Origin of the sequence: Mucilaginibacter flavus (genome assembly GCF_030409315.1) — a bacterium.
GTDB lineage: Bacteria > Bacteroidota > Bacteroidia > Sphingobacteriales > Sphingobacteriaceae > Mucilaginibacter > Mucilaginibacter flavus.
In genome coordinates this window covers 1-115,343 of record NZ_JAUFPS010000006.1, presented here as the reverse complement: position 1 = coordinate 115,343, position 115,343 = coordinate 1, and the positions used below count along the sequence as shown (strand labels likewise).

Genomic DNA, 115,343 nt, shown 5'->3' with positions numbered 1-115,343 from the left:
TAAATTTTCAAAAAAAACTTGCGCAATTGATCGGTTGCGCATATATTTGCAATCAAACGGTTGCAAATATGAGAAGAGATATTTTCCAGGCCATTGCCGATCCTACCCGCAGGGCTATCCTGAGCCTGCTGGCTTTACAAGCCATGACACCCAATGCACTTGCCATACATTTTGAAAGCAGCCGGCAGGCGGTATCCAAACACATCCAAATCCTTACCGAATGCGAGGTACTTAGTCAGGAGCATATAGGCAGAGAAATTCATTACCACGTAAATCTTCAAAAAATGAAAGAGATAGACCATTGGCTTGAAAACTTCCGCAAGTTGTGGGAAAACAAGTTTAACCAGTTAGACGATTTATTAAACGACCTTTAAAAACCAACAATTATGAAAAATGAAACAGTGATCACCAAAGATCTGGCTAACAAAAAGCTGCACATTACCCGCTATTTTGCCGCCCCGGTAGCAAAGGTTTGGAAAGCCTGGACCGACAGTAGTGTATTAGACAAATGGTGGGCACCAAAACCATGGAAAGCCGAAACCAAAATCATGGACTTTAAAGAAGGAGGCTTTTGGCTGTATTGTATGGCAGGCCCCAATGGAGAGCGCTCATGGTGCCGGGTAGATTTTACAAAGATTGATGCCGGTAAAAGTTTTGCCGCCACAGCCTGCTTTTGTGATGAAGATGGCAATATTAATAGCGACTTCCCGAAGATGTACTGGAATAACGTTTTTGAAGCTACGGAAACAGGCACAAAACTGGAAGTAGACCTTAGTTTTGACAGTGAGGACGATCTGGAAAAAATTGTTGCTATGGGCTTTGAAGGTGGCTTTACCATGGGGCTTAACAACCTTGCCGAATTACTGGCAGCAGAATAATATATACCTGTTATTAGTTATAGCATCAGCCGGCTCAGCAACGAGCCGGCTTTTTTATTGAAAATATTTTTCGACGGTTTGAGGGTATAGTCCTTTTCAGTTGTCTTAGCAATATATAAGGATGGATAACGAAGAAATAAAACTGTTACTGGTAAAATATATAACTCGCGAAGCCAATGATGAAGAGGTAGAGCAGGTAAGGCTATGGGTAAGCGCGCATCCCGAAAACGAACAGTATTTTGCGCAGCTTTACGAAACCTGGCAAAATATGCTGTACCTGCAACCCGATGTGGTTAAAGAGGAAAAAGCGTTCCAAAAATTCGCCGCGGATAATTTACCGCGCGAAACAAAGTATCGTACACTTAAAATATGGAGTAAAGTTGCAGCCGCTATAACGGTATTTAGTGTGCTTACCGGGTTATTGCTTAATCATTACGCTCAAAACACGCAAAAATTAAAACAGGTAGCTGTAAACAAGGGGGGCATTAAAAAGATAGTACTGAGCGATGGCACCCTGGTTTGGCTTAATGCAGGCAGTAGGCTTAATTATAATACCGGGTTTGGTAAAACCAACCGTACGGTTTACCTGGAAGGAGAAGCGTTTTTCGATATCGCCCCGGGCAAAAAAACAATACCCTTTTTGGTAAACACAAAAAATTATACTGTTAGGGACATCGGCACAAAATTTAATTTAAAGGCCTATCCAACAGATCGCTTCTTTGAAGCTACCGTGGTAAAAGGCGAGGTGGCTGTTGAGGGTAATGTAGATAACAACACCCACGAAATGAACCGTATTTATGTGAAGCCTCACCAGGTGCTCAGGATTTATTATCCCAAGGCCGATGAGGATGGTAAGCCGGTTGATAAAAAAGAGTTGGATAACCTTAACGAGATTCAGATGATGCAAATCGATTCGGCAAAAATGGACCGTTATGATGGCTGGAAAGATGATTTGCTGGTATTTGACGGTAACACACTTGATGAAATTTCAAGAGTGCTGGAGCGCAGGTATAATGTAAAAATTATGATGAATGATACCAGTCTGCAAAATATCCGCTACTCGGGCAGCTTTAAAAATGTGGCCAGTATCAATAAGGTTTTGGAACTGATTAAGGGTAATACGCCCATTGATTATTCCGTAACCGGCAACACCGTGAACATAACCAAAAACGATAAAAACTAATCTGTTAACCTTTAAAAAACAAAGCATTATATGATCAGAAACTAACGCTCTCTTTCAAAATAAAAAACCCGACGTGCGCTAACACTCCGGGTTCTTATAAAATCAATAGCTAATACCCTACGCTTGGGGAAGCATCGTATTAACTGATTAACAAACAAATTTATGATAAATTTTGACAGGAAACCTGTATGGGCTGCGCGCGCGTGGCAAAAAACGATTAAAATTATGAAGCTTGTAACTGTTTTACTCTTCACGGGAATAATGCAAATACACGCGGCTGTTTACTCACAAAACGTTTTCAACTTTAACGTAAACAATGTATCTGTAAAGCAAATGTTTAAGCAGATTGAGAAAAGCAGCAAGTACACGGTTTTTTACCGGTTAGACCAGGTTAACGTTGATAAAAAGATCAATGTGGAACTGCAGGACGCCAACATTGAAACCGTAATGAAAAATGTGCTTAAAAACCAGCAGCTTACCTTTCAGGTGGTTGATGATATCATCATTGTTAAACCTGCTGGCGGTAAAGAAATAGTAACCCTTACCGTAACAGGCGTAGTTACCGATGTAAGCGGCTCGCCTTTACCCGGTGTAAGCATAAAGCTCAAAGGCAGCTCATTGGGCACTGTAACCAATATGGATGGTAAATACACCATCACCCTGCCCGATGGCACGGGCACACTGGTGTATAACTTTTTGGGGTTTACCAGCCAGGAAGCCGCGGTTAACGGCCAAAGCGTTATCAACATAAAACTGGCCGAAGAATCAAAAGCTTTAAACGAGGTTGTTGTGGTAGGTTATGCTACCCAAAAGAAAAAGGACCTTACCGGCGCGGTTGCTGTGGTAAATGTTAAAGATCTTAACAAGCAGGCATCATCATCGGTAAACAGTCAGTTGCAGGGGCAGGCATCCGGTGTTACCGTTACAGGATCTGGCCAGCCGGGCGAAGAACCGCAGGTACACATCAGGGGTTTTAACACTTTTGGCGATAATACCCCGCTGTATGTGGTTGATGGGATGGAAACTTATGATGTAAGTACCATCAATCCTAATGATGTAGAATCGTTACAGGTGTTAAAGGATGCGAGCTCGGCCTCTATATATGGAGCAAGGGCTGCCAATGGGGTAATCATTATCACCACCAAAAAAGGTAAAGGCAAAGTAAGCATCCAGTACGATGCTTATTACGGTTCGCAGGTGCCTAAAGGCGGTAATGTTTGGAATACCATTAATCCGCAGCAACAAGCCAGCCTGCAATTGACAGCCGAAAAAAACTCGGGTACTACCGATTTTCAGGACCCTTTGTATAACCCTAACGGGCATGGCGCAAATTTTACGCTGCCAGATTATATCACCCCGGCAGGCGCTAAAAACGGCGACCCATCGGTTGATCCCTCAAAATACTATGTGAACCCTAATTATACATCGCCCGATGATTATAATAACTTTTACAGGATCACAAAAGCCAATAAAACCGGTACCGACTGGTATCACGAACTGTTTAAAACAGCGCCGATAACCAGCCATAACTTAACCTTAAGCGGCAGCAGCGATCAGGCCAGCTACCTGTTTTCGTTAAATTATTTTAATCAACAAGGCACGTTGATTGATACTTATTTAAAACGCTATACCCTGCGCTCAAATACCACCTTTAATATTACCAAACACATCAGGGTAGGCGAAAATATTGCTTATTCTATCACCAATACGCCACAGGTGGCTTCTTCAAACCATGCGCAGGTTACTGCAAATAACCCAGATGGTGTAATAGCGATGGGATTAAGGGAGCAGCCCATTATACCGGTATATGATATTATGGGTAATTATGCAGGCACCTACGGTACGGGCTTAGGCGATGCCAATAACCCGGTAGCTATACAGCAACGCACCAAAGTAAACGGCGCTACGGCCTACAGGCTGTTGGGCAATATGTTTGCCGAGGCCGATATTTTTAAAGGACTTACCCTGCGTACCAGTTTTGGTGGTGATATTTTGAACAGTAAAAATCATTCGTTTAATTATCCAACTTACGAAAACGTTGAAAATTCGCAGATAAACAGTTACAGCGAAAACTCTGAAAATGCCTATAGCTTTAACTGGACAAATACATTATCCTATCAAAAAACTTTTGGCAAGCATAACCTGAATGTGGTTGTAGGTACCGAAGCGGTTGAAGACCATGATAGCAGCCTTGGCGGTAGCATTCAAGGGTTTTATAGTTTTGATCCTCATTACGTAAACCTTTCAACCGGTACCAATAATAAGAATACTTACAGCAGCACGGCCTCCAATTCGCTTTTCTCTGAATTTGCCCGCCTCGATTATATTTTTGACAACAAGTATTTGTTTAATGCAACTATTCGCAGGGATGGTTCTTCAAAGTTCCCGGTCGATCAGCGTTACGGTTACTTCCCGGCATTTAGCGGCGGCTGGCGTGTATCGCAGGAAAGCTTCCTTAAAAATGTGAAATGGCTTACCGATTTAAAAGTGCGCGGCGGCTGGGGTATTATGGGCAACCAGATTAACATGGGCGCCAAAGATGCCTACACTACTTTTAGTACCAATATTGGCCAATCCTACTATCCTTTAGATGGTAATGCGCCATTAGTACCCGGCTTTTACCAGGATCAGATAGCCAATCCACACGCTTTGTGGGAAAAAGATATCAACTCCAACATTGGTTTTGATGCCACCATATTTGATGGCAAAATAGCGGCGACTGCCGATTACTATCGCAAAAACATCAACGATTTGTTATATGCTGCAAGGCAGTTGGGCACCGCCGGTAACGGACAGGTACCTGCCCAAAACGTAGGTAAAATGAAAACCGATGGTTTGGATATCTCGATAACCGGCAACTTTACCGCAAGTAAAGACCTTAGCTTTGGCGCTACCGGTACTATAACTACCTATAATAATAAAATTTTAAAGGTTTCTGACGATCGGGATTATTTTGTGGGCGATGCCACCAGTCGTTTTGATAGCCCGATAACCCGAAGCGCGGTTGGCCACTCTTTAGGTGAGTTTTACGGTTACCAGGTAGACGGCTTTTGGAATAACCAGGCCCAGATTGACGCGGCCAACGCCAGTGCTCAAAAAATAAGTAACGATCCTAACGCCGTTTATCAATCAGACGTTAAGGTAGGCCGATTTAAATATAAGGATGTGAACGGCGATGGTATGATCACCGATGCCGACCGTACTTTTATTGGCAATCCCAATCCTAAGGTAACTGCCGGTTTAAACCTATCTGTAAACTATAAAAACTTTGATGCCAGCGTATTTCTTTACGGTTCATTCGGTAACAAATTATGGAATAGCGTAAAATACTGGAGGGATTTTTATGCATCGTACGGAACAGCGAAAAACTATACCGCGCTTAATGATTCATGGGCACCAACTCACCAAAATGCCAAAGCACCTATCCAGGAGCTTGATGCATCAACCAGTAGTGGTGCCACACCAAACTCCTACTTTGTTGAAAACGGAACTTATGTACGCTTGCGCAACGCGCAAATAGGCTACACTTTTAAAGTGAACGCTTTGAAAAAGGCAGGCATCCAAAAACTAAGGATCTATGTATCGGCAACTAACCTGTTCACTTTAACGGGCTACAGTGGTATTGATCCGGAGTTGAGTGGCAACACCAAAGATTTTGGTATTGATGAAGGCAGTTATGCCAGTCCGCGTACTTTCTTATTCGGCGTTAATTTTTCATTATAACAACATATAAAGCGTATTACAATGAAAGCAAAAATATATTTCAGCATCATGCTACTTAGCGTTTTATCGCTTGGGGCATGTAAAAAGTCATTTTTAGATAAGCCTATTAACGGGGCCTTGCAGCCTCAGTTTTTAGAAACAGTGGCAGGTGCCAACGAATTATTGGTTGGCGCTTATGCCGCGTTAGATGGTCAGCAAGGCGGCGACGCGGCCATTGGCGGCGGCGGCTCGTGGGAAGCATCGCCCGATAACTGGATTTATGGCGGCGTAGCCGGTGGCGATGCCTCAAAAGGAAGTATAGCCGGCGATCAGCAACCTATTGAACCCATCATGAAATACAACCCCGATGCCAGCAACGGTTTCTTTGACAGCAAATGGCGGGCAGATTATGAGGGCATTTCCCGTACCAACAATACCATTAAGGTTACCCTAAAAGTACCCGCTATTACAAATGCGGTTAAAACCAATATACTGGCCCAGGCTAAGTTTTTGCGCGCTCATTATTACTTCGACCTGAAAAAGATGTTTAATAATGTGCCTTACATGGACGAAACGACCACGGATATTAATCAGCCTAACACAACCGACATCTGGCCAAAAATTGAAGCCGATTTTAAATACGCTTATGATAACCTGCCGGTTACGCAGGAGAACGTTGGCCGGGCAAACAAATGGGCTGCCGGTGCTTATTTAGCCAAAACCTATTTATATGAGCATAAATACACCGATGCCAAAGCAGTATTTGACGCCGTGATAAGCCAGGGCGAAACCGCGTCGGGTTTAAAATACGCGTTGAACACCAAATTCAATGATAACTTCCGTACGGCTACCAACAACAGCGCCGAATCAGTATTCGCGGTGCAGGCAGCTGCCAATTCAGATCCGAATGGCCCGTCGAACGCGAACGATGGCGATATGCTTAATTTTCCTTACGGTAACAGCAGTCCGTTTAGTTGTTGCGGGTTTTACCAGCCATCAATCGAACTGGCTAATCATTACCGCACCAACCCAACTACCGGTTTACCATATTTGGACGATTACAATACGCACGCTTTAAAAACAGATATGGGTGTTGCTGCGGGTGACGATTATACCCCGGATGCCGGTACTGTTGACCCAAGGTTGGATTGGACCGTAGGCCGTCGTGGTATTCCCTATCTCGACTGGGGTTTGCACCCTGGTACCGATTGGGTTAGGGATCAGCAATACGGTGGTCCGTATTCGCCCATTAAAAATGTTTATGGCCAGGCCGAGCAATCAACCAATGGCGATAATACCTCATGGGCACCAGGATCAGGCATTAATGTTAACCTTATCCGTTTTGCCGATGTATTGCTGATGGCTGCCGAAGTTGAAGCACAGTTAAATAATTTTACCGCTGCCCTAAATTATGTTAACATGGTACGTAACAGAGCTGCCAATACCGCAGGCTGGGTGCACACTTACAAAGATGATAATAACCCAACCAAAGGCTTCACCACTACGGCTGCGGCTAATTACAAAGTAAGCCCTTATCCCGCCGGTACTTTTACCAGCCAGGCTACAGCGCTTAAAGCTATTTATTTTGAGCGGAAAATTGAATTGGCTATGGAAGGCCACCGCTTTTTTGATTTGGTTAGATGGGGCATTGCCGATACTGAGCTAAATGCTTATATAGCTTACCAAAGCACCCAAACCAATGATGTAAAAGGAGGCAAGTTTATAAAAGGTAAAAACGAATATTTCCCTATCCCACTTTCAGAAATTGACCTGAGCGTTAAAGGTGGTGCCCCGGTACTTAAACAAAACCCGGGCTACCATTAATACTGTATAACATAAATAAGCCGGGGTATTGTATATCCCGGCTTATTTTAACAAATTGCTTATAATTACTCTCCTTAGGTAAACCGGTAACTATTTTTTTAACCCAATTATGAACAAATCATCAACCCGATTTTTATCGCTGGATGTTTTCCGGGGCATGACCATATGTTTTATGATCATTGTAAATACTCCGGGCAGCGGCGCTACGCCCTTTGCTCCACTTGAGCATGCCGCCTGGTTTGGTTTTACCCCAACCGACCTGGTCTTCCCCTCGTTTTTATTCGCTGTGGGTAACGCCATGAGCTTTTCTATGAAGCGCTATATCGAAATGGGTAACGCAGCTGTACTAACCAAGATTTTTAAACGCACGCTACTCATCTTTTTAATTGGTTACCTTATGTACTGGTTTCCGTTTTTTAATTTCGATAACGGACATTTTGCATGGTCGCCAATTAGTCATACGCGTATTATGGGGGTGTTGCAGCGCATCGCGTTATGTTATTGCTTCGCGTCGCTCATGATCCATTTTTTGTCAAAGCAATCGGTTATTATACTATCTGTTGTACTGCTGTTTGCTTACTGGATATTGTTGCTGGTATTTGGCGATCCTGCCAGCCCTTACAGTATGACCGGTAATGCGGGCATCTTCCTGGATAAATTTATTTTAGGCGACAACCACATGTATCATGGCGAAAAAATAGCTTTTGATCCCGAAGGTATCCTGAGCACGTTGCCTGCCATTGTAAACGTGGTAATTGGTTACTATGCCGGTAAATTTATACAGCAAAAAGGCAAAGGGTACGATGTTATCTCCAAAATGCTGTTAACAGGCTGCCTGCTTATCTTTTTGGCCTTGTGCTGGAACATGGTATTCCCAATTGGTAAAAAACTATGGAGCAGTCCGTTTACCTTACTGACCACCGGTCTTGATCTGGTGATCCTTTCCTTCCTGATTTACGCTTTAGAAATCAACAACTGGAACAAAGGCAACTGGACCCGCTTTTTCACCATTCTGGGTAAAAATCCGCTACCGGTATATGTATTGTCAGAAACCTTAGTGATTTTCTTTTACATGGTAAGTGTAAAAGGCACCAGCCTGTACGGTTGGATCAATGATAACTTTTATCAGGTGATAGCACCGGGTGCCATAGGCTCACTGCTTTTTGCCATCAGTTACATGCTCATTTGTTGGAGCGTGGGATGGTTTTTGGATAAGAAGAATGTTTATATAAGGGTATAACGGATGTTGCCAAATCAGGGAAGTCCTGAAAAGAAACAGGAATGACGCAAAAAGCATCACTGATAATCAATAATTTACAATCACTTTATCATAAAGCACGAAGCAATCCCCTACTTCCAGATTGAATCTGTAAAGTAGGAGATTGCTTCGTCGTATTTTATAATGACGGGTCTGTTATGTGTACTCCTATATAGCTTCTTTATCCCCCCCCACATTAGCCCTATTTTATCTTCCATCCTACCACCCCACAACAAAAAAAGACAAAATCCTGTTATAACAAGTTAGGAAGCACCCAACAAGGTAACGGGCTGTTTAAATATATTTGCTTAAACATATCGTCGGTGCAAACCGTTCTTAATTCAAAAAATATAAATCTGCCATGGCTAATCATTTTAAAGAAGCAAGCGTTGAAGAAATAAACCAGGTAATGCAGCAAGCGCAAACCGCGTTTGAGGCTTATCAAAAAACAAGCGTTGAAGAAAAAAGTCTTTTTTTAGAGGCTATAGCTCATGAAATTGAAGCAATAGGCGATGCCCTGCTGCAAAAAGCATCTGAAGAAACCAACCTGCCTTTACCCCGCCTGACCGGCGAACGCGCACGCACCACCGGGCAGTTGCGCATGTTTGCCACCATGTTACGTGAAGGCAGCTGGGTTGAGGCTACTATTGATACCGCTTTACCAAACCGCGCGCCGCTGCCACGGCCAGATTTGCGCAAAATGCTGATCCCGTTAGGTCCGGTTGTAGTTTTTGGGGCGAGTAATTTTCCATTTGCCTACTCAACCGCCGGGGGCGATACCGCGAGCGCTTTAGCTGGCGGCTGTTCTGTTGTAGTAAAAGCTCACCCGGCGCATGCCGAAACATCTGAATTGGTTTACGGCGCTATAAAAAAGGCCATAGCCGGTACAGGTATGCCCGAGCACATTTTTCAGCACGTGCATGGCACATCATTTGAAAGCGGCAAAGCATTAGTTCAGGCCGATGACACAGCCGCTGTTGGTTTTACCGGCTCAACTGTTGGTGGTTTGGCTTTGTTAGAATATTCATCAAAACGTAAAAAGCCTATCCCGGTATTTTCTGAAATGGGCAGTACCAACCCGGTTATATTTTTACCAGATACTTTAACCAGTAATGCTGCTGATCTTGCCACACAATACGCGGGCTCCATTACCCTTGGCATGGGCCAATTTTGCACCAATCCCGGACTGATGTTGGCCGTTGAAGGCGATGGATTGAATAATTTTTTAGATAGCCTGGGCAAAGGTATCGAGGCCATAAAACCGGCCAAAATGTTGCATGCCGGTATACACACTGCTTACGAGAAAAAAAGTCAGACTGCTTTACGCCAGGACGGAGTTGAGGTAATCGAGCAATCGGCAACCGAAGCTACCGATATTGAAGCCAGGCCAGTAGTGGCCAAAGTTAGCGGCCAGGCCTTTTTGGCAAACCCGCTGTTGCACGAGGAAGTATTTGGTCCGTACTCCTTAATGGTTAGTTGTAAAGATGAGCAGGAATTGATCAAAGTATTAAAATCAGTATCGGGCCAGTTAACCACTACCGTTATGGGCACCGATGCGGACTTTGCCAAACATAGCAATCTGTTACAGGTGTTACCTGCCATTGCCGGCCGTGTGTTGTTTAACGGCGTGCCAACCGGTGTTGAGGTTTGCGCCAGTATGGTGCATGGAGGTCCTTTTCCGGCCACTACAGACAGCCGCTTTACCGCGGTGGGCATCAATGCCGTAAAACGCTGGGTGCGCCCTGTATGCTACCAAAACTGCCCGGATAGCCTTTTGCCCCTTGCATTACAGGAGGCTAATCCTACCGGCATTTGGCGTATGGTTGATAATGAGTGGAAAAAATAAAACTCATCTTAAAGCTTAAGTATATCATGGCCGTATTGAACCCGTTTCGATACGGCCATTTGATTTTTAATAAAATTCGTAAATTCCGGCTATGAAAAAATGTTTTACTCTTATCCTGCTATTACTAACTTTTATAACGGTTTTTGCCAAGCCACCCAAAAATCAATATGTGCGTATCAGCACCAGCTACGGTAGCGTAATTATTCGTTTGTATAACCAAACACCTTTACACCGCGATAACTTTATTAAACTGGCTAAAAAGGGCTTTTATAATGGCGTGTTGTTTCACCGGGTGATCCAGAATTTTATGATCCAGGGGGGCGATCCGGATTCAAAAGATCCCAACAAAGCTAAACCCGGTGCCGAATTGGGTAATGGCGATGTAGGCTATACCATCCCCGCCGAATTTAGGGATAGCCTCTTCCACAAACGGGGCGTATTAGCCGCCGCCCGTGATGATAACCCTAAAAAAGCATCAAGCGGTTGCCAGTTTTATATTGTAGAAGGCAAACGCCTTACCGACGCCAAAATGGACTCTTTAGAAAACGGGCGTTTAAAAGGCTACAAGATACCGGCCTGGCAACGTGAATACTACAAAACGGTAGGTGGCACCGCCCAATTGGACCACAATTACACCGTTTATGGCGAAGTAGTAAGCGGTATTGACATGGTAGACCATATTGCCGCCGTGCCCAAAGATAAAGCCGACCGCCCCCTAACCGATGTGCCCATGACTGTGGAAGTATTGAGCAAAAGGGAGTGCAAGCAGCTGGATAAACTATTTAAGCTGTAATTTGGGATTTCGGATGTTCGATTTCGGATTTGTTTTTGAATTATTGTTAAAATGAGACAATAGATAGTATAAAAAAATCTAAAATTGTGTTCTTTGCAAATCAGTAAATCCGAAATCGAACATTCCAAATCCGAAATGAAAATTATCACTTATAACGTTAACGGCATCCGGTCGGCAATTAGTAAAGATTGGCTGGCCTGGCTACAGGCTACCGATGCCGATGTGGTTTGTTTGCAGGAAATTAAGGCTACGCCCGATGTACTTACAGCCCTTGGCCTGGTAGATGCGCTTGGTTACAAACACTACTGGTTCCCGGCCGAAAAGAAAGGCTACAGCGGCACCGCCATATTCTGTAAACAAATTCCAAAACATATTGAATACGGTTGCGGCATTCCCGATTTTGACCGTGAGGGGCGTTGCATCCGGGTTGATTTTGATGAGGTATCGGTAATGAGCGCCTATTTCCCTTCAGGATCAAGCGGCGACGAGCGGCAGGTATTCAAATACCGTTTCCTGGATGAGTTTGGCAAGTATCTTACCCTGCTTAAAACGCAATACCCTAAATTGGTGGTATGTGGCGACTATAACATTTGCCATCGCCCAATTGATATTCATAACCCTAAATCAAACGCCAACTCCTCCGGCTTTTTGCCCGAAGAACGCGAGTGGATGGAAAAATTTGTAGAGGGTGGTTTTATCGATACTTTCCGCCATTTCAACAAAGAACCGCATAATTATACCTGGTGGAGTTTCCGCGCCGGTGCAAGAGGCAAAAACTTAGGTTGGCGTATTGATTATGCTATGGCCAGTACCGAACTGGAGACCAATCTTAAAAGAGCGGCGATACTACCTGAGGCTAAGCACTCAGATCATTGTCCGGTGCTGCTGGAGCTGGAGTTTTAGAACAAATGTGCAGATGTGCAAATTACAGATGTGCAGATTGTTACCATAAACAAAACGACTTTCCCGATAAAGAGAAAGTCGTTTTGTTTATAATACGGTATTACTCATTTGCATATCTGCACATCTGTAATCTGCACATCTATTTGCTATCCCTTCACTCTTTCCACGTAAGTACCAGTAGCGGTATCAACCTTTACCTTATCGCCAATGTTGATGAACAATGGTACGCGTATTTCAGCACCGGTTTCAACAGTGGCATTTTTAAGGGCGCCAGTTGAAGTATCGCCTTTTACAGCCGGCTCGGTATATGTAATTTCAAGTTCTGCCGATCCTGGTACAGTTCCCATAATTGGTTCATCGCTTTCAAATGCGATAACTACATTCATTCCCTCTTTCAAAAATTTAACCGCTGAGCCAAATAAAGTTTTAGGAATATTATGCTGATCGTAAGTTTCGTTATCCATTACCACCAAGGCGTCGCCATCCTCATATAAGTATTGGTAATTGCTGGTTTCAACACGGGCTATATCAACCTCCTCGTCGGTACGGAAACGGTATTCAACCAATTTTCCCGATTTTACGTTACGCATACGCGCCTGGTAAAACGCGCGTAAGTTACCTGGGGTACGGTGTAAAAATTCTTCTACCTGCACTAATTCGCCATTAAAGCGAAGCACATTTCCATTTTTAACATCTGATGCTTTGGCCATAAAATAATATTGAGGCGCAAACTTAGCTACTTATAGGGAAAGAAACAAGGGGATGGTTAGTGGTTTATTAGGTTGATTATGTGAGTGGTTGTATTATTTAAAAGAAGCGATAAGAAACTTTATCAACTACTCTCCCAATCAACCATTCACCAATAACTAACCCTTATAATCACTAATGCTCATACGCTCGGTACAAAATCCATACTCGTGCTCCTGGTTGGAGCAAACAATGGTGAGGCGATCTTTCGCGAAGCGTTCTACCAGGCTTAAATACCAGTCAACGCCCTGGGTATCCAGGTTGGAGGTAGGTTCGTCAAGCATCAGCATGGCGGTATCGGCACAAAAAGCTAGGATGAGTTTTAGGCGTTGCTTCATACCCGATGAAAAGTAACGTATGAGTTTATGCTCGCTTTTGGCCAGGTTCAAAAGCTCGATGACCTGCTTTTTATCAAGGCCGCTTTTATATTTTTTAAACTGGAAATGGAAATCGACCATTTCACTCAGCGTAAATTCTTCTATCAGTTCCAGATAAGGCGCGGCAAGGCTCAGGTGACTAAACACCTGGTCTGCTTCAACAGCCTTACCTTCAAAAGTGAAATTAATGGTGCCGATAGATGGTGAGAGACTGCCGTTTAAAACCTGCAATAAAGTAGATTTACCAGAGCCATTAGGCCCTAAAATAGCATATGAACCACCAGAGGTAAAGGTACAATCAACCCCTCTAAAAATCCAGTCGCGGTTAAAGCGGCGGCCAATGTTATTTAGGGTGATGGTCATATTTCTGAATCAGAATTTACAGAATTTTAGAATGTGCAGAATGAAAGCGAAATTTAAGAAATGATAAGGAGTTGTCGAATCTTAATGCTGATTCAAACAATTAAAAAATGGTAATACCGAATCGAATTTACAGGATTCTGTTAATTCTTAAATCCTGTAAATTCTGATTCAAAAAATTAGCTATTCCCAAACCCCTTCATGATACCCCTTTGCGAATTTTGAAGGAAGTTGATGATCTCATCGCGTTCAACGCTTGGGGTAAATTCGGCTTCGATGATATCAAGGGCCTTAGTTACGTTGTATTTTTTAAGGAACAGGATGCGGTAGATCTCCTGTATTTCGGCAATGGTAGCTGCCGAAAATCCCCTGCGGCGTAAACCTACAGAGTTGATACCCACGTATGACAAAGGTTCGCGCCCAGCCTTGGTAAAAGGCGGCACATCTTTACGTACCAGCGAACCGCCAGATATCATGCTATGCGCGCCAATTTCAACAAACTGGTGTACGGCAGATGAACCGCCGATAAACGCGTAATCATACACATTGATATGACCGGCCAACTGCACCGCGTTAGCGATGATCACGTTATCACCAATAACACAATCATGCGCTACGTGTACATAGGCCATCAGCAAGCAATTGCTACCAATAGTGGTGGTGTTTTTATCAAGGGCAGTACCACGGTTAAGAGTTACGCATTCGCGGATGGTGGTATTGTCGCCAATAGAAACCGTGCTTTGCTCGCCTTTGTATTTTAAATCCTGCGGCGGTGCGGATACTACCGCGCCAGGGAAAATACGGCAGTTTTTGCCTATGCGGGCACCATCCATAATTACGGAGTTGGAGCCAATCCAGGTACCTTCGCCAATTTCAACATCTTTGTGAATGGTCACAAAAGGTTCAATAACCACGTTATCGGCAATTTTAGCCTGTGGGTGTATATACGCTAAAGGTTGGATCATGCTTCGTTTCCTTTTACTTTTACTATTTGTGCCATTAATTCGGCTTCAACAACAACCCTGTTGCCTACCATGCCAACACCCTTCATGGTTGCAATACCACGCCTTATTGGGGCAAGCAGGTCGCAAATATAAACAATGGTATCACCCGGCACTACTTTGCTTTTAAAGCGGGCGTTTTCAATTTTTAAAAACAAGGTAAGGTAATTTTCCGGATCGGGTACGGTGTTTAGTACCAAAATACCGCCGGTTTGTACCATGCCTTCTATTTGTAACACACCCGGAAATATGGGCGCACCCGGGAAATGGCCCTTAAAAAACTCCTCGTTTATAGTTACATTTTTGGCACCCACTACATGGTTTTTAGTAAGCTCCAATATTTTATCAATCATTAAAAAAGGCTGCCTGTGTGGCAACATACCCATTATCTCAACGGTATCATATACCGGTTTAGCATTGGGATCGTAAACTTTTACCTGTTTACGGCTTTTTTCTTTTTTAATAAGGGTTTTAATCTTTTTAGCAAAAGCAACGTTAGCCGCGTGGCCAGGTCTGGCGGCCATAATATGGCCTTTTAGCGGTACACCTACCAGGGCCAAATCGCCAATCATATCCAGCAATTTGTGCCTTGCAGGCTCGTTTTGGTGGCGTAGTTCGGCATTGTTTAAAATGCCTTGGGGGGCTACGCTGATATCCTTGCGGTTAAACAGCTTGGCCAGGTGGGCAAGCTCTTCTTCGTCAACATCTTTGTCAACTACTACAATGGCATTGTTTAAATCGCCACCTTTAATCAGATCATGCTTTAAAAGCATTTCAAGCTCATGCAAAAAGCAAAAAGTACGGCATGATGCTATTTCCTTTTTAAATTCGGTAATGCTGGAGATACTGGCATGCTGGCTACCTAAAACCTGCGAGTTATAATCAACCATACAGGTAAAGCGGTAATCATCTAAAGGCATGGCCACCATTTCTACTTTGCGGTCGGGCTCGGAGTAGTGAATATTGTACGGAATATGGTAATATTCGCGGTCGGCCTCCTGCTCAACAAAACCGGTTTCGGTTATAATATCAACAAACATGATAGAACTACCATCCATGATAGGCGTTTCGGGGCCATCCATATCTATCAGCACATTGTCAACCTCCATGCCTACCAATGCGGCAAGTACGTGCTCAACCGTGTTAACTGTAGCGCCGTTTTGCGAAATGGTAGTACCGCGGGAAGTATCCGTCACGTTATCAACATCGGCATCAATTATGGGCGAGCCTGGCATATCAACTCTTCTGAATTTGTAGCCATGGTTTTCCGGCGCGGGATTAAAGGTCATGGTTACACGCTGACCGGTGTGTAAACCCGTACCCGAAACTGATACCGGTGCCTTAATAGTTCTTTGTTTTACGTTCATTGATTATAGCGTTCATTGGTTCATTAGTTCAATTGTTCATTGGTGAATAGTTCATCATTGCCATTTGAAAAGACTAATGAACTAATTAACAAGTGAACTAATGAGCGTTTCTTAGTTCATTAATTAATTTTTCAAGCTCATATACCTTTTTATCCAAATCGGGCAGTTTGCGTAATTTGGCGTGTGCTCGCAGGTAATCCTTATACGGCATATATGGCGTGCCTCCCCAGGCCGCACCTTCGTTAGTAATTGAGCTGTTGATACCTGTTTTGGCCGATAATTGCGACCCATTGGCAATAGTTAAATGGCCGGCAATACCAACCTGCCCTGCAATCATTACCTGCTCGCCAATTTTTGTACTACCAGATATGCCGGCTTGCGCTGCTATAACAGTATTTGCCCCAATTTCAACATTATGGGCTATTTGCACCAGATTATCAATTTTAGCCCCCTTGCGTACAACGGTTGATCCCATGGTGGCCCTATCGATAGTGGCATTAGCGCCAACTTCTACATTCTCTTCCAGTATTACGTTGCCTATCTGGCTTATTTTAGCATATACCCCATCGGCACCGGGCGCAAAACCAAAGCCATCGCTTCCTATTACAGCACCGGCATGTACAATAACATTATCGCCCAAAACACAGTCAAAATAAACCTTAACCCCGGCAAACAGGGTTACGTTATTACCTAAAGTTGCATTGTCACCTATATAAGTATTGGGGTATATTTTGCAGTTGTTGCCAATTTTTGCGTTGGGACCAATGTAGGCAAAAGCTCCTATATATGGATCGTCACCAACCTGGGCAGACTCATGGATAAAGGAAGGTTGTTCAATTCCTTTTTTATCAAGCTTAATGGTGTTATATTTTTCGAGCAGAACAGAAAACGCGCTGTAAGCGTTCTCCACCCTGATGAGGGTAGTAGTAACGGGAGCGGTAAGCTGCAAATCGTTATTAACTATAACCGCCGAAGCCTGGGTAGTATATAAATACTGCTCATACTTGGGGTTTGCTAAAAACGACAAGCTGCCCGCTGTCCCTTCCTCTATCTTGGCCAACTGACTAACCGTTACCGAAGGATCACCTTCAACCGTACCGTTAAGCAGAAAACTTATATCCTGGGCAGTAAATTGCATCGACAAATTTAAATGTTATAATTAAAGTGGCAAATTATTAATTCTGAGTATCAAGTATCAAGTAGTAAGTATCAAGACAGCTGCACTTAGCAGGAAAAAAATCATGATACTTGATACTAACTACTTGATACTTCAATTAACTACTTACTACTAAATTCTTGCTATAACAAAGTATATATTTTTTAACGGTTTTGGCCAGGGCCTCTAAGGTAGAGTTATCGCTGGCGGTTGTAATATCATGTACATGGCCATCTTTCATCAATATACCTATATTGCCATCGCCGGCGGTGTAGGCGTTGTTGCGGATGGATGTTGTGAAAACAAAGTACGCGGCATCTTGCTGGCTTACGCCATATTTTTGCATGGCTTTTTGGGTTAGCGAATCCACAAAAGCTTTATCGGCCGGTTTGTTGCTGATATCTACATGGTACAATTTACGCTGTACCAGGTTTTGCGACAGGGTTGACAATATAAAATCATCATGACCGGCCCAAACTTTTACAGAGGCCATAATATCGGTATCGTCCAACCCTGCAAAAGTTTCCAGGTGATGATCCTCATTCATAAACACATCCCTGCTGATGCGGCCTTTTATAAAATGCTTCAACGCAGGTGTGCCAAACAGGTCCTCGCCTTGTAATGTAAGTTCGCGGCAGCGTTTAAATATTTTCACCAGTAGCTCTTCGCCTGCAATTACGGTTTTATGCAGGTACACCTGCCAGTACATCAGGCGGCGGGCAATCAGGAATTTTTCTATCGAGTAAATACCTTTTGCTTCAACCACAATGTGGTCATCCTTTACATTAAGCATTTTAATAATGCGGTCTGAGCTGATCACGCCTTCAGATACACCTGTAAAATAACTGTCGCGATTCAGGTAATCCAACCTGTCCATATCCAGTTGACTTGATACCAGCTGATGCAAAAATTTACGGGGATAGGTGCCATTAAAAATGCTGATAGCCATGGTAAGCTTACCCTCAAACTGCTCGTTCAGCTTTTTCATGAGCATGCTTGAAATATCTTCGTGATTGATTCCTTCAATGATAGATCGCTCCAACGCATGCGAAAACGGACCATGCCCAATATCATGTAAAAGGATGGCAATGGTTACCGCTTCCTCTTCCTCATCGCTTATATGATGTCCTTTATTGCGGAGCGTTTCGATGGCCATGTCCATGAGGTGCATGGCACCAAGTGCATGATGAAAACGGGTGTGTAAGGCCCCGGGGTAAACCAGGTGCGTCATCCCCAGTTGTTTGATATACCGCAATCGCTGAAAGTAAGGATGCTCTATCAGGTCAAATATCAGCTCGGTAGGGATGCTGATAAAACCGTGTACCGGATCGTTTATTATTTTCTTTTTGTTCAAAATGCTCAATAAGTGCAAAAATGTAAAACAAAGGTAAAATAAGCGCCCGATGTTTGTTAAATTTTGTTAATACCTTTACTCAGTGACAACAAAACCGTCCCTTTGGGGTTAATTGTTTGAATCAGAATTTTCTGAATTTGAGAATTAACGGAAATAGACTGATTAATGTAGCATATTTGAATTAACTTAATCTTATTCATCACATACAATCATTCTGAAAATTCTCCAATCCTGAAAATCCTGATTCAGAATACTTAAATACAGATACTATGCAAGATACCACCATTTTATGGGCTGATGACGAAATTGACCTGTTACGACCACATATACTTTTCTTAGGCGAAAAAGGCTACAAAGTTACTACCGTAACCAATGGCAATGATGCCGTTGATACTTTTAAAAGCGGCTATTTCGACCTGGTTTTCCTTGACGAAAACATGCCCGGCCTTACCGGTTTAGAAACTCTGCAGCAAATTAAAAACATCAACAACGATGTGCCTATTGTGCTGATCACCAAAAACGAGGAAGAGTATTTAATGGAGGATGCCATCGGTTCAAAAATTGATGATTACCTCATTAAACCGGTACATCCTAAACAAATATTGCTTACCATTAAAAAGCTTACCGAAAACAAGCGCCTGGTTACCGAAAAAACAACCATGGCCTACCAAATGGATTTCCGTACGCTGGGCATGACGCTTAATGATAACCTGAACCACCAGGAATGGGTTGATGTGTACAAAAAGCTAATTTACTGGGAGCTGGAACTGGAGAAACTGGAGGACGCCGGCATGCACGAGATTTTAACCATGCAAAAAGCCGAAGCCAATACCCAGTTTTGCAAATTTATTGAGCGAAACTATTTAAACTGGATCAAAAATCCGGATATGGCACCTACCAGTTCGCCGCAATTGTTTAAAAAGAAGGTGTTCCCTAAGTTGGATGGTAAAGGCCCCTTGTTTTTTATATTGATAGATAACCTGCGTTATGATCAGTTTAAGATTATTAACCCAATTATTTCTGAATATTTTAGGTTAGAGGAGGAAGATACTTACTACAGTATTTTACCAACGGCTACCCAATACGCCCGTAACTCTATATTTAGCGGCCTGATGCCTTTAGACATGGAAAGGCGTTACCCAACCATGTGGCAGAACGATGAGGACGAAGGCGGTAAAAACCTTTATGAATCGGAATTTATTGCCGATCATTTGAAACGTGTATTACGTAAAGAGTGCAAATACTCGTACCACAAAATCCTTAATATTGACGAAGGTAAGGCGCTGAATGAATCGGTAAATAACCTGATGGGCAACGAGCTTAACGTGGTTGTGTACAACTTTGTGGATATGTTATCACATGCCCGTACCGATATGCAGATGATCCGCGAGCTGGCCAGCGATGACGCGGCTTATCGTTCATTAACGCTATCGTGGTTTGAGCATTCGCCATTATTTGATTTGCTTAAATACCTGGCTCAAAAACAGGTAAGGGTGGTAATCACCACAGATCATGGCACCATCCGCGTAAAAAACCCAAGCAAAATTGTGGGTGACAGGAATACTAACACCAACCTGCGTTACAAACAAGGCAAAAACCTCAACTATAACGCCAAAGAAGTATTCCACATCCGAAACCCGCACGACGCCATGCTGCCTAAGCTGCACCTAAGCAGCAGCTTTGTGTTTGCCAAAGAAGATAGCTACTTTGTGTACCCTAACAACTATAATCACTTTGTGAATTTTTATAATGAAACCTTCCAACATGGCGGTATCTCGTTAGAAGAAATGATAGTGCCGATAGTTACGTACGGTCCGAAATAGCAGACGCCCCGCTAAGTTTGCACTAAAAGGGGAGAGTTTAAAATAAAAGCGGCCGGTCAGCATTTATTGCCAGGCCGCTTTTATTTTTTATCAAATTGTTATCACCTTATCCATCAAGTTATCATTGAAAAAAGCTGCTATGATGTGATTCACAGCCCACCTATTTCTTCTTCATATCTCCACAAATTGTAATTTCTAAAGAGGGCTATCAGTTTGAGCCAGTCAAAGCATCACCTCCATTTTTGTTAAACTTTGTCGTTCTCCTTTTAGAGGGCCTGGATTTTATAACTCTTAATGACAGTTCACACACTGTTCTGACTCCTCGGAAGCGTTAGAAAAGCCTTAAAATATAGGAGAACTCATACACTAAAAATACCAGCACCAGTATGGAATGGAACACCTTACTATCAACCTTCATGGCTACAAGGCACAACAAAAAGTGACTAACATTACGAATAGGGTATTCAATAGAATAATGACTATAATAGGCCTGCCCTTTTATAAAAGTATCAACTAAATCCATCAGGTAGCTAAAACCTAAAATACCGAAAATCCATTTTTTGCGGGAATAAAAATAGTCTTCATAATCTTTATAGTCTTTTAAATCTTCGGGATAGATGAGGGCGCAAACGCTATAGTAAAGCACAATGTAAAGGATTACAAAAAAGTATTCTACAAACAGCCATTGCTTAATATCGTGCAGGTTAAACTCCCACCACCAAAAATGCAGCAGCAGCAAAAACATGTAAAAGGCCCACAGGTTGTGAACCCAATAAGGTTTGCTCCGACCGGGATGCTGAATTTGCTTGGCCGCGCCCTTAAGCAAATGCGTAATGCTAAGCCCCAATATTATGCCGATAACAGACTTGATATGACTAAAAAAATCCATAAATATCAGTTCAGGTGTAATACCTAAATGTAGATATTTTTGGCAATATTAACCTCGGGGTGCTGTCCTAAAAAATCGCCTCGGCAATTCTCTTCGTTGGCCCGGCATTGCTCATTGTATAAAAGTGGAGTACCGGTACGCCGAATTTGATGAGTTCGCGGCATTGGTTTATAGTCCATTGGATGCCAATTTCGCGTACGTCTTTTTCGGATTTGCAGGCGTTAACGGCGTCGCACAGGTCTTCGGGCATATCAATACTAAAGGTTTTGGCCAGGCCTATCAATTGCTTTGAATTGGTAACCGGTTTTAAACCCGGAATAATGGGTACATTAATGCCATTAGCCCTGCAGTTATTTACAAAGTCGAAATACTTCTGGTTATCAAAAAACATTTGGGTTACAATAAAATCGGCGCCCATATCTACCTTTTGTTTCAGGTATTTGAAATCGCTTTTAAGATTGGGGGCCTCAAAATGTTTTTCAGGATAACCGGCAATCCCCATGCAGAAATCCGTTTTCAGGCTATCGTCATTATGCTCGTGCAGGTAAATACCATTATTCATGTTCACCACCTGCTGTAACAGATCGGTAGCGTAATTATGTCCGTTTGGCGTAGGTACAAATGAAGCATCACCACGGCGCGCGTCGCCACGCAGCACCAACACGTTCTCGATCCCCAGGAATTGTAGGTCCACAAGACCATTCTCGGTTTCATCCTTAGTAAAACCACCACACAACAAATGCGGAACGGTATCTACTTTATATTTATTCATGATAGCGGCACAAATAGCGATGGTACCAGGGCGCTTACGATAACTCAGTTTTTCTAACAGGCCATTTTCATGCTGCTTGTAAATAAAATCCTCACGCAAGGATGTTACATCAATAAACGGCGGCTTAAACTCCATCAAGGGATCAATAGCATCGTAAATGCCCTGGATGCTTTGACCTTTTAAAGGTGGTATTAGTTCGAAAGAGAATAAGGTTTTGCCTGCCGCGTTCTTAATGTGCTCTGTAATTTTCATTTTTTCTGTGGTGTGAGGTGTTTCTCCTCTTCCGTCATTGCGAGGTACGAACCAATCTCCAAACTTTACAGAGCAGGCGTGCATGTTAGCTCTGCCTGTGTAGAGATTGCTTCGTACCTCGCAATGACGTTGTTTATATTTTTAGTTTCAATAATTTATGTTCGGACCTAACCAGCGCTCTATCGTTTCAATATCCATTTGCTTCCTCACCGCGTAATCCTCTATCTGATCCTTGCTGATTTTACCCAATCCAAAATACCGTGCCTGCGGGTGCGCGAAATAAAAACCACTTACCGATGCAGCCGGTGTCATGGCCAGGCTTTCGGTTAAGTGCATCTGGGCGTTGTCTTCGGCTTTTAACAGCTCGAACAGGGTAGTTTTCTCGGTATGGTCCGGGCAGGCGGGATAACCGGGGGCCGGGCGGATGCCTTGATACTCTTCCTTAATCAATTCATCGGCACTTAACTGTTCGCCTTTACTGTAGCCCCAGTATTCTTTGCGCACCAGTTCGTGCATTTTTTCGGCGAAGGCTTCGGCCAGGCGGTCGGCAAGGGCTTTGGCCATGATGCTGTTATAATCGTCATGATCGGCCTCAAATTCGGCAACCAGCTCATCGCAACCAATACCGGTTGTTACGGCAAAGCCCCCAAAGTAATCAGGTACGCCGCTTTCTTTTGGGGCGATAAAATCTGATAACGCGTAATACGGATCGCCTTTCACTTTCTCTGCCTGTTGGCGAAGTGTGTGGATGCGGCTCAACAGTGTTGTGCGGCTTTCGTCGGTATATAATTCAATATCATCGCCTACACTGTTAGCCGGCCAAAAACCTATTACGCCATTGGCATGTAGCAGTTTTTGGCCAACAATGCGTTTTAACAGCACCTGCGCATCGTCAAATAGTTTCTTAGCTTCATCGCCCACAAATTTATCAGCAAATATTTTAGGATAACTGCCACGCAGCTCCCAGGTATGGAAAAACGGTGTCCAATCTATATAAGGCAACAGTTCTTCCAGCGGGTACGATTCAAATACTTTGGTACCAGTGAAACTTGGCTTCGGCGCAACATCACCATCCAAGCTCACCTGGAAACGGGCCTGGCGGGCCTGATCGATAGTAACAAAGCGTTTGTCCGATTTTTTGTTCAAATGCGCTTCGCGCGATTTGGCGTATTCGTCTTTAATATTCTGGATATATGCATCACGGCCATCCTTATTCATCAAACTACTGCAAACCGTAACACTGCGCGATGCATCCAGCACGTGAATAGCGGCACCAGAATAGTTAGGGTCGATTTTTACGGCGGCATGGATGCGGGAAGTAGTAGCGCCCCCTACAATCAACGGAATGGTAAACCCTTCGCGTTCCATCTCTTTGGCAAAGTGAACCATTTCATCCAGCGATGGGGTAATCAAACCACTCAGGCCAATAATATCTACATTTTGTTTTTTTGCTTCTTCAATAATGCGTTGCGCGGGCACCATTACCCCAAGATCAATCACCTCAAAGTTGTTACAGGCCAGTACTACGCCTACTATATTTTTGCCAATATCGTGTACGTCGCCTTTTACGGTGGCCATCAGTATTTTACCGGCATTTGCCCTGCTGTCGCTGGCGTCTTCACCGGCATCGATAACCCGTTGTTTTTCCAGTTCAATAAAGGGCAACAGGTAAGCTACAGCCTTTTTCATTACACGGGCCGATTTTACCACCTGTGGTAAAAACATTTTACCGGCGCCAAACAAATCGCCTACGATGTTCATGCCATCCATCAGCGGACCTTCAATTACTTCAAGCGGTTTGCTGTAGGTTTGGCGGGCTTCTTCTACATCGTTATCCAGGTATTCAATAATACCCTTCACCAACGCGTGCGATAAGCGCTCCTGCACTGTTCCCTTACGCCACTCCTCATCCCGCACTACTTCTTTGCCCTTGCTTTTGATGGTATCAGCATATTCAACCAGGCGTTCGGTAGCATCATCACGGCGGTTAAGCAGTACGTCTTCTACCAATTCCAACAGGGTCTTGTCTATCTGCTCATAAACTTCCAGCATACCGGCGTTTACAATGCCCATATCCATACCGGCACCAATGGCATGGAAAAGAAATGCCGAGTGCATAGCCTCGCGTACCACGTTATTTCCCCTAAAGGAAAACGAAATATTACTTACCCCACCGCTCACTTTGGCATGGGGCAGGTTTTGTTTTATCCAGCGGGTAGCTTCAATAAAATCTACCGCGTAATTGTTGTGCTCCTCCAAGCCGGTAGCTACGGTAAGTATGTTGGGGTCGAAAATAATATCCTGCGGAGGGAAACCTACCACATCAACCAATATATCGTATGATCTTTTACAGATCTCTATCCTGCGTGCCAATGAATCGGCCTGACCGGTTTCGTCGAAGGCCATTACTACGGCTGCAGCGCCATAGCTTAATATTTTGCGGGCATGTTCAATAAACTTTTCTTCGCCCTCTTTAAGGGAGATGGAGTTTACTATGCCCTTACCCTGGATACACTTTAAACCAGCCTCAATAACCGTCCATTTAGAGGAATCGATCATGATAGGCAGCTTGGCAATATCAGGCTCTGAAGCTACAAGATTAAGGAATTTTACCATCACGGCTTCCGAGTCGATCATTCCCTCATCCATGTTAATGTCGATAACCTGGGCACCGCCTTCAACCTGTTGCAAGGCAACAGCTAAAGCGGCTTCGTAGTCCTCGGCCAAAATCAGCTTTGAAAACTTTGGCGAACCGGTAATATTGGTACGCTCGCCCACGTTTACAAAAATGCTTTCGGGTTTTATGGTAACAGCTTCTAAACCGCTCAGGCGCATATCCGGATCAATTTGAGGCAACAACCTCGCCGGATATTTAGCAGCCTTTTCGGCAATACACTTAATGTGCTCGGGCGTGGTACCGCAGCAGCCACCTACAATATTTACCAGGCCGGCTTTCATAAAATCATCTACCTGGTGCGCGGTTTCGTGCGCGGTTTCATCGTACTGACCAAACTCATTTGGCAAGCCAGCATTTGGATAAGCCGATATAAACACATCCGCTTTTTCAGATAGCTCGGCCAAATGCGGGCGCATTTCTTTGGCACCCAAAGCGCAGTTTAAACCTACCGATAAAAGGTTGGCATGGCGAATAGAATTCCAGAATGCTTCAACCGTTTGCCCCGATAAGGTACGACCGGACGCATCTGTAATGGTACCCGATATCATGATAGGCAAGTGCTTGCCCGATTCATTGGCATACCGGTTTATAGCAAACAAGGCCGCCTTGGCATTAAGGGTATCAAAAATGGTTTCTACCAATAACAGGTCCGACCCTCCGTCGACCAAACCCCGTACCTGGTCATAATAAGCATCGGCCAGGTCGTCAAAAGTAACGGCGCGGTAACCAGGATCGTTTACATCTGGTGATAGGGAGGCCGTACGGTTTGTTGGCCCAACTGCACCAGCCACAAAGCGCGGTTTTTCGGGTGTTTTTTTATTGTATTCATCCGTAACCTCACGGGCAATGCGGGCGCCTTCATAGCTTAGTTCATAGGCCAGTTCTTCCAGCTTATAATCGGCCAGCGAAATTACTTGTGTACTAAATGTATTGGTTTCAATAATATCGGCACCGGCATCCAGATATTCGGCATGAATGGCCTTGATGATATCCGGGCGTGTGATATTCAAAAGGTCATTATTACCCTGCAAATCACTATGGTGATCCTTAAACCGCTCCCCACGAAAATCCTTCTCGGTAAGCTGGTACCGCTGTATCATGGTACCCATAGCCCCGTCAATTACAAGGATGCGTTTCTCTAATTCTTTTCTAATATCCATGGTTAGTATCAAGTAATTAGTATCAAGTATCAAGTACGGGAAAGCCCGATAATTGATTAAATTAGATCAACACAAGCTAAGAAATCTTGCTACTTGATACTAACTACTTGCTACTAAAAAAAAGCTTACATCGAAAAGTCGGGTGTTCAATTGACTTTCGCTTATCTTTCCAGGGGCTGTTTAGCCGGCCGGGTAGAATGTAGCACCTTGTGAAGCACAGGTTGCTAAGACATCGCAGGGTCTAATCCCTCCGTCTTTCTCCATAAGCAATGCAAAGGTGCATAATAAAGCGGTAAAATGCAATAGGCCAGCCATTCTCAAATCTGTAAGCCGTGTAAATTTCCGGGCATAAAAAAAGCCGCCTTTGCGGGGCAGCTTTTATAATAATTTGTTGGTTGCTAATTATCTTCTTCTGCCAAATAAACGCAGAATCATCAGGAAAAGATTGATGAAATCAAGGTACAGTGTTAAGCCACCCATTAAAGCCATTTTTTTGGCAGATGCATCACCATACTCTAAACCGGCACCAATGTTTTTCAATTTCTGCACGTCATAAGCAGTTAAGCCTGTAAATACCGCAATACCTACATAGCTAATGATGTAATACAAAGCGCTGCTGTGCATAAAGAAGTTCACCAATGATGCCACAACTATACCTACTAACAACATAATCATGATAGAGCCAAAGTTAGTTAAATCAATGTTGGTGGTGTAACCGGCAACTGCCATTACGCCAAACACCAAGGCCGAAATTGCAAATACGCCAAATACCGAAGCAGAGGTATAAATAAGCAATATAAAGCTTAAGCTAACTCCTGTCAACGCTGCATAAGCAACAAATAACAAGGCTAATACCGGGTATGAAATACGATTTAAGCCAAAGCGCATTAATAAAACAAATGCCAAAGGCGAAAACATGGCCACATAAGCAAGAGGTGTTAAAGCTGCCTGCCCAGATTCGGTGCTGATTAGCAATGAAAGTAACGACGGTGTATTTGCAAATGCAAAAGCGCAAAATGCCGAGATACCCAAAGCCACAAACATCCACAAAAAAACATTAGCTATAAATTTACGGGATGCGTCTTGGTCGGTTAATTGTATTACGTTTTTGTAAACGTAGTCAGGATCTTTTAATTCCATTTTTGTTATAAATTAATACACGAATATACGAAGAATTGGTGAATATATTGTGAGTTTTTGGAGCGGAAGACTTTTTGGACCAAGGACCTGGGGACAAAGCATAAAAGACTTTTGTAGGAAGGATAAAAGAAACAAAAACAAGGTTTTTGGAGCATGTATAAATAATCAGAATGCTTGAGATACAGACATCAAAAACATTCCTGGTTTGGAATTATTTTTTTTATAAGCCTAACTCAAAGTGGCACCTTTTAAAAGGTCACGCTTACCCCTGCCGAAAACAAAAAGTACAATCCATTTTTGGAGGTGTTACTCACGTAATCAACCTGGTTAAAAGGCTTGATAAGGTAGGGCGTAAAAATAAGCTGTACCTTATTGATCACATAGGTAACCGGCATCGATCCGCTGAAGGCCAGCAACTGGTATCTGCGCACCTCTTTTTGATTTTCCTGGGTTACGGTTTGGGTAATGATGGTTTGCTTAGGCTGATTAGGGAACAATACATTAATAGGCGTTTGTTTCTGCGGAGTTTCTACCGAACGGGTAACCTGCGATTCGGTATAATATGTTTGGTAAAACGACTGCGTACCCGCGTAAAGCGACGCTGTTGGTGTAATTTTTAATCCATTAAGTTTAGTTGGGCCGGTTTTATAGGCAAAAATCTCTTTTGAAAGTTCGGCCGTATTAATGATATCGTGTTTGTCGTTTTTGTCAAAACGATAACTGCCACCCGCTGTAAACTTCACAATATTATCGGGGTTGGCATAAAGTTGAGCATCAATGGTGGCATCAAAAGATGATAATATAATAGGGCTGCTGCCTGTAATAAAAAATTTGGTTGCAGATACATTACCTCCGTAATATTTTTTACTATCAAAGGCAAACACATAACCCGGGGTAACACTCAAACCTTCCGCACCTGATTTTGATCCATTCAAATCAAAATAGCCAATAGCGCTTAAAAAGAAGCCGTGTTTGCTTACCAGTGTTACACTGGGCAATAACAAAGGCACACTGCTTTCATCGCGCCGGCCGGCGTAGGTAAGGTTTGAAATGTATTGAGCGCCAACGTTTACAAAAATTTCTTTAACCTGGGGCTTTTTGGTGGTATCAGTAGTAGTTTGCTGGGCAAAAGTATGTAGGCTACCACTCATCAAGATGAGCAGCGCAATAAGTTTAAGTTTGTTCATCGGGGTAGTATTTAACTATAGGTAGGGTATTTAGGTATCCACAAAAGGGCCCCAAGAGGCCCTTTTGTAATGAGTTATTACTAACTAATTTATTGTTTAACAGCGCTTACTTTAGTAGAGCCACTGCCTGTAGCGTTAAGAGAAGCACTTTTTTTGCCTGCTTTAACAGTAGTTGCAGATGAACCGCTGTTAGCTAAATCAACATTAGCTCCTTTTGAAGTTGCAGCAGTACTACCAGAACCTTTTAAGCTTCCGTTGCTGCTTACGCTTACACTTTTGGCTGCTTTAATTGCTTTGCTTCCTGTAGCTTTAGTAGCGTTTACAGTTGCAGTTTTAGCAGCTGATGCTTTTACAGCTGTTTCCTTAGCTTTCGCGCTCACGTTGGCCGATGCATTTGAGGCAGCGGTTTTTGTTGCAGATACTGCACCGTTTACCGCGTTGGTGGTATTGGCAGTAGAGGCAGAACCGTTTAAGCTACCAGAGCCAGATACGTTAGTTGCAGCTGATGAACCATCAACCGCGGTATTTGAAGCTACATTAGCGGCCGAATTAACACTTCCGTTTAAAGTTGTAGCCTGGTTGGCTGCTGTTTGGGTATTGGCTGCCGCCGCGTTTGTAGTAGCCTGCGTTTGAGCAGCAGTACGTGCTGCTACATTTTGAGCCTGGGCAGCTGCCTGGTTGCTGATATTAGCAGTTTGGGTAGCAGCCTTTTGAGCTACAGTTGCCGCATTAACTGATGGTAAAGCGGTTTGAGTTACTATTTTAGTTGCTGTGGTAGCGCCTAAATTAACCTGCGCTATACTTGCTTTTGCCGCGAATAATGCTGCTGTAAATAATACCGGTTTCAATAAATTTTTCATGACTGTGTTCTCTAAGTTTAATTTAACATGCTACATATGTGTTTTTACACCGCAGCATGACATTACACAGACAAAGCCTATGCCATACAACCTTTAGGAGGTGAACAAAACTGAACGATTGCTTTATATGTATGGTAAAATATACACAAGCGAAGCCGGCTTTTCAGAAAACAACACAAAATTCGACATATAACAAAAAAGCTCCCGGCTATAACCGGGAGCTTTTTATACTTTTATATTCCCCCTTCGGGGGTTAAGGGAGTTACATTTTCGGCATCCGGCGCATCATGCTGGCCATGGCTGCGGGGTTGCTCATTTGTTTCATCACTTTTTTCATATCGTCAAACTGTTTCATCAAACGGTTAACCTCGGCCAAATCGGTACCCGAGCCTTTGGCAATACGGTTACGGCGGCTTTGATTAATAGTTTCCGGGTTTGATTTTTCAAACGGCGTCATTGATTGGATAATAGCTTCAATGGCCTTGAACGCGTTATCGTCAACCTCCACATCTTTCATCATTTTACCTACACCAGGTATCATACCCATCAGATCTTTCATGTTACCCATTTTTTTGATCTGCTGTATCTGGCTGTAAAAGTCGTTAAAGTCGAACTTGTTTTTGCGGATCTTCTTCTGTAACTCTGCTGCTTCCTTCTCGTCAAACTGCTGTTGCGCGCGTTCAACAAGCGAAACCACGTCGCCCATGCCCAGAATCCTTGATGCCATACGGTCGGGGTGGAAAACGTCTAACGCTTCCATCTTCTCGCCGGTACCAATAAACTTAATAGGCTTGTTTACGACAGATTTGATTGATAGCGCGGCACCACCACGGGTATCACCATCCAATTTGGTTAAAACAACACCGGTAAAGTCAAGGCGATCGTTGAACACTTTTGCCGTGTTCACCGCGTCCTGGCCGGTCATGGAGTCAACCACAAATAAAATTTCATGTGGTTTTACCGCGCCTTTTACCTGCTCAATTTCCACCATCATGGCTTCATCAATAGCTAAACGACCGGCGGTATCAATAATCACCACGTTGTGGCCATTTTGCTTAGCCAGGGCTATACCTTCCTGTGCGATGGCAACCGGATCTTTTGATTCCCTGTTAGCATAAACCGGAACGCCTATCTGCTCGCCCAATACCTGTAGCTGGTCTATCGCGGCAGGGCGGTAAATATCATCGGCAACCAGTAAAGGTTTTTTATTTTTTTGAGTTTTTAAGTAGTTAGCCAGTTTACCGGTAAAGGTTGTTTTACCGGCACCGTTCAAACCTGCAATAAGGATAATGGTTGGTGTAGCCGGGAAATTAAGATCGGCCGTGGTGCCGCCCATTAACTCGGTAAGCTCATCGTTCATGAGCTTGGTTAATAACTGACCCGGAGAAATTGAGGTTAGTACATTATTACCAAGTGCTTTTTGCCTTACATCATCGGTAAATGCTTTGGCGGTTTTATAGTTAACGTCGGCATCCAGAAGGGCTTTTCTAATTTCCTTCATGGTTTCGGCCACGTTTATTTCTGTAATAGTTCCCTGGCCTTTCAGTACCTTAAAGGCCCTGTCAAGCTTATCCGAAAGATTTTCAAACATTATTATTATCCTAATTTTGAGGATACAAAGGTATAGTTTTTGGACTATTTAGACTATATGATTATTGGACTTTTTGACTATAAGGCCATTAGATATAGAATAGCCGTTTTTAGACCAAATTATTAATAGTCTCCCAATAGTTTATCAGGCGATAAGAGCGCTTCTGTCCCACAGTCCAATAGTCTGTCCCTCCGGGACTACGGAAACCTATACAGCATTCCCAGCGCCAGGCCTTCGGTACCCTGGGCGGCGTCGGCGGTGTGCCTGTCATATAACAGCGTGCCGTTGATGGTAACGTTTATCAGGCGGTTTACTTTGGCCGATAAAACTGCATCCACACGGTGGGTAATATATTTTGGCGACTGGTTGTATGGGATAAACAGTGCGTAACGGGTGTTAAGGTGAATATTTTTGGCAATATCCTTGTCAAATAAAGCTACGACCTGGAATGCCAGATCGTTTTTTACTTTATGATTTTGGCCTACGCCGTAATCATTAACTTTTCTAACACTGTCAGATAGCACAAATGTTTGCCTGGCGGTACCTGTACCCAAACGCAAATCAAAATATCCGGTAGGCTTGTACTCAAAACCGAGTGATTCGGTTAAGTAACCTGGTGCCATGAAGTTAGAAATTTCCTGGGAGCTAAACTGTCCGTTGCCAAGGTCGGTGTAATTGAAACCCTTATCAAACTGCGACTCGAACGTTAACGATCCGAAAAAGTACCAGTGTTTGGATAATTGCGAAGCCAGTTTGTTATCAAAGTAAATACGGTCGTTGGTTTTACGTTTGCCTTGCCCTTTATTTTTAGCTACGCCATAAGTAAGGTTTAACTCAGATACATAACTGAACGGTGCTTTGTTATACTCGGTGTGGTAAATAAAGTTGGTACCCAATGCCACAGAGTTTACACCACCCGCGCTATAGTTATTGGTAAAAGCCGATTGGCTAAAGTTTAAGGCAAAAGTGACCGCTTTTTTCCAGTACACCGGCTTATAATCAAGCATGGTTACCGGTATCTGCTCGCGCTGGATAGTGATTTGCCTTACCCTGGTAGGAATCGCGTTTTTTCGTGAATCGATGCGAAATTTGTTTACCTGGGCGGTATCAATTTTGATGGTATCCTTTTTCAGCGAATCGGTTTGCTGGGCGCGTGCCGATATGCTGCAGGCTATCGATGCTATGAAAAGCAGGGCAAGTCTGGTTTTTAACATAGAAACAAAATAAAGCAAAAAAGTTCTTTTATAACGTGATAAATCAAAATTGTTGCAGATTGTTTGGGATGGAGCAAGGATTTTGATGGAGCAAGGAACAAAGATTTAAGGACAAAAGATGGGATTGGGGTTTTTGTTTTCTTGAATTGGCTATGCCGATAACAGGCCAAATTGTTTAAAATGATGGGTAAAATGTTTGCTGTGCCATATGATCCATTCCTGGTGGTTCATACTGCCAAAGCTTAAGTGATCTTCTGTAATTCCCGGTGTTTTAAAATGCTGATCGAAGGTTGCAAGTTCCTTCATTAATTGTTCAATAGCCGCGGATAAATTGGGGTAGGCATAGTTTGACGGCAAATCTCCCAGCACAATGTTCATAGGCATAGGGGTATCTGTATAAATCATAACCTGTTTTGAACGATTGGCTTCTTCTGGTGATCGCTTGCAGGTAAACGTGAACGTTCCATTGGTGTATTTCACATTGGTTATCAAATGCTCTACCATTTGTTGCGCGTTCATTTTACCCCAAAGCGGCAGGGTTGTGGGTTCAAGCTTTTTCAATAGCTTGAACAGGTTATGCCGGTTGGATTTTTCAATGAGGTATTGCATTTTGGGACTCGCTCGTCAATTTTACAAAAAAAATTCAGCAAGCTTAAAATGTTTTGCCCGTTCAATCGTCTGCATAGGTATACAACATGAAAAAACGCGTTCCTTTTATACTGCTTATTATATTTATTGCCGATCCTTATTTTTACCAGGCGGTAAAAACTCTCACGGCAAATTCGTTAATCTTATCGGCTTATTGGCTATTTGATGTGGCTATTGTGGCTGGTTTAATATTGGTTATGCTCAGCCGAAGCCCAACCCGCACCATGCCCCGCCTTATTCCCTGGCTTATGGGGCTAATGCTGCTTTCCATAGTTCCTAAAATTGCGGCCCTGCCGGTTTTGTTGCTGGAAGATGTTGTTCGCCTGTTTCGTGGCTTTCCGCCCAGAAGCGAATGGGTAAGCTGGCTGGCGGTGGCAATTGCGGCTGTGCCATTTATTGGCTTGTTGTACGGCCTCACCGGCGGACGGCATTATTACAAAGTGCGCAAAGAAACGCTCACTTTTCCGGATTTGCCCGAGGCTTTTGATGGTTTTACCATTACCCAATTGTCTGATATTCATTCGGGCAGTTTTACCAGCCGGGACGGGGTAGAGAAAGGAGTGGCTATGGTGAACGATCAGCAAAGCGACGTGATCCTGTTTACCGGCGACCTGGTGAACAACGAAGCTATTGAAATGGACCCATGGATTGATACTTTTGCCCAGCTTAAAGCCCGGATGGGCAAATTTTCTGTACTGGGCAACCATGATTATGGCGACTACAAACGTTGGGAGCACGAGAGTGATAAAAAGTTTAACCTGGTTAGGCTGAAAGAGGTACACAAGGAAATTGGTTTTAAACTATTACTTGATGAAGCGGTTACCATTCAAAAAAACGGACAGTCGATATCGCTCATCGGTGTAGAAAACTGGGGAACGGGTGGCTTTCATCAATATGGAGATTTGCAAAAAGCTACAACCTGGGTACCAGCGAACGCGTTTAAAATCCTGATGTCGCATGATCCGTCGCACTGGGAAGCGGTAACGCTTGGGCACGATAAACATATCCATTTAACACTATCCGGCCATACCCACGGTGCCCAGTTTGGCATCGAAGTATTTGGCTTTAAATGGAGCCCCATTAAATACATTTACAAACAATGGGCAGGCTTGTATCAAAAAGCCGGCAGGTATCTGTATGTTAACCGGGGCTTTGGCTTTTTGGGGTTAAAAGGCAGAGTTGGCATCTGGCCAGAGATTACGGTTATAACCCTGGCCAAAGCCTAATAAACAATTGTTTAAAAATCAGGGGCAAAACTCAGTTTAATACCATAAACAGATGTGCCGGGGTGATCAAGGTAATTGAGCCTTTTAATAACATCTACCCGCAAAATTTTAAATATGTTGCCTATACCTGCACCCACTTCCACATATGGCGTGTTACCTAAGGCAAATGTACCGTTGGCCCCGTTGGCTGCCGAAGGGAAACGGTATAAATTAGCTGAGTAAAGCGGATTGTTTTCGGTGCGCAAACCGCCGTATAGTATTTTAAAGGATAGGTATTCGCGCCATTTTAAATGTTCAATCAGTGGAATTTTATTGAGGAAAAACCCGTTGAAACTTTGAGTTAAGTTAAAGCCGGCATAATGATCACTTACAAACTCCAGGTAGTTCATGCCATTATAGGCATCGGCGTTGTAGGCAATGGATTGATTGGCCGCGCTGATGTTAAGTAAGGGGAAGGGCACCTTGCCAATTAAATAATTACCCATCAATGTAACATCGGTAAAGCCCAATTGCGAAAGGTAAAACCGTTTCACAATTGACCCTGTAAAATTGGTATAGCTGTATGAGCCATTCATCAGCCCCTTAAAATCGTGATTAACCTGTAGCGTTAAAATAGGGTATTTACTGTAAATGATATGGCGGTATTGAGTACCCTGTATTACTTGTTCATGCGGGGCGTACCGTAAATTTACGCCTACTTCGGTGGTAGTTAAATTGTGTACAAGGGTACCGGCTTCGTCGTTTTGCTGATACAACAATGTACCTGCCGCCCGCTGATTCCAGTTTTTAAAAGTAAAATCGTACGAGAAATGATTTTCAAATTCCTTTAAATAATCAACAGTAAAAATACGACTGTACACCCAATAATCTGTTTTGCCCGAGCTGAAGGATGACAGCGTGGCTTCGGCATTGCTTATAGCATAATTGTGCCCCGGTACATTAACATCATATAAATACCCAACTTTAATATAATCATTGGGATATCGGTAAACGGGGTTTTTGTTGAACGAGTAATATATGTTTGGATTATACTTAAACTCCTTATCTTTTGTTCCGTAAGCGGCAAAGCCTTGTAAATAAATACTTTTGCTGAGTTGCGGGGTTGATCTGCCACCAATCTGAAAGCGCGAACCTTCCTGTGTGTCAAAAGCGTAAAGCGAGCCTAAAGGGCCAATTTGTACCGGGCCGGTGTTGGCATATCCGCCGGTTAGCGTAGCTGCCCACCAGGTATCCCGTTTAAAGGCGTGCATACTTTCGAGCCGTTTAATTTTTTTATACGCCTGAGCCTGGCCGGCAGTTAACGAGTCGGGGCGGTTGTGTTCCCAATACCCGGTATCAGATTGATGCAAATCGGTAGCCTGCTGCATACTTTTGCCCCGGTAAAAATCATCGGGCATAGGGGTGTTTAACTTGTAATTGGTAAACAATACCGTACGTTCGCCATATATGGCCAGGCCTTTTTTCTTTAATATTCCAAAATCGGCCTTTACATCGCTTTTTCTTACATAATAACGCCCATCAGGGTATCGTTCAAAACTGAGCTGCACCTGCAGGCTGCGCATAAAATTAATGTTGATTTGCTTGTTAACGTTAAGATCGCAGCCTTCAACAGCGTAGCGGCCATCCTGGGTTACCAATAGCTTTCCCTCAAAAAGTAAATCGCCTTTGTTGCGCGGGGTAAAGCTTATTTCAATAAGATTGCCTTTATCTGTTTTTATGGTATCAGTAATAAAAAACTTATAAAACTCTGGCGAATGGTTGGCTATGGGACTCAGAAACTGGTTGGTAAGAATGAAAATGTTGTTCTCATAAATATCAATATTGTTGCCGTATAACCTGTTAAGGTAAATATTAACGCCGGCGGTATCAATAAACTTAAGAATGTTAAGATCCTTTTGGGCCTTTAGTATTTGTATTGATTTTGAAGGGTTTTTGCGGTAGTAATTTTCTGATAGTTTTTCGGTAAAAAAGACCGGCAGCGTGGTGCGGGTTTGCCCGTTTACTTTTACCGTGGTATCAAGCATAAATTTATACTTGTCAAAAAGTTTGATGAGCCTTGCCGAGATATCAAAAAAGGAAAACCCGGTGCGTTCATACTGGTCGTATTGCAAATAATCGGCACTGGCGGCCCTGTTTTCGGGTTTGTGATCAATAACTTGCTGAATAAGTTCAACCGCGGGATTCCCTTTGTTGCGGTATTTTACTTTTTTGGTTGAAGTAATGGCAACTTCTTTTAGCTGGGTTTGGCTGGCCTTAAGCGTAATGTGCAGTTCATTAACCTGGCCCGCCTTTATAATTTTTGTGAGTGATGGATAACCCACATGTGAAAATGTTACTTTACTAAACAAGCCGGTTCGCCTTAGGTTAAATGCTCCCTGTATGTCTGAACTGGTGCCTGCTGTACTACCGGTAAATTTTACGCTGATAAAAGGAAGTGGTTTGCCCGTAACCGCGTCTTTAATGGTACCGCTTACCTCGGTTGCCGATTGTAATGTTTTATCGAAATTATTGGTAGCCGCTTTTACACTATCTGTTTGCTGTGCTGCCGAAAATAGAGGTATCAGCAAAAATACAAGGCTAAAGCTCCTTTTTAATGGCGGAAATTTAAAAGCCCCCAAAGGCCTCTGTTTTTTGGTAGTCGGCAAAGTGATGAATGCCTTAAAAAGTGGTAACAAATTGAAAGTTTATTATTTAAACGAAAAAAGAACTATGCAAGTATTGATATAACCATAAGCATGTTACCTGCTAAATGTTTTACCCTTAGGTGTAAGATAGGCTTAAATTCTGTAGCGAATATGTTTTTTTATTGATTTGCCTGCGCTTCCATGCAAAACCGTACCTATTTAACAGAAATTTAACAATTGAAGCGTAAATCAGGCTAAAACGGGTGCCTCTACATTATTGGCAAGGGGCAGCGTGAAATAAAAGGAGGTGCCTACCCCTTCAATGCTGTTTACCCAAATTTCGCCGTTGCATTTTTCAACCAGGTCCTTGCAAAACAGTAGGCCCATCCCCGTGCCAGATTCACTTTTGGTACCCACTTTACTATCAACTTTGGTTTTAAAAAGTTTGGCTTTTTGCTTGGGCGACATGCCCGTGCCTGTATCTTTTACAATAATCCTAACTTTTTTATCCTGTGTATCGGCCGATATTTCGATAACATCGCCCGCGCTCGAAAATTTAAGCGCGTTAGTGATCAGGTTGCGGGTTACTATGCGGATAGAATTGGGATCTGAAAAAACCTGCAAATCATCCGATACATTTTCCATTAGGGTGATACCTTTTAAAGCAGCCTGCTCCTTATGGTTCTGCATTTCGGAATTAATTAATTCTTTGATACCGAAATTTTTTACCGAATTACCAAAGTTTGCCATCTGGCTGTTTACCCAAAATAGCAGCGTATCTAAAAAGTCGGATGTGTACTCCAGTTTTTTTAACGCCGCGGGCAGCATCTCCATAAATTCCTCGTTGCTCAGGCTGTCATCTTCAAGCAGGCTAAACATGCCCCGCAAAGTACTTAGGGGCGATCGCAGGTCATGCGCCAAAACAGAAATCAACCTGTCTTTTAAACTGTTAAGTTCGTTTAATTTCAGGGTTTGCTCATCCAGGTCGGCTTTTTGGGCTATCACCTCTTCATTTTTTTCGGTAAGCTGCGCGTTAATCTTTTGCTGATTTAGCTTTTGCCGGTAGTACACACCTAAAATAACCAGCATGGCGGCTAATACAATACCGAAGATGGCATTTAGCAACAATTGTCCATGGCTTTGTTGTTCGTAAAGCTGGGCGTTAGCTTTTTGTTGAAGCTGCTGCTGTTTTTGTTTTTCGGCAAAGTTGTATTCAAGGCTATAGGAGGTAAATTTTTGCAGGCTTTCGTCTTTTTTGGCGCCAACTTTCATTTTGTCAAGATCGGCTTGTTCAAAAAAAGCTTCCTTGTATTTGTTTAACGCGCCTAAGGCCTTAATGAGTTGCAGCCTTGAGTTTGACCGTAATAGCGTGCTGCCTACCTTATCGGCAAGTGATTTGGCCTGCACGGCATAATCATAGGCTTTAGCGCTATTATGAGTGGTGTTGTAAAATAAAGCCAGGCTGGTTAAACAAGCTGCCCTGTTATAATCAAGCTGATTATCAATGCTTATTTTTAAAGCCTGGTTTAAATAAGCCAGGGCTTTATTGGTTTGATTTTTATACAGATAGCAAACGCCAAGATCATTCCACCCCGAACTGATCCCGTCTTTATCATCTTGTTTCTGGTTTATTTGCTGGGCCTCGGTTAGGTATTTTATGGCCTCATCATACCTTTGCTGGGCAATCAACACTTCGCCAATGTTAAGGTAAGCCGTGGCAATGCCGCCGAAAGAGTGCCGCTGTTTCCAGGTTCTTAAAGCCTTGTTGTAATAGTTAAGGGCTTCGGGATAAATTTCCATATTTTGCAAAACAACCCCGATGTTGTTATAGTTGGATGCTATGGCCTTGGTATTGTTAAGCTGTGTGTTGATATTAAGGGCCTTAAAATAATAATCTAACGCCCTGGTTGAGTAGCCAAGGTTATCATACACGTTGCCCATACTTAAATAGGTGCGGGCAGTGCCCTGCAAATCATGTATTTTAACTTTAATGGCAAGCGCTTTATTTAAAAAACTTAAAGCTTTATCGTAATTGCTTGATTGAAAATAAAGGTTGCCGTAAATTTTATAGCAGTTACTTAAGCCTACCAAATCGCCCAGGGGAGCATATAAGGAAATTGCCTCATCCAGGTTTTTGCCTGCATCGGCATATTTACCCTGGCTAACGTATACTGTGGCAATAACCAGTAAGGCATCGGCGGTGCCTTTTTGATAAGCAATTTGCTGGGCATTGCTAATAGCCATTTGGGCATAGATGATGGTACTATCCGGATACTGCGCTGTATACTCGTTTGCCAGCCGGTTTAAGCTGTTGATAAAAGCGGTATCGGCGGTCTTTTTTTCGGCTATGGATTTCTGCACCGGCGACCTCAGGCTATCTAACCTTAAATTGCGGCTTTTACCCATACAAAAAGCGGGCATCAGCAACAACAGGTATAAGGGCCAGGTTTTACGCATATTTATAAATGTGCAGTTTTTAAGTGAAATATAATAGCAAGGCAACAGAAAAGTTTGCCCTATTGAAATCACTTGTACGATAAATATATACAAAAGTTTATGGAAAATATTCCTATAAACTATAAAGTCCAAAAGCTGATAGCAATTGGGCTTTATAATTAAAAAAAAACTCCCAGCACCCCGCCACCGGCAACCCGCACCTCTACCTGCTTAATCCTCTGGCTTCTCCCTTGCATCGGCCATTCTCACTATCCTTGGCTCAAACCTGGCTAATACATCAACCAGCCCGGTTTGGGCGGCCATTACGGTGTGGATGTCTTTGTAGGCCATTGGCGCTTCGTCAATATCGCTGCCCGTTAGGGTAATGCGTTTTTCAATGAGGTTGGCCGCAACCTTTGCCCTATCCAACACTTTAAACGCGGCGCTTCTGCTCATGGCCCTGCCAGCGCCATGCGATGCCGAATTGATAGATGCCGCGTCGCCTTTACCGCGCACCACAAAACCAGGTGTGCTCATGCTGCCGGGAATGATTCCCAGTACACCTTCGCCGGCTGGTGTGGCACCTTTGCGGTGTACCATTACCGGCGTACCATCGGCTAATTGCTCCTGCCAGGCAAAATTGTGGTGATTCTCTATCATAGTAAGCGGTTTTATATTTAGCGCGCGGGCTATTTTGTTATGGATTTCATGATGATTGGCGCTGGCATATTCGCCTGCCAGGTTCATGGCAATCCAGTATTCCTGCCCCTCTTCCATATTTAAATCAAGCCAGGCCAAATGTTTGGCTTCGGCGGGCAGCTTGGTTTTGCTCATCGCAATTTTTGAGTAATGATCCGCAATGCTTCCACCAAAACCCCGCGAACCTGAGTGCGATAATAAAGCGAGGTAATTTCCTGCCGGGATGCCTTCTAAAGCGCCATCGGCAATGCTTAGTTCGCCCCATTCCACAAAGTGGTTACCGGTACCGCTGGTACCTAACTGCGCATAGGCTTTATCTTTCAGGCTCCGGATCATCCTTGTTTCGCCCCAGGTGCGGCTGTCAAATAATGAGCTATCAAAATGTACCTTGCTTGTTTTACCTATTCCAAAATGGGTATGCTCGCCCAATACGGTTTTAAGCTTATCGGTTTCGGTATCCACTGTTGTGGCAGGCAAATCAAAAATGCTAAGACACATCCTGCAGGCAATATCAACCCCAACCGCGAACGGGATAATGGTGTTGGCTGTTGTAGCCAGCACCCCGCCAATTGGCAGGCCATAACCCTGGTGCGCATCGGGCATAAGGGCGCCCGCGACAGCTATCGGTAATTTTACAGCTGTTTTCATCTGTGCTAAGGCGCCCACTTCAATATTCTCCAGGCCCCACACCGGGAAATCGGCTATCTCGGTTTTAAGAGCGAAATTGTTTCTTGGCTGCTTTAAAAAATGCCCGTCCTTACGCAGGTTGATAACCGTTTCGGCAAGGTTTTTAAACTTACCTCCCTTTTTCATGGCGTATGGCATAGGGTCGTCAATCAAAGCCTCCAGGTTGGCCAATATTTCGGCACGATCCATTACACCATGTTTCAGCAAACCATTGGCTACACGGCTAAAGCTTTCTAATATTTTAACATCATTAACACCCAATGAAGTGATGTCGTTATTGCTGATTTTTATCTTTTCCATTTTTTTCTTTGTGCCCTCTCCCGTTTTGAAGAGGGCTTTTTCTTTTCGACAGTACAAAGTAATATAGTCACTGCGCAATCTATTTGCGTAGTAAAAAATAATTTAATAAATTTATATTATGATAAAACTCGTGATTAATTTCCCCGATCAGCAATATGGTGTTATCTTATAATGGCTGTATAATTTCTATTGAAGACGACCTGATTAAGTGTAGTTATCCCGATCGTTTTGTTGAAACAAAATGGAAGATGGTTTTGAATGAAAGAGATATTTGCCTTTTTACTGATAAAAAGAAAGAACGCTCTTTTAAGATTGACGAGATATTGGAGTTTCAATTCGAAATGGGTAATGGTGGAGGCCGAAACCAGGATTTACCTGCATGTATCGCTTATATCATTTTAAAAACTGACACAGACCCAAAGGATTTCTTTTATTTTTTTATATATGAAGAATATGTACTTCTAAACCAAACCAAAGCCTATGATTTTGGCAGCAAAATATTAGGTCATATTAGCCAACGATATGATATACCGGCAACTTATAAACTATCTATCGACACAAAGAAAAAGCGAAAAGCGATTGCGATGGTGCCTCTGCTATTAATTATTATTATGATATGGCTACGGCTTCGTTTTGGATAGTTAATCACATTTATTTAAAAACCCATGCCCGTAAACCGCAACGCCCTCATCCGCTACCGTACTATTGATAACTGCCTGCAAAACCGCTATAAAAAGTGGACGCTGGATGATTTGATTGATGCCTGTTCTGATGCGCTGTACGAATTTGAAGGTATTGATACCGGCGTAAGTCGCCGCACGGTACAGGCCGATATTGAAATGATGCGCAGCAATAAGTTAGGGTACGAAGCGCCTATTGTGGTGGTTGATAAAAAGTATTATACCTATAGCGAAAAAGGGTACAGCATTACCAATAGCCCGCTTAATCAGCAGGATTTGCAGGTGCTGGGTGAAGTATCGGCTTTGCTAAAACAATTTAAAGGCTTCGGGCATTTTACCGATCTGAACGAGATGGTGAGCAAACTGGAAGATAAGATCTACAGCCAAAAAACGCATAGTACACCCGTTATCGATTTTGAAAAAAACGACAACCTTAAAGGCCTGGAATGGATAGAGGTTATCCGCAAAGCTATTGTGGCCAAAAAGGTCATTTGTGTTACCTATCAATCTTTTAAAGCCCGCGACGCCAGTACTTTTTGCTTTAGCGGCTATGTACTCAAAGAATACCGTAACCGCTGGTTTGTGTTGGGTAAATCGCACGTGCGTAATTCGCCGCTATTGACCCTGGCGCTTGACAGGATCAAAACTATTGAACAGCACGAAGACGCATATCGCGAAAATACACAGATTGATTTGGCTACTTATTACGATGATGTAATAGGTGTAACCAAAAGCCCCGGTCAGCTTAGCAATGAGGTTGTTTTTTGGGTAGATAGTGCTAACGCGCCCTATGTGATTACCAAACCGTTACATCACACGCAAAAGATATTGAAAGAGCAGGAAGATGGGATCATCTTTAGCATCCGGGTGATTATGAACTTTGAGCTGGAACGGGAGTTGCTTGGCTTTGGTGCCAAAATGCGGATATTGGGTCCGCGGATACTGGTTACCCAGATTAAAAAGCAATTGGTAAAAACATTGGACAATTACGACGCAGTAGGCATTGATAGCCGGCATGGCGGATAAACAATGGAAAATCTAAAACAGATCAGACCAGAGTGGGTGCCGTTGGCCTACCAGGATAAAGTGGAAGAGGCTACCGCAAAGCAGACTATTGTTAAGGCAGATGTAGGAAATGGCTTTGCGAAAAAAGGGATGAAGAAGGGGCAGAAAAAGCACCTTGGGTAAAGAATCTAAGATCCTTTGATGGTATTACCTCTTCAAAGACCTTTTGCCACCCAACCACTTCCCAAAAAACCTTTTACCTTTCGCCTTTATCCTTTTACCTCGAAGCTCAAGCAGATGGGAAGCTTAAATAAAACGTTGTGCCAATATCCATCGTAGTTTCAAACCATACTTTACCATTGGCGTTTTCAATAGAGTTTTTAACAAAGGCGAGCCCTAAACCTGTACCCGAGCTTTTGGTGGTAAAATTGGGCTCAAAGATTTTTTCGCGCATGTTTTCGGGGATGCCGTTGCCGTTATCTTTGATTGTTAGCAAAATATTTTTACTGGTGATCAGGTAATTGATCTCAATTAACCCTTTTCTATCTGGCGGGGTTGCTTCAATGGCGTTTTTAAGCAGGTTGTTAAAGCAACGCAGCAATTGGTCACGATCTGCCCCCACAATAAACGGCACTTCTGGCGGCATGTAGGCTATATGAATGTTATCCATTTGTTTAAAAATGGTAACCGCCTGGCTTAACATCTCAAAAATATTTATCGGCTCAATACGCGTATCCGGCATTTTAGCAAAGGCAGAAAACTCCGATGCTATTGACGACAGGCTTTCTATCTGCTCCACAAATGATTTGCTGAAACGCTCAAACTTGGCATCAAACTTAGGGTCTTTATCGCGCCATGATTTATCAAGGAGTTGCAAGCCCAGTTTAAGTGGAGTTAAGGGGTTTTTAATTTCGTGGGCAACCTGCTTGGCCATTTCGCGCCAGGCGCTTTCCCTTTCAGATTGCGCCAGCCTGTTGGCGCTGTTTTCCAATGCCGAAATCATTTTATTGTATTCCCTCACCAATGCCCCAATTTCGTCATTACGCTGCCATTTAATTGGCTCGTTCTTTTTACCATATATGGTTTTACTGAGGGTTTCCTGTATAAAGCTTAGCGGCGCGGTTATTTGCCGGGCAATAATAATGGCAAACAAACCTATCGCTATAAAAACCAGGGCGTAAACATTGATCATTACATTTAACAATGAACTGATTCGCTCTTTATAATCGGCCTCGTTTGAAAAATAAGGCAGCTGAATATAAGCGATGGTTTTATTATTGGAAGTAACTATAGGGGCATAGGCGGCCTTGTAACTCAACTCTCCTATGCGCTCATCATTTACAATTTCGGTTTTTTGCAGCTTACTTAAATAAATAAAAGCCCTTGAATTCATCTTTTTTGCAACCAGGCCATACTCATAAATTTTGGGTTGGGTGGTTACCAGGGGCACTCCTTTCAAATCAAATAAGATCAAGTCGGTTGAGTAGGTTTTAGCCAGTACGTTAAAATCAACCTGGCTTTTTTCATTTACATTATAAATATACCTGTTTAGCGCACCTGTTTGAAAAGCCTCGGCTATACGGGTTATTTTATCCCTTATTTGTTTTTCCTGCTGATTGTGGTATTGATTACCTATGGATACAAACGTTATAAAACCCACCACAATAAGGGTTAAAACCACTGCAATAATCATCACAAACTGAATACGGGTTTTATAAAGTACCTTACCAAAATTGATCTTAAAGTTCCATCGAATCCTATCGTCGGTAATGCTGAGTATCCTGATACGCACCCAGGCCCCGCGGGCAACAATAATAAAGGCGCTAAATATTAGTAATGACAAGAAAAAGAAGGTAATAGAGGTTACTCCATAGTACAACGCGTTAATCTCTTTACTTACAACAATTAAATTACGCTTACTGGGTTTATAAGCCAGGTGTTCATATTTGCTAAAGGCGTTGTACCATTCGGGGCTATTGCTTTTGGTGGTTTTTAAAACGTATTCTTTGAGTTTTCCTTTAAAGTCCGTATTGTTTAATGAGTAAACGTAGCTTCCTTTTTGGCTCAGCAATACATCATCGCTGTAATAGGCGTATGAGTAATCTTTAAATTCATCGTCAGACCGCACAGGTCCATCTATCAGCAACTCGGGGAAAGCGCCGGTTTGCAGGGGTTTTGCTTTAAACTCAACCACCAAAGTCCCCAACTGTTTATTATCGCTGTTGATAGCCAGTATTGCAAAATAGCTTTGAAAGCCAAATGATTGCGGAAAGCGATAAAAATGGGTGCCAAGCACCTTTATAGAACTATAAACAACCAGGTCTTTAAACGAGTTAATGGGCAAATCATCGATATCGCCCAGCGGCTGGTCGCCGGCATCATATTCATGGATCTTTAAGCTATACTTTGAAAGATAGCCATCAAAATATAATTTTTGAAACCGGGTAGTAAGGTATTCGTTGTTATGAACATTTTGCTTAAAATACCTGATAATGGCGGTATCGGTAACAATTCTGTTTTCAATTCTTTTAAAATAGTTTTCGGCATCCGGATCAGAAGGGTCTTCTAATTTGTGTACCAGTTTTTTGCGAATGTTGGCCTCCTTAATACCCTCAAAATGGTTGAGTTTTATGGCCGAAATAAGCGAACAAATGAAAATTACGCATAAAAAAGTACTTGTAGTGAGCTTGCTCCCCTGGTATATAAAACCATAAGCCCGTATCAGCACAAGCAGCATCCACAACAAGTAAAACATGGTAAACTCATAATATACCATGAATACAATGGTGGTACTTACAATGCCCACCAGCAGTAAACAAAACTGGTGCGATTTAGGCACATTAAGCTTAAGGCACAGGTAAAGCAAAACATCGTCGAGCAGGTAAAATATCAGGAAGCTAAAACAAAGCATTAAAACTCCCAGGATACTAAATGACGATAAGCCCAGTACATTGTTTACATTAAAATTGATGCTGGAGTTAATAACCAGATCATAAAACAACCTGAGCAGGGAGGTAGATACTCCAATAAGCAGTAAAACACTCAGTATAACCGTAAGGTAGCCCATCGCGCCACCGTAAACCCTGGTAAACAGCCGCCGCCGTTGCAGGTATATGAATGCTACAAACCAAAAAACACAAACGATATTAATGCAAAAATCGGCAAAGGATGGGTACAGTATGCCCGACTGATATATTTTAGGATCAAAGATCCTGAGGGTTTCACTAAAATCGGGAAGGTGATAGTATAAGTTAATTGCCCTGAATAAAGCAATGAACAATAACATCACCACAGCCGAAAACCAGGGATAGCCCTTTGCCGCCATATAACAGCAAATATTATGGATCAACACACAAAGCGTTAGGAGGGTTAAAATCCAAAAAGCCGATTCGTAATAAACAAAAGCATAATTGATGCTATCAGCCTTTTGCCTTACCGAAAAAAGATACTCATCGGTGCTGCTGTGTACGGCATAAACATCTTTATCGCCAAGATCGGCTATTTCAATATTATTGCTGGTGGTGATGTCTTTTGCAAAGGTATTTTGCAGATACTTGTTAGTAAACGCGTAGTTAATTTTTACCGGGATAAAGAAAATAGCCGAGAAATCGCCCTCGGTTTTTTTGATTGCTTCATAGTAGCCGTTAGGTTGTTTTATAAAAGAAACACCATCTTTTATATTTTGTAAAGTATCGGGCAAAACTTTTATGCCACTCCAAAAGCTTAACTTGTTATTATAAGCAGTTACAAACCAGATATTATGTGTTGTTGTAAAATCATTGATAGCTTCAATGGCGTCTCTGTCGCTCGCTGCAAGTGTTTTTAACTTGTTAAAGTTTTGCTTATCATTTAATTGCTTATAAATGTATGCTTCTTTTTTGTGCAGGTTATCTTCAAGGCTTTGCCCGGTTTGCACCAGGTTATTTACGGGGGTATACGTTTTCTGGACAAAAATAGCTGTCAGCAATAACCCAATACCAATAAGGGTTAACAGTAAACGTATTTTTCCGGATGTAGTCAAAGCGTTAGCAGATAAAATGATTTAAACAAAAAAGGCACTGTTTACAGTGCCTTTTAAAATTACTGAGGCAACACGGCACTCGCGGTAGCAATTGCCCGGTCAACTTTTTTCACAAGGCCTTGCAATACATTGCCCGGTCCAACTTCGGTAAATGAAGTGGCGCCATCTTCTAACATGTGTTTTACAGTTTGTGTCCACCTAACAGCGCCGGTTAATTGGGCTATTAAGTTTTGTTTGATAGAAGCCGGATCTGTATACGGCTTGGCATCAATATTTTGGTAGATTGGGCAAACAGGAGCGTTGATCTCGGTAGCAACAATAGCCGATTCCAGCTCAACCCTTGCAGATTCCATTAACGGTGAGTGGAACGCGCCGCCAACTTTTAGTTTAAGCGCCCTTTTAGCACCGGCGGCAAGCAGTTTTTCGCAAGCTTCGTCAACGCCTTCAATTGAGCCTGATATTACCAGCTGACCAGGGCAATTGTAATTTGCAGTAACCACTACTGCCGAAACCTGCTGACAAACATCTTCCACAACAAAATCATCTAAACCTAAAATAGCGGCCATGGTTGATGGTTGTATTTCGCAGGCTTTTTGCATAGCATTGGCACGCGCTGCTACTAAACGCAAACCATCTTCAAATGATAAAGCACCGGCTGCTACCAACGCAGAAAACTCACCTAATGAGTGACCGGCAACCATTTCGGGCTTAAAATCATCGCCTAAAACCGCTGCTAAAATGGTAGAGTGTAAAAATATGGCTGGCTGGGTAACGTTAGTTTGTACCAGATCTTCGGCTGTACCATCAAACATTACATCGGTAATGCGGAAACCTAATATCTCATTGGCTTTTTCAAATAACTCGCGGGCCTTATCTGATTGTTCGTACAGATCTTTACCCATACCTGGAAACTGGGCTCCCTGCCCCGGAAAAATATATGCTTTCATTTTTTATGTCGGATTTCGGATGTTCGAATTTGGATTTATGCCTAATCCGATCTCCTAATTTATCTTCTCTTGATTCTTGACTCTTGGTTCTTGATTCTCTTCCTAACTTAACTTCGAACTTATCAAATTTAAAAACTCGGTGCGGGTTTTTTCTTTCAAGAACTCGCCCGTAAATGCCGATGTGGTTGTTACCGAGTTTTGCTTTTGTACGCCACGCATGCTCATGCACAAGTGGCGGCACTCAATAACCACGCCTACACCAATAGGATTCAATGTTTCCTGTATGCAATCGCGAATTTGATTGGTTAAACGCTCCTGCACCTGCAGCCTGCGGGCAAAAGCATCAACCACGCGGGGTATTTTGCTTAGGCCAACAACATAGCCGTTGGGAATGTAGGCAATATGCGCTTTGCCAAAAAACGGCAGCATATGATGCTCGCACATGGAATACACTTCAATATCCTTTACAATTACCATTTGGCTATACTCCTCCTTAAACATGGCCGAGTTAAGAATGTTTTGGGCATCCAAATCATAACCATGGGTCAAATACAACATCGCTTTGGCAATCCGTTCGGGCGTTTTTAGTAAGCCTTCGCGTTGCGGGTCTTCGCCTATTTGGGTTAATACGTTATGATAATTGGCCGATAGGTTTTCTATCAGTTTAGGATTGTACCGGTCTATCTTGGTGTAACCGTCAATGTCGTCATCGTCATCATCGCGGTTAGTAATGTGATCTTTATCTATCATCTTATCAGTTATCCGCCAAAATACTCGGCCGAATTATTTTCAGTTTCATATAATTTAACCGAGTGTAAAAACACACCCTCATAAGCTTCAATAGGCGTTTTTAGCTGGTTAAAAATTTCAATGCAAAGCAACTCTGTCGATGCCATTTTACCTGCCATAAAATCAACATCCTTGTTAATGTTTTTATGATCAAGCTTTTCAATAACATATTCGTTTATGATCACCTTTAATTCTTTCAGGTCTATCAAATAACCGGTAGCATGCGTAACTTCGCCCTTAACCGTTACAAACAAATTGTAGTTATGACCATGCCAGTTAGGGTTGGCACATTTGCCAAACACCTCATTGTTTTTTTCAGCGCTCCATTCCTCACGGTACATCCTGTGAGCGGCATTAAAATGTTCCTTGCGCGTTATATGTATCATCATAATAAATAGTGGGTGCAAATATACAAAACAAAAGCAGGCAGGTTGTTTTATATTAGTAGTCAAAAAATCATAATAAAATTTATAAAAGCAAGATGCTCATATTAGTAGTTGCCGCCACTGCCCCCGAGATTGAGCCACTAACCAGGCACTTTGGCAATAAAATAGATGTATTGATAACCGGGGCAGGTATGGTACCTACAGCCTTTAAACTGGGGCAACAACTTACCTTGCGCAAATACGACCTGGTTATTAACCTGGGCATAGCAGGAAGTTTTGACAGGAACATCGAACCCGGATATGTATTAGAGATTACCGAAGATACCTTTTCTGAAACCGGAGCCCAGGACGATGAGCAATTTATACCCATTACTACGCTCGGCTTTGGCGAAAACACCTTTAAACCCAGTACTACACTTGAAGAGGTTGAGGGTAATTTTTACTTGAAAAAGGCCCGTGCCATTACGGTGAATACGGTGCACGGCCATGAAGCCTCTATAAAAAAAGTTCAGGACAGGTTAAACCCACAATTAGAAAGCATGGAGGGCGCGGCATTCTTTTACGCCTGCCAGCAGGTTAACGCGAAATGCATGCAAATCAGGGCAGTGTCAAATTATGTAGAAAAACGTAACCGGGCAAGCTGGCAGATAGGCCTCGCCATAAAAAATCTGAATACATTTGCCATTGATCTGATCGATGCGATCATTAATCTATAGGCTATACGTTTAACGTGTTACGTTATACGTAAAGCCTCAAAAACGTATAACGTAACACGTACAACTTACAACGTAAAATGAAACTAACACTTGGCTTCTCGCCCTGCCCTAACGATACTTTTATTTTTGACGCCCTTATTCATCATAAAATTGATACCGAAGGACTGGAGTTTGAGGTGTTTTATGACGATGTGGAAACCCTTAACCAAAAGGCTTTCCGTGGCGAACTGGATGTTACCAAATTAAGCTACCATGCTTTTGCCTATGTGGCAGATAGATATGTTCTGTTAGATTCGGGCAGTGCCCTGGGTTTTGGTGTTGGCCCGATGTTGATTTGTAAAAATGACCCCGAAAAACTGCTCTCGCAACTCGAAACCGGCAACTCGAACCTCAAAATAGGCATCCCCGGAAAATACACCACTGCAAATTTCCTGTTGGGAAACGCCTTTCCAAATGCGACTAATAAGGTTGAACTGGTGTTTTCAGATATTGAAAACGCGGTGTTAGAAGGCAGGGTTGATATCGGCCTGATCATTCATGAAAACCGCTTTACTTACCAGGATAAAGGTTTAAAAAAAATCATCGACCTGGGCGATCATTGGGAAAAACAAACCGGCTGCGCTATCCCGTTGGGCGGCATAGTAGCAAATCGTAATTTACCGTTGGATGTTCAGCGTAAACTGAACCGGGTATTGCGTAAGTCTGTTGAGTTTGCTTTTGCCAACCCCAAATCGGGTCTCGATTTCATCCGCTCACATGCGCAAGAGATGAGCGAGGAAGTGATGTATAAACATATTGAGCTTTATGTAAATAAATATTCGGTAGAATTAGGAGAAGAGGGCAGAAAAGCGATAAAACTGCTTTTTGATACTGCTTTGAAAAATAATTTTATCCCGGCAATACAAGAGGAGTTATTTTTAAACGAAATAGAATAGCCGGCCAGCAAGAGTTTTCATTTTCGTTTAAAGGAGAGAAAATAAACAGAAAGAGCCGCCACATTGCCCTAATTTAAATCTTACCCTGCTTAAAAAACTTTAGCAGCATGATGGATTTATAGCTTGTTAAAAAAAAATTACGCGACGCGGGCCACCAAAAGCAGGCGTTTTTTTAATGCCCCAACTATATTTTTATTTTCTACGATTTATTCACCATCGTTAACTGTTCAGAAAATAAAGCCCATCTCCCTGCATGTCGCGAAAATACGCAATTAACCTTTAGTTTAAATTTGTGTTTTATCCCTGCACTTAAATTGAACTAAAGCGATTTATTTTACACTGTCTGCGCATCAAATACCATGACTATCAGAAAAAAATTTTCAAAAAAATAAAAAAAATTAAAATCCGGGCTCTGCTAAATCTCGTTTATATCAGATAGTTAAAATAATAATTGCATGAAAGAGACGCTGAATTACAAGATTAAAGCAATTGCAGCCAACATCAGGAATACCCGCGAACAATTGAATTATACCCAGGAATATCTTGCGGCAAAATTGAATATTTCGCAAAACGCGTACAGCAAAATAGAACTGGGTTATACTAAGATAACTGTTGAGCGGCTTTTTCAAATATCTGGCATTCTTGAGGTAGACGTGCATGAACTTATCAGTACAGAAAAAATAGCCGCTGCTTAATAATTTACAATTATTCCCGTAGTTTCTGCCGGGGCAATAATATCTTTGCACCCGGATGGAAACAGCAACGCTTATACAAAACACTGTACAATTTGTACGCGATACCCTTAAGGATGCTGAAGGTGGCCACGACTGGTGGCATATTCACCGTGTTTGGACCAACGCCAAATTGATAGCACAAACAGAGGAAGCCGATCTGCTTACTGTTGAACTTGCCGCACTTCTTCATGATATTGCCGATGCCAAATTCCACAATGGTGATGAGGAAATTGGTCCCGCCACAGCTGCTAAATACCTGCGCAGTGTAGGTGTTGATGAAGCGGTGATTGAGCATGTGCAACAGATTATCAGGCACATGTCGTTCAAAGCAAGTTTTGATAAAGTTGTATTCCATTCGCCAGAGTTGGCTATAGTACAGGATGCCGATAGATTAGACGCTATTGGTGCCATTGGTGTAGCCCGCGCGTTTAGTTACGGAGGTTTTAAAGGCCGGGAAATTTATAACCCAGAGGTAGAACCCAATTTAAATATGAGCAAAGAGGAGTATAAAAACTCCCCGGCGCCTACAATTAATCATTTTTACGAAAAACTATTACTGCTTAAAGATAGGATGAATACCGCTACCGGACGTAAACTGGCCCAACAGCGCCACGCGTTTATGGAAACCTACCTGCAACAATTTTACCTGGAGTGCAAACCATAGCTACACATGGCGGTTAGCATTGCAGCCTTATGTTTATGAAAAAAACTTTACTATCTATATCCATCCTGTTTGCAACGGTTTTTACGGCCAAAGCACAAGATACCCTAAAGCAACAACGCTTCAACTTCCATTTTCAGCAAACTATTATTACCCAGTACAAGCCATCTTTTGGAGCCGATTACACGGGCGATAACAGTTTACTTACCAAATCTGAAACGCAAAGTTCTGTTACCGCTACCTTTTTTGGCGCGGCGCGGCTTTGGAAAGGAGCATCGGCCTATTTTAACCCCGAACTTTCGGGCGGATCGGGCTTAAGCAAAACTTTGGGCGTTGCCGGCTTTCCAAATGGTGAAACGTTTAGGGTTGGCAGCGCCGAACCTAAAATTTATATCGCCAGGTTATATTTTACCCAAAACTTTGAATGGGGTAAGGATAAAGATACCCTTGAGGATGCCAACAACCAGTTGGCTGGTTTAAAAAGCAAACGATACTTCCAGGTAACAGTTGGTAAGTTTGGCATGGCCGATTTTTATGACGGTAACGAATTTAGTCACGACCCGCGCAGCCAGTTTATGAACTGGGCGCTGATGGATAACGGTGCCTGGGATTACCCCGCCAACACCCGCGGTTATGTGATGGGCATACACACCGAGTTAGGGCAACCTAACTGGACGCTGAGGTTTGCCTTCACCATGTCGACAACTACAGCTAACGGTGCCATATGGGATGCAAAAATAGGCAAGGCTAATACCCAAACGCTGGAGTACGAACGCCGTTATACGCTTAATGGCAACAAAGGAACAGTGAGGTTATTAGGTTTCAGAAATAATGGTAAAATGGGGGTATATAATACGGCCCTGGCACTTAACCCCGTAAACCCGGTGGTTGATACCAACCTTACCTACGGCAAACATAAATATGGCTTTGGCATCAGTGCCGACCAATACCTCACTAAAGATTTTGGCGTGTTTGCCAAACTAAGCTATAACGACGGCCATACCGAAACCTGGTATTTTACCGAGATTGATCGTTCGCTAAGTTTTGGCGGCGTGCTTAAAGGCAATTCATGGAGACGAGGAGATGATGAGCTTGGCCTGGCGTTCATCGCCAATGGATTGTCAACCCTGCACAAAAACTATCTTGCCGCCGGTGGTTATGGCTTTATTATTGGAGATGGCAAACTGAACTACGGCCACGAAATGATTGCCGAGTTATATTACAAGATCAATGCCTATCAAAAGAAGTTCTGGCTTACACCCGATTACCAGTTTATCTTAAATCCGGCCTATAATAAAGATCGCGGTCCGGTTAATGTGTTTTCTATGCGGGCACATATTGAGTTTTAGTTGATCCGGGAGAGTAATTTTTGTTTTGCCAATGTATTGGTTAACGAGTTTAAGATAATTTGCAACCGTTTAGTTTTTGTATTGATATTGTATTCGTAATTAATATTCGGTTTAAGACCAGAAAAATCGACCGTCTTTTCAAAATTATAATCGTCCAAATATTTTTCAATAATTTGCTCTCTCTTCACTATCGTAATATCTTGTCTATATGAATGATCGATTAATGAGGAGTAAGTCTTTTTTTCACCGTTTTCAACTACTGTATATTGAAGCTGTTTAATGGTTTCATTTGCTATGGCGTCACTGTTTTTTGAGTAAAACCGCCACAAGCTATCGGCGGTAATTGTGACTGTTGTGTAATCAAAACAATTGTCTTTGGCTGTAAAGTAAGTTAATCCTTCATGTTTCCAGAATAATCGCGCGTTTATGTAATATCCCTCATAAGCACATCGGTCACGCTTGTTTTTCCATAAAACCTCGCAACCAATACAATAACTTTTATAAACAATTATGGTATCAATACCGGTTTTTCTAAGGGAATCTACTTGTGTTTTTATCCTGGCATTAAGTTGACTATCTGAGTTTTGAGCAAATAATGATTGGGTAGTTATGGCAAGTAATAATGTAATCAGAATAAAAAGTTTTCTCATCAGAAACATAATTTATCTTAATATCGCCAGCACCCCAAAGTAAACCAGCATACATCCCGAACTTAAAAAATTCATCCGCATGGCATTTTTAAAATTGGCGTTTGTGGTTGATCGACCTACTTTATAAAACCAATAGTTAAAGTAAAGGAAGATCGGCAATGCGCAAGCCAGAAAAAAGTACAGATTGCTTAGTTTCCCCAAAGAATGCCAATAATAAGTGGAGCAGGCAATGCCCGTAGCAAACATCGCCCCCGAGAATATAAACGAACCTTTATAACCTAATAAAATACTGATGGTAATATCCCCCCGGCGACTATCTTCCTCATGCTGATAAACCTGCGTGAGCGGGTATGATGCCCCAATGAGGCACGAGCAAATAGCTCCAGCGATGATAAACCCCGTATCCCAATGCCTGAACAAACTTAAGCCGCTCAAAGCCGAATAGGTGGTATAATAAATAAAGCATCCCTGGAAAATAAACACCGTTAAAAAGCTAATGATCGGATACTTTTTTAACCGGGTATCCGGATGGCTGTACAGTTTTGACATCACACCGTAAATGAGCACCGCAAAGGCGAACTCCCAGTTAATTAAAAAGCCTAACCCAAATGCTAATGCCTCCAACAGGATTGAAAAATAATACAAACTGATATCAACTACCGGTGGTTTTTCAAGCAGGCCGATGCTTTCTTCATCCTTATCAAAATAGCTGTTGTAGCCGTTGCTTGCCGGGAAAGCTAATAAATGCCATATAAAAAAGATGAGCAAAGCTTTACCGGGATTTACGGTGGGCGACTGACTAAAGGCAAATAAATATACCGGCAGTAAAAAAACAGAAAACACAAAACGCATATGTGCCCAGGCCGAGCGGGTAGGAATAATCTGTTTTAATTTCATTTAGGATAATTAAACTATAAAGGCAACCATGAGTCTTTAGTAGAACGTTATAAACATACAATGGGTTGCTTAGTTCACTAATGTAAAAATTAGTAGCGTATAAATTGTTATGTTTGAAAGCAACGTTTTTTATATCATGATTAAAAGAATTTATACCATTGCCGTTTTAGCTTTTTTAGCTGTTAACACATTTGCGCAAACCAAAGTGACCAAAAGCGCGGTTACTTTTAAAATTAAAAACCTTGGCTTCAACGTTGGGGGAACTTTCACAGGTTTTAATGCTGATATTAAGTTTACCCCCGCCAACCTGGCTACAAGCACTATTGAGGCCTCGGTGGCAGCTAACACCGTAAATACCGATAGTGAGGGCCGCGATAATCATTTAAAAAGCGATGATTATTTTGATGTGGCTAAGTACCCTAAAATTACGGTAAAATCGGTTTCATTTAAACATAAGAGTGGAAACAACTATACGGGCAGTTTTAACGTAACTATTAAAGACAAAACAAAGTTGATTGAAATACCTTTTACGTATGTTGAAAGTGGCAGCACCGCAACATTTAAAGGCGATTTCCAGGTTTTGAGGACGGATTTTGGCATCGGCAGTAAAAATATAATTTTATCAAACGAGGCCAACGTGAGTATCGAAGCCGAGATCAGCAAGTAAAAACCGGTATTTGATTGTTGCAAATACTTTGCTTTAGGCTTTGGGCCTTAAGCTTTAAGCATAAGTATAAAAATGGAGAGTTGCATTAGTGCCATCGGGATTGCAAATCCCCATAACCGTATTGCCCAGCAGGATATTTACCATTTTATGGTAGATGCTTTTGGGTTGGATAAAACCAATGCAGCCCGCCTTAAAACCATTTACGATAATTCAGGCATCGATCACCGGTATTCGGTGATCCCCGATTTTGGCGAAAGCGATCCATCGAAATATAGTTTCTTCGATCCATCGGGTAGTTTCGATCCATTCCCTGATACTCAAAAGCGGCTCAAGTTGTATGAGAGTGAAGCTATCGCGATAGCGATTAACGCCGTAAATAATTGTTTAAGCGGCTTTGAAACCGGCATATTACAACAGATCACCCATTTGGTAACCATCAGCTGCACCGGCATGCATGCGCCGGGAATTGATATTGAACTGGTGGAGCGGCTTAATTTGAATCGCGATACTGAACGCACCTGTATTAACTTTATGGGTTGCTACGGGGCTATAAACGGCCTTAAAGTGGCCGATTATATTTGCCGTGCTAATCCCGAAGCCAAGGTGCTGGTGGTAAGCGTTGAACTTTGTACCCTGCATTTTCAAAAAGACAATACGCTGGATAACTGGGTGGCCAATTCCCTGTTTTCTGACGGGGCCGCTGCCGTATTGGTCGAAAATACCTCACAACGCATAAGCACCGGAACATACTTAGCTTTAAAAAACTTCTACTCGGAATTTGTGAGCGAAGCCCGCGATGACATGGGCTGGTATGTGGGCAATACCGGTTTTGAAATGAAGCTTACTTCACGCGTATCAAAACAGATCAAAAAAAATATAAAGGCGTTAACCGGTCGTTTTTTGCAAAAGGCAAAATTAGATGCGGGAGAAATTACAGCCTATGCGGTTCACCCCGGCGGTCGCAAAATATTGGAAGCTGTTGAGCAGGCTTTGGAACTACCCGAAGAAAGTAATGCTTTTGCGTACGAAACCTTGCAGCAATACGGCAATATGTCATCGGCTACCATACTTTTTGTGTTGCAAAAAATATTGAAGGCGCAAAATTTAAAAGATCAAAAGATTATGAGTTTCGCGTTTGGTCCGGGTTTAACGGTAGAGGGTATGATCCTTGAAATGCATTGACCGGCTATGAACGATGTAATCATAGTTGGCGGCGGCCTTGCGGGATTATTCAACGCCATACTGCTTAACCGGGCCGGATTAAAAGTTACCCTTATCGAAAAAAAAACATACCCCATGCACCGGGTATGTGGCGAGTACATCAGTAACGAGGTTATTCCCTTCCTCAGTAAATTAGATATCGATCTTGAGCAATTAAACGTCGCCCGTATAAACCGGGTAGAGGTAACCGCGGCATCGGGCACTAAATTCACCCAAAAGCTTGATCTGGGCGGTTTTGGTTTAAGCCGTTATACGTTTGATAACTTCCTGTATCATAAAGCCAAAATAGAGGGTGTAAACTTTATGACCGGCACAAGGGTGGAGGATATCCGTTTTGTGACCGATCATTTTGAAGTGCCTACGCCAACCGAGGTTTTAACTGCGCCCCTGGTCATTGGCTCTTTCGGCAAACGCTCCAACCTCGATCAAAAACTAAAACGGCCATTCTTTTACAAGCGCAGCCCTTACCTGGCTGTAAAGTTTCACGTACGGATGGATTTTCCTACCGATCTTATCCAGCTTAATAATTATAAAGATGGCTATTGTGGCGTAAGCAAAACCGATGGCGACAGGTATTGCATGTGCTATATGGCCCACCGCGATGATCTGCGCAAGTATGGCTCACTGCAAAACCTGGAAGAAAACATCATTCGCAAGAATCCTTACCTCAACGATATTTTTACTAATGCCGAATTTCTGTTAGATAAGCCCGAGGTGATCAACGAAATCTCTTTTGAGAAGAAGGCCCCTGTAGACAATCATATTTTTATGAGCGGCGATACTGCCGGTATGATAGCCCCCCTTTGCGGTAACGGCATGACCATGGCTATCCACTCGGCCAAAATCCTTTCAGAAAAAATTATCAGTCATTATAAGCCCGGCAATTTTACAGCAAGCAACCGCGCGAACCTTGAAGCCGACTATACTCAAAGCTGGAACCAACAATTTGCCCAGCGTTTATGGGTAGGGCGGCAATTGCAGCGTTTGTTTGGCAACAACAATACCACGGCGTTAACGCTGCACCTGTTAAACGGGCTGCCCCCAGTATCCCGATATTTAATCAGTAAAACCCATGGCAAACCTTTTGCCTGATTGGGGCGTATTTCAATTATGCCGAATTTAACTACCCGCGTTTTCGACGCCGAGATTATGGACGATTTTACGCTGCCCGATGCCGAAATAGCGCCCGTACTGGAAGGCCTTGGCAAAGTAAATTCCTGGTTTGGCGGCCATAAAAACCTGGTGAACGATCTTAAAAAGTTCCCGGTAAAAAACGGATACACAGTTAGTGATTGGGGCTGTGGCGGCGGCGATTCTTTAATAGCCATAGCCAAATGGGCCTCGCAAAACCAAATGGAGCTACAGCTTAACGGGGTCGACGCGGCGCCGGCTGCTGTTAAATTCGCCCGACAAGCATCTGAAGGGTTTAGCAATATCAGTTATATACAAGCCGATGTAATTAACGAGGTTGGTAAAGTCCCGGAACACGATATCATCATCAGCAGTTTATTTACCCATCATTTTGATGATGAAAATTGGATAAGGCTTATTCAAAACATGTACAGCAAGGCTCGCAAGGGAATCATCATTACCGATTTGCACCGGCACTGGGTATTGTACTACGCTGTTATTTTTATTACGCATGTTTTAACCCGCAATAAAATGGTGCGGGTTGATGGTCCTTTATCAGTAAAGCGCAGCTTTAAAAGAGCAGAGTTGTTAACCTTACTTAAAAAAGCACAAATTGATAACTTTAATTTAACATGGAACTGGCCATTCCGGTGGACTTTAGTGATCTATAAATCGTAGCTTTACGATTATGAATTTGCGTGTTTTGGTTTTAACCACTGCTTTGGGTGTAGCTGTAACCCTATCGGCAGTAAACTTTTACTTTCAGCATAAATGGTACGATGTAATGATTACGTTTACGGCAACCCTCGCTGTAAGCTACTTCGTATTTTATTACCTCATCGAAAAATACATTTACTCGCGCATAAAGCTTATTTATAAACTAATCCACAACCTTAAGTTGGGACGTGATTTACGCGATGCCCTTGGCGAGCACATTAGTGCTAACCCTATTGATGATGTGGAGCAGGAAGTAAAAGAATGGGCCAAGCAAAAAAAATCGGAGATTGATGATCTTAAAAAGCAGGAAAAATTCCGCAGGGACTTTTTATCAAACATCTCGCACGAATTTAAAACGCCGCTTTTCGCTATCCAGGGGTACATAGAGGCCCTGCAGGACGATGATTTTGAAGACCGCGAAATGGCCAGGCAGTTTTTAGAGAAAGCTTCAAAAAATGTGGATCGATTAAGCTACCTGATTAAGGACCTGGATGAGATCTCGAAATTAGAATCGGGCGAGATACCTATCAATTACACCAAATTTAAGATTAATGACCTCATCAAAGAGGTATTTGAATCGTTAGAGATTAAAGGTAAGCAGTACAAGATCAAGCTTATTTTTAAGCAGAAATACGATGAAAGTATTGTTGTTTATGCCGATAGGGAGAAAATACGCCAGGTATTGGTAAACCTGATAGATAACTCATTTAAATACGGTAAAGAAGAAGGCAACACTTCATTAAGCCTTTTTGTACTTGACGACCAGGTTTTGGTTGAGGTCACCGATGATGGTATTGGCATTGAAGAAAAATTTCTGCCACGTTTGTTTGAGCGTTTTTACCGTACCGATAGCAGCCGTTCAAGGCAAATCGGCGGCTCGGGTTTGGGGTTGGCTATTGTAAAACACATTATTGAAGCCCACCAGCAAACCATTAATGTACGTAGTACCGAGGGATTGGGATCAACTTTCGGATTTACTTTGCAAAAAGCAAAACAAAATTTACCTTTCCCCAATATACCAGTGTTAAAAAGTTAACATTAATTTAACATAGCAACCGTACCTTTACACCAATTTTAAGCAACATGTCATTAAACAGCATTTTTCAATACTTTGTACCTAAGGACAAAAAGATTTTTTTTCCTTTATTTGAACAGGCAGCAAGCAATGTGGTAACTATGGGTACTGTATTGGTTGAAGCAGTAAACTCCAATAACGAGGCTACCCGCGAGGAGTTGTTCAAACAAATTGATAAGCTGGAAAATAAAGGCGATGAACTTACCCACCAGATTTACCTTGAACTGGGCAAAAACTTCATTACGCCCTTTGATCGCGAAGATATACACGCTTTAGCTACCGCTATTGATGATGTTGCCGATTATATACAAGGTGCAGCAAACCGCATGAGCCTATATAAAATTGATGATTTTAATGAGCACATCCGCAAGCTATCTGACCTGATATTGCAGGCCAGCGTTGATTTGGAGAAGGCTGTACGCGAGTTAAAAGATTTGCGCAACGTGCGTAACATTGCTGATTCATGCATCAGGATTAACAGTGTTGAAAACCAGGCCGACTATGTATTTGATCGTGCCGTTGCCGATTTGTTCCTGTATGAGAAAGACGCTATCCGCCTGATTAAATATAAAGAGATCCTTGCTGCCCTTGAAACAGCTACAGATATGTGCGAAGACGCGGCTAATGTAATGGAATCAATATTAGTTAAAAACGCTTAAGCATACCTAATCATCACTAAATGGTTACCTCCCTACTTGTTGTTATTGTTTTACTTGCGCTGATATTTGATTATACCAATGGTTTTCATGATGCTGCAAACTCTATTGCAACCATCGTATCAACAAAAGTATTAACGCCTTTCCAGGCTGTGCTTATGGCAGCCGTATTTAACTTTGCCGCTTATTTCTTTATTAAGGACCATAAAGTAGCCAACACCGTTTCTAAAATTGTATTGGAGCATTACGTTACACTGCATGTTATATTGGCCGGCCTGGTTGCCGCCATCAGCTGGAATTTAATTACCTGGTGGTTTGGTATCCCTTCAAGCTCGTCACACACCCTTATTGGCGGTTTTGCTGGTGCCGGGATGACAAATGCCTTATATATGGGTGCAAATGCCCTGCACGCTATTCAAATGCAATACGTGCTTACCATTATAGCTTACATTGTATTAGCACCTTTTATAGGTTTGGTGATTGCTTACATTGTAACCATTTTAATATTAAATATCTGCAAAAGAGCCAGGCCGGCAACTGCCGAGCGTTGGTTTAAAAGATTACAATTGGTATCGGCCGCTGCACTAAGTTTCGCCCACGGTGGTAACGATGCTCAAAAAGTAATGGGTATTTTATACGTAACCCTGATAGCCGGAAAAGTAATTCACGCGGGTGCGGCCATGCCAGATTGGATTCCCTTGGCTTGCTACACCGCTATAGCCGCCGGCACCATGAGTGGTGGTTGGAAAATTGTTAAAACCATGGGTTCAAAAATTACCAAGGTAACGCCGTTGGAAGGTGTAAGTGCCGAAACCGCAGGTGCGATAACCCTTTTTATAACCGAGCGTTTTGGTATCCCGGTATCTACTACACATACTATTACAGGTTCAATTATTGGTGTTGGTTTAACTAAACGTGTATCGGCAGTGCGCTGGGGCGTAACCATTAACCTGGTTTGGGCCTGGATCATCACTATCCCTATTTCTGCATTAATAGCCGCCGGCGTATTTGCCTTGTTGAAAGTGTTGGGATAATTTCCTGATAGTTGACGGCATTTTTGCTAATTTTAACCACTATGAGAGCAAGAATATTATCACTAACAGCGCTGTTGGTATTTATAACACTAACCAGCTGCGATACTTTAAACCAGGTAACCAACGCTGCAAGCGCAACAAGTGCACAAAAAACGCCAACTACGTTTGAAATAGGCAACGGTCTGAAACAAGCACTGGAAATAGGCACCGGCAAAAGTTCAGATAAATTATCGGCTGTTGATGGTTTCCTTAAAAATGCCGAAGTTAAAATCCTATTTCCACCCGAAGCACAAAAGGCCGAGCGGACACTTAGAGATATTGGTTTAGGTAGCCTTTGCGATAACGTAATTACTTCCCTTAACCATGCCGCCGAAGACGCCGCGGTAAAAGCAAAACCCATATTTATTGGCGCCATTAAACAAATGACCTTACAGGATGTAACCAACATTTTGTTAGGCAGCCAGGACGCCGCAACCCAATATTTTAAAAGAACCACTACTATACAATTGGCAAGCCAGTTTAGGCCGGTTATCCAAACAAGCTTAAACAAGGTTGGTGCTACTAAGTACTATACCGATGCAGCTCAGGCCTACAATAAAGTACCCTTTGTATCAAAAATCAATCCTGATATTACCGACTACGTAACTCAAAAAGCCATCGACGGTTTATTTGTGGAAATAGCCAAAGAAGAATTAAACATCCGCCAGAATTTAGGCGCACGTACTACGCCGCTGTTACAAAAAGTATTCTCATTTGCGGATAAGCAGATGAAGAAGTAGTAGAGGAAGCCCCCCTGCCCCCTAAAGGGGGAGTTTTTGATTTGTATATTTAAAAGAAATTGGCCTGTCAGTAATTCTGACAGGCCGATTTCTTTTTAAAGTCTCCCCTTCAGGGGAGATTTAGAGGGGCTTTTGGCCTCTTCTCCCCCCTATTTGCAAAATATAACCTGGTTAGTTTTAACCTGGTCGTTGTATTCGCCGGTGGTTAGTTTGCGTTGGGTATTTAGTGTTAAACTGTAAGCGCATGATGGCCATGGGGTACTGTAGGGCGGAGTTAAAATATAAGGCGCCGGCGCGGTTAGGTCCAGAATATAACCTGCTCCCCTTGCCGAGCTTACCGGGGCCATGCTATTACTCTCCGACGGTAAGCCGGATACGCTGCCGATAGCGTTTGACCAGATCCCCACATTCCAGGCATTGATCAGTTCATGGTCTACCGTAAAATCAACATGAGCTTGTGTTTTTACAGGTGTACAGCCACTGCCTCCGTTGGCAAACAATTCTTCCAGTTTAAGCAGGCTAACTTCGTTCCAGTTGTTTACATATATTTTGCCGATAAGCGATTGGGTGTTAAGGTGGGTAGATGCAGGGTTTGCGGGATCATCGGTAGTTTGAAATTGTATGTATAACATTTGGCCATTTTTCTGATTTGGTCCGGTTACAAAATGCCCGGCGGTTGACCCCACGCTGGCGTCACCGCCGCCGATGATGGTGTTGGTGTTCAGGTAAAATAACGAGCCGTAAAAGCCATTATCCAAAGCCGGCTGATCAACCCTCACCCATCCGTTGGCATCGGGGTGCAGTACATGATCCGGGATAGGATTAGGGAAATTATCTGCCGGTACGCTATCGGCTACAGAGGCCGGCTGGTTAATATCTATCACCACATCCTGAAACGCGGTTGTGCCGTTCCAGGTAATTTGCCGGGTAGCAACTTTAAGGGCGGTACCTTCCATTTGCGCGGTAGTAACCGGGTTAAAGGTTACATTATCTAACGAGTATAAAAAGCGATAATATAGAGCGCTCGCAGGTGCTGTAGGCACTTTTTTGGTTGCATAGCCGCCAAGCTTTACCGAGCCAAAAAAGCCGAAACCAGTGCCGCCGGCTCCAAATTTAGTAAGTAATGTTTTGCCGCCGGCGTCAATATCTGAGGTAATGCTGAAATTACCTACCGAGGTAAACCAGGGCACATCATGGGTATAAATGCCACCATCTTTAATACACAATTTTACACAAAAACAGTTATGGGCGTTATGCCTGTCGGTTTGCCGACCGCGAGTACGATCTTCCTGTAGCAGTACGGTGCCCGATGATGATTCAACCCTGAAATAATAATCGGGGCCGGCGGGCCACTCTACATTTAAAAACGGCGAAAGCAGTGTTTGTCTGAAATTGGCGCCAGGATAAACGATAATAAATTTGCCGTTGCCATCGGTGTAAGCGTTACCCAATGAGTCATCCTGGATCAGGTCGACATCATAGGCAAAAACCTTTACGCCCGCAATCGGTTTTTTGGTTTCGCAATCGGCCACAATGCCGCAAACCACCCAGATATCTAACAAGGTTAAGATGCGGCAAAACCATTTGGAATCTATTTTATATTCAAAAAAGGCAAGGTACCCGCCGTTTTCGTTTTGTTTGTACAGGGGTTGCAATGTGGTAATATGAAATTGCAGCGACAGGTCTTTTTTGGGTGCCGGCGGCCCAACTTTAACTGGCGTGTTGCCGCAATACCAATCCACATCTAAAGCCCCGCCATCGTAGCCGGCTTTTTCGTCGATGCTGATCACAAAGTCGCCGTTATCCTGCAGGCGCGCTTCGGCAAGCAGCGATTTTTCTTTTTCCTTCAGTTCGGCATCGCTCACCTGGTGAAACGTTTGTTTGGCATCGGCCACGGCAAGGCGGGTTTCGTTGGCCCTATCAAATGGTTTATAAATTTTTACGGAAGTGCCCGATACTGGAATTTCACAATCAGAACATAGCAAACCACGCAGGTTGCCTTTAATAATGTAGCTCATAGGTTTTTGATTTATAATTTTTTGCCTACTCTTTGAAAATGGATTTTTGGCATTCTCCATAACAGTTTGCCACACAGGTATTTGACGTGCTGTTTTGTTATGTCAAAGGTTTACTTAAAAAGGGGGCTAAGCAACGGGGCTACTACTGTTTTATAGCTTGTAGTTGTACGCGAATAAAAACGTACTACTACAGATTCGCTTGCGTAGAAATACGCGAAATACACCCGGTGAAAAAAACATGAATAATTATTATGCACTATAAATGAGCTTGTTATAAAAAACGAATGACATTTTGAGTTTTTATAAAACTTTTTACCCTGTTGAAATAACAACATATTAGTCTTAGTTTTAGCCAACTAATTCCTAACCCTCTACATTAAACTCAAACATGGAAACTAAACCAACACGAAGCGCTGATCCGATCACCGGAGATGAAGGTGCCGCCATCGATCTTGAACTTGCCGCCGCCTGGACAAAAAACCACCGCCACCGCCACCCAAACGGTGTAGTATCGCAATTTTTCGGACAAAAAATTTTAAAAACCATATTAGCGCAGGATGGCTGTTTGGGCATCCGTATTTATTACGCCAATAAACAACACCTTACCGGTTGGCAAAAATTTTGGGTATCAGTTGGTAATTTCTTTATTAGTGTAGTAGCCAATGCCGACGGCGAAAAACGTTTTGTAATTACCGGAGTAGCTGCCAGCGGGCACGACCAATTGCCGGGAGATGCTAAACCAGAAGTTGCCGCCGTTTCAACAGAGGTACGCACTTTTAGCATGGTGGCCCCGACTGATGGCTCGGATAACATTGTTGGTAATCAATCACATCCTTGTCCAGGCTCCGAAGGCTGTCCTAAAAATGTGTTATCAAGCTAAGCGATAGTACTGCCTCCAATGTCATTAGCACTTACATTAGATATAGCTTCTTCGGCTTCGGGATTTTTACCTGTTCTTGCCGCTCTTGTAAATTATAAGCGGCTTGACAAAGTATTAAAGATTTCGGCATTATATTTTCTCATATCCTGCACTTTTGATCCTATTACGTGGCTAATGGCTAAAAATGGGACAAAGAATAACATGCCTATATTTCATTTAAATGTTTTGGTATCGTTGTTCTTTTTCACGCTTATCTATTACTACCTTTTTCACAAGCCGGTTTTAAAAAAGGTTACCGTTGCTATAGCAGGTATAACGCTTGCGCTAATGTTATACTTTAATAACAATATCTATGAGTATCCTACAGTTTCAAATACTTCTTTAAGCATATCTTTAATTATATTGTCGCTGATTTACTTTTACCAACTTTTAAATCCTTTAAAGTATGTAGAAATTGAAAAACAGGGCTTGTTTTGGATAAATGCCGGGGTGCTTTTTTATTCATCGGTAAATATATTTTTATTTATGCTGCTCACGCAAATCCCTGTGGATGACCGCCCCAACTATTATATCATTAACAGCATAACCAATATTATCGCTAACATACTATTTTCAGTAGGACTACTTTGCAAGCCCCAGAAAACAACCTGATCCCGGTACTTATTATAGGTACATTGGTGGTAGTGGTATTAATCACCTGCCTGTTTTTCTTTGTGATTATTTACCAGCGTAAAATGATCCGTAACCAGGTGGAGCTGCGCACTTTGCACGATGCCCGCCAAAGCGATCTGATGGCTGCTGTTTTTGAAACGCAGGAAAGCGAACGCAAACGCCTGGCCGAAGACTTACATGATAGTGTAGGCCAGGTGTTATCGGCCATTAAACTTAACCTGCACCGGCTGGATAAAAACTTTGGGGGCGATACCAATCAGCCCCTGCTGGCCGATACCCGCAAACTTACCGATGAATGCATCCAGGAGATCCGCAATATTATCCACAACGTTTTGCCCCCTGTACTTACCGATTATGGCTTACTGGTGGCCATTGAAGCCCTGGGTAACAAGGTGGAACAATCTACCCACATCAAGGTGAAGTTTAGTAAAAATATGGCCGATAGGCGTTTTGCTCCCGATATTGAAGTAACTCTTTACCGCATAGCCCAGGAACTTTTTGGTAATGCCATTAAACACTCTGATGCCACTGTTATACATTTTGCCATTAAAAAGGAAGATGATTTTATGGTACTTGAGTTTAAGGATAATGGTGTTGGCTTTAACCTGGGCGATGTAAAACAAGGCTTCGGCATCAAAAACCTGGAGAGCCGCGTGCAGCTTATAAACGGGCAGATTAGTATTTACAGCAAACCTTCAAATGGTACGCTCACTACGATAAAATTAAAAATAGTATAGTTTTGCAGCATTAAAAACTATCTTTATTCAACTATTTGTTAATCAATGGGTAAAATTACGTTAGGCATAGTAGATGACCATAAAATTTTCAGGAACGGTTTAAAAGCCACCTTAGAAGATTGCGAAGACTTTGACCTGATATTAGAGGCATCAAACGGCAAAGAATTAATGGGGTTGTTAACTACCAAAACCCCCGATGTTTTGCTGATGGATATAAAAATGCCCGAGATGGACGGCATACAAACCGCCAACTTTGTACATCAGCATTATAAAAAGATCAAAATACTGGCCTTATCCATGTTTAACGAGGATAAGTATATTGTTGATATGATGAAAGCCGGCGCATCTGGCTACCTGCTTAAAAACGCCGAACCCGAAGAGATTATTGAGGCTGTTTCAACCGTGCATAGTAAGGGATTTTATTTTAATGAGCACCTATCCATTACCCTTATTAAACAACTGGTAGGTAATGACCATGCCGAAAGTATAGCGCAAAATAAAGCCGATTTAAACGAACGCGAAATTGAAGTACTAAAATTGGTTTGCCAGGAATGCTCAAACCAGGAAATTGCTGATAAAATTTTTCTGAGCGTGCGCACCGTTGAGGGTTACCGTGCCCGCCTGTTTGAAAAAACAGGATCGAAAAATTTAGTTGGCCTGGTAATTTATGCTATCAAACGCGGTATTATTAATGTAACCTAAGCTTCTTTTAAGCCGATAATTTCTTGGGGGCGCTTGTAATATTGCGCATAAACCGTTTGCGGTAATTAAGCGGGCTCAGGTTCATTTTGGCCTTAAACATTTTATAAAAATGCGATACATCGCCAAAGCCGCTTTCGTACGATATTTCTGATATTGGCTTATCGGTTTGTACCAACTGTTGTATGGCGTAATTAAGGCGGTACTCAATAATGGTTTCCATGAATGTTTTGCGGGTTACTTTTTTAAAGTATTTGCAAAAAGCATTGGTGGTCATGTTGGCTATGCCGGCGGCGGTATCTAAGGATACCTGTTTTCTGAAGTTTTCTACCAGGTAAGCAAATACCGGGTTAATGCGCTCACGCTCGGCCGATGAACGTTCGGCCACAATACGGTGCTGATCCAGCAGGATATACTCATCAGACGAAGCCATGCATTGTAACACCTCCAATAAGCCAATCAGTATTTTAAAGTTATTTTTTTCTTCAACCAGGTTAAGCAAAAGCCGCTTTACCTCTGCCTGGGTATCTGAGTGGAAGGATACGCCACAGCCACTTTTTTGAAAAAGGTTTTTGATCTGCAATAATTCAGATCGGTTAAAAAAATCGCTGCCTAAAAAAGCGTCATTAAACTGGATGACTATAGCGCTTGCCTGACCGGCCGGAATTTCGCCTGCCTCCAATTTCCAGCAGTGCGGCAAATTAGGGCCAAGTAATACCACATCACCACTCGCAAAATCCTCCATGTGGCTGCCAACATAGCGTTTGCCACTGCCTTTTATAATACACGTCAGCTCATACTCCTCATGGAAATGATAAGGGGCATCAAATGCCAGTTTATCAAATTTCCTTACCAGGAACGATTGACTGTTTGAGGGCTGAAGAATTTCGTACGAGGCCTTTATCATTGCATATTTTAGCGTAAATATTATTTTATGTTAAATTACGGATAAAATAACCCATAAATATACCATTCATTTCATTTTTTAACAGATAAAGTTAAACTTACTTTGAATATAAACTAAAAAAATTATGAATACACAGGTTTCTGAGCTGCTACCGCTTGATGATCTTGTAAAATTATCCCCCCAAACCATTCATGAGTTTAGTGAAAAAGGACACGTTTTAGTTAAAAATATACTTTCAAAAGCCGAAATTGAAGCTTACCGGCCGGTTATTGTTGGCGCTGCCGATAAATACAACACCGAGAAACGCAAACTGGAGGACAGGGATACCTACGGAAAAGCGTTTTTACAGATCATGAACCTTTGGCAGGTTGATGCCGATGTTAAGCAATATGTTTTTGCCAAACGTATGGCAAAAATTGCTGCCGACCTGATGGGCGTTGAAAACGTAAGGCTATATCATGACCAGGCTTTATTTAAAGAAGCCGGCGGCGGCCCTACCCCATGGCATCAGGACCAATATTACTGGCCCATTGATACCCATAACACGGTAACCATGTGGATGCCATTAATTGATATTGACGTTGATATGGGGATGTTAACATTTGCATCAAACTCATACAACAATGGCGCGGTGTTTAACCACGAAATTTCTGATGAGTCGGAATCATTGTTTGATGATTACGTGAAAGAAAAAGGTTTTGCGATAAGCCGCGCCAAAACCATGAATGCCGGCGATGCCACCTTTCATCGCGGTTTTACCATACACAATGCGCCGGGCAACAACTCCGATAAAATACGCGAAGTAATGACCATTATTTACATTGCCGATGGTGCCCGCATCACCCCATATAAAAACGACTGGCAAAAAAACGACCATCATAAATGGCTCATGGGCAAACCCATTGGCGAGCTGATAGACTCTGAGCTGAACCCGAGGTTACTATAACAGGTTTAGGGATTTTTGACGTGCAAATTTCAGATTTCAAATGTGCAGATGAATAAAAATCTTGTTATAACACCGCCATTATAAGTGGCTATCAAGAAAACTCTGGACAAATCGAAATGACGTGATTTATAGAGCCGTCATTGCGAGTTTGTAAATCCAGGGACTCTGAAAGTGAAATGACAACATCAAAAAAATGGGGTCATGCTGAGCCTGTCGAAGCACGCGGGCAAAGGCCTCTGCGCGCAAGTCTTCGACAGGCTCAGACTGACGGCCCTCTTTACTTTTTACAACTTGTCATGGGTAGGTACGAAGCAATCTCTACACAAGCACATCGACCTTGCAAGTTTTACTCTGTATAGTTTGGAGATTGCTTCGTACCTCGTAATGACGATCTTTTTACCGTTTTAAACAGGGTCTTATATAATCCTGCAAATGGCGTTACGCTGCTACCCAAACGGCGTCAACAAACCATTTTTTGCCATCAAAAAATTGGGTTAGGGGCGCAAAACCGGTGTTAATGGCTATCTGATCTGTTTGCATGAGGGTGAATTTTTGCGAGATTTCCATGTAGATGTATTCATCCTTTTGGAAATGTATGTTTTCACTGCCAATTTTTACCTGTTGATCTTCCAGGCTGATGAGGTAACTTTTACAAGCACCGCTTTCGGGATCATAGGTGGGATAATGATCAAATTTGGTAAGGTCAAAATTACCCCCAAGCTCGCGGTTTATCCTTTCAAGCAGGTTGAGGTTAAATCTTTTGGTGATGCCGCCCTTATCATTGTAAGCGGCAAGAACCACTTTGGGGTCTTTTTTAAGGTCCATGCCAATGAGCAGCATATCGCCTTCAGACAAATGATTACGCAACTCGGCGCAAAACTCAATGGCCTCGGGCACGGGCATATTGCCAATATTCGATCCTAAAAATAAAACCACCTTACGCCTCGCCGAAATAGCGGCTGCCTTTTTAAGCATATCAAAGTACTCGCCGTTTAGCCCGGTAATGTTTAATCCCGGCAGGGTAACAGGTAGGGTGATGTTAAGGTACGATATTACGTTTTCGGATATATCTATCGGCAAATAAGTGAAATCGGCTTTTTTGTCTAACAAATCTTTCAGCAGGTAGGTAGATTTGGTGGCGTCACCCGCACCTAACTCAATCAGGTCAAAGGCGTCGCCGCCTGCAATCAGCGCGCCGGTAATTTCGTCGGTACGTTCAGAAAATATTTCCAGCTCGCAATTGGTTGGGTAATACTCATCGCAGTTCATTAAATCCTGGAAAAGCTTATCGCCATTGGCATCGTAAAAATATTTTGAGTTTAATTTTTTAGGATTGCTACGCAAACCCGTGATAACATCATTCAAAAACGATCCGTTTTTGGCGTTTGAGGCCATGTTCAAATCTGTTTGTGTAAAGGTTGAGTCCATTTGTATTCCTGTTTTTTTAATCAATTAACGGGCAAGCCTGATGCCTGTAAACTGCCAGCGTAAATGTGTTTGAAAAAAATTGCGGTAAGTAGCCCGGCTATGCCCCGGCGGGGTAACTTCAGATGCGCCACGCAACACCTTTTGGTTCACCATAAATTTGCCGTTATACTCGCCTATGGCCCCCGGCGCTTTCGCGAAGCCCGGGTAGGGCAGGTACGAGCTTTCGGTCCACTCCCAGCTTTTACCCCAGCTAAACTTTGCCGATGCGGCTTCCCACTCAAACTCGGTAGGCAACCTGAGGCCTTTCCATGAGGCGTAGGCATAAGCTTCAAAATAGCTGACATGGCAAACCGGCTCATTCAAATTAACTTGCTGTAAGCCATGATAAGTGTAATTGTGCCATTCGCTATCTATCAGATGCCAGTAAAGCGGTGCTTCAACTTTGTTGGTGTTTACCCAATCCCAGCCTTCGGCGTGCCAGTGCCTGAAATCGTGATAGCCACCGCTGTTTATAAATTCCAGGTATTCGGCATTGGTAACCAGGTTTGGGTTAATCTCATAGGCGTTTAAATAGACTTTATGGCGATTGAGTTCATTATCGAAACAAAACCCATCGCCCTCAAAACCTATCTCATAAATACCTTCTTTAATCTCGATAAACTCAGTATCAACCTCCTCTACCTTAGGCGAAACATAGTCTTCAGAATACGCAGGGAACAGCGGGTTATGCCCCAATATATATTTAATATCGGTTAGTAAAAGTTCCTGGTGTTGTTCTTCGTGGTTAAACCCTAAAATAAGTAACTCCTTAACATCGGCAGGTGGTTCTTCGCACAGGAATTTAGCCATCGCTTCATCAACATAGGCGCGGTATTTATAAATATCGGCAACGGTTGGTCGGCTCAAATTGCCCCTATCGGTACGGATAACCCGGTTACCTACGGTTTCGTAGTAACTGTTAAAAACGTAGTTGTAGTTTGGGTTAAACTCCTGGTAACCCATAAAATAGGGCTTTAAAATAAAGGTTTCAAAAAACCAGGTAACGTGCCCTATATGCCACTTGGGCGGACTAACATCCACCACTGGTTGCACCACATAATCTTCGGTTTGCAGCGGAGCGCAGATCTGCTCTGTTCGCCGGCGAACTTTTTTATAACAATCGGCTAAATCCATTGAATTATTTACTATTCAAATATCGTTTAAGGTTAGAAATTGTTTTAATATTTAAACTTTTAGCCTGCCCCCTTCTCATCATCAACGCGTAGGCATTGTTAAAACCAATGGGTTTTAGCCATTTTACCTGGTAGCGTTTTTCAAATTCCTGCTGCACATAGTTGTAGGTACTATCCTTGCTTTTGGTTACCTCGGCCACTGTTTTTGGCGATGCCTGTAGTATGGCCAATAAACCTGTCCCGGTATATTCGGGATAAAAATCTATCTGATCATTGGTTAAAGCGTCGAAACAAATTTTGGTGCCACCCAGGCCTGTTTTTGTTGCCACATCATAATTGGTATTACCTTTAATAAGCATACTGTACATATTGGCCAGGATGTATTGCTCGCCAAATATTTTTGAACCGATGCGAATGATGCCGGCACTCCCCTCGCGGGATGGTTTATAAAGTTTATTTGCCACCAGAAAATCTTTTGCAACACGTTCCGGCGTTTGGTGAAGGTAGTCAGTCCGGTAATTTAAATCGGTCATCACGGAATCATTTATTTTGCCCGATAGCAGGTTTAGCGTTTTCTCCAGGTCGGGATATTTTTTCAGTGATTCCTCGCGGATGATCGGCGCGGCGTAATAGGGCGGGAAGATTCCTTTATCATCATCTAAAACCACCAAATCATAAGCTTTTAAGCGTCCGTCTGTCGAGTAACCGCTGATTACGTCCAATTGCTTTTCAAAGGCGGCTTTGTACATTACGGCGTCGCTGATTACGATGGTGTGGATTTTTAAACCGTATTTACTTTCCAGGCCCAGGTTACCATCCTGCCGCCCCATAAACTCGGGAGTAAAACCAGCGGTAAGTTTGCCACCATAGGCCGAGGGTATAAAATAAAGCGAGGATAACACTACCAATAAAACGGGCAGGGCGTAGCTTGTTTTCTTAATTTTTTTAAAGTTGAGCTTTTGCACTAACGATAACAGGAAATCAAAAATAATAGCCAGCAATGCCGCCGGGATTGCCCCCGCCAGGATCATGTTGGTATTGTTTAAAGATATCCCACCGAAAATAAACTCGCCTAAGCCACCTGCAGCAATGTAGGAGGCTAAAGTTGCCACACCAACGTTAATAACCGTAGCCGTGCGGATACCGGCCAAAATTACGGGCATAGCCAGCGGCAGTTCAACTTTGAATAATACCTGCCACTTATTCATTCCCATAGCCACAGCGGCCTCCTTTACGGCCCCATCAACCCCGGTAATGCCCGTATAGGTGTTGCGGATAATGGGCAGCAACGCGTAAAGCAACAAAGCCACTATAGCCGGTTTGGCACCAATGCCCAACACCGGGATCATAAAACCCAGTAAAGCGATGCTTGGGATGGTTTGCAGCACGCCGGCGATGCCCAAAACCGGGCCGGATAGTTTTACCTTGCGGGTAATAAAAATGCCAAGGGGCAGGCCAATAAGCACCGCTATAAAAAGAGATATAAAAGTAAGCCCGATGTGCTGCAGGGTTTGCACCGCCAGTTTATCGGCCTGCTGGCCCATAAACTCAAACAGGGTTTGCTGATGCTCATTCATGGCCCTGCTTGTTTTTAAATTGATAAAAGGCAGCCATCAATTGCTCAAAGCTTGCCGTTTTTTCAGCATCGCCATCTTTTTTGATATCAATAGTTTCGGCTTTGCCAAACCTGAAATTTTCTAATGTCGACCACAAATCTGTATCGGCATGCAGGGCAGCTGTTTCAGTTTTTTTATGCTGATGGGGTAGCAGTTCCCAAAGGTCTGTGAGCTTAACAGCTTTAAACTCCAGTTGCAGGCGCTGGTCCTTCAAAAAATCTTCCACAAATTTATTGGCTGGATTAAAAAGCAGTTCAGTTGGGCTGCCCGATTGGATGATCTTGCCCTTATCCATCAAACATATCCTATCGCCTAATTCAAAAGCCTCCTGCACATCGTGGGTAACCATAATGATGGTTTTTCGTTTCAGCTCATCGAGCGCTTTAAACTCTTTGTGAATGTTTGACCGCGTAACGTTATCCAGCGCGCCAAAAGGCTCATCCATCAGTAAAACGGGAGGGTCGGATACCAAAGCCCTGGCCAGCCCAATGCGCTGCTGCTGGCCGCCGCTTAACTCTTTGGGGTAAACATGCAGATAGCTTTTATCAAGATGCAGCTTTTCCAATAGTTCGGCGGTGCGATTTTCAGTTTTCTTTTTATCCCACTTCAACAATTGCGGTACAATGGCAATGTTTTCGGCCACGGTATAATGGGGGAACAAGCCGTTGTTTTGTAACACGTACCCAATGCCACGGCGCAAAACCTCGGGCTGTTGCTCCAGTATGTTTTTTTTGTTAATGTAGATAGTTCCTGCCGATGACTCAATAAGCCGGTTGATCATTTTTAAGGTAGTGGTTTTGCCACAGCCGCTGGTGCCCAGCAAAATCATGTTTTCATGCTCCTGTACCTCAAAGGAAATGGCATCAACCGCTTTAACCTTACCAAAATGTTTGCTTACACCATCAACTTTTATCATGCGGTAAAATTAATCTTCCAGGCCCAGGAAAAGGTTGTTTAATGATTCTGCATACAAGGGGTGCGCGAAGGTAAAATAGCGAATCTGCTCATAAGTGATGCCGCCCTCCATAGCCATTTGTAATACCGTCATGATTTCGCCGCCTTCCGGACCAAGCACCGTAGCGCCCAGTATTTTTTTTGATTTAGGGTCAACAATGGCTTTCATAAAACCGCGTGTATCACCGGTTTCAATAGCGCGGGCCACGTGGGCCATCGGGAGCTTAGCTACTTTATATTCGATACCAAGTTTTTTTGCCTCATTTTCATCAATGCCTACCCGGCCCAATTGCGGATCGGTAAACATGCAATATGGAACCTGCCTGTCTTTGATATCCAGGTTTTGCTTTTGGATGAGGTTGCGGTAAACAATGGTGTAATCGTTGTAGGAGATATGCGTAAATGCCGGTCCGCCTTTTACATCGCCCAAGGCATAAATCCCTTTTACGTTGGTTTCCAGTTTATCATTAACCACAATATGGCCTTTATCGTCGGTTTTAACGCCGGCTTTTTCAAGGGCCAGATCTTTAGTTTGCGGGGTACGGCCAACAGCTACCAACACGTGGCTGCATTTTATCTTTTGCTCCTCGCCTTTAACATCAAGGGTAACGGTTATTTTGCCACCTGCTTTTTGTTTAAACCTGGTAGCGTGCGCGTTGGTGAGTATTTTAATCTGTTCGGCCTCCAGGATGTTTTGCATTTCTACAGAAACATCCTCATCTTCTTTAGATACAATATGTGCCGACCTCTCAACAATAGTCACCTTGCTGCCGAAGCGGCGAAACATCTGCCCAAACTCCAGCCCTATGTAATTTCCGCCGAGCACCAGTAAATGCTCGGGCACGTAATCCAGTTCTAAAATACTGGTCGAGTCGAGGTATTTGATAGTATCCAGGCCCTCAATTTTGGGGATAAACGGTTTAGCACCGGTATTTAAAAAAATCAGATCGGCCTGGATATTTGATTTTTTGCCGTTTTTAAGTTTTACCGAAACGGTTTTATCGCCAACAAAACTGGCCTCGCCAAAAACAACATCCAGCCCTTTTGTTTTTTCGGCCGCATGCTGACCGCCAATGCGCGATTGCATCACAATATCTTCCTTGCGCTTTTTGATCGTGGCCATGTTAACGCTAAACCGATTAACCGGCACGCCTAAATCGATACTTTTGCCGACCATGTATGCCGCCTTGGCCGATGCCACCCAGGTTTTGGTAGGCGTGCAGCCATCGTTTACGCAGGTGCCGCCATAAAAACGCTTTTCAATAATCACCGTTTTTAGGCCGGCCAATGCCAGCTTTTTAGCCAAAGGCGCCCCCGCCTGCCCCGAACCAATAATAATGGCATCGTATTTTTTCATGTTTAGTCGGTTATTTTAACGCCTTTCCAAAAAGCCACATAGTTGGTAATGTTTGTTGCCGCCTCTTTGGGTTGCGGATAGTACCATGCCGCGTCGGGATTGGTTTTACCATCAACATTAAGAGTGTAGTACGATGCTAAACCTTTCCATGGGCAGGTGGTGTGCGTGTTAGTATTTTCCAGGTATTCGGCTTTTACGCTTTCTATTGGAAAATAATGGTTGTTTTCAACTACAATAGTGTCATTGCTTTCGGCAATAACCTGGTTATTCCAGATTGCTTTCATAAGAGATAAATGATTTTACGATAAAGATAGCTTTAACAAGTGCAGATTTACAATGTAAATTGTGCTATTTTGTTTGGTAAATGAAAATATCTTATTCATTATCAGCGCCAAATAAAATTATTTTAAATTTTATTTTTATTTATCCGTTAAAGCGCTATCTTTGCAATCCCAAAACAAGGGAAAATAAATAAAAAAAGACGGCCCGTTCGTCTAGGGGTTAGGACAGGAGATTTTCATTCTTCAAACAGGGGTTCGATTCCCCTACGGGCTACTAAAAACGCTGATTTCATACAAGAGATCGGCGTTTTTTGCGTAATGGGTCGCGCAATAGGTAAAATTTAGGATCAAGCAGAATTCTTGTGGGGGAATAAAAAAAGTGTTTGATTTGTGCTCAGATACTAATCCGATATTATTTTGCCCAACGTCTACGAAACATCTGTTCGTTTAATCTTACCAGAGGGGCTTTAAAATACTTCCCCCGCAACAAAGCTAACCAACTCCCGCCTCCAATTGTCTAAACCGCCCGCCATATTGCCCGGTTGGCATTTAAACCGCTCTGTTTTTGGTGAGATCAGCTGCATTTTTGAATCAACAAACAACAAAAACACAGAAATCATGAACTCAAAAACAACAAAAACAATCTTCTGGATCGGCGCGGCATTAACTTCATTATGGTTTGGCACCAGCGGCTTTTGTGAACTTACTACCAACAAAATTGTATGGGATATCACCCTTAAATTGGGCTACCCCGCTTACTTCATTTATGTATTGGGTGTTGCCAAATTATCGGGCATTACGGTTCTTTTAATCCCCAACAAATTGCTTAGGCTAAAGGAATGGGTATTTGCAGGTGTATTTTTTGATATCATCTTCGCCTTTTTCTCCAAACTCATTGTGATTGGCGCGGCGGCCACTGTAGACGCTGTTATCGCTTTTAGCATCGTGACAGTAACCTACATCATGTTCAGAAAAGTTTATCCGGCCAATTATTCAGCTACAACTGCCGCTGTTAAAAACTAACCGGACTTGTAGGTTTTCAATACCGGTACATCCACACAATATTTCCCGCCGTCTGAATTTAAAATCAGGTAGCGGGATTTTTCATTTCTTGATGTAGGTTATTTGCGCCCCCCGCAGTGCCCGTTAGATTTGATGCAGTTTAAAACAAACAAGCACATCATCTATAACCAGCATAAAATGAAAACAAACGTAAACCATCGTTCTCCCGCTCGCCAAACTGTAAAAGCACATACCCTTAATGTATTCACCTTAATTGTCGTTTTTTTTACACCGGGCATTTTAAAAGCACAAAGTACGACTGTTTTGCCTGTAATTGGCACACATGCAGTACTGGGTAAAATTGACAACATTGATATTGAAACGATGGTGCAAAGCCCATCGGCAGAAAAAACACCACTGCAGATAGCATGCGTTTTTGAATATACCGAAAATGACATTTATGCACCACCCGCACTGCCTTTGGCGGCAAATGGCATGGCCCATCTTGACCAGGGACTAAACGGCATAATTACTACTTTAAGAAAAAACGGCGCCTTTACCGGGCATGCTTTTGAAACTTTGTTAATTGATGTACCTAATGGCACCATTACCCCACAAAGGCTTTTGCTTATTGGCCTTGGCGACAGGAATAAATTTGATCCTGAAATGATGAAAACCGTTGGGATGATTGGGATGCGGGAAGCCCTTAGATTGGGCGTGGGTAGTTACGCCCACGCAAGCGATCTGAAAGATGGGGGAGTGGATTCGCCAACAGCCCTGATTGCCCAAAATGTACTCATAGGTGCTATCAGCGCCTATCGCACGCAGGTTGATCTGAAAAGCAAAAACATGGCGATTTTTAAACCGCTTAAAAAAATAACCTTTCTGGCAGGCCAGCCATTTTACCAGATTACCGGCAACGGGTTAACAACAACAATTACCGGCAACGGCAAGTAATATAGATAACTGAATCCCGCCTTTCGGTCCTGTTCAATTAACGGTACCAATTACGCGGCAATAGCCACGGCCTTGCCTTTAACCGATAAATAAAGCGCGATAAACGTCACTACAGCGATAAAAAACGGACCGGCGGTTTTGGATACATCATGCTGATAAATGCCGATAAAACCATCTAATAATTGCGCTACGCCCGCCAGGAAAGCAAGTGTAAAAAGCCCATCCCGACGTTTGCCAAAAACAAAAATTATAGTTGCTGCCGCCAGTGGAATTGTACGCGCCGCGGCATATAGTGCAAAAATGGCTATCGCTTTATCTGCACTTATGTCGACAGGCAATATAGAAGCCGGATTAATTATCCCTGCCACCGAAAAACCCGCGGCAACCAATACGTTCACTGTTGTAACTATCTTTAAAAATGTAAGCGCTTTCATCCTTTGTATTTTATTATTATTGCAAAGGTGGGCAAACAGATGTGTTTGTAACGATAACAATTGTTAAGAAACAACGTTGCGGCGGTTCCTGATGCGGCTTAAAGAAACCGGCGTAATGCCCAGGTATGAGGCTATATAATGCTGCGGAATACGCTGAAACATATCGGGCCTGCTGGCTAATAGTTGCTGATACCTGTCAAACGGTTTGTTTTTCAAGAGTGAAAGCAGCCTGTTGGTATGGGTAAACAGTTTTTGGATGGCTGTTGTGTAAAACCAATTTTTGATAACAGCGTCTGTTTGCAGCAGGTGTAAAAAATCGGCTTTTTTAAGGATGCTTAACTGGCAATGTTCCAGGGTTTCTATGTTGATATTGCTGGGGGGGTTGTTCAAAAAACTTTCTAACGATGTTACCGAATCGCCCTCAAAGAAAAACTGCAGCGTTATTTCCTGTCCATCGGCATTGTACCAGGCCCTGATGCAGCCGCTGTTTATAAACATCATTTCGGTTGCTACGTCGCCTTCGGTCACCAGCGTGGTTTTAGGGGCAAATTCTTTTATGGCTAACAGGGCATTATCAATTGATCCGTTCATTGAGGTTTTAATCATTACCGTAAAGATAATTTATAGAAGCATGGCGTCGCTTTTTTGTTTGCCACAAAAGCGTACGCTTCCGGGGTTTAGGCCTTGGTTCAGAAAGGTATTTTCTGTTAAAAATTCACCTTAAAATAAAAGTCCCCTTGCACTCGCTGCTTGGGGACTTTAAACCTAAACCTTATCACTATTTGCAGGTGTGAACCTACAAAGTAGATAAACGTTTAAAATGTTGAAAATGATATATAAGCTATTATGTAATTGACAATAAAATGATAATTCTGTATATTTAATATATCAACTATCTGATTATTATCTATTTATAATTGCAATTCATTTTGGTCATTATTAAAAAAGTATCGGGGTTTTAAAGATAACCGGCAAAAAATCTAAGGGTGGTTATTACGTGTTTTGCCCAGTAAGGCCACTCGTGCCCGCCGCTGTATTCTTCGTAAATATGTGGTATCCCGGCGGTCAGCATTTTTTGGTGCAGGTCGCGATTATAGGCTATCAACAGGTCGTCCCGGCCGCAGTCAAACCGCAGCGGCGGCAGCTGGTTTACATAATGCTTAAAGGTTTCAAATACATCCTCGTCAATAGCATTCATCTGTGTATAAAGGGTTAAGGACTCGTTGGTAAAATGCTTCATCTGCGGTAAGCTGGTGATTGATGACATCCCCGATACAGCCTTAAACAGGTACCCGTATTTGGCCCCTATGCGTAAAGCACCAAAACCGCCCATAGATAAGCCCGAGATAAACAAGGGCGAATCCTCTTTTGCACCCGCTATGTTTTCCCGTATTGCCATCGGTACATCTTCGGCAATCCATTTTTCAAAATTATAACCGCTATGCGGTAAATAGCCAGATCCGTCGCCCCAAAGCCCGTCGGATGGCATGGCGATGATCATGGGCGGTAATTCGCCGTTGGTTATTAGCTCATTGGCCGTTAAATGCACGCCTGCGCTATGGCTCCAGCTCCAGGCACTGCCATAAACACCATGCAGTAATATTACAATGGGCAAGGTATCTGCCTGCATCGTGCCCGGTGGAACGTAAACACAAATATCGCCCCGACCATTAAGGTTGGGGGTATTTACAGTAATAAAACGCAGGTTATTACTTTCAAACCGTGGATTTGATATTTCGATGGTTTTAAATGGCATCTTGCTGGTGAAAAACAATAACTCCTTTGGCGTTTCTGCCTTTAAGCATATCGTCAAAAGCCTTATCAAGGTCGTCTATTGTATAGGTGCGGGTAATCATTTCTTCCAATAGCAGGTTCCCGCTTTCGTAATGATGTACAATTTGCGGGAAATCTATTTGTGGGCGGCATTTGCCATATAGCGGGTTAATGTAAATTTTATCCCACTCAAACAGGCGCATATCAATAGTTATATCCTGTTCAATGCCGCTTACCTGTACCGCTGTACCGGCATTACGTACCATGGCCAATGGCGCGGCGCCTAATTCGGGTATGGCGGTACACTCAAAGGCATAGTCGGCACCACGGTTTTGGGTCATGGTTTTTACCTGTTGGGCGGCATTTAAAAGGCCGATGTCATTACGGTGGGCCAAAATGGTATGGGTAGCGCCAAATTTTACGGCCATATCCAACCGATTCTGGTTAATATCTATAGCGATGATCATTCCCGCGTTAGCGATTTTCGCGCCTTGGATAACATTCAGCCCTACGCCGCCTGTACCCAGTACTACTACCGATGAGCCTGGTTTTACCTTAGCGGCATTCACCACCGAGCCATAACCCGTCATTACCCCGCAACTAATGATACTGGCGGCGGGGAATGACATTGCTGGCGAATTGTTTTTGACCACCGCCGAAGCTTTTACCAGCGTATACTCTGCAATGGTACCAATATTGAATGAGCGCAAAATAGGTTCGCCGTTATAAGTAGTACCCAATAAAGCCGCATGCCCGGGTGTGTAGCCGTTACCACCTGCTGCCACCGGCGATGCCACCTCGCACAGGTGCTCGTTGCCCTCCAAACATTGAAAGCATTTGCCACAATGCATGGCCCAGTTTAGGATCACGCTATCGCCAATGCTAAAGCCTGTTACTTCGGCCCCAAGTTTTTCAATAATACCGGCACCTTCATGCCCTAAAATGAGTGGTTTGCCCCAGTTAAGCGAATCATGATCGGTATGGCAAAGGCCGGCGGCCATTACTTTTACCAGTATCTCATCGGCCTGCGGGTCTTGCACCTCTATCATTTGTATCGAAAAGCTTCCGTCACCGTGGGCAATGGCGGCGTTGCACGTAATAGCCATACTGTCTGTTATTTTTTGGGGTTTAATGGCAGGTTTAAATGCCGGCAGATAAGAGATCTGCGGAATAAAAACTACCTGTTAGTAAGGGATAAAAATAGGGTTACAACAAAAATTAAAGCTAAGCAAAATTGTCCAGTTAGTGGTTTATATTATCCCTGTTCATGCCACCTGTTGCACTATCAGGACTATACACGCAATAATATCCGGGCAAAATGAGCCATATTAAACCACATTTATTCATTGTATATTAGTGTTGCTTTATGTTGTTTTGGGTACCAATTATAACTTCATGAAATTTAGCAAACTTATTTCAATGGCATGCTTGTGTTGCATCGCGTTTACCGCGATTGAGGCAAAACCGCGTCAAAATAAAGCGACCGGCGACGAGATCATCTACCATATTTTTCAGCGCAGTTTTTTTGATAGCAATGGCGATGGGCATGGCGACCTGAACGGCATCCGCCAAAAATTAGATTACCTGCAGGAACTGGGTGTAACCTCCATATTGTGTACGCCGCTTTATGAATCTATTTATTACCATAATTATTTCGCTATCGATTTTGAAAAGATCGACCCTAAATACGGCACTCTGCATGATTATTTAATGCTGATTAAAGAGCTGCACAAACGGGGAATGAAATTTTATATGGATATGGAAACCCAGTATGTTACCGAAGACTCAAAATGGTGGAAGGAGGCTTACGGCAACCCAAAATCCGAATACTCTGACTATATTCTTTGGGACGATCACGAAAATAAAAGGCCATCAACCATTGTAGCGGGTCTAACCGAATTAAAAGGTTATGATGGTATCATTCATAAAATTACCACCGCCAATTTAAACAGCGAAAAATCAAAGGCCTATAACACTAAACTGTTTAGCTACTGGCTCGATCCAAACCACGATGGTAAATTTAACGATGGTGTAGATGGCTTCAGGATTGACCATATGACGGATAACCTGGATAACAAAGGCAGCCTGCCACATTTATTTGATACCTTTTGGAACCCGCTGTTTGCAAAGCTGCGCGCCATAAACCCCAAAATAAAAATCATTGCCGAGCAGGCCAACTGGCTTAGCCTGGGCCTGGATTATCTGGATAAAGGCGGCGTAGATCGGGTTTTTGGCATCCGGCTGGCCTACGCCATCCGCTTGTTCAGGAAAGATCTGTTCATGGCCAATGCCGATTCGACCCTGGCCATGAATCCGCCGGGTAAACAACAAATTGTGTTTATTGAAAACCATGATATCACCCGGTACAGCTCGGCCGTAGGCGGCGATATCCGCAAGCTTAAAATAGGCTGCGCGCTTAACCTGCTTATGGGCGGCACACCCGCTATTTATTACGGGCAGGAACTGGGCATGACCGGCGCATCCCAAAACTTTGGCCCAACCGATGCCAATGAAATTCGGGAACGCCAGGCCTTTGACTGGTATGCCGTCGCACAAGGCAAAGGCATGGCGTACTGGTACAAACAAAAAGGCGAACACAAAGATCAGTTTAATGACGATAAACCAAATGATGGCATCTCCTTAGAAGAGGAACGAAAAGCCCCCAACTCACTGTTTAATTATTACAAGGCGATGATTCGCCTGCGCAGGTCCAATTCGGCCATCACCAATGGCACTTATAAAACCCTGGATAATGATAACAGCCAGGTGTTTTCATTTATCCGCAGGGATGGAAATAAGGCGGTGGTAGTGGTGATTAATTTATCAGATAAAGGCCAGGTAGCTAAAGTAAATGTCCACGGTTTGGCGGGAAAGAAAATTGGTGTTTTTATTGGAATGGATATGCCTGCGGTAAGTGACGGCAAAATGAGCGTGAGTTTGGGAGAATATGGGATTGGGGCGTGGGTGGTGGAGTAGGTGCTTATAGTAAAACCCGATATTGAAGTAGCGAGGCGGGGCTAAAATTGATAAAACCACTCTATCCACCCCTACGCAGATTTTGCAATTCCGAATGACTAACTCTTTTACCTCGTTGGGAAATGGCATAAGAGTCCGCCTTTGCCCTATTTAAATGCCCCGCGTCTACCTCTTCCACAACATCCACCACGGTGTGCCCGGCGAATGGTGATGCTCGTAATGATACCCAAAAAAGTAGCAGCTAAAAAATGCCAGCACGTGGTTTTTGGGCTGACTACGGGCGAAGTATTGATTGTCATGCTCGCCTTTGTGTGGCTGGTAAGTGCCGAAGTAAAATAGTTGCAACGTACTCAGCAGCGATGGTACTACCCAAAACAGCAACAGGTTTTGCTGCGGTATCCACAATTTTAAAATATTGAAGAGCGCTGCCATCACCACAATTTGCCATAAGGAAAGGTAGTTACGGATAAACCTTACATACCAGGCCCAGAAACCGCCCTCATGATAATCGGGATCTTCGGCCGTATGTACGTGGCTGTGGTGCAAATGGTGTTTGGTATATAATTGCGGGTACCAAAACGATGCGTATAAAAAAGTGCAGAGGTAGCCTGTAAAGTTATTAATGTTCTTATTGGGCGATATGGTGCCATGCATGGCATCGTGCGCGGTGATGAATAGGCCCGTGTACAGGTGCATTTGAACCAATATGCATAAATAAACCAGGGGATTGGTAAAGCTAAAATTCCATTGCATCAATAAAGCAATGCTGGTAACCCAACTGCCAATTACTATGAGCGCGATGAGTAAACCGATGTTTGGCGGGCTTTTTTGCATGTGATTTGAGTAACAGCAAAAAGCGTGCTGCTATAAATTTTCTATAGCTTCTTTTACCTGCTGCATCAGCCATAACGGGGTTGATGTTGCGCCGGCTATACCCACGGTATCATTTGGCGAAAACATGGATAATTCCAGTTCGTCGGTTGAGGAAATGAAATAGGTATTGGGATTGTGCTTGCGGCAAACCTCAAACAACACCTTCCCGTTTGATGATTTTTTGCCCGATACAAACACAATTTTATCAAAGCGGGTAGCAAACTTAGGCAAATCCTTATCCCGGTTAGATACCTGGCGGCAGATGGTATCGTTAGCTTTCAGGTTGTAGCCGCGGGCAATCAGTTCGTCTTTTACGTTGTAAAACTTTTCCATGCTTTTGGTGGTCTGGCTGTACAGCGTAATGTTTTGCGGCAGTTCCATGTTGTCCAGTTCGGCAATATCCTGGAATACCAAAGCCTCATTATTGGTTTGGCCTTGTAAGCCTACCACTTCGGCATGGCCGTGTTTGCCAAAAATCAATATCTTCTCGTTTTGATCGAACGATGTTTTGATGCGGTTTTGCAGTTTCAATACTACCGGGCACGATGCATCAATAAGGGTAATGTTGTTTTCTAAAGCGGTGCGGTAGGTGTCAGGAGCTTCCCCATGCGCGCGGATCAGCACCTTTTCGTTGTGCAGATCTTTCAGCTCGGCGTGTTCAATAATACGCAGGCCTTGGGCTTTTAAACGCTCTACTTCCTCATCATTGTGTACAATATCGCCAAGGCAATACAGGTAGCCATCCTGCGCCAGGATTTCTTCGGCCATGTCAATGGCATAAACTACCCCAAAGCAAAACCCTGAATCCTGATCGATAGTAACCTTTAAATTGTACGCTCCCATAATGCAAAGATACACATCTATCAATATATCAGCCCAAGCACCATAAAAAACAAAAACTGCATCATAAGTAACGCAACCGGTGCTTTGTTCTGCTTCTCGAATTTAAACTTTTCAAAAATGATAAGCATGCCTCCGCTTATTAAAAACCAGCACAGGTAGTTTTTTAGGGGGATGTTGTTATTTACCCAATGCCAGTAGTCAAAATGGATGGCTATAGGTTCTATAAAAAAATCGAGCAAGACCAATAGCAAAGCGCCTGATATAACTCTTAAAAAAATGTTTTTTATCCGGCTGCGCTGCATCAGTACCCCGGTTGAATAAATAAGCAGGAACCAGTTGATGCCTATGAGTAAAGGGATATCCAATAGTTTTTTGCCAAGCGTTTGGCCATAGGTATAATTGCCAAAAAGATAGCCGGTGTGTACGCCAATATATTCGGAACAAAAACCTAATGTAAAAATGATTAGGGCGAATAGCATCAATTTTAAGTGGGGCTGTTTGTGGTTATAAATAATTATACCCGTCATGAGCAATAAATGCCAGGGCACAATTTTTAAAAACAGTACCGAGAATGCTAAAACGATAAAGCCCATGAGGCCTACCAGGTGAAAAAGCACAATTACAAAAGTGGCGTTACGTTGCCGTTCGGCATCGGGTGTTAATAAGGGCTTGCTCAAATTCGGCGCCCTTTCCATACGGTAGTCCCGGTTAGGTGTTTTTGAATGGATAAAACCGCGATAATGAGCAGGTTTGCCATTTGCAAGGGGTGAAGCATCACATTATAAAGCGCGTTTTGCCCGGATGACAGTGAAATCATGATACGGGTAAGAATAATAAGACCGAATGCAAACGAAATGAGCGGCAAATTCAACGTGATGATGAGTACCAGCGGGAAAATAATAAGCAAGGTTAGGTAAATTAAAAAACCAATTACGCTGTAGTTAAAGGCCGCCAAAAAGTTTTTGCTAAAACCATTTACAGCCTCGTTATAGTTTTTATACATGCGGCAGTTAATGAGGCCGTTGGCTAATAAAGCCTCGCCGTTGTATCCCTTTGTTTTTATCAGCCGCATAATTTCCACATCCTCCACCACTTTATCTTTTACTGCCCGGTGCCATTGTTCCTGCCGGTAAGTATCGGCATCAAACAACATAAACTGCCCGCTGGCCGCAGCTACAGATGGGTTCTTTACAATAGAAACCAGTTTTAATGGCAGTAGGTTAAGTAAAATGTAATGCATTAAAGGCACCACTAATTTTTCGCCCAGGGTAGGCATATCCTGGTTGGTAAATAAACTTAGTAACCCCAGGTTATTTACCTGCATGCGGTGAACGGCGCTATTGATCAATCCGGGTTGTATCAGCTCATCGGCATCTAAAAAAAGCAGGTAGGTACCGGTAGCTTGCTGGGCCAATTGGTGGCAGGCATAGTTTTTACCTATCCAGCCGGCGGGCAGTTCATCGCCTTTAATAATTTTAAATTGAGGATGTTTTGAAGCAAAAGCTTCGCAAATGTTATAGGTATTATCCGTTGAGCCATCGTCTAAAACAATTACTTCATAATGCGGGTAGTCCTGCTGATGAATAGAATTTAGCAGGCCGATGATATTATCGGCCTCGTTACGGGCGGGGATAAGGATAGAAACTTTATCGGTATAATGTTTACTTACCCGGCGTAGTTTAGGATCGGATATAAAGTTGAACAGGGTTACCGTAAAACGCAGGATGATGAAAAAAAGGGTGATTAATATAACTGCTGTCACTTTATATGTCAAATTCGGTTTGTAGCAGTTTTGAACTGCTGTAATGTTGCTGGTAGGCCTCTTTTAAAGCCGTTATGTTGGTATAATTACCTTCATCACTTTTTAAATAAACGGTTGCCGTGCTCTTTTTATGTTTAAAGTACTGAATAAATGTGGAAGCAAAAACCAATTGGAACTTTTTAGGCGCTTTTTGCATTATCCTTAACACACCCTTATCAAACTTAACATCATCTACATAATTTGAAAACAATTTTCCCTGCGGAAAGATGAGCACCAGGTTCCCTGGAACATCCAGCAAAGCCGCCGCGTGATCTATCGATTCAATGATATCCCTTGATTTTTTGTTTACCGAAAACGCGCCGGCATATTTCAAATATTTAAGCATATGCACCGTTTTTTCATCAACCATTACATGAAATTTCTTTTTTAACAGCCTTTCGTTTACGGTATGAAGTATCAGCGCATCCCAAAAACTAAAGTGATTAGCTATCAGCAATAACGAACGGCTTTTATCAATTTCAATATCATTAAACAGCACTTCATGAAACTGCCACCCTACTATCCATTTAATGTAGTAGTAAATAACGCGGTTGATGAAGTAGTTGCTTTGATTGTAGACCATGAAGCGATAAACGTTAATTTTATGTAGAGACGCAATATTTTGCATCTCCCGCGTGCAAATCAAATGGATTTAGCTCACAAAGCTACTCTGTACAGCTGGAGACGCAAAATGTTGCGTCTCTACCAAATAAATCAAGCTTCTTGAATAAACAAGGTATGTTAATGTTTCATATTAATCTGGCTTTGTAGCGCCTGTTGATGAAAATCATTAACCCGTTGCTTTAACTCTTCAAAAGTGCATTCGCCGGCAATGCCGCAATCAAACTGGTGTATGTAGGCGCTGGGTTTAAAGCTTTCAAAATAATCTATCAATATACAATGATAAACCACCTGGCATGGCGCTTTAATTTGCTCAATTAATTTTTGAACCCCTTTTTCAACGGTGATATACGTTTCGTGATTGGAACGAATTTCGCCCTGCGGACAAACCACCACCATATTAAGCGGATCATTTAATAACTGTGCCGCATAACTAAGTGAAGCCAATAACTCCCGTGATCCTTTTTTGATAGAAAAAAGCCCGATGTACCTTAAATACCAATGTTTTTCTGCCTGTTCCTGCTGCATCATGCCATGCCAGCGGCGTTTGAGGCTATCGGCAGCGCTCATGTTGGTTAAAATGGTTTCCCACCAGCTAAAATGGTTGCATAGCATCAAAACCGAATGACCGGGTTTGGCTTCAAAGGGCAATATATCTACCTTTTTAAAACTACGGCTTGCCCGCCTTTTTATAAGGCGTAAAAACAGGGCACTCCAAAAATCGGTTTTGCGGGTGGGTAGCATAAATTAACTTATTAAATATTCATCCAGCGCTTTGGTAACCAGCCAATGGCCCATTTTTACTTCATGTACCTCGGCATTATCCAGCATTTTTACAAAAGGCATCGCCGCCTTTTTAGGATACAGGTGATCATCTTTACCAAATATCAGCAAACATTTAATTTTATACTGATTAATAAGTCCCGCTATTTTTACCACATCGGGTTTTAGCAGGCGTATCAGGTTCATGGTATAATAACTATCCAGGCGTTTTTTGGGGGTGTCAATTTCGTTATAGGCTATGGTGTAAAGCGCCTCATCAATTACCCCAACTGCCTTTACGCTTTTTAATAAAAAAGGTGCCAGCCATTTACTTTTGGTGGCCCACCTAAAAATAAATTTGCCTATAGGGTGATGCCTTAAAAAATAAAACCCTTTATGTACGGCAAGGCCATCGGGAGCCATTAATATCAAATCGTCAATTAAATGGGCGTACTCTTCTACTAATATAAGGGCCAGGTTTGCACCAATGGAATAGCCTATGATTGAAATGCGCTGCTCGCCATAAACCTTAAACCATTCCTGCAAATAAAGGCGTACCTGATCTTTAACCATCCCAATCCGGATTTGTTTATCCGTCCAGCCTTCCAGGTTGCTTTGGCCATGAAAAAAGTGATCAAACCCGTAAAAATGATATCGGGGTAATAACGACTGCTCCAATACCCTAAACTGGTTACCCAACATGCCATATCCGTGAAAAGCCAATATCGGCTTTGTTCCTGTACCATACTCATGAAAATGCACTTTGCCCAGGCCGGGCAGTTGTAAAAAACCCATTGGGGCAATAATAAGAAAAAATATTTTGAGGTGTTGGTATGCATAATAAACGGGAACAGGCCACAGCCTTTATGACTACACAGGTAGCCGCTATGCGGCATCGCGTAGGGAAGGCGTGTTTTTCTACAAACAGGTAGCCGCTATGCGGCATACAGCCATTAATTTATACAAGCAGCTTGCCGCGTAGCGGCTACCCGTTTGTAGCACAGTAAAACAGATATGCGCCTGTGCTCCGTAGGAGCTACCTGTCATCGGCGTAAGTTTTATATTTGTTTATACCCGCTGAATATGTCGTATCGTATCTTGTGCGTTAACTATCTATCTGTCCTAAAATCGCCTCGGTAGCCCCAATATGCTCACGTACAAACTCCGCCGCCTTTTTACTGGTAACGCTGTAAAAAGCTTCGTCACCAATCAGCGTTTCAACAATACCTTTTAGCTCATTTACATCACTTATACTAAAGCCGGCCCTTAAAGTTATAAGCTGTTTTGCCTCGTTAAATTTTTGATAATTGGGGCCAAATATAACCGGCAATCCAAAAGCCGCGGCCTCCAGTGTATTATGTATGCCAACTCCAAAACCACCGCCTATGTAAGCTATATCGGCATAGGCGTAAAGCGATGAAAGCATGCCGATGTTATCAATTATTAAAGTAGTGAGTGGTGAGTGATGAGTGGTAGCATCCTGGTTTTGAATTTTGAATTTTGAATTTTGAATTAACTCTGAGTATCTGGCTGTTGTTATTGAGGGCAACAAATTTACCAGGTTATTGACTTTTTCTTCGCCAATTTCGTGAGGGGCGAAGATGAATTTCCAATCGGGATATAACGCAGGGAGGGTAGCCAACAGTGCTTCGTCTTGCGGCCAGGTGCTGCCGGCTATAAATAATTTTTGGTCGTTTTTAAATTGGGCAATGCCGGGGATTTCTTTTGGATGCTGTGCGTTGGCCCATACCCTGTCAAACCTGGTATCGCCGCTTACAGCCGTGTTGGTAACGCCTATGCTTTGTAATAACTGCTTTGATGCTTCATCCTGCAAAAAGAAATACGTTACAAAGCTTAATATTTTACGGTGCAGACCACCGTACCACTTAAAAAAGATTTGTTTGGGTCTGAAAATACCCGATACTATATAAAGAGGAACCCTGCGTTTATGGAGCTGATTAAAAAAATGATACCAGTACTCGTACTTGGTAAACACTGCCATTTCTGGTTGTATGGCATCTATAAATTGTGTGGCATTTTTTGCGGTATCTAAAGGCAAATAATACACAAAATCGGCAAGTGGGGTATTTTTGCGCACCTCATATCCCGATGGGGAAAAGAAGCTAACCACTATTTTTTTATCCGGATGCCGGGTTCTGAGTGCTTCCAGGATAGGGCGGCCCTGTTCAAACTCGCCTAAGGAAGCAAAATGAAACCAAATACAGTTATTTATACGTATAAACTGTTGATTTTTTCGTCCGTTTATCCATTGGCTTGCTTTTTGATTAAACAGCGAAGCCACATAAATGACAACAAAATATAACCGTATGCCTATCGTATATAATAACATCATTTTTATTTATGTTGGTTATCTTAGCCGGGGTTAAAAGTAATAACAATAATTAATTACTTGATCGTTTGCACCCTGTGTTATGCAGCTGCCTGCAAATTAACTGATGACGATAATCAGAAAAACGGGTATAAGATTCTTATACATACTTGAGAAATTAGCTGAAGAACTATTACCGATTTTAAATATCAGACTACTATTGGATTTAAATAAATAATTGATGGAAAACCGTAAAAGAGTATTAATAACCGGGGCAGCCGGCTTTTTGGGTTCGCACCTTTGCGACAGGTTTATTAAAGAGGGATATCATGTTATTGGCATGGATAACCTTATTACCGGCGACCTGCGGAATATTGAGCACCTGTTTAAACTGGAGAACTTTGAATTTTATAATCACGATGTTTCTACGTTTGTGTTTGTTCCGGGTCAGTTGGACTATATACTGCACTTCGCATCGCCGGCCAGTCCTATTGATTATTTAAAAATCCCTATCCAAACCTTAAAAGTAGGCTCGTTGGGTACACATAACCTGCTTGGTTTGGCCCGCTCAAAAGGTGCCAGGATGCTTATCGCTTCTACTTCAGAAGTATACGGCGACCCTAACATAAACCCACAGCCAGAAGAATACTGGGGCAACGTTAATCCGGTTGGTCCGCGTGGTGTTTATGACGAAGCTAAGCGTTTCCAGGAGGCTATTACCATGGCATACCATACCTTCCACGGTTTAGAAACCCGTATTGTGCGCATTTTTAACACATATGGCCCGCGTATGCGCCTTAATGATGGCCGCGTATTGCCAGCATTTATTGGCCAGGCACTAAGGGGCGAACCGTTAACCATGTTTGGCGATGGTTCACAGACCCGTTCGTTTTGTTATGTAGACGATTTGGTTGAGGGTATTTATCGTTTGCTGCATAGTGATTATGCCCAGCCGGTAAATATTGGTAATCCAGATGAAATCACCATTCGCCAGTTTGGTGAGGAGATCATCAAGCTAACCGGTACAGATCAGGAAATGATTAGTTTGCCGCTACCTACCGATGATCCTAAACAACGCCGCCCGGATATTACCAAAGCCAAAGCCATATTGGGTTGGGAGCCTAAAATATCGAGAAGCGAAGGTTTAAAAATTACTTACGAGTACTTTAAATCATTACCCGAAAAGGAGATCAATCATAAGGATTTTACTTACTATAATAAATAGAGGGATTAAAAATGATTGCCATTCCCTGCTTTAAAATGGCATGGCAATTAGGGCAACCATCTTGTGCTTTGTGCAAAGATGGTTGTTTTGTTATAAAACAAAGGGTAGTAAATTCACCAATTTGCTTACCTTTATAACCTAATAAACACTGCTTAAAATGAAAATATTAGTAACAGGCGGCCTGGGTTTTATTGGCTCCCATACCGTTGTTGAATTAGTAAATGCAGGTTATGAACCTGTTATTGTTGACGATCTTTCAAATTCCGATCCTAAAATTTTAGATCAGCTGGCCAAGATAATTGGCTACAAACCAGTGTTTCACAAGCTTGATTTGTGCGATGAGGCCGGCGTAAAAGCCCTGGCCGTTGCCGAGCCCGATTTGCAGGGTATTATTCATTTCGCGGCATTTAAAGCAGTTGGCGAATCTGTTGCCAAGCCATTGAAGTACTACCGCAATAACTTTTATTCGCTCATTAATTTGCTGGAGGCATACTATAGCAAACCCCTAAACTTTGTATTTTCATCAAGCTGTACCGTTTACGGTCAGCCAGAGCAATTACCTGTAACCGAGGCGGCCCCGGTGCAACCTGCCCAATCACCTTATGGCAATACCAAGCAAATTGCCGAAGAGATTTTGAAGGATATGATAGCATCTGGTACCAGCAGCTATAAAGTGGTATCATTAAGATATTTTAACCCGGTTGGCGCGCATGAAACTGCCCTTATTGGCGAATTGCCAATAGGTGTACCACAAAACCTGGTTCCCTTTATCACGCAAACGGCTATTGGCAAACGCGAAAAGATAACCGTTTTTGGTGATGACTATGATACCCGCGATGGCAGCTGCGTACGTGACTATATTCACGTAGTTGATTTGGCCAAAGCACACGTAGCCGCCTTAAAATTAGCCGAAAGGGAAGATTATACCGGTTACGATGTGTTTAACTTGGGTACGGGCGAAGGCAGTACCGTATTAGAGGTTATTCACGCGTTTGAAAAAGCTACAGGCGTAAAAGTTAACTACCAGATTGGGCCTCGCCGCGCGGGTGACGTTGAAAAAGTTTGGGGCGATGTAACCAAATCAACCAATAAACTGGGCTGGAAAACCCAGCTTGGTTTAGAAACCATGATGGCATCGGCCTGGGAATGGGAAAAATATATAGCTCAAAATCCTTTATAAATTAATACTCAGCAAATGCAAAAGATCATCATTACAGGTGGGGCTGGTTTTATAGGATCGCACGTGGTGCGCCGTTTTGTAAAAACGTATCCAAATTATAATATCATTAACCTGGATAAGTTAACCTATGCAGGCAATCTCGAAAATTTAAGGGATATTGAAAATGAACCCAACTACAGGTTTATAAAAGGCGATATTGTTGACCTTGAATTTATAAACAGCTTATTTGATAACGAAAAGCCCGACGCGGTGATCCACCTCGCGGCTGAGTCGCATGTGGATAGGTCAATCAGCAGTCCGTTGGAGTTTGTGATGACCAATGTTGTAGGCACGGTAAACCTGCTTAACGCCGCCCGCCAAAGCTGGAAAGGCCGTTATGATCAAACCCGTTTTTATCATGTATCAACCGATGAGGTTTATGGTACTTTGGGCGAGGATGGGATGTTTACCGAAGAAACCGCTTATGATCCGCATTCGCCTTACTCGGCATCAAAAGCAAGCTCAGATCATTTTGTGCGGGCCTACCAGGATACGTACGGCATGGATGCTGTAATTTCTAATTGCTCAAACAACTACGGTTCGTTTCACTTTCCTGAAAAGCTTATTCCGCTGGCAATACACAACATTAAGCAAAACAAACCTGTACCTGTATACGGCAAAGGCGAAAACATTCGCGACTGGCTTTGGGTGGAAGATCACGCGCGTGCTATTGACGTAATATTCCATAACGCCAAGGCCGGGCAAACCTATAATATAGGTGGCCATAATGAATGGAAAAACATCGACCTCATTAACCTGTTATGTACTATATTGGATAAAAAATTGGGCAGGGAAGTAGGCGAATCGGCCAGGTTGATCACTTATGTAACTGATAGGGCCGGGCACGATTTGCGTTATGCTATTGATGCTACCAAACTTAAAAACGAATTGGGTTGGGTGCCATCAATTACATTTGAGGAAGGTTTGGAAAAAACTGTAGATTGGTACCTTGCAAATGAAGAATGGTTGACTAACGTAACATCGGGAAGTTACCAGCAATATTACAAGGGGCAGTACAACAACCGTTAACTATGTTTGGGTTATTTAAAAAAAAGCAGATCAGAAAAGAGATCACCTTCAATTATGAATCTATCATGGTTGATATGCACTCACATGTTTTGCCGGGCATTGATGACGGTGCAAAAACGCCGCAGGATTCGGTGATACTGATTCGGAAGATGATGGACCTGGGGATAAAAAAAATCATCGCTACGCCGCACGTAATGATTGATTTTTATAGAAACACCCCCGAAACCATCGCCGCGTCGCTCGAACTGCTGAAAGCCGAACTGGTTAAGGAAAATATAGATATCCCAGTTGAAACCGCCGCCGAGCATTATTTTGATGAAACATTTGAGGCTCGTGTAAACGAAGGCCGATTGATGACCATGGGCGATAATTATGTATTGTTTGAGTTTTCGTTTATCAATAAACCACCAAACGTTATCCCGGTTTTGCAAAAGATGAATGATATGGGCTATAAACCTATATTAGCTCACCCGGAAAGGTACCCATACATGGATCTGGACCAATATAAAAACATCCAGAACTGGGGCTGTAGCCTGCAACTAAATACTATATCCTTAACCGGCTATTATGGTGGCGATGTAAAAAGACAGGCCGAAATGCTGGTAGATAACGAGATGATTGATTTTATATCAAGCGACATGCATCATGAGAAACACGCGCAAGCATTAAAAGATGCCCTGCGTTCCCGCTACCTCGAAAAACTGATGTTTGAAATGCCTTTGAAGAATAAACTCCTTTTTTAAGTATCAAGTAGTTAGTAGCAAGTATCAAGATAAAAAGCACCTTGTCCAATAGCAGTAGAGGCACCATTGAAGCTATCTTACTACTTGATACTTACTACTTGATACTATTCCCCATTTATTTGTAAATTATTTCTTTGATACCCGCTTAGGGGTAAAATTATTTTAATTTTGCACGCTAAATAGTTATGGGTAAAAAAGGTGTTTTATTAGTAAACTTAGGTACACCAAACAGCGCTTCAACAGCCGATGTACGTACTTATCTGAATGAGTTTTTGATGGACCCGCGGGTTATTGATGTTAACCCCGTATTGCGTACCTTGCTGGTACGCGGGTTGATTGTCCCTTTCAGGGCACCAAAATCAGCCAAATTATATCAAAAAATCTGGAGCGACACAACTGGCTCGCCATTAATGCATTACAGTATTTTACAGCAGGATGCTTTGCAACAACGCCTTGGCGATGAGTACATTGTTGAGCTGGCTATGCGTTACCAAAATCCAACTATCCAATCGGCACTAAACAGGCTGAAAGATGCTTTGGTTGATGATATACAGGTGATTGCTTTGTTCCCGCAATACGCGTCGGCAAGTACAGGTTCTGTTTATGATAAGGTGATGGAATTGTTGATGGACTGGCCTACAAAGCCAACCATATCTTTCGTTAACTCATTTCATGATAACGAGCTGATGATTGCCACCTTTGCCGAAAACGGTGCCAAATATGATCCTGCCAAGTTTGATCATGTATTGTTTAGCTTCCATGGTTTACCGCAACGCCAGCTTATCAAAGCCGATCATACCCAAAAGCATTGCCTTAAGGTGAGCAACTGCTGCGAAACCCTTACCGATGCCAATAAGTTTTGCTACTCGGCCCAATCGCACCATACTGCCAAACTGATTGCCGAAAAACTAAATATTCCCAAAGAAAAATATACTATTTGCTTTCAATCGCGCCTGGGTAATGATCCATGGGTGCAGCCTTATACAAGCGAAGTGGTAGCCAACCTGGCCAAAGAAGGCAAAAAAAGCCTGCTGGTATTTTGCCCTGCTTTTGTTGCCGATTGCCTGGAAACCGTATACGAAGTAACCACCGAATACGGTGATGAATTTAAAGCCTTAGGCGGCGAACGGGTACAGTTGGTTGAAAGTTTGAATGATTCCCCCACCTGGATTTCCGCTTTGGAAAAAATGGTAAGGGATAATCATATTTCGGCATAAGATAGCCCCTTACCATAGCTGAGCTTACAAAGCCTGCTCAATTACCTTTACAGCATTACCCCGCACCAGCGAATGATGGGCAAGCCATTGGCTTTCTAACCGGGCTATTTGCGCCTGCGTTTGCAACGCCATTACCTTTGCCTCCAGCCGTTGCAGGCAAAGTTTTTTATTTTGCAACTGCGACCGGCTATCCATGGCCATTACCTGCAAACCGGTAGGCAGGTGTGTACCACGCACAGCGGTTTCCACCTTATTTATATTTTGGCCGCCCGGGCCTGAGGCCCTTGTAGTTTCAAATTTTACATCATTGGGATTAAAGGCAACTTTAGCATCCACATCAAAAATACCAACACCTATAAACCAGTTTTTGCGTTTGTGAAATTTACGATAAGGGCTTTGCGCTATCCATAATATGGTGCCGTTCCATTCGGTAATAAAACTATCTATGTTATCGCCTTGTAATAACAGGGTAGCAGATAACAAAGTACCGCCAATACTTCCCTTTTTTTCTTCGATGACGGATAGATCGATATTTAAAGCCGTAGCCTGTTTCAACATTAGCTGCTGTACCTTGGCTACCACCCTGCAACATTCCTGCGGACCTTTGCCCGCGGTTATTTGTATAATTACTTTTTTCATTTGGTTATTCTTTATTCATGCGTACAATGCGCGGCCAAAATTCTCCCTGAATAGTCACCAGGTCGGCCTGCGCGTTCATTACTGTTTCAATGTTCTTATAAGCCAGCGGATTTTCTTCAATACTTCCGTCTATCAGTGTAACACCCGCATCAACCAACATTTTTTTCATGGCCGATTTTGTAATACTGCTTTTAGCATCCTGCCTGCTCATGGCCCGACCTGCCCCATGCGATGCCGAGTTTAAGGCTTCGGCGTTGCCTTTGCCTATTACCAGGTAAGCAGGCGTTGCCATACTACCGGGGATAATACCCAACTCATTTATATTTGCAGGCGTGGCCCCTTTACGATGAATAATAGCTTGGATGCCATCAGCAAGCTTATTCTTCCAGGCAAAATTGTGGTGGTTTTCTACCTTGTGTAAAGCTTTTAATCCCAATGTCTTTAGCAGGTTGGCGTGGATACGATCATGACAAGCTTTGGCATAATCGCCGGCAAGGGTCATATTTAGCCAGTATTCCTGGCCTGCTTCTGTATCCAGGTTTAACCAGGCCAGCGGCTGTGCTTCACGTGGCAGCTTGCAGGTGTTCATGGCTATTTGCGTATAATGTTTGGCTATGCCGGCCCCTAATCCACGGCTACCGGAATGTGTGAGCAAAGCCAGGTAGCTTTTAGCAGGCAGCTCCAACGCGTTATCTTCATTTAAGGTTATCAACCCAAACTCCACAAAATGATTCCCCCCTCCCGATGTACCTAATTGTTGAACGGCTTTACCATGCAGTTTTTTAAGCAGTGGTGTTTCATGAAACATCGCGTTATCCAAAATCTCGTGATGTTGTGTTACGCCCAAGCGGCCTTCCATGCCAAAATGCGTCCATTTGCCTATAGCTTGTTTTATTTGATGTTCGTAGCGTTTAATGAACTTTTCATCGGCATCAATAATACTTAGTGCCATGCGGCAGCCAATATCCATACCAACAGCGTAGGGGATCACCGAGTTGCGGGTAGCCAAAACGCCGCCAATAGGCAAGCCGTACCCGCTATGCGCGTCGGGCATTAAAGCGCCTTGCAAACTTACCGGAAGTGATAGCGCCAGCCTCATTTGTTTTTTTGCGGCTTCTTCTATTTCGTCCTCACCATAAATTTTTAAGGGAGATGCTTCCGGCTTTAGTTCAAATAAGGTTACAGCCGGTTTTACATCTGCATTCATCAATGCATCTGCTATTTTTTGCAGGGCGATGTCGCCGGTGTAGTTCAACGGATTGTTTTTCACATCTGCTAATAATGCAAGCGTATCCGTTTTATGCTGATGCTTAAAATGTTTGGCTACAGTGGTAATGACCATGCTTTTAAGCCGGTCATCAGTGTAGCCTATATTGTTTAATTCTTTTGTTTTTAAATTGCCCATAGGGGTTTTGTTTTAATAATCCAGGTAAGCCTCTTTGTTGGTATACCTGGGGCTGTTTTTTAAATCCAATTCGTCGAAATTTCTGGGCTGGTCCACGTAATCTTCTTTCCAGTAATTATCCTTACCGCCCATCAGCTTCCAGAGCCTCGGCTGAAAATTATTCCAATCGATATACTTGTGTACTCTGCTTAATTCGCGCTCTAATAGCTCATCAACCTGCCTTGCGGTATAAACCATATGCGGCTTAATCACCAAAACATATCGCCATGCTTCGGTAAGCACATATTTGGTTTCCCAGCGATTGTACCTGTTGTCCCATTTTTCTGTTAAATAGAAACAGCGTTTTTCTGCGTCGGATAGTTTTAACTTATCGCCGTGAAAGTCCTGAGGCGATAGCTCTTGTAATTTGTGGTTGTTAACATCGTAATAATGGTATTCTCCCTTACGAACCTTTCGTCTTTTAAAAGATCGGTCGTAATGCCATTGATAAGTATTGATTTTGCTTAACAGCTCATTATAAAACTGCGCTTTAGGGCTTCGGGCGATATCATCGCGCAAAACAAACTGGCGCATCCATCCCCTCTGATAAGGTTTATCTAATACTACCGGCGGTAGTTTGCATCGTTGATTGCTTAATTCCTGACGTCTTCTACTTAATTTGATGAGTTCCTTGTCGAAGTCTTTTTTTACGAGCCGCTTCTTTCTCCGGGCCGACTTTTTAATGTACGGCCAATCATGCATGTCCATCACGCTTTGCGTTTAATTTTATAACCTTTTGTGGTTTTCAAAATTCATCTGCCGTAGCAGATATATCCATTTTGAAAAGGTGCACCAGGCCGCGAAACGCAAAACAACATGACAAACAAAACCAAGCCCAGGTTAAACAATAACTGTTAAACCAATTTTAAAATAAAAGCCAAAGAATTTGTTGTCCGCCGGTTTCGTGGCAGCACCTAATGGAATATGGTGGAGATACTTTCTTGCATGATTCCTAATAATTAGTGGGTTAACAATTAAGGAATTGGCACAAAGGTGCAATTATTTTTCAAATATCAAATGTTTTATTTCCCAGGAGAGAAAGCAATGCTGTTTTCTTAATGCAAAGAGGAGGCACCTACGGAGCCAAATCATTATTTCTTTGAGCTATAAACACGGGACTCCGCCGGAGTCTGAAAATCCAAATTCTGGCTACAGCGTAGCCCCGTGTTTATAGCAGTTCATATTTCGTTTTTGGCTCCGTAGGTGCCTCCTTCTAAAAGCGACCAGCGCGTTGTAAGCTATCTATAACTTCTTTTAGCCCCGCCTCGCTCACCGCGTTTACATTAACCAAATAAAATACCTTCCCGCCTTTTGCCGCTTCCCATCGCCATTTAAACTGGCTAACGGTTTGCATTTTGCCGTTATCAAACCACCAGGCACTGTAAATTTTATCACGGCCCTTGGTAAGAACGCCCGAATAAATTTCCCTGCCGTTAACAACCGCAGTTTTAATACTGGCAAAATTATAACCGCTGCCCTGCCAGCAAATCATGGGGTTATGTTCGGGGCCATAAAATGGTGTGGGCTTCAGGTATACCAGGGCATGGGCGTTTTCAAACTTGATTACGCCACTTTCTAATATTTGTTTATGATAGCCTTTAAGTACAACAGCCTCGGCATTTTTATTGGCTAACTCATCCATGGTTTTAAGGCTAAATAGAGAGATGATAAGTGTAATAGCCAACGCTACGTGAATAACAGGGTAACGCAGCTCATAAGATTCCAACCGGATAAGCTGGTACTGCTGTGGATTTTTTTCGGCCTTTACCGAGTTTTTCAAATAAACCTGCGAAAGCCATAACAGCGGAAATATTACATACACCAGCAAACAAATTACTCCTGCAATATCATGAAACACGTTACCTGCCGGGATTTTGAACAACACCAGCAGCATAATGCGGCACAGGTTGCATACAATGTTCAATACAAAGGTGATGCACAGCAGCAACGTAACCTGTATAAAGCTCAATTGCTTTACTGTTTGCCGCTGGCTATGGGCAATTGCAAACAAGCAAATAATGAGCGACATGCTAAGCATATGTAAACCGGCGCAGGCCTGGTCTACAGAAAACTCGGCCCCGTTCAATTCAATAATATTGCCCGATGCATGGGCTTGCACGCCACAAATATTTAAAATTTGCGCTACCATTTCACTTAACCAAATACGGATTGGAAAACTAATGGCATTACTGATATACAAAAACAGTGGCGAAATAAGCAGCAGTAAAAAGAACAGCACCGTACTTACCTTCCCCTTAAAATTCTCGAAAAATAGCAGAACAGCAAACATCAATGCTACAAACAAGGTGGTTTTAACCGGGAAGATAAGCGCGGTTATGGTAAACAGTAGTGCAGGCAATAAATACCGCATGGAAAACTCACCGGTTTTTACCCGGCATATGTAAGGTGCCAGCGCGAGGCCAAGCAGCACATCGGCATTCCATAAAAAATATATAGCAAGTAGTTTTATGCCGATGATAAGGTATATCAAACAGCAGCCGTTAATTAACAAACGACTGCTGCTTGCCTGGGTATCCGGGAGCTGCATATTAAAGATCGTTCCTGGCATATTTGGCGCGGTATACTAAAAAGTTAATTACGGCAACGGCTATCAATACCAGCAACCATTCGCCCGGCTCGGGTACCGCGCCGGATGATTTCATAGAAGCATTTGCCAGGCTGTTTTTATTGGCGTCGATGCCAAAGCGTTCATAATCGGCCTGGGTTTCTAACACAATCAAGCTGGATACAGGCGAGGCGATATATGCCTGCTCTGCCTCGTTAATGATATCGGGCTGTACGTACGTCTTATCAAAATAATGCGGACCAACTTTTTTCATGACATCGTTGTAAGCAAATAAACGCAGCAGATGGTCGGGCGCGTCGCTTTTGGTGGTATCGGCAGTTTGTTCAATCATCATGTCCGCTTGATCTAAAACTACATGTTTATTATCTTCCTGGCTTTGCAAAAACTGGTGTTTGGCAATGTTGGCTTGCAGCTTTTCAAGCCCGCCATCGTCATAAACAAATACCCGCATCTCTTTAAGCGCTTTTAAATAAGGCGTTAATTTTGTGCCGATGTTGTATAGTCGGACAGGCCTGGCGGTAGCAAGGTAGGTGGTTAACCGTTTCTGAAATTCGGAATCATCAAGATCGTTCAAATTGGGCGATGTTTGCGGGCATTTGGTAATCAACAAAGCATTATCGGCATCTCTGATCTCGTTTACCGGGAACAGGCTGAAATTTAGTTTTTGTGCCCTTTGTAAAACCCCGGTTTTATTGTCTTCGGTTAGCTGTTTCAACCCGCCATCGTCATAATAAACCTTTTTGTTTTTAATGCTTTGCCACAGGTTATCAAACTCGGCGCTGGTCCAGGAGTTATTTAAATCGAGGTAAATGGCCGTGGGTTCAAAATTGGTAGTTTGTGCTTTGTAATCTTTCAGCCGGTAACCTTTGCCGGCAAAAGTAAAGGGCTTATCGGCAAGCGCGGTTGTGGCGAAGGCTATTTCCTCATCAGGTTCATATTTCCTATCGGCGGTGTAAACACCTTCACTTATTTCATCAAAACCAGGCAGGTTAAACAAAGCCGGCTTTTTTGAAAAGGATACCTGGATAGTTTCGGTAGCATCATCGGCGGGTGGGCCGTCAAAATAAATGCTTTCGTAAACCAGCTGCTGGCCGCGCTGCTTTAGCGGGCTTGTAACCCCTATCCTGAATTTACGCGCTTCGGTTACCGTACACGGAAAAATGCGTGCTGTAACGGTATTACCCTCCTGCCAGTGAATAACAGATGGATCACGAGCTTCCACACCTACCACAGTTTTGTAAGCCGAATCGGCTTTTGCTTTGGTAGTTAATCTCGATTTTTCCTCTTTGCCATCTATCCATAAGGATAAGGAACTCACCACCGCCCCCTCGGGCAGATGAAAGGTATAAATAGCTTCCTGGCCGCGGTTCCACCAGGTACGCTCTTCATGTTTTTTTACAAACAACGTTTTTTCGGTATAGGCCATCCTGTACTCGGGGAAGATTTTCACATTGGTGATTACCGAACTGGTGGTAAGCTTATCGCCGCTCCAGAGCCGCTCCTGCGCTTTGTGGCGAGAATCGTACATGGCTTTCAATATTTTAATCCGCTCGCTCTCTTCCAGGTTGGTTTGGCCACTAAATATACTGGCTATTACCACCAGCGGATCATGTTTCAGCGGCTCATCAAAAGAGGTATTATGAAAGCTGCCCCAAAACCAGTTATCCTGCAGGTTGGCGGTTTTGTATACCAGGTTGGCTTTGATGATGCGCTCGGCAATAGCATTTTTAGGAATGTTTTGGCTGATAACAACCCAGGCCGGCAACTTACCTTCCGATAAAATATTGTGGTTAATAGCCTGGTTAACCTGCGTGTTAATACTGCGCCATTGCCATACAAACAAGCTACAGATAATAAGCGGGAGCGTAACACCCAAGCCGACGGCTATTTTTAACGATCGGCTTTCACCCACGTTTCTTTTAATAATGATGAATGTAGTTACAGCCAAAGCCACCGGCGCAAACGTATGCAGCGAAATACCGATAGCTATAGCGGCCAATAACCCAATGATGTACATGGAGGTTAAATAAAGGCTATAATACAAAAACAGTAAAAAAGCGGCACCTAAAAAAAACATTAGCAAATGTTTAGCAACGCTGCTAAATCGATTAATGAATATTGATAAAATAACAGCGCCGCATGAAACACAGATAGCGACGCATAGCCAGGTAACCGAACTATCAAACACATTCATACTGCGGTTTAGCGCAAAGGCACTAATAAACCAAAGCAAAAACACCAAAGCCCAATAGGCCAAACGTTTAGGTTTAGTTAGCAGAACAATGATGAGGTAAATTACGGATAGCAGGTAGTTGGTGAAAAAAAAGCTGATATCGGCACCTTCCTTTAGTTCGATAAGGTTTAGCTCGGGAAACGCGAATAGCGCGGCCGATATCAGTATCATGATCAGGCCGGTTTTTATTACACGGTCCTCGGTTAAAATTTCTCTTAGTTTTTTCATTTTGTTAGTTTAAAAGAACTTTGAATTGCAAAGTATATGGGTAAAAAAAATTAAAGCTTCTGTTGTTTTATTAAATTTTCGAGGGCAAGCAGGTGCAACCTGAAAGCGGCCCTGCCTTTTTCTGATGCCAGGTAGCGGGTATTGGGCTTGCGGCCAATAAAGCTTTTTTCCACCAGGATGTATTCCTCTTTTTCCAATGCCTTTAAGTGCGATGCCAGGTTACCATCGGTAAGGTCGAGCAGATCTTTAAGGGAATTAAAGTCGTAGCTTTCATTGGCAACCAAAACGCTCATAATTTGCAGGCGAATGCGGTTTTCAAAGGCTTTATCAAATTGTTCTAATGATATCTTCACTTATCGTATCTAAAATGCATTACCGTACCATAAATAATGTGGAGCAGGCCAAAACCTATCGTCCAAAAAATTAAGCCATAGCCCGGCATTAATGCGCAAAGCAAACCTAATAAAATCTCCAGTATCCCCAAGCCTTTTACGCCCGAATATGTGTAATGGCTACCTGCAACCAACGCCATACCGTAAAAAATAAGGGTAGCCGGGGCCACAATACCGTAATAGCCACGATATATTAATATAAACGTGAATAAGCCGCCGCTTACCAGCGGGATAGCCATATTGATAAGCAATCGCTTGCTGCCGGTGTTCCAAAAAGGCTGCCCGTTCTTTTTGGCTTTACGTAAAGAAAGCCAGATGCCACAACCAATGGAAAGAATTAATACCGCGAATGCTACCAAAAACAATTCAAAAACCAGCGTTTCTTCGTTATAAACATGAAAACGTCGCAGGTTAACATTTGCTTGCTTGATTAAAGCATAGCCTGCGCCCGCGCCTATAATAGCGAAAACGCCGGCCATAACGCCCGATAACCCACTTAGTGAAATAAACTTGGCCGAGCGCTCCATCAGGTCGCGGATAGAACTCAGTTCGGCGTGAATGTCTTGATCTTTCATTAAAAGTACTTTGTTGTTCAAAGTTATAGATTAAATTTAGTTTTGCAATAGGCAGGGAAAATATTTTTTCGAAAACAAAACAGCCGGCGTGCATTTGCAGGTCGGCTGTTTATAACCAAATACGTCAATATTACTGGTTTACCCCAAAGGCTTCCCAGCCCGATGCGGTAGTGCGGGTACAGGTCATGGCTTGTGTGCCGTTTTCGCTCGATATGAATTTACCGTTATTTCCCCTGAAAGTTACTTTGCCATCGGAGGTTGGCACCCAATCGAATTTTTCCCAGTCGCCAACCGTGGTGCGGTTACAGGTAATAGCTTGTGTGCCGTTTTCGCTCGATACATATTTACTCATGCTGCGCAAGGCAATTTTACCGCCGCCGGCATCAACTACGGTAAATGTTTCCCAGGCCGACGCCGTTGCCCGGTTGCAGTTCATGGCCTGTGTGCCGTTTTCGCCGCTTACATATTGATTGTTAAACCCTTTTAAGGTTACTGTTTGACCAATAGGCGCGGTTGTGCCGCCACCGCCGCCTGTGCTACCGTGGGTAAGCACAATGGCATTGATGGCCGATAGTAAGGAATTACTCCCTGTTCCATCGCCGGCCAGTTCCCAAATCATCATACCACCGGCCTGGGCAAATGCCAGGTTGGTTTTGGCTTGTATGGTTGGGATGCCGTTATACCCTATGGTTTGAAAAGTATCTGAATTTGGGCTGCCTCCTTGCGACAGGATTACGTTGTAATTAACGGTGAGGTAATCGTACCGGTTATCCCGGCCGTAAAATGGTACACCTAAAATAGCTTTAGCGGCCGGTAATCCTCTGCCCAACCAGTAATTTAAACTGTTTACTGCCGATTGGTACGTGGAATGCTGAAAGTTATTGTCATCATAATCCATAATATTAATCCAATCCAACGTGGTAAACATACCATCAACCACATAACTTGCCGAATTGGCTATAGCCGCAATGGTACATACTTTGCCGTTGTTGTGCATGGCGGTAGCCAGTTGCTGCATTAGGGTATAAAAGTTGTTAGCTTCGGTACCTGCCGATGGAAATTCCCAATCCACATCAACACCGTCAATACCATACTGGTTCACAAAGTTCACCATGTTATTAACAAAAGTGGTACGATAGCCTGCATTGGCTACGATGCTGTGAAAGGCATCGCCGCCACCACCGCCGCCAACAGAAATAATTACCTTAACGTTGTTGTTATGTGCTATCGGAATAAGGCTGGTAAACTTGCTAAGGTTATCCAGCGGGTCAAGACTGCCGTTATTCTCGGGGGTTAAAAAGGCGTAGTTAATGTGTGTAAGCTTGGTAAATTGTATGGTGTTCAGCTCGCCCTCCCAGCTTGGCAAATAGCCCACAACTTTAAAGGTGGCGGCCGTAGCGGCTAAATTAGCCTGGTTGCCTTTCACCGCGTCGACATTTGACGGGGCCGGCCCCATGTTGTTTAAATTATCCTTTTTACAGGATGCCAGCGCTATCACAAAGGCAAATAAGCCACAAAGTAAATAAGAGTTAAGTTTCGATCTCATAAAGTAATGGTTAAATGGTTTATATAATTATTGTTGATTGCAGTTATAAGCAACACTATAAAGCCGTGATAAAACCGGGGATGTTATTAACACAGCTAAACAAATACACCGAAATAAATACTTTTCAATAAGATTTGCTGTTATAAAATTAGGTTAATGAGTTGTAAAATAACCCATTACAAGCGCCTTGTATGGGGCTGATACGCCTGCATAGCAAGCACTGTAGTGCATTTGTAGTGCGGCTTTAGGAGGGAGGGGCGCATGCAATTATTTTGCCCGATACGCTTAACTCACAGTTTAATTTTAATTAAAAACTGAAGTGAATATTAAATAAAGAGAGATTTGTTACGAAGCCCTTGCCAGTTGCACGGCCTTGCGGTATTCTTTAGGGCTTTGGCCTTTTTGTTTGCGGAAAAACTTATTGAAATGGCTTTCATCGGTAAAGCCAAATTCAGCGGCAATTTCGGTGAGGCGTTTATCGCTAAACTGTAGGCGGTGTTCTATCAGTTTGGTTTTATAATTGGTGATGTATTGCTGTAGGGTTTCATTGGCGTGCTTTTTAAAATAGCGCCCCATGTAGGCCTCTGATATGTTGAAAGTGTTACTAATAACGTCGGCCTTCAGCTTTTCGGGGTTGTAAATATTGTGCTGCACATATTGCAAAATATCCATCGCCTTTTCTTCGGTACCCATGTTCACCTGCTCGGGCAAGTAGCGGGCAATGTTGCGGGCTACTACAATAATCAGCGTATTTACCAGTTGCTGAATTAGCTCCTGGTTATATACATCCTTGTTTTCATGCTCGCGGATGATGGCTTCAACCATGGGGCCAACCAGCCGTTTATCGGGCAGGTTTCTGAGGATGCAGCCCGGTTGATGATTAGCATTATGCAAAATATACTCCAGCCGCCTAATGTTTTCATTAAGCAGGCCACCTTTTTTAAGGTAGATATCATTAAACTTCAAAAAGAAAAACTCCGTAGTGGTTTCCACATCAAAAGAATGGCAGTCTTCCGGCGTAATTAAAAACATATGCGCCGGGCGATAGTTAAAACTACTTTGGTTAATGCACTGCCTGCCCGTGCCCGAGATAATAAAGATCAATTCAAAAAAATTGTGCTTATGCTCAAATTTGGGGCACTTATCTAAAGTGCAATACTCAATAGAGAACGGCTGGTACAGGTTTTCCCTTATCATGCGTCAAAAATACCAAATTATAGAAATTATATACCAATTTATTTGTAATTATTGGTATAATTTTGATTTATCAAATAAGAACAATAAAAATGAAAGCAATAATTTTAAAAGAATACGGCGGGGTTGAAAACCTGCAAACCGTTGAAATTCCTATTCCCGTTATTAAAGCCGATGAGGTATTGATTAAACTAAAATCCATCAGCATAAACCCTGTTGATGTAAAAACCCGCCAGGGCAAAGGCATGGCCGGTCGCATTAAAGACCCAATGCCCATTATTTTAGGTTGGGACATCAGCGGTGTGATAACAGAGGCCGGTACCGAAGTAACAGGTTTTAAAGCAGGCGATGAGGTTTTTTCGATGATTGAGTTTCCTAAATTAGCCAATGCCTATGCCGAATATGTTGTTGCAAAACCATCGGAGCTGGCTATAAAACCAGCCAATATTAATCATGATGAAGCTGCTGCCGCTACTTTAGCCGCGCTTACTGCATGGCAGGCCCTAACCCTGCATGTTACTATTAAACCCGGCGATAGGGTGCTCATTCAGGCGGCGGCAGGTGGTGTTGGCCATTACGCCGTTCAAATTGCTAAACATATGGGTGCTTACGTTATCGGTACCTCATCGGCAGCCAATAAAGATTTTATATTGGCATTAGGGGCTGATGAGCATATTGACTACCACGCGCAATCGCTTGAAGAGGCCGTTAAAGAAGTTGATTTTATATTAGACCCGATTGGGGCCGATAATACCCCGCTTTTACTCAACATTGTAAAAAAAGGAGGCACCGTAATCAGCATTATGGGCGGCTTTACAGAAGCGCTTTTGCAAAAGGCGCAGCATCTTGGCATAAACGCGCATAACATTTTAGTATACCCAAGCGGTGCCGATATGGAAACCATCGCGGGGTTTTTAGCAAAAGGCATTGTTAAATCTACCATATACAAAACCTTCCCGTTTCACCAGTTAAAGGAGGCGCATTTAGAAATGGAAAAAGGGCGCGCTGTTGGCAAAATTACGCTGGCGTTTTAAGCTAAACGTTAAATAATATCTTAGGGTGATAAACATGGGTGGTTATAAACGGCTGATGCTGTTTTAACCTAAACGCATGTTTTATCACCCTAAATCATTAAAAATCGATTTTCTTTCGCTTACTTTGAGGTTTGAATTTTTTTAAGGAATTTAACGGTATAATTTATCGCATCTTCCGTATACATACATATGAAATTACAAGGCATCGGTTCACATGGATAAAACTCAACAGTTTGCGGGTTTGTGGGCCGTGGTTTTAGGGGGATCAAGCGGGTTTGGCTTTGCCGCTTTGCAAAAACTGGCTGGGCACGGCATGAACATAGCCGTTTTATACCGTGAAACCGCCATCACCGAAAAACCACTCAAAGAAAATCTTGCCAAGATAGCCGCCGAAAACGCCGTTACCATATTGCCTTTCAATATAAACGCGCTTGAACAGGGCGGTCGCGATTTATTTTTAAAACAATTTACCGAAGTTGCTGTACATAAACATTGTGTTAAGCTTTTGCTGCATTCCATAGCCCGGGGCAATTTAAAACCCCTGGCCGCCGATACAGCGAATGCCGAAAACGCCAATGTTCTTTCTACAGATGATATACAGGCCACAAGCTACGCCATGAGCAATAGTTTGCTTGACTGGACCAGGCTATTATTAAACGCCGATTTGTTTAATGCCGATGCCCGCATAATTGGGCTTACCAGCGATGGCGCGCATAAGTACTGGGATAGCTATGCCGCGGTATCAATTGCCAAAGCATCGCTGGAGAGTTTAACTAAATACATGGCGGTTGAGTTTAGCCGGTTTGGGTTAAAAACAAACCTGGTGCAGGCGGGGGTAACCGAAACAGCATCGCTGAAAAGGATACCGGGCAGCGATAAGCTGATAACGTTGGCCAGCCAAAACAACCCCATGGGGCGGATAACCCGTACAACGGATGTGGCAAACGTGATATACATGCTTTGTACCGACGATGCTTTTTGGATAAATGGCTCTTTGATTCATGTAGATGGTGGCGAACATTGCCTGTAATTACTATACTTTTTAATGCATGAATAACCACATACTTAACCATTTACCATACAAATCAACTTTCCGTTTTATTGATAACATCACATCATTAAACGAGAATGGGGTTACCGGCGATTTCACTTTAAAGCAGGACGCGTTTTTTTACGAGGATCATTTTGAAGGCAATCCTGTAACTCCCGGGGTGATCATTACCGAAATTATGGCCCAGATAGGTTTGGTTGTATTAGGCATCTTTTTAATTATGAAAGAACCGGGTAAGGATATATCAACAGATCCGGCCTTGTATCCTGTGCTTACCTCAACCGATGTATCATTTTACAAAATGGTTCTGCCGGGGCAAAAGGTTACAGTAATTTCAAAAAAACAATATTTCCGCTTTGGCAAGCTTAAGTGTACTGTAGAGATGTTGAATAGCTCAAAAGAGATTGTTGCCCGCGGTACATTTGCCGGTATCATTAAACATATTGATTTGAAATGAGCAGGCGCGTTGTTGTAACAGGAATGGGCGTGGTATCGCCAAACGGAATAGGGTTAAGCGCGTTTTTGGATGCTATTCAAAACGGCGTATCGGGCATTAAATTTATGCCTTTGTATGAGGAACTTAAATTTAGCTGCCAGGTTGCAGGCAAGCCCGATTTTGTACTGGAAGACCTTAAAACAAAAAACTACATATCTGAAGTTACCTATCATGGCTTAAAGGGCACCAACATTGGCTACGGCTTAATGGCCGCGCTTGATGCCTGGGCCGATGCCGGTAACGCCTACGATACTGATGAAACCCGCTGGGAAACCGGCTGCATTTTTGGCAACAGCGTATCTGATACCGAAGCCATGAAAAATGTAATAACCCGGGTTGATAATAAAGAAGTTAAAAAATTGGGCTCGCGCGTGGTGGAGCAGGCCATGAACAGCGGGGTTACCTCCTACGTATCCGGCCGCTTAGGTTTGGGTAATAAGGTAATCACCAACTCGGCAGCCTGCGCAACAGGTACACAGGCCATTTTAATGGGCTACGAGACTATTAAAGATGGCTATGCTAAACGCATGCTGGTAGGCAGCAGCGAATATGTGGATACTTATGTATTTGGCTCCTTTGATTCCATGCGCGTACTGTCCCGTAAGTTTAATGACCAGCCGGAAAAGGCTTCAAGACCGATGAGTGTAACCGCCGGCGGCTTTGTGCCCGGCTCTGGTTCGGCAGCCTTGGTTTTGGAGGATCTGGAATTCGCGCTGGCCCGTGGTGCCAGAATTTATGCCGAGGTTTTGGGCGGTAGCAGTAACAGCGGCGGCCAACGTACTGGCGGATCGATGACAGCCGCCAATCCGCAAGGAGTTATAAGGTGTATAAAAGAGGCTATAGACGGAGCTAAGATCAGTCCGAGTGATATTGATCTCATTAGCGGTCACCTTACCGCTACCAATGCCGATATGCAGGAAATTCAGAACTGGTGCCAGGTACTGGGCCGTTCAGGAGCCGATTTCCCGGTGATGAACTCGCTGAAATCCATGATAGGCCATTGCTTAAGCGCGGCAGGCTCCATTGAATCTGTGGCATCAATATTGCAAATTGTTCATGGTTTTGTGCATCCCAATATTAATCTGGATGACCCGAATCCGCAGATAAAAGATTACATCAGCATGGATTGCCTGCCAACAGCTATGCTCAAAAAAGATATCAATATTGTTGCAAAAGCTAACTTTGGCTTCGGCGACGTAAATTCCTGCTTAATATTTTCTAAATTTAACCCTAATGACACGACAAGAAATTTTAACTGAACTAAAAAAGGTTTTATCGCCATATACCCTTGAAAAAGACGCCCTGGCCAACATTGACGAAAGCACCAATCTTATTACCGACCTGAAAATTAATTCGGCTAATCTTGTGGATATCATTATTGATGCGGAAAGCAAATACAACATCGAAATTGATTACGATTCTGCCGATAAAATGGTAAATGTTGGTGGTTGTATTGACGTGATAGAAGAAAAAACCAATCAGCAAATATGATTGAAAGTGCCGGTAATGACATTATAGACCTCGCAACTATTAATATTCAACGCACAACACAAAAAAGGTTTTACACAAAATTCATTACCGGTACCGAAACACTTCTTTACAGTAATCCCAACCTGGCCAATTTGCCATTTGAACATTTTGTATGGCTATTATGGTCGGCAAAAGAATCGGTTTATAAATTTGTGCAGCGACACCAGTCCGGTTTGGTTTTTTCCCCCTCAAAAATTATTATTACTCAAATAATTCCTCCCGCAAGTACTCCTGGTGCAGGGACGGTTCTGCCCGTAGAGACTCTTGGTTTCGGTAATCAACAAACATACAATATGACGGTAGTTTTTGGGGCAGATGTATTTTACACCAGCTCCATAATTACTACGGGCTATATACATACTGCAGCTAATAACCACCAAAGCTTTGACCGTGTGCATTGGGGAGTTAGGCAAGTTGCGCAAAGCGATGCCGCTTTTCAATCGTTGCAGGTACGTAAATTTATACTTGATAAACTTGCGCTGGTTACCCATAAAAACAACCTTAACATAGTTAAAAACAGTGGCGGTTGCCCCATATTATTCAGCGGTGCCGAAGAAATAAACCAGCCGCTTTCCCTTGCACATCATGGCCATTATGTTGCCTACGTATTTCCTGAAAAATAAGCGTTAAAATTTTGCTTGTTAACTCTTAGATAAGTAACCTTTAATTATAGCACAACGTAAAAGCGATAATGATTTGCTATTTACGGGCAACCATGTTTTGGTACCCGTATCCGTAAAAACCTGCGGTTATATCTGAATATGAAGCTACGTGTTAAATTACTACTGTTATTTTTAGCCTTACTGGTTATTAGCTTCGGAATATACATGTACAAGCGTTACTCGCTCGAAAAAAGGTACGTAGCTGTAACCGAAAAAAAATATAAGAACGACATTTTAAGAGTTGGCATCATTGGCGATAGCTGGGCAACCGGCACATCGTTAGATACCATCATGACGGATGAGTTTTTAAGGCGTGGTGTTAAAACCGAGATCATATCCTTTGGCGAACCCGAGGCCAAAACCAAAGATATTTACGATAACCTTTATGCTAACCCGGGTACGCCGTACTCCAGCAGCGAAATATTACACCACAACCTTGATTATTGTGTGATATTGGCCGGCACAAGCGACGCGTCGGGCGAGATGGGTGCCAAGTTTTATGCCTATTACTGCTCTCTTATTATCGACGATCTGTTAAAAGATAAAATAGAACCTGTATTTGTAACCATGCCCGAGTTTGGTTTTAAAGAAGCTGAAGATAGCCTGGATGTATTTAAAAAAGTACGCAACGAGGTTGGTGCATTGCTTATAGATAATGGCAGTACAGGTACTTTAGATGACTACCGCAAACAAATAAACGAGGTTTTAAAAGACACGCACCTGCGCGATTCGGCCATAGTAGTGCCCTTTAACCTGGTGTGCGATAATTATCAGAAACACAAAATCCTTTATCGCAACAGCGGGCACCTTTCAACCAAAGGGAAGCAAAAAATGGGCAAAATTATTGTGCAGTATATACTTGATAAAGAGCGCAAAAGCCAATTGCAGCAACCGCCACAGGGCAGCAGCGGCAATGTAAAGGTTGCTAACTCGGCGCCACCTGCTAATTTAAAGGGAGCGGGTAGCTAAAGCCTCAATCTTTTTGATGTCTTTATAGCAAATGTACAACGGCATAATCCCAAAGATCCCAAAACAACAATCAATACAACGCCAGTAAACGGGGATGCCGCGGATTGGGCCTGCAATAAAGGCCAGCGGGAAAACCATGACACAGGCAATCATCCCAAACTCAATAACCCAGATATTTTTAACCGGGTTGCGCAGCGGACCGATAAAAACGGTGGCTATAACGAGGTGCCCAAAAGCCAACCAATCTGTACCGTAGCTTAAATAGGGATAGTTTTGATTGGTTGTTTTAACAGCCATATAAATGGTGGTGATCCAGCTTTGCATAAAGGCTGGAAATATCCCCGCGTGAGCTGCCATGAAAGCCAGCTCGGTTTCAATTGGGAAAGCGGTAACACCGCTTAACACCAGCCCGATAATAAATACGATAATCCAGTTTTTTACCTTTTTGCGCAGTTGTGATTCGGTTTTCATGATGTGGTAAATTTAAAGATTTGTTGAAATAAAATTTGGTTAAAACTGGTTCATTTGAGAACGGTACCCCATAATCCCATTTTTCTACTGGCAATTAAATTGCCCCTTTTAGAGTTGTTTTTTTATATTTTAGTACCAGAATAGTTATTATTTTTTATTCAACTTATTGGAAAACCTCAACCTGCACCATGACAATTCTAAAAAAAATAGAAAATGATGAATTGTATTTATACATGAATGGTAAAATCATTTATAAACGTTGGCTCAAAACAGGGCAATCTAAAGTTTTTGATGTAATGGCATATGACAAGTATACTTTGACGAGTATTCGCGATTTGGAATATGAAAACCCTAAAGGCCTTATTTTAATAAAAGCAAAAATCAAACTTAAAACAAAGGAAGAAGGCGGAAGAACGACCGGGTTTATTAGCGGTTATCGGCCGAATCATGTTTTTGAATATCCTCAAAACGGGGAATACCTTCAAACTTTTATTGGTGATATAGTTTTCGAAGGTCAACCAACTATAGAACCGGGCGAAACTAAGGATGTAACAGTTAGATTTTTAATAAATCAACCAATCGAGAAATACCTTGACAAAGGTCGAAAATGGTGGATACATGAAGGAGGAAAGCTCATTGGGGAAGCTGAAATCATATAAATATTGAGGCATGATATTTTAATCATATCTATTTCGAGGATTTTGCTCTAAGCTTTTTTCTATATTTGCATCAAAGGAAATGGTGTCTTCCTACTTAACCGCCCTAAAAAGCTGATGGCGCCTACATTTAATTAACCCGCGGGTTTCGTACCGCGCTAATTTTTTGTAGGTGAAATATTTTAATATCCCCAACAAGCTTAAACACACCTGGCAATATTCAATTGTCGCTGTTTTTTCAACACATTTATTCCAATCTGCAAATATTCCGGCGTTGGCGCGCAGGAAGCATTCGCTATGCCCTCAAAACTTCAATTTTAAACTTAAATTAGCATCGCCCATAAAATGAAAGATAAACTATTTGCGTCCGACTATTTCCTGATCCTCAAATCGCTTTTAAGGTGGACATTGATTATTATTCCCATCGCGATAGCGATAGGCAGCATGGTAGCCTTGTTTTTATGGTTACTTACCTGGGCTATTCATTTCAGGTTTAAACATACCTGGTTATTATACTTATTGCCTGTTGCGGGTGTGCTAATCCACTATATATATAAGCTGGTTGGCAAAACATCAGAGAAAGGCAACAACCTCATTATAGATGAAATTCACCAACCGGGTGGAGGCGTACCTAAACGGATGGCACCCATCGTGCTGCTTACCACCATTATTACCCACCTGTTTGGCGGCTCGGCTGGGCGCGAGGGTACGGCAGTGCAAATAGGTGGCAGTATAGCCCAGGCCTTTGGCAAGTGGTTTAACCTTAATGAGGCCGATACGCGCATTGTACTTACAGCTGGCATAGCTGCCGGTTTCGGGGCCGTATTCGGTACGCCCTTAACCGGGGCCATATTTGCCATGGAAGTACTAACCATTGGCCGCATACAGTACAATGCACTATTACCCTGTTTAATAGCCGCCATTATTGCCGATGTTACCGTAGGTATTTGGGGCGTGCACCATACTCAGTATCATATAACAGCTTTCGCGGCTGTACCGCATTGGCTTTCGGGATACACCGCTTTTGATTTTGTGCTGCTGTTTAAAATCATCATAGCATCCGTAGCTTTTGGTCTGGCCAGTTACCTGTTTGCCTTTTTGGTGCACGGCCTTAAATCTATGTTTGTAAAAAATATCCCCAAATCATGGTTGATCCCCGTTTTAGGCGGTCTTATTATCATTGGCCTAACGGCCGTTATTGGCAAACCCGATTACCTGAGCCTTGGTGTTGATGCTGAACATGCGGGTGCGGTTACCATTCCATCTGCATTTAATACCGGCGGTGCCGATACCTGGAGCTGGCTCTGGAAAACCATTTATACTACGGTAACCCTTTCAACCGGTTTTAAAGGGGGCGAGGTTACGCCGCTGTTTTACATTGGCGCTACCTTAGGCAATACGCTATCTGTATTGATGGATGCGCCGGTAAGTCTTTTTGCGGCGCTTGGCTTTATAGCAGTTTTTGCGGGTGCTACCAACACGCCAGTAGCATGTACCTTTATGGGGATTGAATTATTCGGCGGTCAATACGCTTTGTTTTTCGCGGTGGCTTGCTTTACAGCTTACTTCTTTAGCGGACATTCGGGCATTTACGGTTCCCAATATATTGGCGTTGCAAAAACCGGAGAAGACGGGGTTAAGGGAACGCTATCTGAAGTTGCTAAACAACGACAAAGCTACGCCCGGCAAAAGTTGGAGAAGTATAGGTTTAAGAAGGATTGATATCGAAACTGAGTTTTTTAAACAATCGGATAGCATCGGATTTTAAAACATAAAAGAGGGCACGATGTAAACTAACCAAGGGACGACTCACCCCGACGAGNACCCATTGGTATGTTGAGAGAGAGATACTGCCTCATTTCTTTTTACCCTTTTGCGTCTGAACAGAATGTAAGGAATATTGCATTGCGATATATCTTGGATATCCAGCAGGAGAAAAGATGAAGTAGGGTTTTCACTTTTAATAAATCATTAAAAGCAAAGTGATGACAAACATTTTAAAACAGGTAGTTGGGATCGACGTAGCACAAAATGAGCTAGTGGTTTCTTTAGGAAGAATGGACCAGGCAACCGACAAGGAAGTTTATGCGTTCAAGCGGTTTGCCAATCAACTATCAGGCTTTAAGGCTCTTGAGTCCTGGGTCAAGCAACGAACCATTAAAGAGGTTGGAATACGCTATG

General features: G+C 42.9%; 104 protein-coding genes, 1 tRNA gene and 2 riboswitches. Of the genes, 51 read left to right on the top strand and 54 right to left on the bottom strand.

Features of this window, described 5'->3' with window-relative positions; all coding sequences use genetic code 11:
* Window positions 1–68 precede the first annotated feature (68 nt).
* The 9 genes from QWZ17_RS01940 (at window position 69) to QWZ17_RS01900 (ending at window position 12,387) form a co-directional block, all read left to right on the top strand.
* Window positions 69–374: an ArsR/SmtB family transcription factor gene (locus QWZ17_RS01940; protein WP_290303182.1), complete on the top strand. Its 306-nt coding sequence runs from the start codon at window positions 69–71 to the stop codon at window positions 372–374.
* Window positions 375–386: 12 nt separating this feature from the next.
* Entirely contained in the window at window positions 387–878 is a 492-nt protein-coding gene (locus tag QWZ17_RS01935; protein WP_290303181.1) for an SRPBCC family protein, read from the top strand.
* Between the two features lie 121 nt (window positions 879–999).
* Window positions 1,000–2,061: a FecR family protein gene (locus QWZ17_RS01930; protein ID WP_290303180.1), complete on the top strand. Its 1,062-nt coding sequence runs from the start codon at window positions 1,000–1,002 to the stop codon at window positions 2,059–2,061.
* Window positions 2,062–2,286: 225 nt separating this feature from the next.
* Entirely contained in the window at window positions 2,287–5,784 is a 3,498-nt protein-coding gene (locus QWZ17_RS01925) for a TonB-dependent receptor (RefSeq protein WP_290303179.1), read from the top strand.
* Window positions 5,785–5,805: 21 nt separating this feature from the next.
* A complete protein-coding gene (locus QWZ17_RS01920; RefSeq protein ID WP_290303178.1) occupies window positions 5,806–7,587 on the top strand; it encodes a RagB/SusD family nutrient uptake outer membrane protein in 1,782 nt (593 codons plus the stop codon).
* Window positions 7,588–7,696: 109 nt separating this feature from the next.
* Entirely contained in the window at window positions 7,697–8,827 is a 1,131-nt protein-coding gene (locus QWZ17_RS01915; protein WP_290303177.1) for an acyltransferase family protein, read from the top strand.
* Between the two features lie 379 nt (window positions 8,828–9,206).
* The gene (locus QWZ17_RS01910; protein ID WP_290303176.1) at window positions 9,207–10,691 is read left to right on the top strand and encodes an aldehyde dehydrogenase (NADP(+)); all 1,485 of its coding nucleotides are present in this window, start codon (window positions 9,207–9,209) and stop codon (window positions 10,689–10,691) included.
* 91 nt (window positions 10,692–10,782) lie between these two features.
* Window positions 10,783–11,484 (top strand): peptidylprolyl isomerase, encoded by a 702-nt coding sequence (locus QWZ17_RS01905; protein WP_290303175.1) that lies wholly within the window; start codon window positions 10,783–10,785, stop codon window positions 11,482–11,484.
* A 135-nt stretch (window positions 11,485–11,619) separates the two neighbouring features.
* The gene (locus QWZ17_RS01900; RefSeq protein WP_290303174.1) at window positions 11,620–12,387 is read left to right on the top strand and encodes an exodeoxyribonuclease III; all 768 of its coding nucleotides are present in this window, start codon (window positions 11,620–11,622) and stop codon (window positions 12,385–12,387) included.
* A gap of 146 nt (window positions 12,388–12,533) precedes the next feature.
* Here QWZ17_RS01900 and efp read toward each other — a convergent pair whose 3' ends face one another.
* The 6 genes from efp to QWZ17_RS01870 all read right to left on the bottom strand — a co-directional run bounded on the left by efp (window position 12,534) and on the right by QWZ17_RS01870 (window position 18,749).
* A complete protein-coding gene (gene efp, locus QWZ17_RS01895; RefSeq protein ID WP_290303173.1) occupies window positions 12,534–13,097 on the bottom strand; it encodes an elongation factor P in 564 nt (187 codons plus the stop codon).
* A gap of 156 nt (window positions 13,098–13,253) precedes the next feature.
* Window positions 13,254–13,874, bottom strand: a complete 621-nt coding sequence (locus tag QWZ17_RS01890; protein ID WP_290303172.1) for an ABC transporter ATP-binding protein — start codon at window positions 13,872–13,874, stop codon at window positions 13,254–13,256.
* Between the two features lie 176 nt (window positions 13,875–14,050).
* On the bottom strand, window positions 14,051–14,836 hold the full coding sequence (lpxA, locus tag QWZ17_RS01885) for an acyl-ACP--UDP-N-acetylglucosamine O-acyltransferase (RefSeq protein WP_290303171.1): 786 nt from the start codon (window positions 14,834–14,836) through the stop codon (window positions 14,051–14,053).
* On the bottom strand, window positions 14,833–16,239 hold the full coding sequence (locus tag QWZ17_RS01880) for a bifunctional UDP-3-O-[3-hydroxymyristoyl] N-acetylglucosamine deacetylase/3-hydroxyacyl-ACP dehydratase (RefSeq protein WP_290303169.1): 1,407 nt from the start codon (window positions 16,237–16,239) through the stop codon (window positions 14,833–14,835). Before QWZ17_RS01880 ends, lpxA begins: the two co-directional genes overlap by 4 nt.
* Window positions 16,240–16,336: 97 nt before the next feature.
* Window positions 16,337–17,377 carry a UDP-3-O-(3-hydroxymyristoyl)glucosamine N-acyltransferase gene (lpxD, locus tag QWZ17_RS01875; protein WP_290303168.1) on the bottom strand — a complete coding sequence of 347 codons (1,041 nt, stop codon included), beginning with the start codon at window positions 17,375–17,377 and terminating at the stop codon, window positions 16,337–16,339.
* A gap of 136 nt (window positions 17,378–17,513) precedes the next feature.
* Entirely contained in the window at window positions 17,514–18,749 is a 1,236-nt protein-coding gene (locus QWZ17_RS01870) for an HD domain-containing protein (RefSeq protein ID WP_290303166.1), read from the bottom strand.
* 269 nt (window positions 18,750–19,018) lie between these two features.
* Here QWZ17_RS01870 and porX point away from each other — a divergent pair, with 269 nt between their 5' ends.
* The gene (gene porX, locus QWZ17_RS01865; RefSeq protein ID WP_290303165.1) at window positions 19,019–20,572 is read left to right on the top strand and encodes a T9SS response regulator signal transducer PorX; all 1,554 of its coding nucleotides are present in this window, start codon (window positions 19,019–19,021) and stop codon (window positions 20,570–20,572) included.
* 331 nt (window positions 20,573–20,903) lie between these two features.
* Here porX and QWZ17_RS01860 read toward each other — a convergent pair whose 3' ends face one another.
* The 9 genes from QWZ17_RS01860 to QWZ17_RS01820 all read right to left on the bottom strand — a co-directional run bounded on the left by QWZ17_RS01860 (window position 20,904) and on the right by QWZ17_RS01820 (window position 32,923).
* The gene (locus QWZ17_RS01860) at window positions 20,904–21,461 is read right to left on the bottom strand and encodes a hypothetical protein (protein WP_290303164.1); all 558 of its coding nucleotides are present in this window, start codon (window positions 21,459–21,461) and stop codon (window positions 20,904–20,906) included.
* A 67-nt stretch (window positions 21,462–21,528) separates the two neighbouring features.
* Window positions 21,529–22,485, bottom strand: coding sequence for a methylenetetrahydrofolate reductase [NAD(P)H] (metF, locus tag QWZ17_RS01855; RefSeq protein ID WP_290303162.1), 957 nt, complete (start codon window positions 22,483–22,485; stop codon window positions 21,529–21,531).
* A gap of 147 nt (window positions 22,486–22,632) precedes the next feature.
* A complete protein-coding gene (gene metH / locus QWZ17_RS01850; protein ID WP_290303161.1) occupies window positions 22,633–26,322 on the bottom strand; it encodes a methionine synthase in 3,690 nt (1,229 codons plus the stop codon).
* Between the two features lie 158 nt (window positions 26,323–26,480).
* A riboswitch (SAM riboswitch) is annotated at window positions 26,481–26,591 on the bottom strand.
* A 133-nt stretch (window positions 26,592–26,724) separates the two neighbouring features.
* The gene (locus QWZ17_RS01845; RefSeq protein ID WP_290303160.1) at window positions 26,725–27,462 is read right to left on the bottom strand and encodes a Bax inhibitor-1/YccA family protein; all 738 of its coding nucleotides are present in this window, start codon (window positions 27,460–27,462) and stop codon (window positions 26,725–26,727) included.
* Window positions 27,463–27,710: 248 nt separating this feature from the next.
* On the bottom strand, window positions 27,711–28,649 hold the full coding sequence (locus tag QWZ17_RS01840) for a hypothetical protein (protein ID WP_290303159.1): 939 nt from the start codon (window positions 28,647–28,649) through the stop codon (window positions 27,711–27,713).
* A gap of 89 nt (window positions 28,650–28,738) precedes the next feature.
* Window positions 28,739–29,509, bottom strand: coding sequence for a hypothetical protein (locus QWZ17_RS01835; protein WP_290303158.1), 771 nt, complete (start codon window positions 29,507–29,509; stop codon window positions 28,739–28,741).
* A gap of 262 nt (window positions 29,510–29,771) precedes the next feature.
* Window positions 29,772–31,100 carry a signal recognition particle protein gene (ffh, locus tag QWZ17_RS01830; RefSeq protein ID WP_290303157.1) on the bottom strand — a complete coding sequence of 443 codons (1,329 nt, stop codon included), beginning with the start codon at window positions 31,098–31,100 and terminating at the stop codon, window positions 29,772–29,774.
* A 197-nt stretch (window positions 31,101–31,297) separates the two neighbouring features.
* A complete protein-coding gene (locus QWZ17_RS01825; protein WP_290303156.1) occupies window positions 31,298–32,314 on the bottom strand; it encodes a DUF3078 domain-containing protein in 1,017 nt (338 codons plus the stop codon).
* A 150-nt stretch (window positions 32,315–32,464) separates the two neighbouring features.
* Window positions 32,465–32,923, bottom strand: coding sequence for a DinB family protein (locus QWZ17_RS01820; RefSeq protein WP_290303154.1), 459 nt, complete (start codon window positions 32,921–32,923; stop codon window positions 32,465–32,467).
* Between the two features lie 86 nt (window positions 32,924–33,009).
* Between QWZ17_RS01820 and QWZ17_RS01815 the strand changes: the two genes are divergently transcribed.
* Complete coding sequence (locus tag QWZ17_RS01815) at window positions 33,010–34,188, top strand: metallophosphoesterase (protein ID WP_290303153.1); 1,179 nt, start codon at window positions 33,010–33,012, stop codon at window positions 34,186–34,188.
* Window positions 34,189–34,199: 11 nt separating this feature from the next.
* On the opposite strand, the gene QWZ17_RS01810 is transcribed toward QWZ17_RS01815, so the two are convergent.
* From QWZ17_RS01810 to QWZ17_RS01800, 3 genes are all read right to left on the bottom strand, one after another.
* Complete coding sequence (locus QWZ17_RS01810) at window positions 34,200–36,755, bottom strand: DUF5686 and carboxypeptidase-like regulatory domain-containing protein (RefSeq protein WP_290303152.1); 2,556 nt, start codon at window positions 36,753–36,755, stop codon at window positions 34,200–34,202.
* A 306-nt stretch (window positions 36,756–37,061) separates the two neighbouring features.
* Window positions 37,062–39,269, bottom strand: coding sequence for a tetratricopeptide repeat protein (locus QWZ17_RS01805; RefSeq protein ID WP_290303151.1), 2,208 nt, complete (start codon window positions 39,267–39,269; stop codon window positions 37,062–37,064).
* Between the two features lie 210 nt (window positions 39,270–39,479).
* Window positions 39,480–40,934, bottom strand: a complete 1,455-nt coding sequence (locus QWZ17_RS01800) for an RtcB family protein (protein ID WP_290303148.1) — start codon at window positions 40,932–40,934, stop codon at window positions 39,480–39,482.
* A 155-nt stretch (window positions 40,935–41,089) separates the two neighbouring features.
* On the opposite strand from QWZ17_RS01800, the gene QWZ17_RS01795 reads away from it, so the two are divergent.
* Genes QWZ17_RS01795 through QWZ17_RS01785 form a run of 3 tightly spaced genes read left to right on the top strand, consistent with a single transcriptional unit; the run spans window position 41,090 to window position 42,802 of the window.
* The gene (locus QWZ17_RS01795) at window positions 41,090–41,575 is read left to right on the top strand and encodes a hypothetical protein (RefSeq protein WP_290303146.1); all 486 of its coding nucleotides are present in this window, start codon (window positions 41,090–41,092) and stop codon (window positions 41,573–41,575) included.
* Between the two features lie 24 nt (window positions 41,576–41,599).
* On the top strand, window positions 41,600–42,640 hold the full coding sequence (locus tag QWZ17_RS01790; protein WP_290303144.1) for a helix-turn-helix transcriptional regulator: 1,041 nt from the start codon (window positions 41,600–41,602) through the stop codon (window positions 42,638–42,640).
* Between the two features lie 3 nt (window positions 42,641–42,643).
* Window positions 42,644–42,802, top strand: a complete 159-nt coding sequence (locus QWZ17_RS01785) for a hypothetical protein (RefSeq protein ID WP_290303142.1) — start codon at window positions 42,644–42,646, stop codon at window positions 42,800–42,802.
* Between the two features lie 106 nt (window positions 42,803–42,908).
* On the opposite strand, the gene QWZ17_RS01780 is transcribed toward QWZ17_RS01785, so the two are convergent.
* From QWZ17_RS01780 to QWZ17_RS01765, 4 genes are all read right to left on the bottom strand, one after another.
* Complete coding sequence (locus tag QWZ17_RS01780; protein WP_290303140.1) at window positions 42,909–46,640, bottom strand: ATP-binding protein; 3,732 nt, start codon at window positions 46,638–46,640, stop codon at window positions 42,909–42,911.
* Between the two features lie 59 nt (window positions 46,641–46,699).
* Complete coding sequence (fabD, locus tag QWZ17_RS01775) at window positions 46,700–47,587, bottom strand: ACP S-malonyltransferase (RefSeq protein WP_290303139.1); 888 nt, start codon at window positions 47,585–47,587, stop codon at window positions 46,700–46,702.
* A 102-nt stretch (window positions 47,588–47,689) separates the two neighbouring features.
* Window positions 47,690–48,337, bottom strand: coding sequence for a GTP cyclohydrolase I FolE (folE, locus tag QWZ17_RS01770; RefSeq protein ID WP_290303138.1), 648 nt, complete (start codon window positions 48,335–48,337; stop codon window positions 47,690–47,692).
* 8 nt (window positions 48,338–48,345) lie between these two features.
* Complete coding sequence (locus tag QWZ17_RS01765) at window positions 48,346–48,762, bottom strand: 6-pyruvoyl trahydropterin synthase family protein (protein WP_290303185.1); 417 nt, start codon at window positions 48,760–48,762, stop codon at window positions 48,346–48,348.
* A 95-nt stretch (window positions 48,763–48,857) separates the two neighbouring features.
* Here QWZ17_RS01765 and mqnB point away from each other — a divergent pair, with 95 nt between their 5' ends.
* The 5 genes from mqnB to QWZ17_RS01740 all read left to right on the top strand — a co-directional run bounded on the left by mqnB (window position 48,858) and on the right by QWZ17_RS01740 (window position 53,157).
* Window positions 48,858–49,478 (top strand): futalosine hydrolase, encoded by a 621-nt coding sequence (mqnB, locus tag QWZ17_RS01760; RefSeq protein WP_290303137.1) that lies wholly within the window; start codon window positions 48,858–48,860, stop codon window positions 49,476–49,478.
* A 77-nt stretch (window positions 49,479–49,555) separates the two neighbouring features.
* Window positions 49,556–50,413 (top strand): menaquinone biosynthesis family protein, encoded by an 858-nt coding sequence (locus tag QWZ17_RS01755; RefSeq protein ID WP_290303136.1) that lies wholly within the window; start codon window positions 49,556–49,558, stop codon window positions 50,411–50,413.
* 455 nt (window positions 50,414–50,868) lie between these two features.
* Window positions 50,869–51,108, top strand: coding sequence for a helix-turn-helix domain-containing protein (locus QWZ17_RS01750; RefSeq protein ID WP_290303135.1), 240 nt, complete (start codon window positions 50,869–50,871; stop codon window positions 51,106–51,108).
* A gap of 55 nt (window positions 51,109–51,163) precedes the next feature.
* Window positions 51,164–51,811, top strand: coding sequence for an HD domain-containing protein (locus QWZ17_RS01745; protein ID WP_290303134.1), 648 nt, complete (start codon window positions 51,164–51,166; stop codon window positions 51,809–51,811).
* A gap of 35 nt (window positions 51,812–51,846) precedes the next feature.
* Complete coding sequence (locus tag QWZ17_RS01740; protein WP_290303133.1) at window positions 51,847–53,157, top strand: carbohydrate porin; 1,311 nt, start codon at window positions 51,847–51,849, stop codon at window positions 53,155–53,157.
* Here the strand turns inward: QWZ17_RS01740 and QWZ17_RS01735 are convergent.
* Both QWZ17_RS01735 and QWZ17_RS01730 read right to left on the bottom strand, forming a co-directional pair.
* On the bottom strand, window positions 53,154–53,807 hold the full coding sequence (locus QWZ17_RS01735; RefSeq protein WP_290303132.1) for a hypothetical protein: 654 nt from the start codon (window positions 53,805–53,807) through the stop codon (window positions 53,154–53,156). The genes QWZ17_RS01740 and QWZ17_RS01735 overlap by 4 nt on opposite strands.
* Before the next feature lie 12 nt (window positions 53,808–53,819).
* On the bottom strand, window positions 53,820–54,704 hold the full coding sequence (locus QWZ17_RS01730) for a UbiA family prenyltransferase (RefSeq protein WP_290303131.1): 885 nt from the start codon (window positions 54,702–54,704) through the stop codon (window positions 53,820–53,822).
* Window positions 54,705–54,840: 136 nt separating this feature from the next.
* Between QWZ17_RS01730 and QWZ17_RS01725 the strand changes: the two genes are divergently transcribed.
* From QWZ17_RS01725 to QWZ17_RS01690, 8 genes are all read left to right on the top strand, one after another.
* Window positions 54,841–55,371, top strand: coding sequence for a YceI family protein (locus QWZ17_RS01725; RefSeq protein ID WP_290303130.1), 531 nt, complete (start codon window positions 54,841–54,843; stop codon window positions 55,369–55,371).
* A 72-nt stretch (window positions 55,372–55,443) separates the two neighbouring features.
* Window positions 55,444–56,553: a type III polyketide synthase gene (locus QWZ17_RS01720; RefSeq protein WP_290303129.1), complete on the top strand. Its 1,110-nt coding sequence runs from the start codon at window positions 55,444–55,446 to the stop codon at window positions 56,551–56,553.
* Between the two features lie 6 nt (window positions 56,554–56,559).
* Complete coding sequence (locus QWZ17_RS01715) at window positions 56,560–57,684, top strand: NAD(P)/FAD-dependent oxidoreductase (RefSeq protein ID WP_290303128.1); 1,125 nt, start codon at window positions 56,560–56,562, stop codon at window positions 57,682–57,684.
* Window positions 57,685–57,702: 18 nt separating this feature from the next.
* A complete protein-coding gene (locus QWZ17_RS01710; RefSeq protein WP_290303127.1) occupies window positions 57,703–58,401 on the top strand; it encodes a methyltransferase domain-containing protein in 699 nt (232 codons plus the stop codon).
* A gap of 10 nt (window positions 58,402–58,411) precedes the next feature.
* On the top strand, window positions 58,412–59,476 hold the full coding sequence (locus tag QWZ17_RS01705) for a sensor histidine kinase (RefSeq protein ID WP_290303126.1): 1,065 nt from the start codon (window positions 58,412–58,414) through the stop codon (window positions 59,474–59,476).
* A gap of 47 nt (window positions 59,477–59,523) precedes the next feature.
* Complete coding sequence (locus QWZ17_RS01700) at window positions 59,524–60,174, top strand: DUF47 domain-containing protein (RefSeq protein ID WP_290303125.1); 651 nt, start codon at window positions 59,524–59,526, stop codon at window positions 60,172–60,174.
* Window positions 60,175–60,194: 20 nt separating this feature from the next.
* Window positions 60,195–61,205 (top strand): inorganic phosphate transporter, encoded by a 1,011-nt coding sequence (locus QWZ17_RS01695; protein ID WP_290303124.1) that lies wholly within the window; start codon window positions 60,195–60,197, stop codon window positions 61,203–61,205.
* A gap of 41 nt (window positions 61,206–61,246) precedes the next feature.
* Entirely contained in the window at window positions 61,247–61,984 is a 738-nt protein-coding gene (locus QWZ17_RS01690; protein ID WP_290303123.1) for a DUF4197 domain-containing protein, read from the top strand.
* Between the two features lie 149 nt (window positions 61,985–62,133).
* Here QWZ17_RS01690 and QWZ17_RS01685 read toward each other — a convergent pair whose 3' ends face one another.
* Window positions 62,134–64,002 (bottom strand): hypothetical protein, encoded by a 1,869-nt coding sequence (locus QWZ17_RS01685; RefSeq protein WP_290303122.1) that lies wholly within the window; start codon window positions 64,000–64,002, stop codon window positions 62,134–62,136.
* Between the two features lie 388 nt (window positions 64,003–64,390).
* Between QWZ17_RS01685 and QWZ17_RS01680 the strand changes: the two genes are divergently transcribed.
* From QWZ17_RS01680 to QWZ17_RS01665, 4 genes are all read left to right on the top strand, one after another.
* The gene (locus QWZ17_RS01680) at window positions 64,391–64,882 is read left to right on the top strand and encodes a hypothetical protein (RefSeq protein WP_290303121.1); all 492 of its coding nucleotides are present in this window, start codon (window positions 64,391–64,393) and stop codon (window positions 64,880–64,882) included.
* Window positions 64,883–65,083: 201 nt separating this feature from the next.
* Complete coding sequence (locus tag QWZ17_RS01675) at window positions 65,084–65,533, top strand: hypothetical protein (protein WP_290303120.1); 450 nt, start codon at window positions 65,084–65,086, stop codon at window positions 65,531–65,533.
* Entirely contained in the window at window positions 65,509–66,291 is a 783-nt protein-coding gene (locus tag QWZ17_RS01670) for a sensor histidine kinase (protein ID WP_290303119.1), read from the top strand. Before QWZ17_RS01675 ends, QWZ17_RS01670 begins: the two co-directional genes overlap by 25 nt.
* A 45-nt stretch (window positions 66,292–66,336) precedes the next feature.
* On the top strand, window positions 66,337–66,993 hold the full coding sequence (locus QWZ17_RS01665; RefSeq protein ID WP_290303118.1) for a response regulator transcription factor: 657 nt from the start codon (window positions 66,337–66,339) through the stop codon (window positions 66,991–66,993).
* Between the two features lie 7 nt (window positions 66,994–67,000).
* Here QWZ17_RS01665 and QWZ17_RS01660 read toward each other — a convergent pair whose 3' ends face one another.
* Window positions 67,001–67,897 carry an AraC family transcriptional regulator gene (locus QWZ17_RS01660; RefSeq protein WP_290303117.1) on the bottom strand — a complete coding sequence of 299 codons (897 nt, stop codon included), beginning with the start codon at window positions 67,895–67,897 and terminating at the stop codon, window positions 67,001–67,003.
* A gap of 124 nt (window positions 67,898–68,021) precedes the next feature.
* Here QWZ17_RS01660 and QWZ17_RS01655 point away from each other — a divergent pair, with 124 nt between their 5' ends.
* Window positions 68,022–68,843, top strand: a complete 822-nt coding sequence (locus QWZ17_RS01655; RefSeq protein WP_290303116.1) for a phytanoyl-CoA dioxygenase family protein — start codon at window positions 68,022–68,024, stop codon at window positions 68,841–68,843.
* A 438-nt stretch (window positions 68,844–69,281) separates the two neighbouring features.
* Here QWZ17_RS01655 and QWZ17_RS01650 read toward each other — a convergent pair whose 3' ends face one another.
* Genes QWZ17_RS01650 through QWZ17_RS01625 form a run of 6 tightly spaced genes read right to left on the bottom strand, consistent with a single transcriptional unit; the run spans window position 69,282 to window position 75,654 of the window.
* Window positions 69,282–70,271 (bottom strand): L-histidine N(alpha)-methyltransferase, encoded by a 990-nt coding sequence (locus QWZ17_RS01650; RefSeq protein ID WP_290303115.1) that lies wholly within the window; start codon window positions 70,269–70,271, stop codon window positions 69,282–69,284.
* A 24-nt stretch (window positions 70,272–70,295) separates the two neighbouring features.
* Entirely contained in the window at window positions 70,296–71,444 is a 1,149-nt protein-coding gene (gene egtB / locus QWZ17_RS01645) for an ergothioneine biosynthesis protein EgtB (RefSeq protein WP_290303114.1), read from the bottom strand.
* A 4-nt stretch (window positions 71,445–71,448) separates the two neighbouring features.
* Window positions 71,449–73,020, bottom strand: a complete 1,572-nt coding sequence (locus QWZ17_RS01640) for an ABC transporter permease/substrate-binding protein (RefSeq protein ID WP_290303113.1) — start codon at window positions 73,018–73,020, stop codon at window positions 71,449–71,451.
* A complete protein-coding gene (locus QWZ17_RS01635) occupies window positions 73,013–73,975 on the bottom strand; it encodes an ABC transporter ATP-binding protein (RefSeq protein WP_290303112.1) in 963 nt (320 codons plus the stop codon). The genes QWZ17_RS01640 and QWZ17_RS01635 overlap by 8 nt, the downstream gene beginning before the upstream one ends.
* 9 nt (window positions 73,976–73,984) lie before the next feature.
* Window positions 73,985–75,370, bottom strand: coding sequence for a mercuric reductase (locus QWZ17_RS01630; RefSeq protein ID WP_290303111.1), 1,386 nt, complete (start codon window positions 75,368–75,370; stop codon window positions 73,985–73,987).
* 2 nt (window positions 75,371–75,372) lie between these two features.
* Entirely contained in the window at window positions 75,373–75,654 is a 282-nt protein-coding gene (locus QWZ17_RS01625; protein WP_290303110.1) for a DUF427 domain-containing protein, read from the bottom strand.
* Window positions 75,655–75,853: 199 nt separating this feature from the next.
* On the opposite strand from QWZ17_RS01625, the gene QWZ17_RS01620 reads away from it, so the two are divergent.
* The 3 genes from QWZ17_RS01620 (at window position 75,854) to QWZ17_RS01610 (ending at window position 77,610) form a co-directional block, all read left to right on the top strand.
* Window positions 75,854–75,925: transfer RNA gene (locus tag QWZ17_RS01620), tRNA-Glu, on the top strand.
* A 344-nt stretch (window positions 75,926–76,269) separates the two neighbouring features.
* A complete protein-coding gene (locus QWZ17_RS01615; protein ID WP_290303109.1) occupies window positions 76,270–76,674 on the top strand; it encodes a DoxX family protein in 405 nt (134 codons plus the stop codon).
* Between the two features lie 177 nt (window positions 76,675–76,851).
* Window positions 76,852–77,610 carry a M17 family peptidase N-terminal domain-containing protein gene (locus QWZ17_RS01610; RefSeq protein WP_290303108.1) on the top strand — a complete coding sequence of 253 codons (759 nt, stop codon included), beginning with the start codon at window positions 76,852–76,854 and terminating at the stop codon, window positions 77,608–77,610.
* A 50-nt stretch (window positions 77,611–77,660) separates the two neighbouring features.
* On the opposite strand, the gene QWZ17_RS01605 is transcribed toward QWZ17_RS01610, so the two are convergent.
* The 4 genes from QWZ17_RS01605 to QWZ17_RS01590 all read right to left on the bottom strand — a co-directional run bounded on the left by QWZ17_RS01605 (window position 77,661) and on the right by QWZ17_RS01590 (window position 80,923).
* Window positions 77,661–78,044 (bottom strand): hypothetical protein, encoded by a 384-nt coding sequence (locus QWZ17_RS01605; RefSeq protein ID WP_290303107.1) that lies wholly within the window; start codon window positions 78,042–78,044, stop codon window positions 77,661–77,663.
* Between the two features lie 63 nt (window positions 78,045–78,107).
* Window positions 78,108–78,650: a Crp/Fnr family transcriptional regulator gene (locus QWZ17_RS01600; RefSeq protein ID WP_290303106.1), complete on the bottom strand. Its 543-nt coding sequence runs from the start codon at window positions 78,648–78,650 to the stop codon at window positions 78,108–78,110.
* A 352-nt stretch (window positions 78,651–79,002) separates the two neighbouring features.
* A complete protein-coding gene (locus QWZ17_RS01595) occupies window positions 79,003–79,800 on the bottom strand; it encodes an alpha/beta hydrolase (protein ID WP_290303105.1) in 798 nt (265 codons plus the stop codon).
* Entirely contained in the window at window positions 79,790–80,923 is a 1,134-nt protein-coding gene (locus tag QWZ17_RS01590; RefSeq protein ID WP_290303104.1) for an alcohol dehydrogenase catalytic domain-containing protein, read from the bottom strand. Before QWZ17_RS01590 ends, QWZ17_RS01595 begins: the two co-directional genes overlap by 11 nt.
* 289 nt (window positions 80,924–81,212) lie before the next feature.
* Here QWZ17_RS01590 and QWZ17_RS01585 point away from each other — a divergent pair, with 289 nt between their 5' ends.
* Window positions 81,213–82,793 (top strand): alpha-amylase family glycosyl hydrolase, encoded by a 1,581-nt coding sequence (locus QWZ17_RS01585; RefSeq protein ID WP_290303102.1) that lies wholly within the window; start codon window positions 81,213–81,215, stop codon window positions 82,791–82,793.
* A gap of 165 nt (window positions 82,794–82,958) precedes the next feature.
* Here QWZ17_RS01585 and QWZ17_RS01580 read toward each other — a convergent pair whose 3' ends face one another.
* The 8 genes from QWZ17_RS01580 to QWZ17_RS01545 all read right to left on the bottom strand — a co-directional run bounded on the left by QWZ17_RS01580 (window position 82,959) and on the right by QWZ17_RS01545 (window position 90,046).
* Window positions 82,959–83,627, bottom strand: a complete 669-nt coding sequence (locus tag QWZ17_RS01580; protein ID WP_290303100.1) for a fatty acid desaturase — start codon at window positions 83,625–83,627, stop codon at window positions 82,959–82,961.
* A 30-nt stretch (window positions 83,628–83,657) separates the two neighbouring features.
* Window positions 83,658–84,509 carry a 4-hydroxy-3-methylbut-2-enyl diphosphate reductase gene (locus QWZ17_RS01575; RefSeq protein WP_290303099.1) on the bottom strand — a complete coding sequence of 284 codons (852 nt, stop codon included), beginning with the start codon at window positions 84,507–84,509 and terminating at the stop codon, window positions 83,658–83,660.
* A gap of 20 nt (window positions 84,510–84,529) precedes the next feature.
* Window positions 84,530–85,204 (bottom strand): carotenoid biosynthesis protein, encoded by a 675-nt coding sequence (locus QWZ17_RS01570; RefSeq protein WP_290303098.1) that lies wholly within the window; start codon window positions 85,202–85,204, stop codon window positions 84,530–84,532.
* Window positions 85,183–86,271, bottom strand: a complete 1,089-nt coding sequence (locus QWZ17_RS01565) for a glycosyltransferase family 2 protein (protein WP_290303097.1) — start codon at window positions 86,269–86,271, stop codon at window positions 85,183–85,185. The genes QWZ17_RS01570 and QWZ17_RS01565 overlap by 22 nt, the downstream gene beginning before the upstream one ends.
* A gap of 1 nt (window position 86,272) precedes the next feature.
* Window positions 86,273–86,893: a 1-acyl-sn-glycerol-3-phosphate acyltransferase gene (locus QWZ17_RS01560; RefSeq protein ID WP_290303096.1), complete on the bottom strand. Its 621-nt coding sequence runs from the start codon at window positions 86,891–86,893 to the stop codon at window positions 86,273–86,275.
* A 158-nt stretch (window positions 86,894–87,051) separates the two neighbouring features.
* Window positions 87,052–87,675, bottom strand: coding sequence for a lysophospholipid acyltransferase family protein (locus QWZ17_RS01555; protein WP_290303095.1), 624 nt, complete (start codon window positions 87,673–87,675; stop codon window positions 87,052–87,054).
* A 3-nt stretch (window positions 87,676–87,678) separates the two neighbouring features.
* A complete protein-coding gene (locus tag QWZ17_RS01550) occupies window positions 87,679–88,488 on the bottom strand; it encodes an alpha/beta fold hydrolase (protein ID WP_290303094.1) in 810 nt (269 codons plus the stop codon).
* 310 nt (window positions 88,489–88,798) lie between these two features.
* Window positions 88,799–90,046, bottom strand: coding sequence for a 3-deoxy-D-manno-octulosonic acid transferase (locus QWZ17_RS01545; RefSeq protein ID WP_290303093.1), 1,248 nt, complete (start codon window positions 90,044–90,046; stop codon window positions 88,799–88,801).
* Window positions 90,047–90,263: 217 nt separating this feature from the next.
* Between QWZ17_RS01545 and QWZ17_RS01540 the strand changes: the two genes are divergently transcribed.
* From QWZ17_RS01540 to hemH, 5 genes are all read left to right on the top strand, one after another.
* Window positions 90,264–91,247: a UDP-glucuronic acid decarboxylase family protein gene (locus tag QWZ17_RS01540; RefSeq protein ID WP_290303092.1), complete on the top strand. Its 984-nt coding sequence runs from the start codon at window positions 90,264–90,266 to the stop codon at window positions 91,245–91,247.
* A gap of 157 nt (window positions 91,248–91,404) precedes the next feature.
* Window positions 91,405–92,427, top strand: a complete 1,023-nt coding sequence (gene galE / locus QWZ17_RS01535) for a UDP-glucose 4-epimerase GalE (protein ID WP_290303090.1) — start codon at window positions 91,405–91,407, stop codon at window positions 92,425–92,427.
* 15 nt (window positions 92,428–92,442) lie between these two features.
* Window positions 92,443–93,495 carry a dTDP-glucose 4,6-dehydratase gene (rfbB, locus tag QWZ17_RS01530; RefSeq protein WP_290303089.1) on the top strand — a complete coding sequence of 351 codons (1,053 nt, stop codon included), beginning with the start codon at window positions 92,443–92,445 and terminating at the stop codon, window positions 93,493–93,495.
* Window positions 93,496–93,497: 2 nt separating this feature from the next.
* Window positions 93,498–94,238: a tyrosine-protein phosphatase gene (locus QWZ17_RS01525; RefSeq protein ID WP_290303087.1), complete on the top strand. Its 741-nt coding sequence runs from the start codon at window positions 93,498–93,500 to the stop codon at window positions 94,236–94,238.
* Window positions 94,239–94,423: 185 nt separating this feature from the next.
* Window positions 94,424–95,455: a ferrochelatase gene (gene hemH, locus QWZ17_RS01520; protein WP_290303085.1), complete on the top strand. Its 1,032-nt coding sequence runs from the start codon at window positions 94,424–94,426 to the stop codon at window positions 95,453–95,455.
* 24 nt (window positions 95,456–95,479) lie between these two features.
* Here hemH and prfH read toward each other — a convergent pair whose 3' ends face one another.
* From prfH to QWZ17_RS01475, 9 genes are all read right to left on the bottom strand, one after another.
* Complete coding sequence (prfH, locus tag QWZ17_RS01515; protein ID WP_290303084.1) at window positions 95,480–96,094, bottom strand: peptide chain release factor H; 615 nt, start codon at window positions 96,092–96,094, stop codon at window positions 95,480–95,482.
* A 4-nt stretch (window positions 96,095–96,098) separates the two neighbouring features.
* Window positions 96,099–97,499, bottom strand: coding sequence for an RtcB family protein (locus tag QWZ17_RS01510; RefSeq protein ID WP_290303083.1), 1,401 nt, complete (start codon window positions 97,497–97,499; stop codon window positions 96,099–96,101).
* Window positions 97,500–97,511: 12 nt separating this feature from the next.
* Window positions 97,512–98,246 (bottom strand): hypothetical protein, encoded by a 735-nt coding sequence (locus tag QWZ17_RS01505; protein WP_290303082.1) that lies wholly within the window; start codon window positions 98,244–98,246, stop codon window positions 97,512–97,514.
* Window positions 98,247–98,751: 505 nt separating this feature from the next.
* Window positions 98,752–100,107 carry an exosortase N gene (xrtN, locus tag QWZ17_RS01500; protein ID WP_290303081.1) on the bottom strand — a complete coding sequence of 452 codons (1,356 nt, stop codon included), beginning with the start codon at window positions 100,105–100,107 and terminating at the stop codon, window positions 98,752–98,754.
* Window positions 100,088–102,586, bottom strand: coding sequence for an XrtN system VIT domain-containing protein (locus QWZ17_RS01495; RefSeq protein ID WP_290303079.1), 2,499 nt, complete (start codon window positions 102,584–102,586; stop codon window positions 100,088–100,090). The genes xrtN and QWZ17_RS01495 overlap by 20 nt, the downstream gene beginning before the upstream one ends.
* Before the next feature lie 50 nt (window positions 102,587–102,636).
* On the bottom strand, window positions 102,637–102,939 hold the full coding sequence (locus QWZ17_RS01490) for a winged helix-turn-helix domain-containing protein (protein ID WP_290303078.1): 303 nt from the start codon (window positions 102,937–102,939) through the stop codon (window positions 102,637–102,639).
* The gene (locus QWZ17_RS01485; protein WP_290303077.1) at window positions 102,936–103,553 is read right to left on the bottom strand and encodes a hypothetical protein; all 618 of its coding nucleotides are present in this window, start codon (window positions 103,551–103,553) and stop codon (window positions 102,936–102,938) included. The genes QWZ17_RS01490 and QWZ17_RS01485 overlap by 4 nt, the downstream gene beginning before the upstream one ends.
* Before the next feature lie 130 nt (window positions 103,554–103,683).
* Window positions 103,684–105,099 (bottom strand): glycosyl hydrolase family 18 protein, encoded by a 1,416-nt coding sequence (locus QWZ17_RS01480; protein ID WP_290303076.1) that lies wholly within the window; start codon window positions 105,097–105,099, stop codon window positions 103,684–103,686.
* 345 nt (window positions 105,100–105,444) lie between these two features.
* Window positions 105,445–106,296 carry a helix-turn-helix domain-containing protein gene (locus tag QWZ17_RS01475; protein ID WP_290303075.1) on the bottom strand — a complete coding sequence of 284 codons (852 nt, stop codon included), beginning with the start codon at window positions 106,294–106,296 and terminating at the stop codon, window positions 105,445–105,447.
* Between the two features lie 89 nt (window positions 106,297–106,385).
* Between QWZ17_RS01475 and QWZ17_RS01470 the strand changes: the two genes are divergently transcribed.
* From QWZ17_RS01470 to QWZ17_RS01440, 7 genes are all read left to right on the top strand, one after another.
* Complete coding sequence (locus QWZ17_RS01470) at window positions 106,386–107,327, top strand: NADP-dependent oxidoreductase (protein WP_290303074.1); 942 nt, start codon at window positions 106,386–106,388, stop codon at window positions 107,325–107,327.
* A 214-nt stretch (window positions 107,328–107,541) separates the two neighbouring features.
* On the top strand, window positions 107,542–108,357 hold the full coding sequence (locus QWZ17_RS01465; protein WP_290303073.1) for an SDR family oxidoreductase: 816 nt from the start codon (window positions 107,542–107,544) through the stop codon (window positions 108,355–108,357).
* A 19-nt stretch (window positions 108,358–108,376) separates the two neighbouring features.
* Window positions 108,377–108,835, top strand: coding sequence for a 3-hydroxyacyl-ACP dehydratase FabZ family protein (locus QWZ17_RS01460; protein ID WP_290303072.1), 459 nt, complete (start codon window positions 108,377–108,379; stop codon window positions 108,833–108,835).
* Window positions 108,832–110,133, top strand: a complete 1,302-nt coding sequence (locus QWZ17_RS01455) for a beta-ketoacyl-[acyl-carrier-protein] synthase family protein (protein ID WP_290303071.1) — start codon at window positions 108,832–108,834, stop codon at window positions 110,131–110,133. The genes QWZ17_RS01460 and QWZ17_RS01455 overlap by 4 nt, the downstream gene beginning before the upstream one ends.
* Entirely contained in the window at window positions 110,108–110,365 is a 258-nt protein-coding gene (locus QWZ17_RS01450) for an acyl carrier protein (protein ID WP_290303070.1), read from the top strand. The genes QWZ17_RS01455 and QWZ17_RS01450 overlap by 26 nt, the downstream gene beginning before the upstream one ends.
* Window positions 110,362–111,027, top strand: a complete 666-nt coding sequence (locus QWZ17_RS01445) for a 4'-phosphopantetheinyl transferase superfamily protein (protein WP_290303069.1) — start codon at window positions 110,362–110,364, stop codon at window positions 111,025–111,027. The genes QWZ17_RS01450 and QWZ17_RS01445 overlap by 4 nt, the downstream gene beginning before the upstream one ends.
* Window positions 111,028–111,165: 138 nt before the next feature.
* Window positions 111,166–112,035: an SGNH/GDSL hydrolase family protein gene (locus QWZ17_RS01440; RefSeq protein WP_290303068.1), complete on the top strand. Its 870-nt coding sequence runs from the start codon at window positions 111,166–111,168 to the stop codon at window positions 112,033–112,035.
* On the opposite strand, the gene QWZ17_RS01435 is transcribed toward QWZ17_RS01440, so the two are convergent.
* Window positions 112,015–112,506, bottom strand: coding sequence for a hypothetical protein (locus tag QWZ17_RS01435; protein ID WP_290303067.1), 492 nt, complete (start codon window positions 112,504–112,506; stop codon window positions 112,015–112,017). The genes QWZ17_RS01440 and QWZ17_RS01435 overlap by 21 nt on opposite strands.
* A gap of 188 nt (window positions 112,507–112,694) precedes the next feature.
* Here QWZ17_RS01435 and QWZ17_RS01430 point away from each other — a divergent pair, with 188 nt between their 5' ends.
* The 3 genes from QWZ17_RS01430 to QWZ17_RS01420 form a co-directional block, all read left to right on the top strand.
* The gene (locus QWZ17_RS01430) at window positions 112,695–113,165 is read left to right on the top strand and encodes a hypothetical protein (RefSeq protein ID WP_290303065.1); all 471 of its coding nucleotides are present in this window, start codon (window positions 112,695–112,697) and stop codon (window positions 113,163–113,165) included.
* A 66-nt stretch (window positions 113,166–113,231) separates the two neighbouring features.
* A riboswitch (Fluoride riboswitch) is annotated at window positions 113,232–113,296 on the top strand.
* 211 nt (window positions 113,297–113,507) lie between these two features.
* Window positions 113,508–114,884, top strand: a complete 1,377-nt coding sequence (locus tag QWZ17_RS01425) for a voltage-gated chloride channel family protein (RefSeq protein WP_290303063.1) — start codon at window positions 113,508–113,510, stop codon at window positions 114,882–114,884.
* A gap of 263 nt (window positions 114,885–115,147) precedes the next feature.
* Window positions 115,148–115,343: hypothetical protein (locus QWZ17_RS01420; RefSeq protein WP_435404573.1), on the top strand; the 196-nt coding region annotated here is incomplete at its 3' end.

Coding starts and splice junctions, on each gene's coding strand:
- QWZ17_RS01940 (WP_290303182.1), top strand. CDS start 69: ATGAGAAGAGATATTTTCCAGGCCATTGCCGATCCTACCCGCAGGGCT.
- QWZ17_RS01935 (WP_290303181.1), top strand. CDS start 387: ATGAAAAATGAAACAGTGATCACCAAAGATCTGGCTAACAAAAAGCTG.
- QWZ17_RS01930 (WP_290303180.1), top strand. CDS start 1,000: ATGGATAACGAAGAAATAAAACTGTTACTGGTAAAATATATAACTCGC.
- QWZ17_RS01925 (WP_290303179.1), top strand. CDS start 2,287: ATGAAGCTTGTAACTGTTTTACTCTTCACGGGAATAATGCAAATACAC.
- QWZ17_RS01920 (WP_290303178.1), top strand. CDS start 5,806: ATGAAAGCAAAAATATATTTCAGCATCATGCTACTTAGCGTTTTATCG.
- QWZ17_RS01915 (WP_290303177.1), top strand. CDS start 7,697: ATGAACAAATCATCAACCCGATTTTTATCGCTGGATGTTTTCCGGGGC.
- QWZ17_RS01910 (WP_290303176.1), top strand. CDS start 9,207: ATGGCTAATCATTTTAAAGAAGCAAGCGTTGAAGAAATAAACCAGGTA.
- QWZ17_RS01905 (WP_290303175.1), top strand. CDS start 10,783: ATGAAAAAATGTTTTACTCTTATCCTGCTATTACTAACTTTTATAACG.
- QWZ17_RS01900 (WP_290303174.1), top strand. CDS start 11,620: ATGAAAATTATCACTTATAACGTTAACGGCATCCGGTCGGCAATTAGT.
- efp (WP_290303173.1), bottom strand. CDS start 13,097: ATGGCCAAAGCATCAGATGTTAAAAATGGAAATGTGCTTCGCTTTAAT.
- QWZ17_RS01890 (WP_290303172.1), bottom strand. CDS start 13,874: ATGACCATCACCCTAAATAACATTGGCCGCCGCTTTAACCGCGACTGG.
- lpxA (WP_290303171.1), bottom strand. CDS start 14,836: ATGATCCAACCTTTAGCGTATATACACCCACAGGCTAAAATTGCCGAT.
- QWZ17_RS01880 (WP_290303169.1), bottom strand. CDS start 16,239: ATGAACGTAAAACAAAGAACTATTAAGGCACCGGTATCAGTTTCGGGT.
- lpxD (WP_290303168.1), bottom strand. CDS start 17,377: ATGCAATTTACTGCCCAGGATATAAGTTTTCTGCTTAACGGTACGGTT.
- porX (WP_290303165.1), top strand. CDS start 19,019: ATGCAAGATACCACCATTTTATGGGCTGATGACGAAATTGACCTGTTA.
- QWZ17_RS01860 (WP_290303164.1), bottom strand. CDS start 21,461: ATGGATTTTTTTAGTCATATCAAGTCTGTTATCGGCATAATATTGGGG.
- metF (WP_290303162.1), bottom strand. CDS start 22,485: ATGAAAATTACAGAGCACATTAAGAACGCGGCAGGCAAAACCTTATTC.
- metH (WP_290303161.1), bottom strand. CDS start 26,322: ATGGATATTAGAAAAGAATTAGAGAAACGCATCCTTGTAATTGACGGG.
- QWZ17_RS01845 (WP_290303160.1), bottom strand. CDS start 27,462: ATGGAATTAAAAGATCCTGACTACGTTTACAAAAACGTAATACAATTA.
- QWZ17_RS01840 (WP_290303159.1), bottom strand. CDS start 28,649: ATGAACAAACTTAAACTTATTGCGCTGCTCATCTTGATGAGTGGTAGC.
- QWZ17_RS01835 (WP_290303158.1), bottom strand. CDS start 29,509: ATGAAAAATTTATTGAAACCGGTATTATTTACAGCAGCATTATTCGCG.
- ffh (WP_290303157.1), bottom strand. CDS start 31,100: ATGTTTGAAAATCTTTCGGATAAGCTTGACAGGGCCTTTAAGGTACTG.
- QWZ17_RS01825 (WP_290303156.1), bottom strand. CDS start 32,314: ATGTTAAAAACCAGACTTGCCCTGCTTTTCATAGCATCGATAGCCTGC.
- QWZ17_RS01820 (WP_290303154.1), bottom strand. CDS start 32,923: ATGCAATACCTCATTGAAAAATCCAACCGGCATAACCTGTTCAAGCTA.
- QWZ17_RS01815 (WP_290303153.1), top strand. CDS start 33,010: ATGAAAAAACGCGTTCCTTTTATACTGCTTATTATATTTATTGCCGAT.
- QWZ17_RS01805 (WP_290303151.1), bottom strand. CDS start 39,269: ATGCGTAAAACCTGGCCCTTATACCTGTTGTTGCTGATGCCCGCTTTT.
- QWZ17_RS01800 (WP_290303148.1), bottom strand. CDS start 40,934: ATGGAAAAGATAAAAATCAGCAATAACGACATCACTTCATTGGGTGTT.
- QWZ17_RS01795 (WP_290303146.1), top strand. CDS start 41,090: ATGGTGTTATCTTATAATGGCTGTATAATTTCTATTGAAGACGACCTG.
- QWZ17_RS01790 (WP_290303144.1), top strand. CDS start 41,600: ATGCCCGTAAACCGCAACGCCCTCATCCGCTACCGTACTATTGATAAC.
- QWZ17_RS01785 (WP_290303142.1), top strand. CDS start 42,644: ATGGAAAATCTAAAACAGATCAGACCAGAGTGGGTGCCGTTGGCCTAC.
- fabD (WP_290303139.1), bottom strand. CDS start 47,587: ATGAAAGCATATATTTTTCCGGGGCAGGGAGCCCAGTTTCCAGGTATG.
- folE (WP_290303138.1), bottom strand. CDS start 48,337: ATGATAGATAAAGATCACATTACTAACCGCGATGATGACGATGACGAC.
- QWZ17_RS01765 (WP_290303185.1), bottom strand. CDS start 48,762: ATGATACATATAACGCGCAAGGAACATTTTAATGCCGCTCACAGGATG.
- mqnB (WP_290303137.1), top strand. CDS start 48,858: ATGCTCATATTAGTAGTTGCCGCCACTGCCCCCGAGATTGAGCCACTA.
- QWZ17_RS01755 (WP_290303136.1), top strand. CDS start 49,556: ATGAAACTAACACTTGGCTTCTCGCCCTGCCCTAACGATACTTTTATT.
- QWZ17_RS01750 (WP_290303135.1), top strand. CDS start 50,869: ATGAAAGAGACGCTGAATTACAAGATTAAAGCAATTGCAGCCAACATC.
- QWZ17_RS01745 (WP_290303134.1), top strand. CDS start 51,164: ATGGAAACAGCAACGCTTATACAAAACACTGTACAATTTGTACGCGAT.
- QWZ17_RS01740 (WP_290303133.1), top strand. CDS start 51,847: ATGAAAAAAACTTTACTATCTATATCCATCCTGTTTGCAACGGTTTTT.
- QWZ17_RS01735 (WP_290303132.1), bottom strand. CDS start 53,807: ATGAGAAAACTTTTTATTCTGATTACATTATTACTTGCCATAACTACC.
- QWZ17_RS01730 (WP_290303131.1), bottom strand. CDS start 54,704: ATGAAATTAAAACAGATTATTCCTACCCGCTCGGCCTGGGCACATATG.
- QWZ17_RS01725 (WP_290303130.1), top strand. CDS start 54,841: ATGATTAAAAGAATTTATACCATTGCCGTTTTAGCTTTTTTAGCTGTT.
- QWZ17_RS01720 (WP_290303129.1), top strand. CDS start 55,444: ATGGAGAGTTGCATTAGTGCCATCGGGATTGCAAATCCCCATAACCGT.
- QWZ17_RS01715 (WP_290303128.1), top strand. CDS start 56,560: ATGAACGATGTAATCATAGTTGGCGGCGGCCTTGCGGGATTATTCAAC.
- QWZ17_RS01710 (WP_290303127.1), top strand. CDS start 57,703: ATGCCGAATTTAACTACCCGCGTTTTCGACGCCGAGATTATGGACGAT.
- QWZ17_RS01705 (WP_290303126.1), top strand. CDS start 58,412: ATGAATTTGCGTGTTTTGGTTTTAACCACTGCTTTGGGTGTAGCTGTA.
- QWZ17_RS01700 (WP_290303125.1), top strand. CDS start 59,524: ATGTCATTAAACAGCATTTTTCAATACTTTGTACCTAAGGACAAAAAG.
- QWZ17_RS01695 (WP_290303124.1), top strand. CDS start 60,195: ATGGTTACCTCCCTACTTGTTGTTATTGTTTTACTTGCGCTGATATTT.
- QWZ17_RS01690 (WP_290303123.1), top strand. CDS start 61,247: ATGAGAGCAAGAATATTATCACTAACAGCGCTGTTGGTATTTATAACA.
- QWZ17_RS01685 (WP_290303122.1), bottom strand. CDS start 64,002: ATGAGCTACATTATTAAAGGCAACCTGCGTGGTTTGCTATGTTCTGAT.
- QWZ17_RS01680 (WP_290303121.1), top strand. CDS start 64,391: ATGGAAACTAAACCAACACGAAGCGCTGATCCGATCACCGGAGATGAA.
- QWZ17_RS01675 (WP_290303120.1), top strand. CDS start 65,084: ATGCCTATATTTCATTTAAATGTTTTGGTATCGTTGTTCTTTTTCACG.
- QWZ17_RS01665 (WP_290303118.1), top strand. CDS start 66,337: ATGGGTAAAATTACGTTAGGCATAGTAGATGACCATAAAATTTTCAGG.
- QWZ17_RS01660 (WP_290303117.1), bottom strand. CDS start 67,897: ATGATAAAGGCCTCGTACGAAATTCTTCAGCCCTCAAACAGTCAATCG.
- QWZ17_RS01655 (WP_290303116.1), top strand. CDS start 68,022: ATGAATACACAGGTTTCTGAGCTGCTACCGCTTGATGATCTTGTAAAA.
- QWZ17_RS01650 (WP_290303115.1), bottom strand. CDS start 70,271: ATGGACTCAACCTTTACACAAACAGATTTGAACATGGCCTCAAACGCC.
- egtB (WP_290303114.1), bottom strand. CDS start 71,444: ATGGATTTAGCCGATTGTTATAAAAAAGTTCGCCGGCGAACAGAGCAG.
- QWZ17_RS01640 (WP_290303113.1), bottom strand. CDS start 73,020: ATGAATGAGCATCAGCAAACCCTGTTTGAGTTTATGGGCCAGCAGGCC.
- QWZ17_RS01635 (WP_290303112.1), bottom strand. CDS start 73,975: ATGATAAAAGTTGATGGTGTAAGCAAACATTTTGGTAAGGTTAAAGCG.
- QWZ17_RS01630 (WP_290303111.1), bottom strand. CDS start 75,370: ATGAAAAAATACGATGCCATTATTATTGGTTCGGGGCAGGCGGGGGCG.
- QWZ17_RS01625 (WP_290303110.1), bottom strand. CDS start 75,654: ATGAAAGCAATCTGGAATAACCAGGTTATTGCCGAAAGCAATGACACT.
- QWZ17_RS01615 (WP_290303109.1), top strand. CDS start 76,270: ATGAACTCAAAAACAACAAAAACAATCTTCTGGATCGGCGCGGCATTA.
- QWZ17_RS01610 (WP_290303108.1), top strand. CDS start 76,852: ATGAAAACAAACGTAAACCATCGTTCTCCCGCTCGCCAAACTGTAAAA.
- QWZ17_RS01605 (WP_290303107.1), bottom strand. CDS start 78,044: ATGAAAGCGCTTACATTTTTAAAGATAGTTACAACAGTGAACGTATTG.
- QWZ17_RS01600 (WP_290303106.1), bottom strand. CDS start 78,650: ATGATTAAAACCTCAATGAACGGATCAATTGATAATGCCCTGTTAGCC.
- QWZ17_RS01595 (WP_290303105.1), bottom strand. CDS start 79,800: ATGCCATTTAAAACCATCGAAATATCAAATCCACGGTTTGAAAGTAAT.
- QWZ17_RS01590 (WP_290303104.1), bottom strand. CDS start 80,923: ATGGCTATTACGTGCAACGCCGCCATTGCCCACGGTGACGGAAGCTTT.
- QWZ17_RS01585 (WP_290303102.1), top strand. CDS start 81,213: ATGAAATTTAGCAAACTTATTTCAATGGCATGCTTGTGTTGCATCGCG.
- QWZ17_RS01580 (WP_290303100.1), bottom strand. CDS start 83,627: ATGCAAAAAAGCCCGCCAAACATCGGTTTACTCATCGCGCTCATAGTA.
- QWZ17_RS01575 (WP_290303099.1), bottom strand. CDS start 84,509: ATGGGAGCGTACAATTTAAAGGTTACTATCGATCAGGATTCAGGGTTT.
- QWZ17_RS01570 (WP_290303098.1), bottom strand. CDS start 85,204: ATGGAAAGGGCGCCGAATTTGAGCAAGCCCTTATTAACACCCGATGCC.
- QWZ17_RS01560 (WP_290303096.1), bottom strand. CDS start 86,893: ATGGTCTACAATCAAAGCAACTACTTCATCAACCGCGTTATTTACTAC.
- QWZ17_RS01555 (WP_290303095.1), bottom strand. CDS start 87,675: ATGCTACCCACCCGCAAAACCGATTTTTGGAGTGCCCTGTTTTTACGC.
- QWZ17_RS01550 (WP_290303094.1), bottom strand. CDS start 88,488: ATGGGTTTTTTACAACTGCCCGGCCTGGGCAAAGTGCATTTTCATGAG.
- QWZ17_RS01545 (WP_290303093.1), bottom strand. CDS start 90,046: ATGATGTTATTATATACGATAGGCATACGGTTATATTTTGTTGTCATT.
- QWZ17_RS01540 (WP_290303092.1), top strand. CDS start 90,264: ATGGAAAACCGTAAAAGAGTATTAATAACCGGGGCAGCCGGCTTTTTG.
- galE (WP_290303090.1), top strand. CDS start 91,405: ATGAAAATATTAGTAACAGGCGGCCTGGGTTTTATTGGCTCCCATACC.
- rfbB (WP_290303089.1), top strand. CDS start 92,443: ATGCAAAAGATCATCATTACAGGTGGGGCTGGTTTTATAGGATCGCAC.
- QWZ17_RS01525 (WP_290303087.1), top strand. CDS start 93,498: ATGTTTGGGTTATTTAAAAAAAAGCAGATCAGAAAAGAGATCACCTTC.
- hemH (WP_290303085.1), top strand. CDS start 94,424: ATGGGTAAAAAAGGTGTTTTATTAGTAAACTTAGGTACACCAAACAGC.
- prfH (WP_290303084.1), bottom strand. CDS start 96,094: ATGAAAAAAGTAATTATACAAATAACCGCGGGCAAAGGTCCGCAGGAA.
- QWZ17_RS01510 (WP_290303083.1), bottom strand. CDS start 97,499: ATGGGCAATTTAAAAACAAAAGAATTAAACAATATAGGCTACACTGAT.
- QWZ17_RS01505 (WP_290303082.1), bottom strand. CDS start 98,246: ATGGACATGCATGATTGGCCGTACATTAAAAAGTCGGCCCGGAGAAAG.
- xrtN (WP_290303081.1), bottom strand. CDS start 100,107: ATGCCAGGAACGATCTTTAATATGCAGCTCCCGGATACCCAGGCAAGC.
- QWZ17_RS01495 (WP_290303079.1), bottom strand. CDS start 102,586: ATGAAAAAACTAAGAGAAATTTTAACCGAGGACCGTGTAATAAAAACC.
- QWZ17_RS01485 (WP_290303077.1), bottom strand. CDS start 103,553: ATGAAAGATCAAGACATTCACGCCGAACTGAGTTCTATCCGCGACCTG.
- QWZ17_RS01480 (WP_290303076.1), bottom strand. CDS start 105,099: ATGAGATCGAAACTTAACTCTTATTTACTTTGTGGCTTATTTGCCTTT.
- QWZ17_RS01475 (WP_290303075.1), bottom strand. CDS start 106,296: ATGATAAGGGAAAACCTGTACCAGCCGTTCTCTATTGAGTATTGCACT.
- QWZ17_RS01470 (WP_290303074.1), top strand. CDS start 106,386: ATGAAAGCAATAATTTTAAAAGAATACGGCGGGGTTGAAAACCTGCAA.
- QWZ17_RS01465 (WP_290303073.1), top strand. CDS start 107,542: ATGGATAAAACTCAACAGTTTGCGGGTTTGTGGGCCGTGGTTTTAGGG.
- QWZ17_RS01460 (WP_290303072.1), top strand. CDS start 108,377: ATGAATAACCACATACTTAACCATTTACCATACAAATCAACTTTCCGT.
- QWZ17_RS01455 (WP_290303071.1), top strand. CDS start 108,832: ATGAGCAGGCGCGTTGTTGTAACAGGAATGGGCGTGGTATCGCCAAAC.
- QWZ17_RS01450 (WP_290303070.1), top strand. CDS start 110,108: ATGACACGACAAGAAATTTTAACTGAACTAAAAAAGGTTTTATCGCCA.
- QWZ17_RS01445 (WP_290303069.1), top strand. CDS start 110,362: ATGATTGAAAGTGCCGGTAATGACATTATAGACCTCGCAACTATTAAT.
- QWZ17_RS01440 (WP_290303068.1), top strand. CDS start 111,166: ATGAAGCTACGTGTTAAATTACTACTGTTATTTTTAGCCTTACTGGTT.
- QWZ17_RS01435 (WP_290303067.1), bottom strand. CDS start 112,506: ATGAAAACCGAATCACAACTGCGCAAAAAGGTAAAAAACTGGATTATC.
- QWZ17_RS01430 (WP_290303065.1), top strand. CDS start 112,695: ATGACAATTCTAAAAAAAATAGAAAATGATGAATTGTATTTATACATG.
- QWZ17_RS01425 (WP_290303063.1), top strand. CDS start 113,508: ATGAAAGATAAACTATTTGCGTCCGACTATTTCCTGATCCTCAAATCG.